Here is a 114,505-nt window from a genome sequence, read left to right on the forward strand (position 1 = left end):
TTGAAGAGCGCAGCGTTGGCCAGCGCACAACACTTGATGTTCTTAATGCCCGCACCGTTGTTCTTAACGCCCAAATCGCATTGGTTCAGGCGCAGCGAAACCAAGTGGTATCAAGCTATGCGCTTGCTTCTGCCATCGGGCGCCTAAATGCCAAGCGTTTGGGCTTGAGTGTTGCCGTTAAAGACCCTGAAGAACACTATAGTGCTGTTAAAGATAAATGGTTCGGTTTGCGCACACCTGATGGTCGCTAACCGCTTTTACCGGCCACGGTAACCATTTTAACGGTTATTCTTGTGGGTTGTAGAATCAATTTCCCATCAGCGATTCTCATTTCCAAATCTATGCGCTAGGTTGATGTGTGATTCGGTACGCCGAATGTTCAGTGGATAATTGTAGAGTGGGTGACATGGCGCAGACCAATCCGGTGCAAGACCAACCTTCAATGGATGATATTCTAGCTTCGATTCGCCGTATTATTGATGACGGTAATAAAAAGTCGGACGTCACGACTATCGTTAAAGAAGCTGTTGCAAATGATGACATTACGCCTGCGCCAAGCGCACAGGTTGAATTGGTGTCCGCTGCCGATCTTCTTGGGGCAGAAGTTGCTGAGCAAACTGAAATTTCTGTTGATGATGCGTTTGATGAAGTTGGTGTTCCTGAGCTCGATAGTTTTCTGGAATCCCTTGATGCGAAATATGAAACATCTGAAACCAATGTGGTGCCGCTGGAAGCTGTGAAAGAGGCGGATAGCGTTGCGGAGCCTGAAAGCGTTGATGTTCAGACAATTGAACCGGCACAAAAGAAATATGAGCAGCGTTTTACGCATGATGACCGCACCGCTTTTGAAAAAGTGGGTAGCGCACTTGCGGCAAAAACATCTGATTATCAGCAAGTGACTGCTAATATACGCCCTTCAGCACCTTCATATATGCCCGAAACAAAACGCAATTTGGTTTCTGAGCAGGTAAAATCCGTTATTGGAAATTCATTTGAGAGCCTATCTGAAGCGCTGGCAAATGAAGCAGGGCGTGATCTGCCTGCCATGACAGAAGATTTGCTGAAGCCAATGCTTTCTGACTGGCTTGATAATAATTTGCCGGCAATGGTTGAGCGTTTGGTTCGTGCTGAAATTGAGCGTATTGCCCGCGGCGAGTGAATTTGCCGCCATGTGAACTGCTGGCCCTGTGTTGACAGCAGGGCTTCTATCCGATTTATCCAAGCTCATACTCTTTATGATAATTAGCCGTTGAACGGCGCGGATTTTTCGATGCTAGATAAGACTTTTGACGCGGCCAATGTTGAGCCGCAAATCGCCAAAAAATGGGATGATGCAAACGCTTTTGCTGCCGGAGCAGGCGCGCGCGAAGGTGCGGAACCATTTTCTATCGTAATTCCGCCGCCCAATGTTACTGGCTCCTTGCATATGGGCCACGCTCTTAACAATACGCTTCAAGACATAATGGTTCGCTACCAGCGTATGCTTGGCAATAATGTGCTGTGGCAGCCAGGTATGGACCATGCGGGTATTGCTACGCAGATGGTTGTTGAGCGCAAGCTGAATGCCGAGGGCAAAAAGCGTAACGATTTTACGCGTGCGGAATTCATCGAGAAAATTTGGGAATGGAAAGCTGAAAGCGGCGGCACGATTTTCAATCAGTTAAAGCGTCTTGGTGCTTCATGTGATTGGTCGCGTGAGCGCTTTACGATGGATGAAGGTCTATCAGAAGCGGTGCTCAAGGTTTTCGTTGAGCTTTATAATGAAGGCTTGATTTACCGCGGCAAGCGTTTGGTCAATTGGGACCCACATTTTGAAACCGCAATTTCTGATCTGGAAGTCGAGAACACCGAAGTTGATGGCCATATGTGGCATTTCAAATATCCTTTGGCGGACGATGCAACATACACCTATGTTGAAAAAGACGAAGACGGCAATGTGGTTCTTGAAGAGACGCGCGATTATATTTCGATAGCGACAACACGCCCAGAAACCATGCTAGGTGATGGTGCTGTTGCTGTTCATCCTTCCGATGAGCGCTATGCTTCTATTGTTGGCAAGCTTTGTGAAATACCTGTTGGACCGAAAGAACATCGCCGTAAAATTCCAATCATAACAGACGAGTATCCTGACAAGGATTTTGGGTCTGGTGCGGTTAAAATTACCGGCGCGCATGATTTCAACGATTATCAAGTTGCCAAGCGCAATAATATTCCTCTGTACCGTTTGATGGATACAAAGGCATCAATGCGCGCTGATGGCGATGCCTATGTTGAAGAAGCGGCGAAATCAAAAGCAATCGTTGAAAGCGGCGAGCTGCCTAGCGAAGCTGTTGTTGATGCGATTAATCTAGTGCCGGATGAATATCGCGGACTGGACCGCTTTGAGGCGCGCAAAAAAGTTATTGCCGATATTTCCGCTGAAGGTTTAGCGGTTATGACAACCGTCACGGTTAAGGACGATGAAGGCAATGAACGTGAGGAGAGTGTTCCTTACGTTGAAAATAAGAAGATTATGCAGCCGTTTGGTGACCGCTCTAAGGTCGTTATCGAGCCTATGCTGACAGATCAATGGTTTGCCGATGCGGAAACATTGGCTAAGCCTGCGCTTGCGTCCGTTAAAGAGGGTCGCACAACCTTTGTACCGAAAACATGGGAAAACACCTATTATAATTGGATGGAAAACATCCAGCCATGGTGTATTTCGCGCCAGCTTTGGTGGGGGCACCAAATCCCTGCATGGTATGGCCCTGATGACCGTGTTTTTGTAGCGAAAAATGAAGGTTTGGCGCTTGAGGCGGCAATTCAGCATTATATTTCTCATGAAGGGCCGTGGAAAGCTTGGGTCGAGAATAAGATTGAGGCATCTGAAACGCAGAGCATATTGCAGCGCGACCCAGACGTTCTCGACACATGGTTCTCATCTGCGCTCTGGCCGTTTTCAACGCTTGGTTGGCCTGAAAAGACCAAAGAGCTTGAGGCTTATTACCAAACGGATGTGATCGTTACCGGTTTTGACATTATTTTCTTCTGGGTCGCCAGAATGATGATGATGGGCAATCACTTTATGAAGGACGAAGACGGGCAATCTGTCGAGCCGTTCCATACGGTTTATGTTCACGCATTGGTGCGTGACAAGGACGGGCAGAAAATGTCCAAGTCCAAGGGCAATGTTATTGATCCACTGGAACTGATGGATGAATACGGCACGGATGCGCTGCGCTTTACGCTAGCGATTATGGCAGCCCAAGGCAGGGATGTTCGGCTCGATACTGACCGTATTGCTGGCTATCGCAATTTTGGAACCAAGCTGTGGAATGCGACGCGCTTTGCACAGATGAACGATGTTGCGCATGATCCGAATTTCAAACCGGAAGATGCTAAGCTGCCCGTTAACCGCTGGATTTTGACCGAGCTTTCACGTGCGGTCAAAGAGGTTTCAACGGGTATCGATACGTATCGCTTCAATGATGCTGCATCAGCGGCTTACAAATTCGTTTGGAACAATTTCTGTGACTGGTATTTGGAACTGCTAAAACCTGTTTTCCAAGGTGAGGACGAGGCGGCTAAAAAAGAGGCTCAGGCTTGCGCTGCCTATGTTCTCGACCAAGCTTACAAAATGCTGCATCCGTTTATGCCTTTTATGACTGAGGAGCTTTGGGGATTAACAGCTGCAAATCGTGAGACACTGATTTGTCATGCGCCTTGGCCTGAAGCGGCGTTTTCTGATGATGAAGCGGCTGATGAAATCAACTGGTTGATTGAGTTGGTATCGGGAATCCGTTCTGTACGTGCAGAGATGAATGTGCCGCCATCTGCCAAAGCGCCGTTGATTTTTGTTGATGCTGGTGACGTGACACGCGGCCGGATGGAGCGCAATGCTGCTGCTATTCAATGGCTGGCGCGGGTGGAAGCACTTTCTGTGGCTGATGTTGCACCAGAAGGCTCTGCGCAAATCGTCGTAGGCGAAAGCACAGCTTGCTTGCCACTTGGCTCGCTTGTCGATGTGGCGGCGGAAAGTGCGCGCATCGAAAAGGCAATTGGCAAGGTACGCGGTGACATGGCTAAAATTGAAGGCAAGTTGAACAATGAAAAATTTGTTCAAAATGCCAAGCCGGAAGTCGTTCAAGCTGAGCGTGAAAAACTGGCAGAATTCAAACCTACATTGGAGAATCTTGAGGCTGCACTTGCCCGCGTTAAAGCGCTTTAATGATTCGAGATTTCAATTTTGATGCAAAACAGGCCGTTGACGCTTACGTCAACGGCCTGTTTTTGTATGCTCAGCCGTAAAGATGTGTTCTTGTGACACAATTGCAACATATTGTTGGCGATTCAGCTCGAAATGAGGCTTTTTAAAGGGTGTTCAAGGGGGATGCGACGATTTCACCTGCTTAAATAACTTTTTTGTTACAATTCGACGTGTCTCATTTTGCCTCAATAGCGCTAAAAAGTGCCACCTTACGTAGCGTTTGGGCCTCAAAAACGGCACTTTTGGAAAATCTTCTTGAAGTAGTAACCTTATTTGAGTGAGATAGGATTAATTCGTTTTCTGGAGGGGGGCATATGTCTAGCTCAATCAATAAAATTATTCTCGGTTTCGCTGGTGCGACAATTCTTGCAACTGCAGCGAATGCAGGTGGCTTTAGCCGCGGCACAGCAGATACAGATATTCTGTATGAAGATGGTAATTTCGTGTCGCGTTCGTCTATGACGTTTGTGTCGCCTAAACAAAATCTTACTTCTCAAGGGTATGGCGCTTCAGAGTCTTCTGATTTGCTTGAAAGCTATGTTATTCCTAGCTTTGCGATGAAGTTGGAACCCGTTGAAGATATTGCTTGTGCTGGCACTTATACAACGCCATTTGGTGGTAAGTCTGACTATAGTGGTACAACTCTTGGGTTTGATGTGACTACAGCAAAAACAACGGGTTCAGTGAAACAAGATTTTGTTACGAATGAACTAGGGTTGACCTGTGGTGTTTCATTCAATGCCGGCCCTGGAAAATTCACAATTTTGGGCGGCGCATTTTATCAGTCTTTGGATTTTGAACAGCTGATTGGTTATAGTCCTAAACTGGGCGGACCGACGCTTGCTTTACGTCTCAGCGATCATGGTTACGGGTACCGCGTTGGCGCTGCTTACGAGATTCCAGAAATCGCATTGCGTGCGCAACTTATGTATCGTTCTGCTGTAAATGTAGATGCTACTGGCACTCTTGATATTTTGTCAGGTGGAACGGCGAATCCTTTCGCCACTGGTAAAGCTACTTTCCCGCAAAGTGTTGAATTGAAAGTTCAATCTGGTGTTGCACCAGGATGGCTTGTATATGGTGGTGTTAAATGGACTGACTGGAGCGTCTTTGATGTTCTTGAATACAATGCTACTGGCACACCAGCTTCCCTAAACTTCTTCTGGAAAGATGGTTGGACAATTAATGGTGGCGTAGCGCACCAACTCAATGATGCACTTGCCGTTACTGCTGGTCTGACATGGGATCGCGGTGTTGGCACCGGACACGACCTTCAAGAATCTGATGTTTGGACTGCTAGTGCAGGCGCGTCTTTCAAACCAAGCGAAAACGTTGAGTTCCGTGGTGGTGTTGGTTATTCTTGGTTCGGCGCAGCGTCACAAGACTTTACAGCCGGTGGTGGTGTTGGATCTTCTGTTCCAGCACCAGGAATTAAAACAGCAGAATCTGGTTCGGCAATTGGTGTGAACATCAGTGCAAAAATTAAATTCTAAAATCTAAAATTCAGATTTTTAAAAACCCGTCCTTGTGGCGGGTTTTTAATTTGTGCGGTTCTGTTCATTTTGTGATGATTCAGCAACAGTTTGGTTAGAACTATTGTTGTAAAGTTACGTGAAGGCGGTTTGCCGCGATCCCGCCACAAAGATTAATCAATTACGAAGACATGTGAAAACCGCATTTAAATGTCAGTGAAAAGATATTGAATGTTGGAGCGAATGATAGAAATTAAGATTGCTCACCTTAACGATATGGTGGAGCAGAGGAACTGAAGTGTTGCGTGGATATCTGATAGATAACCTGACCGTAATCAGGAATTTGGGCCATTATGCCAAGCTTGCCAGCCGGCCAGCGATGCTTGTGTGCTTTTGCGTAGGGCTCTTATTGAGCATACCTGCACATGCATTCGACCAGCAAGATGGTGCGGAGCCTACGGGCGAGCGCAAAGCTTGGACGACATTCAGATTTGGTTTTTCAGCCTATAAAAGCGGACGCAAAGACGAAGCTTTTAAAGCGTATAGCGATGCTGCCAAAGATGGGCACATTGGTGCGCGTTGGAAACTGGCAAAAATGTATGCTGCTGGCGATGGCGTTGAAGAAAATGATTTTGAGGCTTTTCAAATTTTACGCGGCATTGTGAAAGAAGGCGCTGAGCAAGGCAGCCGAGATTCATCTTTTGTTGCGGATGCTTTGGTGTCGATTGGCGCTTATGTACAGCGCGGTATCGCTGGATCGCCAGTGAAAGCTGATCCGGCACGTGCGCGTGATATTTATTGGCAGGCAGCTGCAAACTTCAAAGATGCTGATGCTCAATTCGAACTTGGTAAAATGTTTTTAAGCGGCGAGGGCGGCGCTGTTGATCCCCGCCAAGCGGGTCGCTGGTTTAATTTGTCCGCAAGTAAAGGCCATGCAGGATCGCAAGCCATGCTCGGAAAAATGATGTTTGATGCTGGCAAGACTGTTGAAGGCTTGGGCCTGATGACCGCTGCTTTGCACAATGCCGAAGAAGGCGATCGAGGCTGGATTAGAGCGATGCAGGAAGAAGCCTTTGCTGTTTCTTCTGAAGCGGATAGACGCACTGGCATCTCTTACGGTGATAGTTTAGCGCGCAATTAGTGCGCGGCAAAATTTGGTGTTCCTTTTATAATGAAGTCAATTTCAACGATGAGCGTTAGCACCAAGTTGAAAATGCTCCAACTTTTCGTAGCTGCTTTATTTACGCTCATCGCAAACGTATTTTTTCCAATTGGCGATATTGGTTTTGTCGTCTTCTTCGTGCCGATTATGTTCCTTGCAGCCTATCTATGGGCCGGAATTTTATTCTTCTTCGCTGATTTGATCTGGAAGCTTATTGCGAGACCGCAAGAGCGGCTGTTTGCCATCACCATGCTTGGATCAAGTGTTTTTATAACTGCGATGTTGGGTGCTGCATATTGGCTTATCAAAGATAGCCTTGGTATTGGCGGGACCATATTTTACGCGATCCTTGCCTATTGCGTGTTTTCCATAGTTCGCTGGTTTCGCCGCCATACGGCAAGCTATTACGCAGCGCTGGAATCCGAGCAGAGAAATGCGGAAAGCACGGATGTGGCCGCAGATAATAAAAGCCTTTAGCTAAAGCGCACAGGTATCGGCCAAGCTTGTTTTTCAAGCGAGCCAAGCGGACATTCTTGTTCTAGAATTTTCCATGACGTATTGTTTAAAACGCGGCTGCATGTCGCTAGAACATTACCAGAAGGCAGGTTTAAGCATACTGTTATGCCTTCTGGCACCGAGCGGTCTTTAAACCGGCAAGTACATTCACTTTTAGCAAAAGAAGTGACCGGTACGAGAGCCGTAAAAATGGCTGCAATAAGTACCAATCGTGTCGATGATAGCTCGTATTTCATTGAAATAGCCTCCCATCTTAGGATGGAAGGGTCTCACAGAACCTCAATTCGTGCAAGTTGAGCTTTATTCGTCGTCTTTGCGGGCAAAAGGATTGAGGGTCGGCATTGATCGATTTTGCCGTGTTGAAAACGTGCTTTTGGGCGTTTTATCTTTGTTGGGGCCCTTGTGATCGGCGGCTCTGATCGCGCCAATCGTATTCATGAAATGCGCGCTATCTTGCATATCGGCAAGGATCATATTGCCATGTGCGGCAGCCGTGCTGATCGTATCAAGGCGGTTGGTATCCATAAGCAAATGCAGCGCTTCTTGTTCAGATAGGCCTGAATTGGTCAGCGTTGCCATTGCAGCTTCCATGCCATGGGCAATGGCTTTGCGCATATTGGCAATGCCTTCACCTTGTAGCTTTTTAGACTCGCTTTCGGCCTGAGCAACGCCGACCAGCTCGATGCGTTTTGCATCGGCGATGTTTTGTGCAGCCTCTTTTTCGCGCTCGGACGCGATAACGCGGTTAAAGGCATCGCGCACTTCAACACTTGGTTGCGGCTCATCAATCAATACGTTTTCAATAGAGTAGCCATAGCGGATAAAGCGCTCCTGCAAGGCTTCCTGAACTTGCTCCTCAATGGCATCACGGTTTTGATAGAGATCGATCATTGTCATGCCAGAAGCGGATTGGCGAACATTGTTCAGCACATAGCTTGTGATCTGCTGCTCTGGGTCCTCAAGCTCGTAATGGGCACGTACGGCACCTTCAGGTTCAGAGCTGGCACGGTACTGGGCTTTGACCGGAAGCAACATGAAAGCATTGTCGGATGTCTTAACTGAAACATCCGCAGAAATTTCTTGTAGCTGTAGATTGATCTGAGCAACCATAATATCAATCGGCCAAGGCAATTTGAAGGTTAAGCCCGACATTTTCGCTTTAGGAAGAGGGCGACCAAATCGCTCGACGATGCTCGCACGCTTACCTGGCGTGATAACGATAATGCTCCAGATGATCAAAACTAAGAATATCAGGCCGGCAGGCATCAAAAACAGGGTGAGTTCGCTCATATCGCTATCCTAAAAAACAAAGCTTATTTTAATGTGGTGATAAACTGCAAAGGTTTCAATTGTGCGAATGCGGCTACTCAGCCAATGTTTCGCCTAAAATGGCGCCGCCAAAATAAGTGGCTAAATAGATTGCGACGACAATTATCGTTTGTATCGTACCGCGCGCAGAGCCGCGTGTTTGTATCAAATGCATCCAGATGCCGATCGGGAAAAACAAAAGAGCGGTGATAATCACGCATTTTCCAGGCCGTTTTTGTTTGAAATCAGCCGCATCCAAATAAAGCCAATAAACTACCAACACGGACATTATGAGCGTGTAGACTAAAATATATTGTTCAACCAGCTGTGGTCTATAGCCGTCAAGAAGCCCAGCTAGAAACATAACCGTCAAGATGACGCTGGCAAGGCGGTCCTGCTTGCGCCAATCGTTCATTAGAAATTGAGTTCGGCCGCAACGGGCACATGGTCGGACGGTTTTTCCCAAGCGCGGACGTATTTTTCGACATCAACACTGATCAATTTGTTCGCCGCCTCTGGCGAAAGCATCAAATGGTCAATGCGAATACCATTGTTTTTTTGCCAAGCACCCGCTTGGTAATCCCAAAAAGTATATGTTTCTGGCGCGTCGGTCACAGAACGCAGCGCATCGGTAAAGCCAAGATTGGCAAGACGGCGAAAAGCTGAACGGCTTTCAGGCCGAAACAGTGCATCGCCTTCCCAAACCTTTGGGTCATGGCAATCAACAGGCATAGGGATGACATTGTAGTCACCGGCAAGAATAAGCGGCTCTTCAAGCGCTAAACGTTCCTCTGCCCATGCTTCCAAACGGTCCATCCAACCAAGCTTATAGGGAAATTTTATGGAGTCAGCGGCGACGGGATTGCCATTGGGCAGATAAAGCGAAACCACGCGCAGGGCGCCATGCTGCGTTGAAACAACACATTCAATAAAGCGGGCTTGTTCATCGGCATCATCACCGGGCAAGCCGCGATTGACCTCATCAAATGGCAACCGCGATAAAATTGCGACGCCGTTAAAGCTCTTTTGACCGTGCGTTACAAGATTATAGCCCAGCGATTCGAACTCTTCACGGGGGAAGTTTTCGTCAATTGATTTGATTTCTTGAAGGCAAGCAATGTCTGGCTTTGATTGTTCGAGCCAATCTTTTGCCGTTTGTAGGCGTGCTTTAACGCCGTTGATATTCCATGTTGCGATTTTCATTAGACGCTGAAACTCGTGCCGCAACCGCAGGATGCTACTGCATTTGGATTTTTGATTTGAAAGCTTTGGCCGACAAGATCATCAACAAAATCAATGACCGAACCGCCCATATACACTAAGGAAAGCTCATCAATGAGGATGGTTGTACCGTCTTTTTCATAGACAATATCATCATCATTGCGCTCTGATGTCAGATCAAACTGGTAGGAAAATCCAGAGCAGCCGCCACCTTCAACCGAAACGCGCAAGGCGTTGTTGTCCGTTTCGTTTTTAAGCACTTTGGCAACGCGTGCAAATGCTGCGTCGGTTATCTGAACTTGTTTTGATGGTTCGTGGGCGGTCATGATTTGCTCCAATCTTCTCTATAGGTATGGACGCGAAGGGCGCTCGTCAATATGTGTAGGTTGAAACATGTTTGAGGCATGAACAAGGACAGGTTCCGGTGGTGCAGTTTGACGATATAGGGTTTGGCGGTGGATTACGCGCAGCTTTTGCGAGCAATCCTGAAAATTCCAAAGGAAGATTGGTGCCGGAGCGCGAAAGCCCGACACGTACACCCTTCCAAAGAGACCGCGATAGAATTGTTCATTCGACTGCTTTCAGGCGCTTAAAACACAAAACACAAGTGTTTTTTAGTCATGAAGATGACCATTATCGAACACGGCTAACGCATACGATTGAAGTGGCTCAAATTGCGCGGGCATTGGCGCGTGCATTTCGTTTAGATGAAGATTTGGCTGAAGCTATCGCGTTGGTGCATGATTTTGGCCATACGCCTTTTGGGCATACGGGCGAAGATATTCTTGATGAGATGATGGCTGATTTTGGTGGGTTTGATCATAATGCCCATGCGCTCAAGGTTGTTACCGAATTAGAGCATCGCTATGCGGATTTTGATGGTCTCAACTTAACGTGGGAGACGCTTGAAGGGCTTGTGAAGCATAATGGGCCTTTGCTTGGTGAAAACGGGCAATCGCTGGATGGTAAGCCGCTGCCGCGCGCTATCGAAAATTACAATGCTAAAAACGACCTTAAACTTGCTGACCATGCGAGTTTAGAGGCGCAAGTCGCGGCTATTGCCGATGACATAGCTTATAACACTCATGATATTGATGATGGCTTGCGCGCTGGGTTGCTTTCTTTTGATTTGTTGAAAGAAGTTGAACTTGTTGGTGAGCAGCTAGCGATTGTTGATGGCAAATATCCTGATCTTGACCAGACACGACGCGGCCATGAAACAACGCGCCGCGTTATGACTGTGATGGTTGAAGATGTGATCCGCACGGCTGGTGAAAACCTTAGCTTACTGAACCCTAAGTCTGTTGATGATATTTATAATGCCGGTCAGACAATTGTGACTTTTTCGTCTGTGATGAAAACGCGTGAAAAAGAGCTGAAGCGTTTTATGTTCGCAAATATGTATCGCCATGAGAATGTTTTGCGGGTTCGCACACAGGCTGAAGACATTGTTCGGGATCTGTTTAAGCGATATATGCAAAACCCTGCTGATATGGGCGGCGAATGGGCAGACCAAGTAACAAAACTTGATCAGCAAGCGCTGGCACAGCGCGTATCAGACTTTTTGGCTGGTATGACGGACAATTTTGCTATCGCGCAGCATCGACGGTTGTTTGACCAAACGCCCGAATTGCGGTAGCAGCGCCACACACAATTAACGCATTTGCGTTTCAAAATTTCAGGAATGTTGACATGAATATCTTTTCCGCGTTTCGCGAGCGGGTGATTACTGCCGTTGAAGGTCTCCAATTGGAAACCCGTGATGGTGGGGCATTGGAAACTGCACGTGTCAATGTTGAGCCACCGCGTGACCCTTCACATGGCGATATAGCGACCAATGCTGCGATGGTCATTGCCAAACAAGTTGGTGAAAATCCACGTGTGCTTGCAGAAAAAATTGCGAGCGCTTTGGAACAAGACGCTGATATTGTTGAAACATCAATTGCTGGCCCTGGTTTTGTCAATCTTCGTATTTCTAACGAATTTTGGTTGGCGCAGCTGAAATTGATGGCGAGCGAAACCGTTGAATATGGTCGCTCTGATATTGGCGGTGGCAAGAAGGTCAATGTTGAATTTGTTTCAGCGAACCCTACTGGTCCTATGCATGTTGGCCATTGCCGCGGTGCGGTGATCGGTGACACGCTGGCCAATTTGATGAAATTTGCGGGTTTTGACGTTGTAAAAGAATACTACATTAACGACGCTGGTGTGCAGATTGATGTGTTGGCGCGCTCTGTTATGCTGCGTTACCGCGAAGCGCTTGGCGAAGTTATTGGTGATATGCCGGAAGGCCTTTATCCCGGTGATTATCTTGTGCCGCTGGGCGAAGCCTTGGCGAAGCAATATGGCGAAGCGCTTAAAGAAAAAAGCGAAGAAGAAGCGCTCGCTATCATCAAGGATGACGCCATTGATGCGATGATGGCGCTTATCCGCGAAGATTTGGCCGCGCTTAATGTTCATCATGATGTGTTCTTCTCAGAGCGCACTGTGCATGACGACAATGGCGCGAAAATTAAAGCGGCTTTAAATGACATGACGCTAAAAGGTCATGTTTATCGCGGCACACTTCCGCCGCCGAAAGGTCAATTGCCTGATGATTGGGAAGACCGTGAACAGGTTCTGTTCCGCTCAACCGAAGTGGGCGATGATATCGACAGGCCGCTCGTTAAGTCTGATGGCTCGTACACATATTTTGCCGCCGATGTTGCTTACTTCGTTGATAAGTTTGAGCGCGGCTTTGAGGAAATGATCTTTGTGCTTGGCGCCGACCATGGTGGCTATGTCAAGCGGATGGAAGCTTTGGCACGGGCCGTATCTGATGGAACTGTCGATCTGACGGTCTTGCTTTGCCAGCTTGTGAAATTGCTACGTAATGGCGAACCTGTAAAAATGTCCAAGCGGGCAGGGCAGTTTGTGACCTTGCGCGATGTTGTTGATGAAGTTGGCCGCGATCCCGTGCGGTTTATGATGGTTTACCGGAAAAGCTCCGAACCGCTTGATTTCGATTTTGCTAAAGTGACAGAGCAGTCAAAAGATAACCCCGTATTCTATGTGCAATATGCTTCAGCACGGTGTTATTCTGTCTTTAGGCAAGCACGTGAGCAGATTCCTGGCATCTCGGCTGATCTTGAATTGCTTCACATGTTGGATGATGAGAGCGAAATTGCACTTGTGCGTAAATTAGCTGAATTTCCGCGTATTGTGGAATCTGCGGCTATGGCGCAAGAGCCGCACCGCGTTGCTTTTTACCTTTATGAGCTAGCAAATAGCTTCCATGGACATTGGAATAAAGGCAATGACAATGAACACTTACGGTTTGTTAAGGTTAACAATCCACAATTGACCTCTGCCAGACTTGGCTTGGTGCAGGGCGTTTTGAACGTGTTGCGCTCTGGTCTTGGAATATTGGGCGTGGACTCACCTGAAGAAATGCGGTGATATAAGCCACTTTTTGCCCATATTACGCTGGTATTGCGCAATTTAAGTGGAAGTTTCCACGGGTAAAGAGTTTAGGTGACCGCAATGATCGATGCAGCAACGCGAAGCGTTTCTCAAGATAAAACGAAAGACGTGGATATCAATAGTGATGATCCACTTTTCGAATTGTCACGCATTATGGGGTTTGCTGACGAGGAATCTCAATCTGATTCATCTCAGATTGATCCGCAAATTGATCTCGAAGATGCATTGCTTGCGGAGCTAAGTGTCGAAAATTATGCTGAGGCTCCGGAGGAACCTGTAGAGCCTTATGTGGAAGCGCCGGAACATATAGCGCCGACGGTTTCCTCTTTGGAAGATGAACTTGCTGCCATGTTGGGCGGTAATGTTTCTGTTGGCACTGAGGTGCCTGAATATGCGGCACAGGTTTCTGAAGAGCTTGCGCCTCTGGTTGAAGAGCCTGTATTGCATGAGCTTGAACAAGCAGCGCCCGAAGTCAGCCTAGATGACATGGACACTGAAGCCAGCTTTGCTGATATGGATGAAGAGCTTGAAGCTATTCAGCTACAAGAGGCAATTCAGCCTGCAATTCTTGATGATCGTTCATACGAAGAGCCTGCACCTTTAAGTGAGCCTGCGGATGAATATTTTGAACAATCTATTTCTGCAGAAGAAACCGCCGTTTCTGAATCTGTGGTAGCGTTTGATGATAATGCTCTTGAAAATGAGTTTGCGACATTTTTCAATGAAGATCTTGCAGAAACAAACACTGATGTTGCTCCAGAATATGCAAGTGTGCCCGAAGAAACAATGATTGTTGACGAGCCGCCATTGTCTCTTTCTGCGGCAGTTGATGAAAGCATTTCGCAGTTCGATAGCAATATCGAAGATAATTTTTCACTGCATTACGAAGAGCCTGTTGCACAAACTGATACTGCTGGCGTTCCAGTTTTGGACACGACAGATATGTCTGCTTTCAATGATGGCGGACCCGTGGCGATAGATGTTCCACAATTGCCCGATGTGGATTCGGAATTCTCTTCAAGTTTCGAAGACGATTTAGACATAGATTTTGATGAAGCATCGCTTGAAGTCGATGATAGTTGGCCTGCCACAACGGCAGCCGTTGCTGCAACGAGCGCAGTAGCAGGAGTATCTGCTCTTTTACGCCGTGCTGGTGAAACAGCGATGGCCAATGATGACGAATCCTTTGATGAAACACGATTTGAAGCTGAACTTGCGCGTGATATCGAATTTGTAAGCCATGATACCAGTAGTTTGGGCAATGCATCGCCGAATGCCTATGATGATGGTTTTGATGGTGCTGCAGCCGGTCCGCGTTATGACGAACCTAAAACTGTAAAACGCGGTCTTGTAGTTGCTGCCGTGCTTGGATGCGTTGCAATCGTTGGCGCAATTGGCATTTTTGCGCTTTCTGGCGGCGGAACAAATAGCGCAGATGGCCCCGTTCTGGTGAAAGCAAGTTCGGACCCTGTAAAAGTTGCGCCGGAAAATCCAGGCGGCAAAGAGGTTCCTAATCAGGACCGTGCTGTCTTTAGCGAGTCGAGAGGCGTGCCTTCGCAAGAAGAACTCGTTTCAACCTCCGAAGAGCCGGTAGATATCGCAGCTGTTCCAGAAAATGCATTACCAAGCAGCTTGAACGGCGAAGATTTGCAAAAGGGCGACGACAGGCTTGAGCCTTCTGCGCAGACTTCTTCCTCTAATGAAGCTGCACCGTTTGTTGTTGCGCCGCGCAAAGTGCGTACTCTTGTTGTGCGCGCTGATGGTACATTGGTTGAGCGCGAAGTCGTGCCAACACCAGCACCGATTGCACCACAAACACCTGCAACAGAAGTTGCTTCTGCTGACCAAGAACAATTGGGCGGTGTGCCTGTTGGTGAGGCGGTAAATGCTGAAAACAGCGCTGTTGCCGATGAGCTTGCTGCTACGCCTGAGCGACTTACGCAGAGTGAGCCTGCTGCAGCGCCAGCATTACCGACACGGACAGTTCAAACGAAAACGATCTCGCCGTCAAATATCGCTGAGCGTCCAAAAGATCAGCCGGTGAACATTGTCAATCCAGAGCCGACGCAAGTTGCAGCGGCTCCAACTGCGGCAACAGAAGCAGCGCCGACACCATATTCAGTGCAAATGGCTTCCTTGCCGACAGAGGCTGATGCCCAGCAATCAGCTCGCACATTGTCTAGCAAATTTGGCAATGTGCTTGGTGGCCGCGATCTTGTCATTCGCAAAGCCGTTATTGAAGGCAAGGGTACATATTACCGCGTTCGTGTTGGTGCCAATGATCGTGCTGAGGCCAATGGCTTGTGCGAGAGGATTAAGTCAGCTGGCGGCAGTTGTTTCGTAACACGCTAATTATCTGACCCAATTGGGCGGTGTGATGCCGCCCAAATATCTTTTAAAAAGTAAGGAATTGCCATGACCGATGCAAAGGCCATGATTGCTGGTTGCGCAACAATTGCGCTTACATCTGAAGAAATAGCAATGTTTGCCGAGCATAAGCCGTGGGGACTTATTCTCTTTGCCCGAAATATTGGCACAGCAGATGAGATACGCGCTCTGACGGCGCATTTCCGCGAGCTTGTAGGCCGCGAGAACGCGCCAGTTTTTATTGACCAAGAAGGCGGCCGTGTGCAGCGTATTAAAGCGCCGATTACACAAAACTATCCGTCGGGTGCTGCGTTAGGCGAAATTTACAAGAAAGACAAAAATGAAGGCATGCGTGTTGCCCGAATGATGTCCAAACTCCATGCGGCAGATCTTTTGCCGCTTGGTATCAATGCGGACTGTCTTCCTGTGCTGGATGTGCCTGTTGAAGGCTCGCACGATGTGATTGGCAATCGTGCTTATGGCCACACACCGCAAGCGGTTGCCGACATGGGGTTGGCGGCAGCAGAAGGCTTGCTTGAAGGCGGTGTTTTGCCCGTTATCAAACACATTCCGGGCCATGGCCGTGCACTGGTTGATAGCCATAAGGACTTGCCAATCGTTGATACAAGCGCGGCAACGCTTCGTGCGCATGATTTTGAGCCGTTTAAGCAGCTTAAAGATATGCCAATGGCGATGACGGCACATGTAATTTACACAGCCCTTGATGCAAAAGCGCCTGCGACCACGTCAAAATACGTCATAGAGACAATTATTCGCGGTGAAATCGGATTCAACGGGCTTTTGATGACCGATGATCTGTCAATGCATGCACTTTCTGGGGATTTCTGTGATAGAGCGCAGGCATCCTTTGCAGCGGGATGCGATGTTGTACTACATTGCAATGGTGCTATGCACGAGATGTTGCCGGTTTGCGAAGTGACACCTACATTATCAGGTAGGTCGTTAGATCGCGCAAATGCAGCAACAAACTTGTTGAAAGCGCCGCAAAGTGCCGCCCAAGAAACGGCGGCCCTTCGTGAAGAGTTCAATGCGCTGGTGAGCGCTTTCGCCTGATAATGCTCACTGGCTGATACGCCCCCAATGGGGCGTTGAAGGAAAGTGGCTGCATGGCACAGCAAAGTGCAAAGAAAACGGCTGACGGATCGCAAAATGCCAAAAATGGCAAAGCGGTGCCGATGGATGCTGTTTGGCAGGATGGTGGCCCTGAACGCCTTACCAATGAAGAAGCTTTGGTGGTTGATGTTGAGGGCTTTGAAGGTCCGATGGACCTTTTACTTCACCTTGCGCGCAACCAAAAAGTAGATTTAACGCAAATTTCTGTTCTTGAGCTTGTGCGCCAATATCTCACATTCATTGAACGGGCTAAAAAAATACGCATTGAGCTTGCTGCCGACTATCTGGTGATGGCTGCTTGGCTCGCGTTTTTGAAATCAAAACTGCTTATTCCAAAGCCTGCCAATGATGATGAACCTTCTGGTGAGGAAATGGCGGCGATTTTGCAGTATCGTCTGCAACGTCTTGAAGCGATGCGTGATGCAGCATCCAAGCTGGTTAATCGCAATAGGTTAGGGCGCGATGTATTTGCGCGCGGTATGCCCGAAACCGTTGTGCTGGAAAAACGCACTGAGTTTTCTGCGTCGCTCTATGATTTGCTTGCGGCTTATTCTGGCGGGCGCCAACGCCATGCGATGAATGATGATTATTCCATTGAGCGCCGTCCTGTGTGGTCATTGAAGGATGCGCGCACAATTTTGCAGCGCCTTGTTGGTGATATGAGCGACTGGACAGCGCTGGATAGTTTTTTCCTTGCCTATATTCCAACAGCAAAAGAGCGCCGCACTGCGATTGCCAGCGGGTTTGCGGCCAGTTTGGAACTGGTGCGTGAAGGTGTGTTGGAAATACGCCAAGATAAGCATTTTTCTCCGATCTATTTGCGCGATTCCGTTGCTGGTCCCAAACAGCCATCCGTTGAGGCTGCCCTATGATGGATGAAATGAACGAAAACGTGGAACCGCAAGCTATGGAAGATCACGATGGTGATATTTCATCTGACAATAATGATGCGGAAGCGGTGACAAGAGAAGCCATGCGTATGGCCGAAGCTTTGGTCTTTGCATCATCGCAGCCTGTTACAGAAAAGGCTTTGGCTGATCGTTTGCCTGATGGTGTGAAAGTGCGCCGTGTTATGGAAGCGCTTGCTCAGCTTTATGAAACACGCGGTGTTAATCTGGTGCATATTGATAATGCTTGGGCATTTCGTACCGCTGGCGATCTTTCGTTTTTAATGCAACGCGAACAAGTTCAGCAGCGCAAATTGTCGCGTGCTGCGCTCGAAGTGCTGGCGATTATTGCGTATCACCAGCCGGTTACGCGCGCCGAAATGGAAGAAATTCGCGGTGTTGAAACATCGAAGGGCACGCTTGATGTGCTTTTGGAGACAAGTTGGATCAAACTGCGCGGCCGCCGCAAAACACCGGGCCGTCCTGTAACTTATGGTACAACGCTTGAATTTATGGACCATTTTGGCCTTGGAGAAATTCGCGATCTGCCTGGAATGGAAGAATTAAAGGCGGCGGGGCTTTTGTCTGCACGTATGCCGGCTGGCTTTTCTGTTCCAATGCCGAGCATTGATCCTGATGCGCTGACTGATGATGAAGAAGAGTTGGGTGATATTGACTTGGAAGAACTGGGACTTTTAACGCCGCTTGCGCAAGATGATTGATCAAGTTTGATTGACATTGCGGGGCTTGTTAGGGCTATAAGCTGACTTAAGCAGTCAACTTCCCAACTCGAATGATAGTGAACGGCAAATAATGGTTTCGGCGACTTCTAAAAATGCTGCCCGCACGGGTGTATCATTTGCTGCCGAGCTTATGTTCCGTGATTTGCATTTGCATTATGGCGACAAGCACATCTTGCAGGGCATTGATTTGCACATCCAGCCAGGTGAAGTGATTTGTCTTCTTGGGCCGTCCGGTTCTGGTAAAACATCGCTATTGCGGGTTGCTGCAGGGCTTGAGCCACAAACATCCGGCGTTGTGGTGATGAATGGGCGCGAAATTGCCAGCGATAAGATATTCTTGCCGCCCGAAAAGCGCTCGATTGGATTGATGTTCCAAGATTTTGCGCTGTTTCCACATATGACGATATTGGACAATGTGCGCTTTGGTTTGACGACGATGTCTAAAGCGATGTCCAAACAGGAAGCGCTTAATGCGATCAGGCGTGTTGGGCTTGAGCATCATGTGAATTCTTACCCTGATGTTTTATCCGGCGGCGAGCAGCAACGTGCAGCGCTTGCGCGTGCTTTGGCACCGCGCCCATCTGTGATGTTGATGGACGAGCCTTTTTCTGGACTTGATACGCGGCTAAAAGATTCCATACGCGCTGAAACATTGGCTATTTTGCGGGAAACACGTGCGACGACCATTGTTGTGACGCATGATGCAGAAGAAGCAATGCGCATGGGCGACCGGATTGCATTGCTGAATGGCGGGCGGATTGTGCAAGTTGGCACATCTGGCGAAATGTACCGTGCGCCTCGCGATTTATTTGTCGCCAGTTTTTTTGCAGAGCTAAATGTTTTTGATGGTGTTGTTAAAGATGGCTTTGCCGACACGCCGCTTGGTATATTGCCAATCGCCGATAATGGTGAGGCGCGGAATGTAAAAATTGCCGTTAGAACGACTGGCATTGAAGTCAGTGCAGCTAAAAAGAATGATAATGGTGTGTTGGGCCGTGTCACGGCCAGACGCTTTTTAGGTGATTTCGAACAGCTGAGTTTAGCAGTATCTGGGGTTGATGAACCGGTGCGTGCGCGCATTCGTGCAGACGAACTTCCATATGATGCTAAAGACGTGGTTATAAAAGTTAGAAATAACGACATTATGTTGTTTGAAACTACGGGCGATAACGCTTAAATAATTTGTAAGATTACTTTTGGCAGTTTAATGCCATAGATCACAGTTTGGGAGAATGAGTCATGGGTATTACAGGTTGGTGGCAGTGGGTCATCGTTTTGGTGATTGTGTTGTTGCTATTTGGCCGCGGCAAAATCCCTGAATTGATGGGTGATGTTGCAAAAGGCATCAAGAGCTTCAAAAAAGGCATGTCCGATGAATCCGATGATGTAAAAGATGCTGCTGAAGATGCAGCTAAAACTGTAGAGCACAAAGCTGAAGACGGCGTTGAAGCTGTTAAAGCGTCTTCTAAAAAAGTGAAATGATTTCAACTCCAATCTGCAAAGCTTAAGCTATGCTGCCTGATTTTGGCTGGACCGAATTACTGCTTATTGCAATCGTTCTAATCGTTGTGGTTGGACCGAAGGATTTGCCGCGCGTATTGCGCGGGTTTTCCAAGACGCTAGGCAATGCACGTAAAATGGCTGGTGATTTTCGCAAGCAGTTTGACGATGCTTTGTCAGAAGCCGAGCTGGATGATCTTAAAACACTTGCTAGTGATGTGCGCGGTTTAGACCCGCGTACTAAGATCAAAGATGCGCTCAATCCGCTTAGCCAAGTTGGGCGTGATATTAATGATGAGCTTAAGGGCGTTGCAAAATCTGTCGATAAGGCTGCACAAGCCGATATTGAGGGTGAAGAAGCTGTAAACGCTCAAATTGATCGCGCTGAAACGAAGGCGACGGAACAAGCTGTCGCTACCGTAGATGCTGCACCTAAAAAGCAAGCACCTTCAAAAAAAGCGCCGGTTAAAAAAGCACCAGCGAAGAAAGCTGCAAGTACTAAGGCAGCCCCTGCTAAAATAGCTGCGCCTAAGTCTTCGCCAGCGGCAAAAACCAGCGCTGCAAAGTCAACAACGCGCAAAGCTGCGCCTAAAAAAACAACGACTAAAACAACTGCGCCAAAGGGTGAATCGTGAACGATAAATCCTTGAAAGATGAAGTCGAAGAAACCGCAGCGCCGCTTATCGAGCATCTCAAAGAGCTACGCACACGGCTGCTTTATTCTATTGCTGCATTTTTTGTAGGCTTCATTCTCTGCTACTCTTTCGCCACGCCCATATTCAACTTTCTCGTTGTGCCTTATACGGTTGCTGCAGGCTGGCTCGATATGGATTTGGAAAAAATCCGCTTCGTTTATACCGCGCCGCAAGAATTCTTTTTCACGCAGATCAAGATCGCCGCTTTCGGCTCGTTGGTCCTAGCGTTTCCAATCATTGCGACGCAAATCTATCGTTTTGTTGCGCCGGGCCTTTATTCTAATGAAAAATCTGCCTTTCTGCCGTTTCTAATTGCAACGCCTGTGTTGTTCTTGGTGGGGGCAGCATTGGTTTATTTCTTGATTATTCCAATGGCGATGTGGTTCTTTCTCTCGCTAGAGCAGCCAGCGAGCGCAGGGCGGGTGGCCATTGAGAACTTGCCAAAAGTGTCGGAATATCTGTCACTTATCATGACATTGATATTTGCGTTCGGATTGGTTTTCCAATTGCCCGTTGCAATGACTTTGCTCGGCAAGGCAGGACTTGTTTCATCTGCCGCGCTTGTTGATAAACGTAAATATGCGATTGTTCTGGCCTTTGTTGCCGCAGCTATTTTAACGCCGCCCGATCCGCTGACGCAGCTGGGCTTGGCTATTCCCACATTGCTTCTTTATGAATTGTCTATCTATCTTGTCAGAAGGGGCGAACGTAACCGTCCGTCTTATGATGATAGCGACGATGATGATGAAGAAGATGGACTTGGCGACACGCCTGCATCTCTCGAAGAAAAGTCTTAAATGTTAGAGCACTTCGTTTGAAATAGAGCTGCGGAAATTCTCTATCTATTTGCTATTGCGCAATTTCGGACGGAAAACCGGTGCCCACTTTTCCTGCAATTGCTCTAACCTCTTGACCGCTTCGTATATTTACGCGATTGACGGACCAAATTTGGGCGCGCTCATTTGCGTGCAATAAAGGTAAGATTATGCTTGATATTCGCTGGATTCGTGAAAACCCTGAAGCACTAGACGCTGGCCTTGCTAAGCGCGGTGCAGAGCCGCAATCAGCGGGTTTGATTGCTTTGGATGAAGAGCGCCGTGCGCATGTTACCAAAGTTCAGGAAGCGCAATCACGCCGTAATTCAGCCTCTAAGGAAATCGGCGCTGCTATGGGGCAGGGCGACACTGACAAAGCCGAAGCATTGAAAGCTGAAGTGGGCGAGCTGAAAAGCTTTCTGCAAAATGCAGAAGAAACCGAACGGCAATTAAATGCTAAGCTCAATGATGCGCTGTCTGTGCTGCCAAACATACCGCTTGATGATGTGCCGGAAGGCGCAGATGAAAACGATAATGTTGAACTGCGCAAAGTTGGCGGATTGCCGAATTTTGCCTTTGCGCCGAAGGAACATTTTGAGCTGGGTGAAGCGCTCGGCATGATGGATTTTGAAACAGCGGCTAAAATGTCTGGCTCACGTTTCACGCTGCTAAAAGGTGGGCTTGCGCGTCTTGAGCGCGCGCTTGGCCAGTTCATGCTGGATATGCACACAGGCGACCATGGTTATATGGAAGTCAATCCGCCGCTGATGGTGCGCGATGATGCGATGTATGGCACGGGCCAATTGCCGAAATTCACCGAAGATCTGTATCAGACAAAAGAAGGCCACTGGCTCATTCCTACGGCTGAAGTCTCACTGACCAATATTGTGAGCGGCGAGATTTTGGATGGTGAGACACTGCCACGCCGTTACACAGCGCTGACACCATGCTTCCGTTCTGAAGCTGGTTCTGCTGGCCGCGACACGAAGGGTTATTTGCGCCAACACCAATTTTATAAAGTTGAGATGGTGTCTATCACGGATGAGGATAGCTCAATTGCTGAACTCGACCGCATGACAAAATGTGCAGAAACGGTGCTTGAAAAACTCGGCCTTCCTTTCCGCACAATGATGCTTTGCACGGGCGATATGGGCTTTGGTGCGCGCAAAACGCACGACATTGAGGTGTGGTTGCCGGGGCAGAATGCTTACCGCGAAATTTCATCCTGTTCGACTTGTGGTGATTTTCAAGGTCGCCGCATGAATGCGCGCTACCGTGCTAAAGACGAAAAGCAGACTAAATTCATTCATAGCCTCAACGGTTCTGGCGTTGCGCTTGGCCGCGCTTTGATTGCGGTCATGGAAAACTATCAAAATGAAGATGGTTCTATTCGCGTGCCGGAAGTGCTTAAGCCTTATATGGGCGGACTTGAAGTTATAGCCGCATGAGAATTTTAATCACGAATGATGATGGTGTTAATGCGCCTGGCATTGCGGTTCTTGAGCGCATTGCACGCACATTAAGCGATGATGTTTGGATTGTTGCGCCGGAAACAGATCAGTCTGGTGTTGGCCATAGCGTTTCAATGAGCGAACCGTTTCGGCTGCGCAAACTTGCCGATAAGCATTACACGATCAACGGCACACCAGCCGACTGTATCATTATGGGCGTTCGCCACGTGCTTGATAAAGCGCCTGACCTTATTTTGTCTGGCGTCAATGCTGGCCATAATATTGCGCAATATGTAACCTATTCGGGTACTGTTGGCGGTGCGCTCGAAGGCACGATTATGGGCATCCGCTCTATCGCGCTGAGCCAGCATTATAATTATGAGCAAGATACGAAAACTGTTCCTTGGAACGTCGTCGAAGCGCTTGCGCCTGCATTGCTGAAAAAACTTGTTCAAGCCAAAATGCCTAAAGACACTTTGCTCAATGTAAATTTTCCGAGCTGTGATGTGAATGACGTCAAAGGCACACGTGTTACAGAGCAGGGCCGTATTGAGCACGGCTTAACGATGACAGAGCGGGCTGATGCGCGCGGCAAGCAATATTTCTGGTTGGGCTTTTTCCCAACAGATGCCGAGCCAAATCCGAATTCAGATTTTAGCGCGATTAATGATGGCTATATTTCGGTTACGCCGATCAAGCTTGATCTGACGGCGCGTGAAGTAACGCAGTCGCTTGAAGATTTGCTGAGCGGAAGTTGAGCTAAAGAATGAATAATAGCCCAATTGATCGCGAAGGTTTTGCCGCTTTTTTGCTGCGTATGCGTGCAGCAGGGCTCGATAACCGCAAACTGATCGGTGCATTTGAGGCAACCCCTCGGCGTGATTTTATTCGAAGCGAGTTTCACGGCGCAGCGTGGAGCAAAGGCTCAATCCCCATTGATTGCGGGGAGGCGATTGAAAGCGTGGATTTTCAGGCGCAGATTATTCATGCGCTGGATATTCAGCCGGAAAACCGTGTTTTGGAAATCGGAACGGGATCTGGCTACACCGCCGGCGTCATGGCAAGGCTTGCAAAGCGGGTCTATACGATCGAGCGCTACAAAACTTTGCACAACGCAGCACTTTCACATTTATCCGATCTGCAACTAACAAATATTGTTTGTTTGCATGGGGATGGCTCACGCGGCGCATCTGACGGACCTTTTGACCGTATCGTTGTATGGGCAGCGTTTGAAACAATACCGCGGCAATTTATTGAGCAGCTTGTTTCATCGGGCGTGTTGATCTGCGCCATTGGCTCTGCTGATGAGCCACAGGAACTGGTTCATATGACAAAAGTTGGCAGCCGTTTTGAGCGCCGCGATTTAGGCGCAGTGCGTATGCAGATGCTGAACCCGCGTATGCCTAAGAATTTATAATGTTCGTTTTTTAACCATAATTTTTAAAATTTAACCGTCGAGTAACATTAACAGAGTCTAATGACCTCTCATGTTAAAGGTTGCAGGACGCGTTATGAGTAAAAAATCTGCCAGCCGCATTTCGGCTCATTTAATCAAATCCGTATCTATCTTGGCGGTCGGTGCCTCTTTGGCATCGTGTGCAAGTGATACAGTTCGTTTTAATGACGGCTTTTATACCGGCGCTGTTCCTAAGCAGAGCGTGGGCGCGGTTCAAACACCATATCCTCAAGCTGCGCAGCAGCAGACTTATCAAGGTCAGTCGCAAGGCTATATCGCGCCGCAGGGTATTGATAATACCTATACTGCGTCTGTTAATCAGCAGGGGCAACGCATTCGCTCACGCGTACACGCACAAACACCGCAAGTTGCAAGGCCGCTCTTTGGTCAGCGCCAACCTGTTTATACGCAGCCGCAAAGTGCGCATACACAGCCTGTTGATACGACCTATACCGGCTCTATAAAGCCGCAAGCATCCGTCCAACGCCAAAACCTATCTGCGCCGCAGCCATTGCCAGTGAAAGCTGAACCGCAGGCTGCTGCAAAACCAGCGCCGACGGTGAGCACACCTTCTGCGCCGAGCCAAGTTGCCAATGCAGCGCCTAGAAAAGAAGGCTGGACAGCTGCAGGTGGTACTTATGTTACCATGCGCCAAGGTGAGACCGTCTATAATCTGGCAAAACGCTACGGTGTGCCGGCCAATGCGATTATGGAAGCGAATAATCTTTCTGATCCGAAAGGTGTCGCTGCTGGAACTCAGGTTATTATTCCAACCTATGTTTATTCCAGAACCGCACCTATGTCGACGCCAGACAATAATATTGCAGTGCGTTCTGCCAGCTCCAATATTGGCGGTCGCTCAGAGTTTCCAATGTCGATTGCACCGGTGCCCGACAAACGCCCGCAAGGTGTTCAGGTAGCGTCTATTGCGCCTTCCATGGCACAGGTAGCTTCGCCCGTTTCAAGTTCAGGCACATATGTCGTAAGTGCAGGTGATACATTGTCATCTATTGCGCAGCGTGCTGGCACAAATGTTACGGCGCTCAAAAATTTAAATGGCCTTTCCGGCGATAACATTCGTCTTGGTCAGAAGCTGATGATCCCAGGTGTTGGCGGCAATGCGGCCAGTGTTCAAACAGTTTCTGCGCCTAAGGACGTTCCTGTTGCGCAGCCAAAGGCTACGAATAAAGCTATTTCAACGATTGATTCATCCAGCACAGCCAAAGCGCCTGCTAATACAGGTGTTGATGCATTGCGCTGGCCTGTGCGTGGACGTGTTGTGTCCAGCTATGGTTCAAATGTTGGCGGTAAGGGCAATGATGGTATCGATATTTCTGTACCACGCGGTTCGGCTGTAAAAGCTGCTGAAAATGGTGTCGTTATCTATGCCGGTGACGGTCTAAAAGAGTTTGGTAAAACGGTACTTGTGCGCCACGGTAATGGCCTTGTGACTGTTTATGGCCATTTGGATAGCATCAATGTTGAACGCGGTGCCAATGTCAGCCGTGGTCAAAATGTTGGCTTATCGGGCATGACAGGCAGTGCAAAACAGCCGCAACTTCATTTTGAGGTGCGCAAAAATACGACACCTGTAAATCCAATGACATATCTTAGATAAGTAATTACAGATAACGATATTAAGCCGCCTTTTGGGCGGCTTTTTTCGTTTTAGTCTTTCAGTTTTTGGCCCAGTTCACCGGCAAGATTGTTGATGAATTGCCAAGCAACACGGCCAGAACGGCTGCCGCGTGTTGTTGACCATTCTAGGGCTGCGCGGCGCAGTTCATCAGCTTCAATTTTTAGTTCATGGTACGCTGCATAGCCTTTCACCATATCCAAATATTCATCCTGACTGCATTTGTGAAAACCAAGCCACAGGCCGAAACGGTCTGAAAGAGAAACTTTTTCCTCAACAGCTTCTGATGGATTGATCGCTGTAGAGCGCTCATTCTCAATCATGTCGCGCGGCAAGAGATGGCGGCGATTGGATGTCGCATAGAAGATGACGTTTTCAGGCCGCCCTTCAACGCCGCCATCCAGCGCAGCTTTGAGCGATTTATAGGATGTGTCATCATGATCGAAGGATAAATCATCACAAAACAGGATGAAACGGTGTTCGCTGTCACGGATTTGGACGAGCAGCGCAGGCAGCGCGTCAATATCTTCACGGTGAATTTCAATCAGCTTGATCTGTGTATCTTTTGTTTGTGCATTGACCGCCGCATGGGCCGCTTTGACCAGTGACGACTTGCCCATGCCGCGCGCGCCCCAAAGTAAAACATTGTTGGCTGGAAGACTGTTTGCAAAGCGCTGTGTGTTATCAAGCAGAATATCGCGCACGCGATCAACGCTTTTAATCAGGCTAACATCAACGCGGTTCACCTTGGCAACGGGGCTGAGAATATTCTTGGCCGCATCAAAAACAAAGCAGTCTGAAGCGTCGAGGTCTGACTTTGGTGCACTTTTAGGCGCCAGTTTTTCTACGGCCTGAATGAGTAGATCAAGCTTGGCGGAGAGTTCTGGGCTTAAAGTTTGAGCATCATTTGCCATTTTCGAGACTTTCAGTTGTTTTGTCGCGGGAAAACACGTTGGTTTTGGTTGCATTACAAGGGTTCGTGACTATATTCGCGACACATTTCAAGGTGCATTGTGCCTTGTTTAGTCTTGAGGAGCTTTTTTATGTTTATTACCCCAGCATATGCGCAGGGTGCGACTTCCATTGGTGGACCAGATATTCTGACGTCACTTTTGCCATTCGTTCTGATCTTTGTGATCATGTATTTTTTGATTATTCGTCCACAGCGTAAAGCTATGAAAGATCGCGCTGCGATGCTTCAAGCGGTTCGTCGTAATGACACAGTCGTTACAGGCGGCGGTATTGTTGGAAAAGTGTCTAAAATTATTGATGATAACGAACTGGAAGTTGAGATTGCGGCGAATACTAAAATTCGCGTGCTTCGCTCAATGATTTCAGACGTGCGCGTTAAAGGCGATCCTGTCGCTGCAAATGATGCACCTGTGAAAAGCGATAAAAAATAACCAAATCAAATATTTGCGCGCTTAGGCGCGTATTTTGATTCAACATACGCGAACATTATTACATGCTATATTTTTCTCCTTGGAAAACTGTCCTCATTTGGCTGACTGTCTTTGTCGGGCTAATGTTCGCCTTACCAAATCTTTATCCGAAATCAGTTTCGGATAATCTGCCTAGTATTCTTCCATCTCAAGCGATGACACTCGGTCTTGACCTTCAAGGCGGTGTGCATCTGCAATTGAAGCTTGATCGTAACGAGCTGGTCGAAAACCGACTTGAGTCGGTGCGTGATCAGGTTCGCCAACTCCTGCGTGAAGATAGTATCGGTTATACCGGCCTATCTGGCAAAGGGCAGACCGTCACTGTTCGTATTCGCAATGAAGGCGATGTTGAAGCGGCAATGGAACTGCTGAGCGAGCTTTCAGTCCCTGTTGTTGGTAACACTTTAACAGGCACCGCAGTTACTGAGGTTGATATTGCGCCGCGTGAAGATGGTAGCCTTGAACTTATTCTAACAGATGACGGTATTGATTACCGTATGCAGCAGGCGCTTGCGCAAACTGTAGAAGTTATACGTGGCCGTATTGATGAACTTGGCACAACAGAGCCAATCATTCAGCGCCAAGGTAATGATCGTATTATCGTTCAGGTTCCCGGTGCAGATGATCCTGAACGGGTCAAAGAACTAATCGGAACTACGGCCCGCCTGACATTCCAGATGGTTGATGTTGAAAATTCGGTTGAAGATGCCATCGGGGGCAGGCCGCCAGCAGGTACTGAAGTTCTTTACAGCCAAGATGATCCGCCAATTCCATATCTTGTTGAGACACGAGAATTGGTAACAGGCGAGAACCTTGACGACGCCGGTGTTTCGTTTGATCAAAACACCAATGAGCCTGTTGTTACTTTCCGTTTTGATGGAACTGGTGCACAGCGCTTTGGCCGTGCAACGACACAGAATGTTGGCCGTCCTTTCGCAATTGTTTTGGATGATCAAGTGGTGTCTGCGCCGCGGATTAATGAGCCTATTCTGGGTGGTTCAGGCCAGATTTCAGGCAGCTTTAGCGTTGAGGGGGCTAACAACCTCGCGATTTTGCTTCGTGCTGGCGCATTGCCGCTTAAACCAACCTTTGTTGAAGAACGTACCGTTGGACCAAGCCTTGGCGCCGATTCTGTTGCTGCAGGTGAGTTTGCCGGTATTGTTGGCGGCTTGCTCGTCTTGGTGTTTATGTTTCTTGCCTATGGTTTACTTGGCCTGATCGCGAATTTAGCACTCATTATCAACATTGTGTTGCTGGTTGCTGGTCTTTCCATTTTGGGTGCAACCCTAACGCTACCGGGTATTGCGGGTATTGTTTTGACGGTCGGTATGGCTGTTGATTCCAACGTTTTGATTTTTGAGCGCATACGCGAAGAAAAGCTGGCGGGACGTTCTCTTATTCAAGCTGTTGATATTGGTTTCCAGCGCGCGCTAACAACGATTGTGGATGCGAACGTAACAACGCTGATTGCAGCCTGTATCCTGTTCTACCTGGGTTCTGGCCCGATACGTGGATTCGCCGTTACGCTGGCCATTGGTATCGTTACGACTGTCTTTACAGCTTTCGTTCTTACACGCTGGATGGTGGCGTGGTGGATACGTAATCGCAAACCAAAAGCACTGCCTGAGGGGTTTGTTAAACTCGTTCCGGATAATACAAAGATCGGCTTTATGTGGCTGCGCCGCTTTACTTTTACAGGCTCTGCGATCGCTGTCATTGCCTCAATGGTTTTGTTTGCCACGATCAATATGAACCTTGGTATCGACTTTAAGGGTGGTTCACTTGTTGAAGTGCAGTCTAAAGCTGAGATTGCTGATACGAGCGATATACGTACTCGTTTGTCCGAACTCAATCTCGGCGAAATTCAAGTGCAGGGCTTTGGTTCGCCACAAGATGTTCTGATCCGCATTCAAAGTCAGGACGGCGGGGACAATGCTGAGCAAAGCGCATTGAACCTTGTGCGCTCTGAGTTGGAAGCTGACTACGATATAAGACGTGTTGAAGTTGTTGGGCCAACGGTATCTGGTGAGCTTGCGCAAGCTGGTACAATTGCCGTTTTGGCAGCACTTGGCGCTATTCTTATCTATATCTGGTTGCGGTTTGAATGGCAGTTCGCGCTTGGTGCGATCATCGCGACATCGCATGATGTGATTTTGACCATTGGCATGTATGTCATTACAGGGCTGGAGTTCAATCTGTCCTCAATCGCTGCGATTTTGACGATTGTGGGTTATTCACTCAACGATACCGTTGTTGTTTATGACCGTGTTCGAGAGAACTTGCGGCGTTATAAGAAAATGACATTGCCAGCGCTGCTTGACCTTTCAATGAATGAGACTTTGCCGCGGACAACGCTAACATCGTTGACAACATTGCTTGCACTTGTTGCGCTATATTTCTTCGGTGGTGAAGTTCTACAAAGCTTCGTTGCTGCCATGATTTTTGGTGTCGTTATCGGTACATTCTCATCAATCTTTGTTGCGGCACCTTTGCTGATCCTATTCAGGCTTCGCCCAGGTTCATTGGCCGAGAAAGATAAGACGGTTGATGCGGAAAAAGCTGCGACGGCAAACACTTCACCGATAGATTTAGGTTAAGTGTAAGCACTATGGCAAAAGGCATCGAAATTCGGGAAGCGCATTTTCCAGGCCGCGCGCAAATAGATGCCTATGGCAATGGCGGGTTTCGCTTTGCGGATATGTCGCATCGCGGCTCGGTATTGCTTTTGCCATCGGGCATCTATGGCTGGAAAGCTGAAACGATGAGCGATGTTACGATTGAAGCTTTGGCTCAAGTACTCGACGAAGCTGATAATATCGACGTGCTTCTTTTGGGATGCGGTGCTGATCTGTTGCGCATTCCTCAAGATGTTCGAGATGCATTGCGGGAAAAAGGCATTAGCTGTGACAGTATGAGCACTGGCGCTGCTGTGCGTACATTCAATGTTTTGCTGGCTGAAGAACGCAATGTTGCTGCAGCGCTTATCGCTGTTGAAAAAGCATAGTTTGCGCTGGTTGTTTATATGACCAAAACAGCAATTCTCAATCATTTGCGCGACATCGACCGCGAAGCCTATATTGCGACATTGTTTTTGGCCGAGGATAAGCGAGAGCCTGCCGCAGCGCTTTGGGCATTTAACAATGAAGTTGAGCGTATACGTGATCTTGTTTCCGAACCATTGCCCGGAGAAATTCGGCTGCAGTGGTGGCGCGATGCTCTCACTGGCGAGCGCAGCGAAGAGGGCGCGCAGCATCCCGTTGGTGCAGCTTTACTGTCTACGATCAATCAATATGACTTGCCGCGCCGTGCGTTTGATGCGCTGTGTGAAGCGCGTATCTTTGATTTGTATAATGATCCTATGCCAAGTCTGTCTGACTTTGAGGGATATTTGGGCGAAACGCGGTCCGTACTCTTTCAAATGCTTGCTCAAATTGTCAGTGGTAAAGCACCTGCAACGGGCGAAGCTGCGGGCCATGCCGGCATTGCTTACGGCGTTGCTAATCTGTTGCGCCTTATGGCGTTTCACCGTACACGCGGGCAGATATTTGTGCCCAAAGAATTGTTGCAGATAAGTGGTTTGACGAGCCAGCAATTTTTAGCACTTGAAGATCCTTCTAATGCCAATGGCCTTGTTCAGGCGCTTACATCGTTTGGCCGTGATCATTTGGCAAAAGCCGAAGCGGCAATTGCTGCTCTCCCCAAAGAGCAGCGCGGCGCGTTTATTCTTCTTGGCATATGTCAGCCGGTGTTTAAGCGGGCTGAAAAGCGCGGCGGTGATATCGCGTTAGAAACGTTCAGTATTTCGCCATTTACGGCGCAGTGGTATTTAACCCGTTACGCCGCAACAATTTAAGCACCGCGTTACAATTTGTAAAAGCGCAGCGGTTTTGAATTTTCACGTGCAACGATCTTTTTTGCTTCGAGATCCAGCTGAACGCATTTCATCCACCACCCAGCCGTTTTTCCTTCTGGAAACAATTCTTCTGGCAGTTTTGGCAAAATGGCTTGTTTCATCTGCGCTGCCGTTAGGCCGGGCGCAGTAGAGGGAAGTGAGGCAAGGAGCGCGGTCTTCATCGCTTTATATTTCGAAGCATCCACGCGGGACGTTTGCCCTGGAATATTTACATTTTCGACCGTGACCTTGTCGTCATCCATATCGTTTACTCCGCAGCTTGTTGAGCGGTTAGGCCGAGCCATTCACGAACAGCAATTTTAGCGCGTGCTGTGTAGGCTCGCTTTTTCGCTTGAGCTTTGTCTTTACCACGGAAACGGCCGACATGACCTTCTGGTTTTTGTATAGCGCCAGCTTCAAGCGGTGGAAACAGTCCAAAATTGACGTTCATTGGTTGGAATGAGCGTTTTCCGCTTTCTTCTTCGTGAGCAAGATGCCCGACGGTGATATGGTTTAGCAATGCGCCAAAGGCTGTTGTGACGGGCGGCAACACTGTTTTCTCGCCGCGCGATTCGGCCAAAGCAAAACGACCAGCAAGCAATCCCATTGCCGCTGATTCCACATAGCCTTCGCAGCCTGTGATTTGTCCTGCAAAGCGCAAGCCGGGGCGTGATTTTAACGTCAAATCTTCTGCTAATAAGGTCGGCGAATTGAGATAGGTGTTGCGATGCAAGCCGCCAAGTCGCGCGAATTCGGCGTTTTGCAGGCCCGGAATCATTCGCAAAATATCGCTCTGCGCGCCGTAGCGAAGCTTGGTTTGGAAACCAACCATATTATAGAGCGTGCCTAGCGCATTATCCTGTCGTAGCTGCACGACGGCATAAGCTTTTTCTTCAGGTTTGTGCGCGTTTGTTAGACCCATTGGCTTCATTGGGCCGTGACGCAATGTCTCGCGGCCACGTTCAGCCATAACTTCCACGGGCAGACAACCATCGAAATAGGGTGTGCCTTCCCATTCTTTGAAGTCCGTCGTATCGCCCGCAATCAACGCATCGATAAAAGCATTATATTCAGCTTCGTTCATTGGGCAGTTGATATAGTCTTTGCCGGTGCCGCCTGGGCCAACTTTGTCATAGCGTGATTGAAACCAGCAGATATCCATATCAAGCGAATCAAAATGGATTATCGGTGCAATTGCATCGAAAAAGGCGAGTGCCTCTGCGCCTGTTTCTTGCTGTATTGATTCTGCCAGTGCTGGCGCTGTGAGCGGTCCGGTTGCGATAATGGTTTGTTCCCATTCGCGCGGCGGCAGTCCAGTTATTTCTTCACGTACCAACTCAATATTGGGGTGATTGTTGATCTTCTGCGTGACGAGTTCAGAAAAACCGTCTCGGTCAACTGCAAGCGCTGAACCGGCAGGAACCTGAACTTGATCAGCGCAAGCGATAATCAAGGAACCAGCCAGCCGCATTTCATGGTGAATGAGGCCTACTGCGTTAAGATCAGAATCATCTGAGCGGAATGAGTTTGAGCAAACAAGTTCTGCCAGACTGTCCGTTTTGTGGGCTTCTGTGCCGCGCACGCCGCGCATTTCATGCAGTACGACCTTGCCGCCATTTTCGGCGATCTGCCACGCTGCTTCTGATCCGGCTAAACCGCCGCCAATGATATGAATAGGATTTTTTGTCATGCGCTCAAATAGCGTGAATGTGATCACGATTCAACATAACAAAACACCCGCCGGGGGAGGATCCTGCGGGTGTTTTTAGAGTCGTTCGCGTTTTCTGGGAGGAAAGAATGCGAACGGCTTATAGGCTGTACTTATCTCAACACAGCTTAGATTGTGTTGTTGCGTGCAGATTTCAATGCAATTTCATAAATTGCTTCGCGTTGGATGCCGACATCGGCCAACTCGCGGTTTGAAAGGCGGCGCAATTGATTTGCAGTGCGCTGTGCTGTGCGCCATGTGTTGAATGAACGTGCGATTGACATTTTCGTACTCTTTCTCGTGTTCTTTTAATCGTCTCTTGCTAACCAATATGGAGAAAGTTTCTGGTTTTAGAAGGCCTAATGCTGCATAGCACTTATGCAATATTGCAGCGCAGCATATGAATGGCATTCTTGAGGGGGGGGTACCACAAACAAAAACACCCGCCGGTGGAAGGACCAGCAGGTGCTTTATGTGTGAGGGTAGGTGGGAGGACCGACCCTCGGAAACCGCTTTTATTTGGGAGGAGAGAAAGCGGCTTCTATACTTAACGTTCTACGTTGTAAGACTGGCGTGCAATCGAAGCGATATCGCCACGGTTGATGCCTAAGTCGTTGAGTTCACGTGCTGAAAGACGTGAAAGTTCGTTGAAAGTGCGGCGAGCTTGGCGCCATGCGCTGAAAGAGCGTTTGATGTTCATTTCGTTATCCTGTCGTGATTATCACAAGTTTTCTTGTGTTTTTTAATTCTGTTGACCGGCATCTATGCCCGAATGCATCTTGTGACCAGAGCCAATTATGCATAGGTCTTATGCAATTGTGCATTGCACAATTTTGCCTTGTTTATTAACTGCTGATGAATGTGGTATAGGGCGCTAAATAGCTGAAAAATATATGGTTTGGAGCTAAATTGTCGAATCTTATTGAACGCCAAATTAAAGATTGGCAAAATCGTGGCGTAATCGATGCGTCCGTTGCTGATGTGTTGCGCAAAGATATTAATTCTTTCAGTGCGAATATACCGCAAAAATCAAACGCTAAGATGCGCACGCCAATGCGTCGATTTTCTTTTTTCCAAATTTTGATCGTTTTCGCGGCAATTTCATTCGCTGCAGGTGTTGCCCTCTTGATCGCATCAAACTGGGAAGCGATTCCGCGTCTTGTGCGCGCTGCAGGCGTTCTTTCTATTATTGCGCTCGGGCTTTTGGGCGGTGTTTTCGTGCATGGCCGGTTTGGTGCCAAATCGAAATATGCAGAAGAGGCATGTTATCTAATTGCAGGCGGCGCCTTTTTGAGCGCTGTCGCTCTGGTAGCGCAGATGTATCATATTTCAGGCGATGAGCGCAGTGCTGCGTTGCTTTATACAGCTGGGCTAGGATTTGGTGCTTTAGCTGTCCGCTCTCTGGTGTTGACTGGCGGCGCGCTGTTCTTCTGGGTCACATGGCATCTGAGCAGCCCTGATGGAGGGAATATATTCAGTCTGCCATTCTGGGTCTTTTATGCTGCGCTATGCGCCGTATTGCTGATTTCTCTTTTGCTGAAATCAAAACGGGCAACATGGATGGTTCTGTTCGCAGCTTTGGCAGGTCTGTTGCCGCTCGCAGCAGAGGTGGTGCAGTTTCTTGCGGACGTCGCTTGGTGGGTTCTAGAGCGCTTTTTTGATGGGGTTGAGTGGTTCTACAATTTGCCAGATCAAAACCGTCTTATTACGTGGTGCGTTTTGTTAGCGGCCATGAGTTTTGGATTGATTCTGCCAGATGCGAAAAAAGAGCGTGAAGCAGGGTTTTTACGACGCCACCGCGTGGGCTTATGTTTTACCATTGGCTGTATCGCTTTAATTGCGCTGCATGAATTTGTTGATCAAGGCTCGGTCTCCTTTGCGATTGCAGCTTTGGTGATCGGCTTTGTCTTGCTCACTCTTTATCGCCACGGCAAAGAACACAGACTTGTGCGCTATTGTTGTTACGCGGTTTTTCTCGTTGAGGTCTTTTTCCTTTATACTGTCACCATATCCTCAATGATTTCCACATCAGGCTTTTTGATGCTTCTTGCCGTGTTCCTAATCGGTGTCGCAACGTTTGTTTATCGCTTGGAGAAGCGTTTTTCAGCTGCCAGCACGCTTAAGGAGGAGGTTTAATTATGAATACGAACTCTAAAAAGCCTTTTCATCTTGCCGGTGCTTTAATCACGATTGCCCTCATGTGGGCGTCGGTTCTGTGGATGATTGAGAGCAGGGCATCTATCTTACGCGGCGGTCAGGAGATCGTTCTTAAAACAGAGCCCATAGATCCACGTGACTTTCTGCGTGGCCGCTATGTGCGACTCAATTTCGATATAAGCCGCGTGCTGGTTGAAAATTTTGAAGATATGTTTGCTGGTCAGAGATCAGAAGTTCTTATTGGCACACCGGTTTATGTCATTTTGAAAAAGAATGCTGCGGGACGAGATGAATATGTCAGCTTGCAGCTGCAAAAACCGGAATCAGGACGATTCATCAAAGGCAAAATACGAAGTGTTGGCCTTCGAAATGACGGAAATGAAGAGGGGTATTTGTCACTGGAATATGGAATCGAGCGCTTTTATGCCTCTGAAACCGTTGCTCCTGACCTGGAAAAGCGTATGCGGGACGGAGAAGTGACAGATATTATTGTTGCCGTTTCAGCAGACGGAATCCCGCAAATTAAGGCTTTAAGGCAAGGTAATCACAACTTTTTAACAGAAGTTTTCTATTAAGATGCTTTTTTGGTGATTTTCTATTTGATCACTGCGAATGCAGTGGTATAGGAGCCGCGACTGACCAAACGCCTCGGCGTGCTGGTATGCGGATATGGCGGAACTGGTAGACGCACTGGATTTAGGTTCCAGCGCCGCAAGGCGTGGGGGTTCGACTCCCTCTATCCGCACCAGCCGGGGTCAGTTTACCTGCGAGTGGAGCAGGTTCTACCAATGCGATTTACCCGGCGCATGGAGGTGGTAATAGACCTCGTGCAATGCCATGCGAAAAAAGAAGGTTATGATATGCAGGTCACTGAAACCCTCAATGAGGGCCTGAAACGCGAGATCAAGATTGTGGTGCCTCAGGCCGATCTTGAAGCTAAGCTGACCGAAAAGCTTGAGGACGCAAAGGGTAAGGTTAAACTGAATGGTTTCCGCCCTGGTAAAGTACCTGCGGCTCACTTGCGTAAAATGTACGGCAAGTCATTCATGGCTGAAACAGTCAATGAAATCTTGAACGATACACCACGCACAGTTTTGGCTGATCGCAAAGAACGCTCTGCAACACAGCCAGAAGTTCAAATGACAGAAGACGAAGCTGAAGCGCAAAAAGTGCTCGACGGCAAAGCCGACTTCGAATTCTCACTTTCTTATGAAGTTATTCCTGACATCGAAATCAAAGATTTCTCAGGCATTAAAGTAATTCGTGAAGTTGTCGACATTCCTGCTTCAGAAGTTGACGAACAGGTTTTGAAAATTGCTCAGTCTGCTGCTGAATACTCTGAAAAAGAGGGCAAAGCTGCTGATGGCGACCGCATCACAATGTCTTATGCAGGCAAAGTTGATGGCGAGCTGTTTGAAGGCGGTGCTGACGACAATGGTCAACTCGTGCTTGGTTCAGGCCAGTTCATTCCTGGTTTTGAAGAGCAGTTGATCGGCAAAAAAGCTGGCGACAAAACAGTTGTTAAAGTGACATTCCCTGAGGAATATCAAGCAGCTCACCTTGCTGGTAAAGACGCTGAGTTTGATGTTGAAGTGAAACTCGTTGAACAGGCTGAAAAAGTTGAGATCAACGATGATCTTGCAACAAAACTTGGTCTTGAATCTGCTGACCGCCTTCGTGAAGTTGTGCGTGAACAGATTGAAAGCCAATTTGGCGGTATGACACGCCAAAAGGTTAAGCGTCAGATTCTCGATCAACTCGACAAAATGTACCAGTTGGAATCACCGCAGAAATTGGTTGATACAGAATTCAACAATATCTGGACACAGATTACAGCTGAGCTTGATCAGGCTGGCCGTACATTCGAAGATGAAGAGACAACAGAAGAAGACGCACGTGCAGAGTATCTTGCTCTTGCTGAACGCCGTGTTCGTTTGGGTCTTGTGCTTTCTGAAATCGGCGAAAAAGCTGAAATTCAGGTTACTGAGCAGGAAATGCAACAGGCGCTTATGGCGCAGGTTCGCCAATATCCTGGTCAAGAAAAACAAATCTATGAATTCTTCCAGAAGAACCCAGATGCAGTTGCAAACTTGCGTGCGCCTATCTTCGAAGAGAAAACAGTTGATCATCTTCTAAGCCAAGTCGACGTGACTGATAAAACAGTTTCGAAAGAAGAGTTGATGGCTGATGATGAAGCGGAAGCTGAAACAAAGCCTGCAAAGAAAAAAGCAGCGCCTAAGAAGAAAGCTGCTGCAAAGAAAAAAGACGCTGAATAAGCTCTTTTAAATTGTTTATTTTATTGCCCGTTGAGATCATCTCAGCGGGCAATTTTGTTTGTGGCTGCATGTTGATTGTCGCGCGGAAGCTGAGTCATTTGAATCGCTTAGGCGCGATTCTTTAAGTGTTACATTCAGTGTTCTAGGTGCGCTTTTACTTGGAAGCTTTCCGGTATTGCATCTATCTGACCTGCTGCCGCGCTCAAAGCGCAACGCGCCATGATATGCGCAATGGCGAGTGTGATTTTAAAGCCGCCTGTTGCGACAATAATATCAGGTGCGTCAGGCAACATGCCAATCAATGGATCACGGCCAGCGGCGCGGGGTCTTATGCCGGCCCAGCGCTCTATGACTTGAGCATTTTCGAGCATTGGACATATGGCTTTTGCTTTAGCAATAACCGTATCGAGCTTTTCATCTGTATGCGCCGCATCGGTAAACTCACGTTCCGACGTTGAGCCGATTGCAACATTACCGTTTTCATGGGCAATGACATAGGTGCCACCATCATAAAGAATCGGCGATGCGACATTGATCTCTTGAGCAGGTTTAAGTAGCGCAGCTTGCCCTTTTACGCCCCAACCAAGTTTTTTCTCAGTGAGAGGCTGGAGCAGATCAAAACTTTCAAATCCGGCTGTAATGATTGTTTTGGCAGGCTGTATTTTTGTATCGTCGTTTAGAGTAATCGCGCCAGTATTTTCCACCGCATGAACGCGTGAGTGGGTCAATATTGTAACATTGCTAAATGTGCCCATCATAACCGTTAGCGCTTTGACGAGTGCACGTGGATTGATGCGTGCCGACAGATCATCGCTGTTGTAACCATGGGGGCCGATATCATTGAGCCAACCATCTGCGGGATTTTTATCGTGAACGGTCCAATCGAATGGCGAGACCCAATGTTCTTTGGCGCCTTGCGCCCAAGTGGTGCTCTGCTTGCGCTTTGCTTCATTGCCAATCGGCATAATGCGTCCGCAACGAAAGTAACCACAATCGACTTCAGAGCGCGCTTGCAAATTGGCAATCTGGTCGGGCAGGGTTGTTAGGCCATCAAGCTGGAATTGTTTCTTGTCGTTCCAGTTTATTGGCTGATGCGGCATGAGCGCACCAAGCAGGCCGTAGCTTGCGCCATGTCCCAGCTCATCCTTGTCTATGAGCAAAATGTTCTGGCCCGACAGAGCTGCATAATAGGCGGTCCACAGCCCCACAATGCCGCCGCCAATAATCGCGATGTCAGGTTTTAAACTGGAGGCTGGCAAATCGGATGCATTTTGATATGAAGTCATGATGGAAAACAATTTGCCCAGAGATGTTTTAGAGTTTCGTGAAGGTGATATGCCTTTTTCGACACAGTTTGGCGACCATTTTTATTGTAAAACAGATGGGCGGGCTGAGTGCGCGCATGTTTTCTTGGGCGGTAACAATTTACCCCTACGTTGGGATGATGGTGGTGATTTTACCATTGCAGAACTTGGGTTTGGAACGGGCCTTAATTTCCTGGAAACATGGCGGCAGTGGAAAGCGCATCGCAAGCACGGCGATGTTTTGCACTTTGTGTCCTTCGAAGCATTTCCAATGACAGAAGATATTATGGCGCGTTCGGTTGCTGCATGGCCGCAAGTGTCATCCGAGCAGGCTGAACTTGCGCGTATGTGGCCTGAACTTTCAACAGCTCCGACCGCTTGGGCTATGGATGAGCAGACTACGCTTACAATAATTGTTGCGGATGTTCTGGACGGTATGCGCAATTGGACTGGCAAAGCAGATGCATGGTTTTTGGATGGATTTGCGCCAGCGCGCAATCCGGACATGTGGTCGCTGGAATTGATGCAGGAAATGCATCAACGAACAAACGAAGGCGGCACATTTGCCAGCTATACTGCTGCGGGCTGGGTGCGCCGAAATTTGGCAGAAGCCGGATTTGATGTGATGAAAACATCAGGATTTGCCGGCAAGCGCGATATGATCAAAGGCGCTAAATCTTCTGCACAATCACAAGATATCCCGGAATAGGCGCGCCCTGTTCAAGACGCACTGTAATATCTTGAAAAAGTTCTACTTCTGAAAATCCTGCACGTTCACACATGGCCTGCAAATAGGTTTTAGAGTGCGCAAAGCGTTGGTTCGGCGTGATGTGCCAATCTTTGCCTTCCATCATATCGTAGGGAAGTGTTTCGGCGGAGAAAACAAGTTTAGCATTTGGTGCCGCATTGGCTTTAAGGCCATCAAACAAATCTTCTAATGCGCCAATATAAGGCAGTACATCGGTTGCAACGAGAAGATCGAAAGGTTGATGCTCAGGCGCCTCGCTTTTTGACCATTCTTGCAGATAGTGAACCGCCTCATTGACAAAAAGCTCGTCATAACAGGCACGTTCGTCTGCTTTGTCTATCATGTTCTCAGACAGATCAACGCCTGTTGCATGTACGCACATGTCGAGCAACATCATACCCGACAGGCCTGTTCCGCAGCCAAGGTCAAGCATACGCAGATAGGGCCCCGGTGCGTTTGCCGCTAAATATTCAGCAACTTGCATCGGCACGGCATATTGTAGCTGGCCGGTTAGAATATCGTCGAAGTCTTCGGCGTGCTGGTCAAACAATGTTGCAACATAGGCGTCTGGCGCTTTGAGCGGCGCTTCACCAAGCCCTAGCGAGGCAAGACGAACAGATGCGCCACACATATCTGCCGGATCCATAGAAAGGCACTTGGCATAGAGATCAGCTGCCTTTTCAGGCTGGCCCTCTTTTTCAAATGCTAATGCTTGATTGTAGGTATCAGCGAGTTCTTGTTCGTTATCAGACATAAAATTTTAACCGTTTTTGAGCGCAAGAATTTAACCATGGCGGTTAGCCAAATCGCAAATTCGACCGTGTATGTTCTCTTCAAGTCTTATGTGCAAGTGCGATCTTTTTAGGATGCGCTGTAACGAATAGGGAATGGTTATGGGTGAATTATTTTTGAATAACACAATGTCTGCAATGGCAAATAAAACGAAGCTTATGGATGGCGACGTTCTTCAATTGCGGCAGACTGTTTTTGCTGATGGCGTTGTTCAGCGGCGTGAGGCCGAGGCCCTTTTTGCTCTCGACCGTGCTGTGGCTGATAAATCCGATAGCTGGGTATCTTTCTTTGTGGAAGCGGTCACTGATTATTTGGTCGATGTTGAAGCGCCTAAAGGCTATATCTCCAAAGACAATGCACAATGGCTAATCCGTACCATATCTTCTGACGGCATTGTTGATTCGATTACTGAACTCGAAGTGCTGCTGCGCGCGATGGATAAGGCCAAATCGATGCCGCCTTCACTTTCTGCTTTTGCATTGAGTCAGGTTAAGCACGCTGTACTTGAGGGCGAGGGCCCGCTTGCGAAGGGGCGTTCATGCGTAAAAGGCGTTGTTACAGCTGCTGATGTCGCAATGTTGCGCCGCGTTCTTTATTCTTATTCAGGTGATGGCGCGTTGAGCATTAGCCGTGATGAGGCAGAAGTCCTGTTTGACATCAACGATGCGACATTTGACGCGGATAATGACCCAAGTTGGAGCGATTTGTTTTCAAAAGCGATCGCCTTTTCACTTATGGCTGCTGGTGGCCATGTGGCGGAATCGCGTGAAAAGGCCTTGGCGCGTGAAGAATGGCTTGCTGATGACAGTGTGAATGTTGGCGGGTTCTTTTCAAAGATGTTTGCGAATGGTTTGAGCGGTGTGCGTGATGCACTGGCTGCGCCGAATAGCCTTGAAGCCGTTTATAGAGCGCGTAATGAAACATTTGAGCGCGATAATAGGATTGCAGAACGCATTGATGCCGAAGAAGCTGCATGGCTGATCAATCGCATTGGACGCGATGGAAAATTTCATGAAAATGAATTGGCGCTCATCGCCTTTCTAAAAGCAGAATCGCATCATTTGCACCCATCATTAAAACCACTTTTGGATAAAGTCGCTTAAAGCGCTTAGACCAGCCACATTTGGCAAGCCGCGCATTACACAAGGTAATGTGCAGAAGGATTTGTTCGTTTGCATATTGCATTTTTGTTAATTGGCGTTCTGCTTTTGATGTGGCTTGTCATGTCGGCACCTGTTGGTATCCGCACGATAAAGCGGACATTTCGCGTTCATGCGCCTGCCGAAAAAATACGGGCCGCGCTGCATCCGTTTGGCAGTGATTTTACTTGGAATGGAGCGGTGAGCGCCGTTGAAAAATATTCTGCCGATAGCGGTAAGATGATCACGTCGCATGCTGACCGAAAGGGCAGTTTTATCGAACGCGATTTTGCGCTGTATCAAAGCGATAATGATCTTGAGTGGATGGTGTGGTTCACCAGCGATACATCGCTTGATCAATCATTTTGGCGCCACCACCGGATGGAAACCAAATTGCTTGCTGTCTCGCCGCATGAGACAGAAGTTCAGATAAGCGAAACGGATAGTTATAATGGCATCGCATTTTTAATCTTTCGCTATTTCTCGATGCGCCGCATGGCGCTCAAGCTTAAAATTTGGGGCGAAAAGGGTACATATCAATCTGGCGGACTGTTTGAGCGTCCATCGACACAAATTGTCATGGCTATGCTTTCTGCGCTTTTGCTTTGGCCAGTTTTCGGCCTGACGGGCCAAGGGTTTCTTTTGTCGGCCGCGCTCACACTGATTGTTGGCCTGCATGAACTTGGGCATATTGCAGCCTTTCGCATTATGGGGCACCGCACAGCGCGTATGATTTTTATACCGATTCTTGGCGGTATAGCGCTGGGCGGGCGGCCCTATGACCGGCATTTTGAAATTGGCTTTTCAGCTTTAATGGGCGCAGGCTTTTCAGCATTTTTGACAGCGCTTTTGATGTGGTCGCATCCCTTAATTTCGGAAATGAGCACAAAGCTCATTGCTGATTGCGTGGTTGTGTTTGCCCTTATGGGCGCGCTTTTTAATCTGGGTAATCTTATTCCTGTTTGGAAATTTGATGGCGGGCAGGTGCTGCGCCAAATTTTTAGAACGCCATATGCACAAGCGCTATGTGCATTTCTTCTTTTGGGTTGGTTGATGGCTATTGGCCATATCATTGGGTTGCCGGCGAATATGCTTATTATTTCAGGTGCAATTTTTTCACTGTTAAGCGTGTTTACGTCTAAGGGCGGTATAAAACCTAAAACGCCTTTGACCCCCATGAACAATAATGAACGTGCGGCCATACTTGCTGCCTTTGTTGCGGTATTCTCCATTCATTGTAGCGTGCTGGTCTGGAGCGCTGGCATTTTGTTTGCCTAAGGGGCGGTTGGTCCGAATTGGTTTTCAAACTCGCTTTTGAGTGCTTGATCAAGATCATCCATTGATACTGGCAGCCCTAGATCGACCAAACTTGTGACCCCATGAACTTTGATGCCGCATGGTACGATGCCGTCATAATGGCTTAAATCCGGCTCCACATTGATTGATATGCCGTGAAATGACACCCATTTGCGAAGGCGAATGCCTATGGCTGCAATTTTGTCTTCAGCGATTGTACCTGCAACGGGGCTTTTCTTCTCCGGTCTTTGAACCCACACGCCAACACGGTCCTCGCGGCGCTCGCCCTTGATGTTAAAGCTATCGAGTGTGCCGATAATCCACGCTTCGAGCGCAGAAACAAACGCGCGCACATCGGGTCTGCGGCGTTTTAAATCAAGCATCACATAGGCAACCCGTTGACCGGGCCCATGATAAGTGTGTTCGCCGCCGCGCCCTGTTGCAAACACAGGAAAGCGGTTTGCGTCGACAAGATCTTCGTCTTTTGCGCTGGTGCCAGCTGTGTAAAGCGGCGGATGTTCAACCAGCCATACCAATTCTGGCGCTGTGCCATCACGAATTTCGCCCACACGCTGCTCCATAAAGGCAACGGCCTCGTCATAAGGCGTAAGGCCATCTGCCACGCGCCATTCGACAGGCTTTTCATCCATCTCTTGGGCAAAGAAAGGCTGACCCGTGAGAAGCGCGCCGCGTTGGTTTTTAGGCTCTTGTGTCAAATTCATCTTCCCAATTTTTCCCGCCGTAGAAAATGCGGAGGATTGTAACGTTGGTATTGGACACGATAAATGCAATGGTCAATCGCTTTTCAAACCCGACAATGCGCAGGCCGGAACGGATAACATCGCGCATTTGGCCGCGCTCCGACGCAAAGTCGAATTCATTGCAATAGGTCTCAATGCGCTCGATATATCCCATTGCAACAGCAGGGCTGGCTTTCACGCTAATCCAATCATAGAGCGCAAACAGATCGCCGCGTGCTTCTGGCGCAAATTCTACGGTGCGTTGTTTCACGCTGGGCCTTTGGTTTTTTCATTGTGATGGGCGCGGATTTCATCAAACACAGATTTGGCAGAAAGCCCACGCGATGGGTCTTTCATCATCGCGTCATAGGCAGGGGCAACCTGTTGGTGTAGCCAGTTTTCAACGGCGCGGTCACGTTCTTGCAATGCGCGAAGTCCTGCACGCACAACCTCGCTCGCAGAAGCGTAATCGCCAGAACTCACTTTCTGGTCAATATAGGCCGCGTGTTCATCGGGTAGGCTGATTGTTCTCTTATCCATCGATTCATCCTCTCATTATTTATTTTATCAGAAGGTATGATTTAATCATACCGGAATAGTCCCCATCGTTTTATTAGCCCTGCGATAAAATTATCGCGACGGGGCCGTGCGATTTATAGCGATCGAAATGTATAATGTGCAGCACCAAGACATGGTGGCGCACGGCCGTTAAAAGCGGCGAATTTGCGCAAGCCGCCGCTGCTGTAAAGGGCAGAAGTTTGCGGATAATTGTTTGGGGTAAAACAAAGCCAGAGCCTCAGCCAATGGCTGGCGCTTGGCTTCAAACGGATAAGCAATCTTTTGACAGCGCGAAGCCTGATGATCACGGCCTTGATTGTTATTTGTCCATGCGGCTCAACGGGCAGGGAACCCGTTGCTTGCATAAAGCCGGAAGCAATCTGCAAATAATAGGCCGCCTTTTCGACTTTGAAAATGATGCGCGATACCCATTGCCCAATCCGGCATGGTAGTACGCGATTAGCACTCAACATTGCGGCGATCATCAACCAGCACCGCACGAGGCGCAAAAGCGCGGCGCGGTTTTTCTCTATGGCAATGGTTTTCGCTGCACTGGTCATCACCGCAGTGTGAATGTGTTTTGTGGTGGGTGGATAAGATTGGTGCATTAAATCCACACGCCGTCATCCTCGGCCTTGAGCCGAGGATCCATTCCGTGATGCTGACACTGTAATCATTCTTCTAGATCAAACACCTAAGCGAATTTCACGGAATGGATCCTATGGTCAAGCCATAGGATGACGGAGAGCAGCGTTTTATCCCCTCTCTTGCCAAAACTAAGGACTTGGCAAGCCAAGCCCAAGTTTTCGCTTTCTCTCCCACAAGGGGAGAGATAGGGAGCGCTGATTTTCCTCTCCCGCTTGCGGGAGAGGGATGTGAGGCTTCGCGCATTTGCGCGTTAGCCGCAACTGGGTGAGGGGAATTTGATGCGGAACGCCCTCATCCGTCTACTCGTTACCACTCGTATCCACCTTCTCCCGCAGGCGGGAGAAGGGAGGGGCAGCCCATCTTGTCGTCATCCTCGGCCTCCGAGCCGAGGATCCATTCCGTGATGCTGAAAGCAGAGAGGGGGTATCAATTCTTCTCATCGCTTGGTCTATGACCGTCAAACAGGTTATCGAACGCCTGAATTATCGTCACGGTTCAGAGGTGTTAGGGGCTGTTAGTGCTTCTGAAAAAGAGATGGTGCGGTTAGCAGATAAATTCAAAACCGTCGCTCTCGCCATTTGCTCCGCAATTGGCTGCCGCTTCTGCTGGCTAGTGTGGATAGTTCCAGCATTTCGCTCTCGCGAATTGCTGTTGGTGCGGTCGAGAAGACTCGAACTTCCACGGGGGTTAGCCCACAGCGACCTCAACGCTGCGCGTCTACCAATTCCGCCACGACCGCACTTTTTGCCAGTAAATTTACTGAACTTGGTAGAACCGATAAAGCATCGGTTGAGCGCGAATAGCAAAGCCTGAATGAGTGCACAAGGGAGCAAATTCTATTTTTTTGCGAAAGTAGCACTTTTCTCAATTTTCTAAGGGTTTACTCGTTTGCCACAACCGAATAAACGACGGGCATTAGATCGTGTCAGCGCTTCATTGAATCACTGACACGATCTAATTTTTATTTTATAGCAAGTCTTATCGGAAAACCGGTTCCCACTTTTCCGGACTTGTTCTAATCAACCACCCGCATTGTAGGCGGGACTGGACAGGAGAAGAAAATGTCTAATTTAATTTCCCTCACATTTCCCGATGGCTCAATCCGCGAATATCCTGCGGGCACAACTGGCCGCGATGTTGCTGAGGGCATATCCAAATCATTATCCAAAAAATCAGTCGCCATTGCGATTGACGGTGTTTTGCGCGATCTTTCCGATGAGATTGAGACAGGCTCGGTTGAGATTATCACCCGCAGCGATGAGCGCGCTTTGGAACTTATCCGCCATGACGCAGCGCATGTTATGGCTGAAGCTGTGCAGGAGCTGTTTCCGGGCACACAAGTCACCATCGGCCCTGTGATCGATAATGGTTTCTTTTATGATTTTAAACGCGACAAACCTTTTACAGAAGAAGAATTGCCGCTGATTGAAAAGAAAATGCGCGAGATTATTCAGCGCAATGAACCTTTCACCAAAGAAATTTGGACACGCGAAAAAGCCAAGCAGGTTTTTGCCGATAAGGGCGAAGATTATAAAATTGAGCTTATTGACGCTATTCCGGGCGATGAAGACCTGAAAATTTATTATCAGGGCGATTGGTTCGATCTTTGTCGTGGACCGCATATGGCTTCCACTGGCCAAATTGGTACAGCTTTCAAATTGATGAAAGTGGCTGGCGCTTATTGGCGCGGTGATTCTGACAATGAAATGCTAACCCGTATTTACGGCACAGCATGGGCTGAGCAAAAAGAGCTCGATCAATATCTTCACATGCTTGAAGAAGCTGAAAAGCGTGACCACCGCCGCCTTGGCCGCGAGATGGATTTATTCCATTTCCAAGAGGAAGGGCCTGGCACTGTTTTCTGGCACGGCAAGGGCTGGCGTATTTTCCAAGAGCTTGTTTCTTATATGCGCCGCCGTTTGGCCGGAACTTATGAAGAGGTGAATGCGCCGCAGGTTCTTGTTTCTGACCTTTGGGAAACATCAGGCCACTGGGAGTGGTACAAAGAGAATATGTTTGGTGTGAAATCCGCTGATCCAGACGCTGAGGACCAGCGTACATTTGCGCTCAAACCGATGAACTGTCCAGGCCACGTGCAGATTTTCAAGCATGGTCTGAAATCGTATCGCGATTTGCCCATTCGTATGGCGGAGTTTGGGGTTGTTCACCGTTATGAGCCATCGGGTGCTTTGCATGGCTTGATGCGTGTGCGCGGCTTTACGCAAGATGATGCGCATGTGTTCTGTACCGAAGCTCAGCTTGCTGACGAATGTATGCGAATCAATGATTTGATTTTGTCGGTCTATGAAGATTTCGGATTTGAAGAAATTACCGTCCTTCTTTCAACACGCCCTGAAAAGCGCGTGGGCTCTGATGCCAATTGGGACCATGCCGAAGAAGTCATGACCAATGTTCTGAAGGAAATTGAGGCCAAATCTGGCGGGCGTATTAAAACCGGCATTAATCCGGGTGAGGGCGCGTTCTATGGGCCTAAATTTGAATATACGCTGAAAGATGCGATCGGACGCACATGGCAGTGCGGCACAACGCAGGTTGATTTCAACTTGCCTGAGCGGTTCGGCGCTTTCTACATCGACAGCGATTCAGAAAAGAAACAGCCTGTCATGGTGCACCGTGCGATTTGTGGCTCCATGGAGCGTTTCCTTGGGATCATTTTAGAAAACTATGCGGGGCATTTCCCGCTTTGGCTTGCACCAACACAAGTCGTTGTTGCAACGATTACATCAGAAGCCGACCCTTATGCTGAAGATGTTGCCGAACAGCTGCGCGATGCTGGACTTCAGGTGATAACAGACTTCCGCAACGAGAAGATCAACTACAAGGTGCGCGAGCATTCGGTTGCCAAAGTGCCTGTGATCATTGTTATCGGACAGCGTGAAGCCGACCAGAAAATGGTCAATATTCGCCGGCTTGGATCGCGCGATCAAACACCGATGCAGCTTGATGAAGCGATTGCATCTTTGGTGGAAGAGGCAACACCGCCAGATGTCATGCGCAAGCGCTTGGCGAAAAAGTCATAATCTAACTGTCATATTTCGCAGTTAAGATAGAAGTGCTATTTATTGCGGGCCGCATTGTCGGCCCGTAATTTCTATGGGGCATATTCACATGAAAAACACGCAGTTTGCTGAATTGTCTTATGCGCGGCCAACGGACCCCTTGCTGAAAAGATGGTTTATACGGGCCATTGAAAATGCTTCAGGGCGTGAGCGACTTGCTGCACTCTACAGCTATTGGCGTGACGAGATTTTCGGCAAAGACGACTGTGTCTTCAATGCGATGCTGTCCTTAATCGATGTGGACTTTGTGCCAAAAGGGCAATGGCCGCCCAAGGATTTACCCGATACGCCGCTCGTGATGATTGCTAATCATCCTTATGGTATTGGCGACGGTATTGCTTTTTTGGCTCTGGCTGAGCAGCTTGGCCGTCCGTTCCGTATTGTTATCAATAATGATTTGATGAAAGTGCCGGAAATCCAGCCCTATTCATTGCCAATCTCATTTGAAGAAACCAAAGAGGCTGTGGCGCTCAATTTGCAAACACGCAAAGAAGCTGTGCGATTGTTAAAAGAAGGCGTCACGATCATTATTTTCCCATCGGGCGGTGTTGCAACAGCGCCAAAGGGGATTGGCCGCGCTGTTGACCTGCCGTGGAAAATGTTCACATCACGGTTGGTGCAAAGCGCGAAAGCATCGGTTATTCCGGTTTATTTCTCAGGTCAAAACGGGCGCTTTTTTCATATCGCCAGTCAGTTCTCGATGACTTTGCGAACGTCACTGTTAGTGCGTGAATTTTCTAAACGCTGCGGAAAACCAATCTCTGCTGTCATTGGTGAGACAATGACTTGGTCAAGCCTGGAAAAATTGGACGATAGAAAAGCGCTGCTTACACATCTTTATGATGCGGTGTTTTCCCTAGACCCTGAGAAGCAAATCAAAGTTAGTTCTTAATCCGGTTTTCTTCGGTTGCTTCAACACGGATCGTTTGATCGCGGCCGGAGAGAACTTCAATGTTCTTCTGGTAGATATTGTCTTTGTTTTGAGCAACGATTGTATATTCACCAGCAAGCAAGATCATGGTGGAGATGGCATTCACGTCTTCGCGAATAACATCGCCGGATGGTGCGACAACGGACCATGCTGTGTCTGCAAGTGGGAAGCCGTTTTTTCCGCGCACAAGGTTGAGCGTTACTTGCGCTGCACGGTGCTCAAGCGAAGCCTCTGTGGTGCGTCCTGCTTCAACCCGTAAATCGGCGCGTGTTACGGCGTTGATTGTGCCGTATTTGGAAACAACGTGATATGTGCCAGCATTGAGCCGAATGACTTTTCCAGCTGGTACGTCTGGCAGTATCAATTGATCATCATCAGTATTGCCGTTGCGGCTGAAAATATCAAAAGTCAGCTTGTTGCGGCGTACTTGACTGCCATCGGGTAGGGCAGCTTCTAGTTTTAAGCCGCCTGCATTGAGGACCAATGATTCGCGCCGTGTTTCTTTGGTGAGTGTGACGCGCGATGTTGCGCCGGCGCGGCCAAAAGCTGCGTGAACGAGATAATTACCCGGTTCAAGTTGAATACGTGCGCCGCCACCTTTTGCGACTGCGATGAGGGGTAGCTTGCCATCTGGGCCAACTTCCGCATCAAAAACGCGCCATACCATGCCATCAGCAAGAGGAGCGCCATCATCGGTCAAGCGTGCTTCCAGAAATAGAACGCCGCTATCTATGCCCTCAAGTGGGACTTTGCGATCTGCAGGTGCATATTTGGAAATGCCCGGCAGGGACAGGTCGCCCAGTGATTCATCTTGAGCATAGGCAGCGCTGGCTAAAGCGAGCCCAATAAATACAGCTGAAAATGATCTGCTCAGGAGTTTCACTATACGCAACTTCACTTTGCTTGTTGAATTCTATGTACTTATCGACCCTATTGCGGTGGCAATTTCAAGGCAAATCGCGCTAAAGGATGGGAAATTATTTGTTTGAAGCAAGGAAGCTGGGCATGTTCGGAAATAAAGAGGCGCTAGAGTTTCTCAAAATCAGGAAATCTGTTCCTTTGACCCAGCTAACCACGCCTGGTCCTGATGAAAAGCAATTGGCCGAATTGTTAGAGATTGCTGCACGTGTTCCTGATCACGGACGTATGGAGCCTTGGCGTTTTATTCTCTATCGCGGTTCAGCGGTTTTAGAGGCTGGGGAAGCTTTGGCGGCAATCGCATTGAAAAAGAATAGTTCAATGAGCGATGAGGAACTTCAGCGCGAGCGCAACCGCATCAACCGTGCGCCGATTGCTATTGGCGTTGTTTCCAATGTTGTTGACGATAGCAATATTCCTGAATGGGAACAGTTTTTATCTGCGGGCGCAGCAGCCATGAACCTTGTAACGGCAGCAACAGCGATGGGCTTTGGTGCAAACTGGGTCACAGGTTGGTACAGCGATAGTGCAGAAGGGCGGCGCATTTTAGGCTTGGCACCGCACGAAAAAATGGCTGGTATTGTCCATATTGGCAGTTATGACCGCGCTATTCCCGATCGTCCACGACCTGACGTCAAAGCGCTGACATCTGAATATACCGGCCCATATCAAGCGTCTTAGGATATAAATATGTTTTACCGCCTCGAAGATGGCCATGGGCTGCCGCATGACCCTTTTAAAGCAATTGTTGCACCCAGACCGATTGGCTGGATATCTTCGGTTGCCAATGATGGTTCGGTGAACCTTGCGCCTTATTCGTTTTTCAACGCTGTGTGCGGGAAACCGCCCATTGTTATGTTTTCATCGGAGCTTCGCAAAGACACGCTGGCAAATGTGGAAGAAACCCGCGAATTTGCGTGTAACTTTGTTGGAGAACCGCTTCTTAAAGAAATGAGTGCGAGCTCTGCTTCTTTGCCGCGCGGTGACAGTGAGTTTGACTTTGCACATATCGAGCAGGCTGCATGTCATGAAATTAAAGCGCCGCGCGTAAAGGCAGCTTATGCATGTCTTGAATGCAAGGTGATTAAAATCCTGAACTTAAAAGATATCAATGACGAGCCAACCAACGCTTGGACCGTGTTTGGTCAGGTGGTGGGTGTGCATATCGCTGAAGAGGTCATGACTGATGGGCGGTTTGATCTTGAAAAAGCAAAACCTGCGGCGCGGCTGGGCTATAAGGATTATGCCGTTGTCAGAGATATATTCGAGTTGAAACGACCAGACCAAGCGTAAAAGCACATCTTAATAGATATGGTAAACCAAACATAAACTATTGAGGGATACGGTCAGGCTCTACCGAGTATGGAGTCGCGTTTTGATTATTCAACATTTTCTTCAGTGGAAAGATTCGGCCAGTGTATTGCGTCGCCAATCAGCAGCCGCAGCACTCGGTAGAGCTTATTTACAATCCGATATGAATTTCGAGAATCGTTGTGCGGCCGAGGCGGCCATAACGATATTGCTTGAAGACCCATCGGAGAAGGTGCGCTATGCGCTTGCTGATGCTCTGTGCACTAGCTCCAATGCGCCAATGCAGGTTATTCGTGCGTTTGTTGATGATCAGTTTGATATTGCGAGCCTCGTTATTGCACGCTCGCCTATTCTACTAGATCGTGATTTGGTTGCGCGGGTTCGCACGGCAGAAGATCGCTTGCAGGTTGTGATTGCCAATCGGCCGCATGTTTCCAATATTTTGGCAAAGGCGATTGCAAGCCTTGGTAGTGCAGATGCATGCGTTGCATTGCTTAATAATTTCAATGCTGATGTGTGTGCCGAATGCCGCAAGCAAATTGCTGAGCGCCATTGTTCGGTCGCCAATGTGCGCGGCGCATTGCTTAAACAAAAACATTTAGAATCAGAAATTCGCCTCATGATCATGAAAGCTGCCGCTGATGCGATGGCACAATCAGGTCTATTTGGTGCGCGCAGGCAGGCTGGGATTTCCCATCACATTGTTCATGAGGCCCAGCAACGCGCATTGGTTCATATGGTGAGCAATAGCCGCGATGAAAATGCCGATACTCTTATCGAAAACCTTCGTCAGAATGGCGATCTGACAACACAATTGCTGATAAGAACAGCTTGCTATGGCAAGATGGATTTTGTGGCGCGTGTTTTGTCATCTTTGTCTGGAGAAACGCCAAGCCGTGTGACGTCAATTCTGGTTAAAGAGCGCACAAACCAACTGCGTGCATTGCTTGCAGGTGCTGGATTTTCAGATACCGTTCAGCCTGTGTTTGAATATGCGATTTCGCTTTGGCGCGATGTGGCGCAAGGTAAGCTTGCTGCTGGCGCGCAGGAAATTACACGCGAAATCATGGAGCGCTTCGAAGAAGAGGCTTCTGGGTCTACTCACATGGCGGCCAATGACGACATCATGTCATTGCTGCGTTCAATCTATCTGGATGCGATGCGTGACAATGCGCGCAAACATGCCGTCGCTTTAACGAAAGCCGCTTAAGCAAACACTTGAGGTTAAATATCCAAGTTTTTCGCGTATTCAGCGTGTTCTTGGATAAAGCGGAAGCGGGCCTCTGGCTTTGTTCCCATCAGATCGTCGATTGACTGCTTCGTGGCTTCTGCATTGCCTTCAAAAATATCAACACGCAAAAGCGTGCGTACTTTCGGGTCCATTGTTGTCTCTTTAAGCTGCTTGGCGAGCATTTCGCCAAGTCCTTTAAAGCGACTCACTTCGACCTTTTTGCCTTTGAATTCTGTTTCCATCAATTCTGCGCGGTGTGCTTCATCACGCGCATAAAACGACTTTCCGCCATTGCTTAGCTTAAAGAGCGGGGGAACAGCCATGAATAAATGTCCGTTGCGGATAAGCTCCGGCATCTCCTGATAGAAGAATGTGATGAGCAGGGATGCAATATGTGCGCCATCAACATCCGCATCGGTCATGATGACGATGCGTTCGTAGCGCAGGTCTTCTTCGCGGTACTTTGAGCCTGTGCCGCAACCCAGCGCCTGAATAATGTCGGCGATTTGCTGGTTTGCTGTAAATTTCTCACGGCCAGCCGAGGCGACGTTGAGGATTTTACCGCGCAGTGGCAAGATTGCCTGATTGGAGCGATTGCGTGCCTGTTTGGCCGAGCCGCCCGCTGAGTCACCCTCAACGATGAAGAGTTCTGCGCCAGCGGCTGAATTTTGTGAGCAGTCGGCCAATTTTCCAGGAAGACGCAATTTGCGCACGGCGCTCTTGCGGTTGACTTCTTTTTCCTGACGCCGTTTCAAGCGTTCGTCAGCACGGTCGAGAACCCATTCAAGCAGGCGTGTTGCTTCTTGCGGTGAGGCGGTTAGCCAGTGGTCGAAAGGATCGCGTATCGCATTTTCAACGATCTTTTGCGCCTCTACAGTGGCAAGCCTATCTTTCGTTTGGCCAACAAATTCCGGTTCGCGCACAAAAACAGACAGCATCGTTGCGCAGGACATCATCACATCTTCGGTCGTGATGATGGATGCGCGTTTAACGCCGGACAATTCGCCATAGGCTTTTAAGCCGCGCGCAATGGTTTGGCGCAGGCCAGCCTCGTGTGTGCCGCCCTCTGGCGTTGGAATGGTGTTACAATAGGAATGTACGAAGCCGTCATCTGTGTGCCATGTGACGGCCCATTCAACGGAGCCATGGCCGCCGCTTTTTTCTGTTTTTCCAGCAAAAATAGTTGGTGTAATGCGCTGCTCGCCCGCAAGCGTGGCTTCGAGATAATCTTTCAGTCCACCTGGAAAATGAAATACTGCTTTTGTAGGTGTTTTTTCGCGGTCTTTTTCTGCAACGAGACTTTCATCGCATTCCCAGCGAATCTCAACGCCGCCAAAAAGATAAGCTTTTGAACGCGCCATTTTGCAAAGGCGGGCAGGTGAAAACCTTATCTTGTCACCGAAGATTTCCGGATCGGGATGAAAGCGCACTTTGGTGCCGCGGCGGTTGTTAACGGGCCCGAGTTGTTCAAGGCCGCCTTGCGGAATGCCCTTCGAGAATGTCTGACGATAAAGCTGCTTGTTGCGTGCAACTTCAACAATCATGTCATCTGACAGCGCATTCACAACCGACACGCCAACGCCGTGCAAACCGCCAGAGGTTTCATAGGCTTTGCCGTCGAACTTGCCGCCAGCGTGCAAAATGGTCATGACGACTTCAAGCGTCGATTTGTTCTTGAATTTAGGATGGTTATCAACCGGAATACCACGGCCATTATCTGTAATGGTCAGATAACCATCTGCGCCCAGATGAACGTCGATAAAGGTGGCGTGACCGGCAACCGCTTCATCCATTGAGTTGTCGATGATTTCGGCAAATAAATGGTGTAGCGCTTTTTCATCCGTGCCGCCGATATACATGCCGGGGCGGCGGCGAACAGGTTCCAGACCTTCCAAAACTTCAATAGAATCGGCGCCATAGTCCTCAGACCCATCGTTTGATGGCGCGGCTAATGGTGCTTTTTGTGCCTTTGGCGCAGCCGGTTTTTCTTTCGGCGGCACGGGGGCTGATTTTGGTGGTTCTGAGCCGAAGAGATCATCCATTGTGGAAGCATACCTATCACATGTCACGAATCGTTTGTTACTATGGCACGGCGCAGTGTAGTTTGCGAAACTGGATAGGCGTTTATCCATGAAAAAATCAAGTAAAGAGCTCTCAATTTACGCAATTCCGGTCGTAAAACCGTTGCACACTTTTACTGGAATTTCTCTAAAATGCTTGCAGAACCTTAGCTGAGGTGTTCTATCGCATTTCCAATTGAGATAAGGAATTTTGTCATGCGCGATATTTTGAGCGAGTTGAAAGATAGCTTCGAATTGCCGGCCCCAGATCCGATGGGATCAGCCCAGCGTTCTATGCGTCCTCATTTGCCAAAACGCTTCTATAAAGAGGTGGCTGTGGCAGAAGCAGAGGGCGGATATATCATCAATCTTGATGAGCGTGCGGTAAAGACACCGAGCAAGAAAACGCTTGTCTTTAAAACGAAAGCGGCAGCTGAACATGTTGCGAAAGAGTTTTCATCGCAGCGCGATGTGCTTGATCCAAAGCTAATGCCTTGTTTTCGCTTGTCGAACACAGCTGCGGATGGCGTATCGCAGGATATGCAGGCCGTGAAAGAAGATATTTTGCGGTTTTGCGGAACGGATTTGCTTTGCTACCGTGCGGATACACCTGAAGAACTTGTTAAGCGCCAACGGGCCGTTTGGGATGGACCGCTTGATTGGGCAGAAAACCTGCTGTCGGCTCAGTTTACAATTATTGAAGGCGTGATTCATGTCTCGCAGCCACGCGAGACAATCGCAGCTTATGGCGCGCAACTAAACGCAATTGATGATCCGCTAACACTTTCAGCATTTCACTCCATGATGACGCTTACGGGCTCGGCTATTTTGGCTCTGGCAATTTATAAGGGGCATATGACTGCTGCTGAGGCTTGGACGGCATCATATGTTGATGATGACTATACAATCGATCAGTGGGGCGAAGACGATGAAGCAAAAGATCGCCGCGCTTATCGCTGGGCTGAAATGGATGCGGCTGACCGTATGATGAAAGCACTGCAGTAATCTGATTGTTTTTATTTCAGCCAGTTTTCGAGAAGAGTTTTAAATCAGCTGCATGCCGCGCATGCTGGCATGGCCTGATTTGCCAATAATGATGTGATCGTGAACCGTAATGCCAAGCGGTTTGATTGCTTCGATGATTTGCTTTGTCATTGTGATGTCAGCACGCGAAGGGGTTGGGTCGCCCGACGGATGGTTATGGACGAGGATGATCGCTGTGGCTGAAAGCTCAAGCGCACGTTTGAGCACCTCACGGGGATATACGGGCGTATGGTCCACGGTGCCTGTTTGCTGCACTTCATCGGCAATAAGGACATTCTTTTTGTCGAGGAATAAAATGCGAAATTGTTCTTTGTTTTCAAAAGCCATAGCGGCTGTGCAATAATCCAGAACCGCGTTCCATGAGGAAAGCACTTCGCGGTTTTGAACATTTGTTTTGATCATCGTGCGCGCGGCAGCAGCAACAATTTTAAGATCAAGCGCGGTTGCTTCTTTTACGCCTTTGACCTCCATCAACAAGGCTGGATCAGCGCCGAGAACTTCACCAAATGAGCCGAACCGTGCAATCAGGGCTTTGGCTATCGGCTTTGTGTCGATGCGGGGCAATGAGCGAAACAACAACATTTCCAAAAGCTCATAATCTGCAAGGGCCCGCTCACCGGCATTTGCAAATCGCTGGCGCAGACGATCTCTGTGGCCAGAATTGGGATTGGTTTTTGATGCTGATTTAGAGGTTTGAGCAACTGGGGCAGGAGTGATGGCGGGCTGCTGCGGGGTAGATTCAGCAAAAAACAGAGCCCGCTCGTCACCATCTTCGTTGTTTTGCACTGTCATTGCCGCCCCACGCTCAAATCATGCAGTAACCTAAGATGATAATCCGGGCCGGTCGAGACCATTTGGCGACAAAGTGAAAATTTCGCACCCATCATCGGTCACACCAATCGTATGCTCATATTGCGCTGAGAGGCTTCGATCACGGGTTACCGCTGTCCAGCCATCGCCAAGAACTTTAACGTGAGGGCGACCAAGATTGATCATCGGCTCAATTGTAAAGATCATGCCTTTGCGCAGTTCTGGTCCTTCGCTCACGCGGCCATAATGCAAGACATTGGGTGCGTCATGGAACAATTGTCCGATGCCATGGCCGCAGAAATCGCGCACAACTGAGCAGCGCTCAGCTTCTGCAAATTCCTGAATTGCAGCGCCAATTGCGCCAAGTTTTACGCCGGGCTTTACTGCTGCGATACCGCGCATCAAGCTTTCATGGGTGACTTCCATCAACCGTTCTGCAGAACGCTTGATTTCGCCAACTGGATACATACGAGAAGAATCGCCGTGCCAACCGTCCAAAACATACGTCACATCAACATTGACAATATCGCCTTCACGCAAGGGTTTGTCGTTTGGAATGCCGTGGCACACAACATGATTGATCGATGTACAGCATGATTTGGTATAGCCGCGATAATTCAAGGTCGCGGGAATGGCATTATTGTCCATGCCATATTCATACAGCATTTGGTCTATTTCATTGGTGGTGGTGCCGTTTTTGACCATTGGCGCAACCAGATCGAGCGCTTGAGCTGTCAATAAACAGGCCTTGCGCATGGCCTCAAATCCTTCTTCGCCATGAAGGCGGATTTGTCCGGTGTTTTTTAAAGGTGCGGTTGCCGCATCAAGATAATTGACCATCTACATGTCGCTTTTCGTTTATTCTGCCTGATTTGGCGATAATGGCTCGTCAATCGGGATCAATTTTTCTGGCACAATAGCCTGCGGGTTGATTTGACATCGAATGGCGTAAGCTTCAACCCCATTGCGCATTGCTGCGTCAAAAGCTTCACAATAGACCTTATCAAGATCGCGGCATAAATTGAACCTATCGCAATCTCCGCGCTGAATAAGATATATCATAATTGCGCGATGACCTTGAGCAACCATATCGGATAATTCGCCCAAATGCTTGGCCCCGCGCGATGTTATGCTATCGGGAAATTCTGCCAATCTGGCTTTTCGCATTAGGTGAACATTTTTAACTTCAACATAGGCACGGCCTAATTTGGCATCTTCCAGCAAAATGTCGATGCGGGAGTTTTGACCGTATTTTTGTTCTCGCTTGAGGGCGGCATAGTCACCCAAATTATTGATGAGGCCGTTTTTAATGGCCTCTTCGGCAAGTTTGTTAGGTAGGCCAGTATTGATTCCGACGATAATTCCATCGGCTTCGACCAATTGAAGCGCGTGGGGATATTTACGCTTGCCGTCATTGTTGACCGATAACCACACCTTGCTTCCGGGCGCAGTTAATCCCAGCATGGAGCCTGTATTGGGAACGGATGCCGTTATTTCTTGTCCGTCATCGAGGACAATATCTGCCAAAAAACGCTTGTAACGCTTGATGAGTTTTCCAGAAACGAGCGGCGGATCAAAATTCACGTCAAAGAGCCTTTATGAACGCACTTTGACATATGTTCCGGGCGCATCGCAAAGAGGCTTTAATTTGCTGCCGCCATGTTTTTTGCGCGCAGGAACTTCGGTGTCATCTTGCGTGCGAATCCAAGTGTTCCAGTGATCCCACCAAGAGCCTGCCGTTTCTTCTGCCTTGTCGACCCAATTGGCAAAATCACCTTCGACTTTACCGCCAGTCCAAAATTGGTATTTCTTTTTGGCTGGTGGGTTGACCACACCAGCAATATGGCCAGAGCCGCCCATGACATAGGTGACATCGCCGCCGAAGAATTTAGAGCCTTCAAACACGGAAAGAGCAGGGGCGATATGATCCTCTTTGGCAGCAAGATTGTATATTGGTATGGTAACTTTGCTCAAATCAACCTGCTTGCCGCCAATGCGCATTGTGCCTTGAGATAGCCTGTTCTCATAATAACAATTGCGAAGGTAAAACAAATGGTTAGTGCAAGCCATTCGCGTTGCGTCTGAGTTCCAAAAAAGTAAATCGAACGGGGTTGGCGCTTTGCCGCGCATGTAATTATTGACCATGTAAGGCCAGATCATATCGCCTGCGCGCAGCATGTTAAAAGCGGTTGCCATCTTGGAGCCTTCCAGATAGCCTTTTTTGTGCATTTGCTCTTCTAGCTTGCTGAGCTGCTCCTCATCCACAAAGACCTTCAAGTCACCTGCATGGGTGAAATCAACCTGAGTGGTGAAAAATGTTGAGGTCGCAATGCGCGTGTCGCCAATTTGAGCCATATAGCCAAGCGCAGTGGCCAAAAGTGTGCCGCCGACGCAATAGCCGATCGCATTGACTTGCTTCTCGCCCGTTGCTTTCTCAATATTGTCGAGCGCGAAAAACAGACCTTCATGAATATAGTCTGTCCAATCCATATTTTTGTGGCGCTCGTCGGGATTAACCCAAGCCATAACAAAAACTGTATGGCCCTGATCGACGGCCCATTTGATGAAGGATTTTTCTGGATTGAGATCAAGAATATAGAATTTGTTGATCCAAGGCGGACAAATCAAAAGCGGGCGTTTGAGAACTTTGTCTGTCGTTGGCGTGTATTGAATAAGTTCGATCAAATCACTGCGGGCAATAACTTTTCCCGGTGTCGTGGCAAGATTTTCTCCAACAACAAACTTTGATCCATCCACTTGGCGCAGTTTTAAATCGCCCTTGCCATCACGGATATCATCGGCCAGCATTTTCATGCCTTCGACAAGATTGGCGCCGTTGGTGGCGATTGTCTCTTTGAAAACTTCAGGATTGGAAATCATGAAATTCGATGGCGATAATGCGCCTGTTACCTGCTTTACGTAGAATTCGGCTTTATGCTTGGTGTGTGGGTCCAGTTCAGAATCCGCAACCAAATCTTCTGCCCATTGGGAGGTCACTAAATAAGTTTGTTTGAGAAAGCTGAAGAAAGGCTGGTTTGACCAATCTTCATCTTTAAAACGCTTATCATGTGATGCGTCCACGGCTTCAGGAACTGTCGAATCATTCAAGCGCTGTATTGAATTAGACCAGACATCCATAAAACCTGAAAACAGTTTCGTCTGTGCTTCGATGGCCCGCTGAGGATCGGAAAGCCAATATTCGGTTAGCTTGGAGAATGTGTTTGTTAGTTCAGACGTTGGATCGGATGCATCTTCAATACTGCCTTCTTCGCGGGGCTTGAGCCACTCAGAAGCTGCTTGGCCGGCAGCCTCGATCATTTTTGCAAGGTTTTTGCTGAATTCATCAGGATTTTTGACGACATAGTGTTCCAGCGCAAAGTGCTGCTTGGTGTCATCTGAAGTATTTTCTGACTTTTGCCCTTTTTCGGACATATATCACCCTTGATTGACCTTGGTTAATATCGGAAAGACGTTTAGCACCGTATTGTTCCCTAATCATGACACAATTAAAGGGATGTCGTATAGGGTGATCGACGTTTTGATTGCACAGTTTTACTTTTTGACGAACGGACAGGCTCATTATGATCAATATTTATAGAAGTCCGTTTCTATTGCTGCTTTTTTTGACTGCTGCTTGCACTGGTACAGGCAATATCAATAGTGCGGATGATTTGGGACTGACAGCGCGCAATCAAAGTCGTGCGCCATTGCCGATCAATGACCCGCTTTATTCGTCATTGCCCACTGGGCCGGTCAACACAGATACATATCCAAATTTTGGTGATCAGCCACAGGCCCGCATCGCAGCCAATTCTCGCTCTCAAAATGTAGCCCTGATGTCTCAGATGGAGGCCTTGGAAAATGCTCAGCGCAGCGGTACAGTATCGCCAGCTGTCTACCAGCAGCGCCTGCTGGCTCTTCGCAGGCTTGCCGCCCAGCACTCACCTGAAATGCTCGCGCGTATTGACGCGCGGACCTCGAATTGAATTTAATTTAGCGGACCCTCATTCTCGATAGAAAGACATCGATCGCACATGGAAGATTTTCATAAAACCCGCCGGCTGCCACCTTATGTGTTCGAACAGGTCAACAAACTAAAAGCCAACGCGCGTAGCGAAGGCCGCGATATCATCGATTTAGGTATGGGAAATCCAGATTTGCCCACGCCGCAACTGATTGTCGATAAGCTTATCGAAACGGTACAAGACCCACGCACCCACCGTTATTCCTCTTCAAAAGGTATTCCGGGATTACGCCGCGCGCAGGCCCAATATTACCAGCGCCGCTTTGGTGTGACGCTCAATCCAGACACGCAGATCGTTGCAACGCTTGGTTCAAAAGAGGGCTTTGCGAATATGGCGCAGGCGATTACCGCGCCCGGCGATGTGATCTTATGTCCTGATCCAAGTTACCCAATTCACGCTTTCGGATTTATCATGTCGGGCGGCGTTATCCGCTCCATGCAGGTTGAGCCTGATGATGGTTTCATGCGGGCGTTAGAGCGTGCTGTGCGGCACTCTATTCCAAAGCCGCTTGCGATAATTTTGAGCTATCCATCAAACCCGACGGCCAAGCTTGCGAGCCTTGATTTTTATAAGGAAGTTGTTGCTTTCGCTAAGAAGCACGACATCATTATTCTATCAGATTTGGCTTATTCTGAGATTTATTTCGATGATACACCGCCACCTTCCGTGCTGGAGGTGCCAGGTGCAATGGATGTTGCTGTTGAGTTTACCTCGATGTCCAAAACATATTCAATGCCCGGTTGGCGCATGGGGTTTGCGGTTGGCAATGAGCGACTAATCAGTGCGCTGACACGGGTGAAATCCTATCTGGATTATGGTGCTTTTACACCTATTCAGGTTGCCGCGACTGCTGCGCTGAACAGCGATGGCGCTGCTATTGAAGAAGTGCGGCAAACATACAAAAAGCGCCGTGACGTGCTTGTTGATAGTTTTGGTAAAGCTGGCTTTGATGTGCCGCCGCCGCCTGCCACGATGTTTGCTTGGGTGCCGATACCTGAGCAGTTCAAGCATCTTGGTTCGCTTGAATTTTCCAAATTGCTTATCGAGAAAGCCGATGTGGCTGTTGCGCCGGGTCTTGGCTTTGGCGAACATGGTGATGACCATGTGCGCATCGCGCTGGTGGAAAATGAGCATCGTATTCGTCAAGCTGCGCGCAGTATAAAGCGTTTTATGGGGCTTGCCGAAAAGAATTTACATAATGTGGTTTCGCTGGAGGCGCGTCGCTGATAAAGCGGCTGTGAATTCTCCAAAAGAGCGTCAAAGGTCTGAAAATGAATAATAGTTTGCGCGTGGGCATCGCCGGTCTGGGTACAGTCGGTGCTTCACTGGTTCGGGTATTGAATGAAAAGTCCGAACTTCTCATCTCACAGTGCGGTCGGCCGATAACTGTTACGGGTGTTTCTGCGCGCGACAAAACGCGTGATCGCGGCATCGATATTTCAAATTTACATTGGTTCGATAAGGCCGAAGACCTTGCAGTATCTGATGATGTTGATGTTTATGTCGAACTCATCGGCGGCGATGAGGGGCCTGCGCGTGCAAGCGTTCTTGCGGCCCTTAATGCTGGAAAACATGTCGTTACTGCCAACAAAGCGCTTTTAGCAAAACATGGCTTGGAACTGGCACGGGCTGCCGAAGCCAATGGTGTGGTTTTGAACTTTGAAGCGGCCGTTGCCGGCGGTATTCCGATTGTTAAAACAATGCGCGAATCCATTTCAGGCAATAATACCACCCGTCTTTACGGTATCATGAATGGTACGGCTAATTACATACTGACGCGCATGGAGCGTGATGAAATCAGCTTCGAAGAGTGCTTGGCTGATGCGCAGCGTCTTGGTTATGCCGAAGCTGATCCAACCTTTGATATTGAAGGCAATGACACGGCCCATAAGCTCGCTATTTTGACTTCCATAGCCTTTGGCACTGAAGTTGCCGTGGACGAAATTTATTTGGAAGGTATTTCCAATATTTCACTGGGCGATATTCAAGCGGCGCGTGATCTTGGTTACCGTATCAAGCTGCTTGGCGTTGCACATAAGACTGATACTGGCATTGAACAGCGGGTTCACCCGACTATGGTGCCGCTTACATCTGTTATTGCGCAGATTGACGGCGTAACGAACGCGGTTGCGGTTGAAGCTGATATTGTTGGCTCATTATTGATGTCCGGTCCAGGGGCTGGCGGTAATGCAACGGCTTCTGCTGTTATGGGCGATTTGGCAGATATCGCTAAATCACGCCCTGGGCATCAACAGGCACCTGTTTTTGGCCGCGCTGTTGCTGATTTGAAGCCTTATCAGCGTGCAGAAATTGAATCCCATGCAGGCGGTTATTTCGTGCGGATGGTCGTACACGACAAATCTGGCGCTTTTGCTGCAATCGCAACTGATTTTGCTGAAAATGATATTTCGCTTGAATCAATTGTTCAGCGTGAGCCGGCTCATTCAAAGGCGAGTGATGCGAAAACTGTCATCATAATCACGCATGAGACAACCGAATCAGCCATTCGCAAAGCTATTAAGTCGATTACGGAAGAGGGATATCTTGTCTCAACGCCGCAAGTAATTCGCATTGAAAAAGCCGAATAAGCAAATAACTTAATTCTAAATCGATTGAGTTTAACCTTGTCTGCAAACGGTGCTTTCAAGTCATCCCAAGGTGTGCTTTTCCCTATTCTAGTTTGTTAAAGCAGCATTCGTGCTGCCAATAATTGGATATTGATATGAATGATCGTCGCTCAACAGATGCTGGTTTGACACGCGAACTTGCAATGGAATTGGCTCGTGTAACGGAGGCTGCTGCGGTTGCCGCTGCGCGTTTGCGCGGGCGAGGCGATGAAAAAGCTGCCGATCAGGTTGCTGTTGACGCGATGCGTGCTGAACTTAACCGCCTGCCAATCCGTGGCACAGTGGTGATTGGTGAGGGCGAGCGCGACGAGGCGCCGATGCTTTATATCGGTGAAGAAGTTGGCCTCGGTCACGGTCCTGAAGTTGATATTGCGCTTGATCCTCTCGAAGGCACAACGATTTGTGCGAAAAACATGCCCAATTCATTGGCTGTAATTTCCATGGCATCTAAAGGCACGCTCCTGTTTGCGCCTGATGTGTATATGGACAAATTGGCAATTGGTCCGGGCTATCCTGTCGGCATCGTTGATATTGATGCGGACCCAGCCGACAATATAAGAGCGCTTGCTAAAGCAAAGGGTGTGCCTGTTTCTGAAATAACAGCCTGTATCCTTGATCGCCCACGCCATGCTGATCTTCTCGCGGCTGTTCGCTCAACGGGCGCTGCGGTGCGCTTGATTGGCGATGGTGATGTGGCTGGTATTATTGATACGACAGATCCAGAAGTGACGGGCGTTGATATTTATATGGGCCGCGGCGGTGCACCAGAAGGTGTTCTAGCGGCATCAGCGCTGCGCTGTGTTGGCGGGCAAATGCAAGGACGCCTTATCCTTGATACGCCTGAAAAGATTGCGCGTGCAGCCAAAATGGGTATTTCCGACCCAATGCGTGCTTATAAAATGGATGAGCTGGCATCAGGCGATGTTCTTTTTGCTGCCACCGGTGTTACCGATGGTAATATGCTCAAGGGCGTAAAATTTGCGAAGAATTACATTCAGACTGAAACGATTGTGATGCGTTCATCTTCGCGTACAGTGCGTGAAATTACAGCACGTCACCAAGATATTGAAAAATTCAACTGATATAGCTCAATCATTACGCTTGACGTTAAGCGATGACAGGCTGAAAAGCAGTCATGGCTCAGACATTTCTTGATATCGAAAATTCTGCGGGTGGGCGGCGCTGGATAGAGCGTTTGTCTGCACCGCAGAAAAATATTGCTTTGGATATAGCGCAAACCCATGGTTTGCCAGATATTTTGGCGCGGGTTCTTGCTGCACGCGGCGTTCACCGTGATGAGGTTAAGGAATTCCTTGATCCGACGATAAAAGCACTCATGCCAGATCCGCGCACAATTACTGACATGGAAGCTGCGGCAGCGCGCATTGTGCAGGCCATACAGGCTAAAGAAAAAGTAGCCATCTTCGGTGATTATGATGTGGACGGCGCTGGTTCATCGGCGTTGATGGCCCGTTATCTTGGCCATTTTGGTTTGCAGGTAGAAATCTATATTCCTGACAGAATATATGAGGGGTATGGCCCTAATGCTGCGGCCATGAAAGCGCTTGCAGAGCGCAATGATTTTATTATCACAGTCGATTGCGGAACAAATAGCGCTGAAGCATTTTCAGCCATTGATGATTCAGGCATTGATATTGTTGTCCTCGATCATCACCAAGTTGGCGGCGCATTGCCGGCTATTGTTGCTGTGGTTAATCCAAACCGTGAGGACGATATTTCGGGCCTTGGGCATTTATGCGCGGGCGGCGTTGTCTTTATGTCATTGGTTGAAGTGTCGCGGCAATTACGCGCTTCTGGTCGCAATGATCTGCCAGATTTGATGCGTATGCTTGATTTGGTTGCGCTAACGACGGTTTGTGATGTTGTGCCACTGATCGGGTTAAACCGCGCATTCGTTGCCAAAGGGCTTGTGACAGCGCGTCACCAAACGAATTTGGGCATAGCGGCATTGGCATCGGTTGCGAGCATCGGAGAGCCTATCAATCCGTTTCATTTTGGATTTGCGATTGGTCCGCGGATCAATGCAGGTGGGCGTATTGGCGATGCGTCGCTTGGTGCAAAATTGCTTACTGAAACCGATCCTGACCGCGCCGCTGAAATTGCAAAAGAGCTAAATGAACTCAATGCACAGCGCCAAGCGATTGAAGTTCAAATGGTGGAAGAAGCAAAAGCCGAAGCTGAGCGTGAATTGCAATCTGCATCGCCTCCAGCAATCATTGTAACGGCCAGTGAAAGTTGGCACCCCGGCATTGCTGGCCTCATTGCCTCACGGCTTAAAGATTCAACGCGGCGTCCATCCTTTGCCATTGCGCTTGGGCGCGATGGAAAGGGTACAGGTTCAGGTCGCTCAATTCCAGGATTTGATCTTGGTAAAGTCGTGCGCATGGCTGTTGAATCTGGTTTGCTCATTAAGGGCGGCGGTCATGCCATGGCGGCGGGTATTACAGTTGAGAAATCAAAACTTGGTGCGCTGCGCGCATTTTTTGATGATCAAGCCGCATCTGCCGTGCAAGAGCTGGTCAATACGTCCGAACAAAAGATTGATGGTGCGTTATCTGCGCGTGGTTGTAACATCACTCTCATAGAGCTTCTCAATAAGGCTGGACCTTATGGTGCTGGCAATCCAGAACCTGTATTTGTGCTTCCTCACCATATGGTCGCTTTTTCAAAACCAGTTGGGCAGGGGCATTTGAAAGTAGCGCTGCGTGCACAAGATGGGGCGCAGATTGATGCCATTGCATTTAGAGCCGTTGATAGTGAACTTGGCAAAATTCTTCGTGAAGGTAAGGACCGACCTATTCATGTTGCGGGTACTTTAAGCGCAAATCATTGGAATGGCCGTGTAACGCCGCAACTTCGTATCGTCGATGCGGCGATGCCTGTCTAAGACATTGTCGTTACAGATAATCGCTCAATCGGGTGCCAGCATTTAGATAACCAATTGGGTTGATCGGTTTGCCGCCTGAGCGCACTTCATAATGTAAATGCGGGCCCGTTGACCGGCCTGTGCTACCGGCTGCGCCAATTTTTTGTCCTGCAACAACGCGTTGCCCGACCTTGACATGAATACGGTTCAAATGTGCGTAACGTGTCGTCAAGCCGTTGGCATGTTTGATTTCAACCATATTGCCATAGCCGCCATTGCGGCCAGCTTTGACAACTTTTCCATTTGCGGCGGCGTTTATTCTTGTGCCCGTAGGTGCTCGAAAATCAATGCCGGCATGAAAAGCGCTTCGCCCGATGATGGGATCTTTGCGGTGGCCGAATTTACTGGAAATGCTTTTGCCCGGAGCAGGGTTTGCTATGGGAAAGGAGCGGACCGTTTCCTTTGTTTCTTCCAGCTCTTGAATGGCTTTGTTGAAAGAAACAATTTCGCTATCAAATATAGCGTCTAAATCTTTTGCATTACTTGGAATAAATGGACCGCCTGTACCGGTGGTCTCTAAAGCACGTATGGGCAGGCCTGCTTGACGTGCCGTGTTCACAATTTTTTCGCGTTGTTCAGCTGCTGCATCTGATAATGCCGCGATTTGTTCGATCTGGGTGCGCTCAATATCGTGTAGATCGCTTTTTACATCGGCGAGCTTTGTAAGGCTTGGTAATTCGTCTGCATCTTGTGCCGCAATTGATCCTGTTGTGATGGTATCAATGTTTGTCACGGACGTGCCGAAACCTAGCCTTGCTTGCTTGTTTTTCGTGCCGGGGCGTAGCTTTGGGACGGGCAAAGTTGATGCAGGTGACGCAGAAACACCAAGCTCTTTTGCACGCTCAAGAAGCGGTTCAATCATGCCTGATCTGCTTGCCAAAACGTTTTGGCGGCTGGCAAGCTCAGCAATCTTGCCTTCCATGAACTGCTGATCAAGCAGGCGATGAGAAGTGATCCGGTCTACTTGCCCGCGCAGTGACGCGATGCGGTCTTCATAAGCATGTTGAAGCTTTGCCTGACGCGCAACGGCTGTATTGAGGAGGTCATCACGCAGAATAAGATAACTTGTCGATAAAAGATAACCGACCGCCATAGCCATAAACAGTGTCGCAGCAAGACCAACGACCCAAGGCCGGATGGTGAAATGACGGATATTTTGACCCTGTGCAATGATTACAGTGTGGGGCTCTTTTCTTTTGCCGAATTCTTGGACCTTTTTCACTAGCAAACCTTGTTATATGCGTGAGCAGAAGACTTGATTACACTTTATTAGGGTTAATAAAGCGTTGTTTGCACTGTAAAAAGATTAACTTTAATTCGATTGGGAGAGCGCAAAGCACTATCCCAAAAGCTTATTCACTATCAGTTATTCAAGGCTGTTGCTTCTTGCAGCACTGCTTCGGCATGGCCGGCGACTTTAACTTTGCGCCAAATTTTTGCGATCTTGCCCGTTTTATCAATCAGGAAGGTTGAGCGTTCAATGCCCATATATTTTCTGCCATACATGTTTTTCTCGACCCAAACGCCATATGCATTGGCTAATTCATGGTCTTCATCGGCCAGTAATGTGATGCCTAGATCATGTTTTGCTTTGAATTTTCCATGTTTAACCACAGTGTCAGGCGAGACACCCAAGATGGTCGTGTTTTGATCTGCAAATTGTTCAAGAAAAGCTGTAAAAGCGATTGCTTCCTTCGTGCATCCTGGCGTGTCATCTTTTGGGTAGAAATAAAGAACGACTTGTTGTCCGTTTAAATCCTGAACCGACATCATGTTGCCGTTGTCTGCAGGCAGTGCAATGTTTGGGGCGTCAGAGCCCTCTGTCATTTCGTTCATGTGGATTCCTTCATTTAGCGTGAATTTCGATGCATACGATATAGGGTGGATAGGCCATAGTTCTACGGCGATTCGTTAATTCGCCGGGCACAAAACATTTCGGAATCATTTTGAACGAAAAAACTGACAATAATATTCGGAAAATGAGGGGCGGTGCTGACAAGCCTCTGCATGAATTGCCGTCTTTTGATGGGGCTAAGGGCCCCGTGCATGCGCCAATTATGGCACCGCGCCGTGTTCTTGCCCGTCGTTGTTTAATCGGGTTTTGTGTTTTTATTCTTGTTGCGATCGCTGCACTTATTTTAGTTGTGCGAAGCGGCGTTGTTTTACCTGTTGTGGAAAATGCTGCGGCGGATGCTTTACGCCGCGTTGTGCCTGTGACGATGGACGCCGAGGTCGGCGATACGGATGTTGCCGTTTTGTGGTCAAATGGTCTGGGCATCACATTCAAAGATGTCAAATTGACACGAAAGAGCGACCAGCAGCTCATGCTTTCTGCTGATGAGCTGACGGTTGGCATTCGCACACGCTCACTTATTAGTGGTAGACCCGAATTTTCATCCGTGCGTTTGCGCGGGGCAACATTAGATGTCAGCAAGTCTGAATTTGGTGAAACGCCGCAGCTTAAAATAAGCGATGCGCATGATAAATTTGAAGCCATTTTTGCGGCAATGGACAATGGTGTTGGCGGTCTTATCTCGCAGGAAGGCGGTATGCGTCTGCGTGCGGACAATGTCAAAGTTGTGCTGCGCGATAACCCGTATTCAAACAGGATAGATGTCGTTACGCTGAGCATGAAAGCAGAAAGCGGTCAGGCCGATTTTGACGGGCAATTTGTGATTGACGGCTATGATGTGCCTGTAAAAGGCAAATTGGTTCTGCCAAGATTGATCGACACAATCAGTGATGATGGTAGCGTGGGTGATACGCAGGAGCTAAGTGTTGAGGCCACCAATATGCCGCTTCCTTGGCGCCGGTTTCAGACCATGTTTTCCAAAATGGATGAGGACCGTGTTCCTGACAAGCGACATGAACCTATGCGTGGGCGCGCTTCGCTACATTTTGTCAATGCGCATGAAGTTGCGTCCGATATGGCCTCTATTGAAGCTTATCCGGAAAATATCTCATTTAAGCTCGATCATGATGATTATGTGCCCATAGAGGGTGCTTTGAGATTAAGCGCGGACTTTGCTTCTGATGCGATCACATTGCATACGGCGCCGTGGCTGGTGGGGCGAACAACTTTAGATTTGAGTGGCCGCTTTCGTGACCAACCAGACGCGACAGAAAAGAACGTCTACCAATTTGAAATGCTGGCCAATAATGGTGTTGCATATGCAAGTGATGCGAATGAAGAGCCTGTAAAGTTTGCAGCCAGAGCGCAAGGTTCATTCCTATTATCAGAGCAAATCATAAGTTTTACGCGTCTTGATATTAATTCGGACAGCGGAACAATGAACGGTGAAGGCGAACTTGCGCTAGAAGAAGAATATCCAACTGCGATCTTTACCGTTTTTGCTGATGACATGTCGGTTGCAGGGGTTAAGCAACTTTGGCCTGCTCCTGTTGCGCGAGGCGCAAGGCGTTGGGCTTTGGAAAACCTTGCTGGCGGCCGTGTCGTGAAGGCACGCTTTGATATTATCGAGCCTTTAAAGCGCCGTATTACGGGAACCTTGCTTGAACATTCAGGTGAAACCAGCGTTGAACTGGATGTTGAGGGCGTGGAATTTAGCGTCGTTGGCGACATCCCACCTGTTCGCAATGCCAGCGGTCATCTTTCCAGCGCCGATGGGGTGACGACGGTAAAAATTGACAAGGGATCGCTGTATTTACCGAGCGGACTTGAGACGAATGTTAGTGATGCGACATTGGTTTTAACCCTGCCAGATGGAACTGATGGGCGAATTGACGCAAATTTGAAGATGAATATGACCGGTGTTTCACGCGCAATCGGTGAGCTGGTTGCGCTAAAACCCATAGACGCAACACGCTTTTACAAGTTTAAACCAGCTGATTTGCTGGGCGATGTTGATGCGAATGTCACGGTGGATTTTGTTCTTGGGGAAGGCCCAAATACGCCAGCGCCAGATTGGAGCGTTGATCTGAAAGTCGCCAATGCCGGAAGCAAAGCGAAAATCGAAGGGCGTAACTTAAGCAGTCTTGACGGGCGTATCCAGATCGACCCTACGCGTGGAGATTTCGATCTTAAAGGCAATATTGATGGATTGCCTGCAGATATTGCGATGGTTTTGCCCTTCAACAATTCAGGCGTTAAAGCAAAACGCGACATCTCATTGGTGCTTAAAGATGCGGACCGAAAAAAGCTTGCTCCTGGACTTGATGAACTTTTAACGGGTACGACGCCGGTAAAATTCGGCGGCGGCAGCGGTTCACGCGTCAATATCGATTTAACAGCTTCCAAGCTCTCGCTGCCGTGGATTGGCTGGGCTAAAGGTTCAGGCATTAAAGCCAATGCCGTCTTTGACCTTGCTCAAAACGGTGGCGCAACGGCGCTCAAAAATTTTGATCTCAAGGGGGCTAGCTTCGGCGCGCGCGGCGATATCGATATTGATAAGAATGGTTTGCAGCGTGCACGATTTGGCTTTCTGCAACTCAATAAGGACGACAATATTGCGCTTGATGTAAAGCGCAGTGGCAAAGGGTACAGCGTTGCCATGAGCGGCAAGTCGCTGGATGCGCGCGGAATCATGCGCCATATTCGTGCAGAGGCACAGCGAACTGAGACATCTGAAGGGGCAATCCCCGTTGATATCACCGCGGATATTAAGCGCGTTACTGGTTTTCACGGCGAATATTTGACGAATATGAAATTGAGCATGATGGTGCGCGGAGGCACCGTCTCGCAATTATCCATTCGCGGTAACACCAAATCTGGTTTCCCTGTTTTTCTAAATCTTGATGGGGTTGGCTCCAGCCGGAAAATTAAATTGGAAGCGCTTGGTGCGGGAGAGTTTTTGCGATTTGCCGATATTTATACAAATGTGCGCGGCGGAACGCTGAACTTAAGCTTGAATGGCACTGGCCCTAGAACACTGAGCGGTAAGGCTGATTTGTTCGATTTCCGTGTATTCAACGAGCCTAAGCTTGCTACTCTTGTTTCATCGAAAGCCAATGGTTCACAGAGTTTAGAGCAAGCCGTAGATCGCAAGATAGACACGCAAGAAATTAAGTTTGAGCGCGCATCCGGTGATTTGATCTTTAGTCCGGGAAGGCTGGATATATCAAAAGCTGTGGCGCGCGGCCCGCTTGCTGGCTTTGTGATTGATGGCAAGGTTTTTGATAGCAAAAACCAGACAAGACTAACCGGCACATTTATGCCGGCCTATGGTTTGAACCGGTTGTTTGCAGAAATTCCAGTCTTAGGACTTTTTCTTGGCAATGGGCGTGATCGCGGGCTAATCGGCGTAACTTTCAAACTGTCGGGTAGTTTCGACAGTCCGCAAGTCACAGTTAACCCGCTATCGATCATTGCACCTGGTATATTCCGCTCGATTTTCGAATTCAGGTGAGCGGCAATTATACCGGCTTGATAAGAATATGACGTTTTTTACCCATCGATAGTTTGACTGTACCGTCGATAAGATGGCTGTCATTGATTGTCATCTTGTCATCGCTGACCGGATTGTCATTGACCTTAAACGCACCGCCTTTGATGCTGCGACGTGCTTCACCATTAGAGGCCGCAAGTCCTGCATTCACAAAAGCTGACAGAACGCCAATGCCGTCATGAAGTTCTGCTTTGGTAACTTCAACAGTTGGCAATGATGCTGCGGTTGCACCTTCTTCAAAAGTCAGGCGGGCGGTTTCGGCAGATTTTTCTGCTTCATCACGGCCATGAACAACGGCTGTTGCTTCCGTTGCGAGAATCTTTTTGGCCTCATTGATTTCAGAGCCACCCAGTGCGGAAATGCGAGCAATTTCATCAAGCGGCAGGCGGGTGAATACTTTCAAAAAGCGTTCAACATCCGCATCTTCAGTGTTGCGGAAATATTGCCAGAAATCATATGGCGAGAACAAATCGCCATTCAGCCAAACAGCGCCAGAGGCGGACTTGCCCATTTTCTCACCAGATGACTTTGTCAGCAAAGGCGTCGTGAGTGCATAAAACTGTTTCTGTTCCATGCGGTGACCAAGGTCGATACCATTGACGATGTTACCCCATTGGTCCGAGCCGCCCATCTGCATCACGCAGCCATAGCGACGGTTCAACTCAACAAAGTCATAACCTTGCATGATCATGTAGTTAAATTCGAGAAATGACAGGCTCTGCTCGCGGTCAAGGCGGGTTTTCACCGATTCAAAAGAAAGCATGCGGTTGACGGAAAAGAAGCGTCCAACATCGCGCAGGAAATCAACATATTTGAATTCCATTAGCCAATCAGCATTATTGACCATGACCGCATCGGTTGGACCGTCGCCATATTTCAAAATCCGGCCGAAAATCTTCTTGATACCAGAAATGTTTTCTTCGATCTTATCTGTTGTTAGCAATTGGCGCTGATCGTCGCGAAAAGACGGATCACCAACCATAGACGTGCCGCCACCCATCAATGTGATGGGACGGTGTCCTGTTTGCTGTAGCCAATAGAGCATTGTAACGGAAATAAGATTGCCGATGTGAAGACTTGTCGCCGTTGCATCATAACCGACATAAGCGGTTAGCGGCTCTCCGGTCGTGAGTTGCTTGTCCAAACCTGCTGGATCTGAAATCTGGTGGATGAGACCACGATCTTGCATGACATTGAGAAAGTCGGACCTGTAAGCGGACATGGTTTTCTATTCCGTGGTAATTTGGTAATTTATAAATTCTGCGGGGCGTGTAGCACCGTTTAAGACGCCTTTGAAAGTAATTCAATGCAACAAATCATCCGCGCAATCGGTCTTATGAGTGGAACATCAATGGATGGCATTGATGTGGCGCTTATAGAAACCGATGGTCTTGCCTATGTGAAACCATTAAACAGTGCTGTTTTGCCTTATAATGAAGACTTCAAAAAGCAGATTGAGCAGGCTTTGGCCGACGCGCAAAGCGTGACGAATCGGCAAGAACGGCTGGGCTGTTTGAATGAAGTTGAGCAGGCGATCACCGCTTGGCACATCTATGCGGTTGCGCAACTGGGTGAAATTGCTGATGTGATTGGCTTTCACGGCCAAACTGTTCTGCACCGTCCCGATGAAGGCTACACAGTTCAATTGGGTGATGGCGCTGCGCTTGCGCGTGAGAGTGGCATGCATGTCGTTTTTGATATGCGTGCCAATGATATGGTTCATGGCGGGCAGGGTGCGCCTTTGGTGCCGATCTATCATCAGGCGCTTGCTGCGCAACTTGATGAACAAACGCGACAAAACGGTGTTGGTTTTATCAATATTGGCGGTATTTCCAACGCGACCTTTGTGTTTGAAGGTCAAGACCCGATTGCGCTTGATTGTGGACCAGGCAATGCGCTGCTTGATCAATGGGTGCAAAGCGAAGCTAATATTCCATACGATGATGGCGGGCTTATCGCAGATAAAGGCGTTGCGCATGATGATGTGATCGAGCGTTATATGGGGCTGCCGTTTTTTGATCGCGAGGGGCCGAAATCACTTGATCGCGGCGATTTCACCTTAGAATATGTTCAAGGCATGGCGCTAGCGGATGGGGCTGCAACGCTGGCAAAGCTGACGGCGGCTGCGATTGCTAAATCAGCATCGGACCTAGATCAAATGCCGAAAACGCTCATTGTTTCTGGTGGTGGTGCGCGCAATGCGTCCATTATGCGCTATTTGAGCGAAATCATGGGCGATGCGGTTCATGTTGCTGCTTCGGATGCTTATGGTTTTAGCAGCGATATGATGGAAGCGGAAGCGTGGGCTTATTTGGCCGTGCGCTCTTTAAAGGGGCTGCCGCTTACATTTCCGTCCACCACCGGCTGTGAAAAGCCGGTGACGGGCGGTGTTCTTGCAAAAGCTATTTAAGCTTTTTGATAACTTCTGGGACCAATTCGCCGCGCAGACGCGCATCAAGGTAATCAGAACAGTTCTCAATAAGAGCGTCTTCTTGACCTTGGAAGAAGTGGTTTGCGCCTTCCATGGTTTTCTGTGTGATCAGAATACCTTTTTGAAGGTGCAGCTTTTCAACAAGACCTTGCACAGCTGTTGGCGGTGCAACACGGTCTTCTGATCCGTGAATAATCAAGCCTGATGAAGGGCAAGGAGCCAAAAATGCGAAGTCATAGGTGTTTGGCTGCGGCGCAATTGACATAAAGCCTTCTATTTCAGGGCGGCGCATGAGCAGCTGCATGCCAATCCAAGCACCGAACGAATAACCGGCAACCCAGCATGCGCGTGATTCAGGGTGTAGTGATTGTATCCAGTCTAGTGCGCTTGCTGCATCAGATAGTTCGCCAATACCATGGTCAAAATCACCTTGGCTGCGACCGATTGAGCGGAAGTTGAATCGCAAAGTCGTAAAACCGCGCTGCTGGAACATGTAAAAAAGATCATAAATGATCTTGTTGTTCATTGTTCCGCCAAACTGCGGGTGCGGATGCAAAATCATCGCAATAGGTGCGTGTTTATCAGCAGCTGGCTGATAACGGCCTTCAAGACGTCCGGCAGGGCCGTTGAAAATTACCTCAGGCATATAGTCTCCACATCGTCACGGGCGCATATCATGCTGTGGCAAATCATTTATTTGCGTTAGCTGTTCTTGATGGCGCGCGTTGATTGTTCCAAATAGAATGAATTGAACGCACTCTTAATGGGTTTGGTGTGCAAATTACAAGAAAATCCGACATTGATTGAGCAAACGATGGCAAAAACCGCCACATATCTGGATTATAACGCAGCGGCACCGCTATTAGATGAGGCACGTGCAGCAATTATTGATGCATTGGACGTCAATGCGAATCCCTCTTCTGTTCATGCCAGTGGGCGAGCGGCAAAGGCGATCATCGCCAAAGCGCGCAGGCAAGTTGCGGATTTGGTTGGCGCAAAGCCTGATCATGTCATTTTTACATCGGGTGCAACCGAGGCAGCGCAAATGTTGCTGACGCCTCATTATTCGATGGGGCGCTCGCCCTTAAAAGTTGGCCATCTATATGTCTGTGCCACAGATCATCCTTGCACATTGGCTGGCGGACAATTTGCAAAAGATGCTGTCAGCCTTATTCCGGTGCAGGCGAATGGCATTATAGATTTTGATGCGCTTGAAGAGAGCTTGCGCGCCCATGATAAATCGAGCGGCTTGGCGCTTGTTGTGTGTCATGCCGCCAATAATGAAACGGGCGTTATTCAACCATTTGCCAAAATTGGCGACATTGTAAAAGCAGCAGGCGGTATTTTTGTGCTTGATGCGGTGCAAGCTGTTGGGCGTCTTGATCTGACGATTGCAGATACTGGTGCGGACTATCTTATTTTGTCATCGCATAAAATTGGTGGGCCAAAAGGTGCAGGCGCAATTGTTGCGGCTTCTGATCTGGTAATGCCGATGCCGCTTATTAAAGGCGGCGGGCAGGAACGCGGGCACCGCGGCGGTACTGAGGCGGTCGTCAATATTGCTGGTTTTGGCGCAGCAGCTGAAAGCGCGAAATTTTCAAATGAACGGTTTAACGTGCTAACCGATTTGCAGAACCATTTGGAGCGTGGATTACGCAAAGCGCTGCCAGAGATAATTATTCATGGTCAAGTTGATGGTGCGCAAGCGCCGCGCTTGCCCAATACGACGTTTTTTACCGTGCCAAACGCCAAAGCCGAGACACTTCAGATTAATTTTGACTTGGCGGGATTTGCCGTTTCTGCTGGTTCAGCTTGTTCATCAGGCAAAGTCGGACGCAGTCATGTGTTGACAGCGATGGGCGTTGAGGGTGATGAGGGGGCGATTAGAGTCTCGTTTGGACATCTGACCACCAAAGCTGAAATTGATGCTTTTTTGGTTGCATTTGAGCAAATTCTGGCCCGAATGAAGCGCTAAACGTCATTTTTTTGTATCCGTGACAAAAAACTTACGGTTTTACTCAACTTTTTCTACTTTAGAACTTTTCAAATGTAGAAAAATGACTATTTCAACAGTACGGACTTTTTGCGCGGCGGGCACATGCCTATTTCGCGCGTACCCACACCATTTGAGGGAGCATTTTATGCCAGCGGTTCAAGAAACCATCGACCAGGTCGCACAGATAGACGTTGACCAGTACAAATATGGCTTCGAAACCATTCTTGAAATGGATATGGCGCCAATAGGTCTTTCCGAAGACGTTATTCGCTTCATTTCGGCTAAGAAAGAAGAGCCGGAATGGATGCTGGAATGGCGGCTTGATGCTTATCGTCGTTGGTTGACAATGGATGAGCCGGATTGGGCACGCGTCAGCTATCCGAAGATTGATTTCAGCGAAATCTATTTTTATGCAGCGCCTAAAGGCCAGTCTGGTCCAAAAACGCTGGATGATGTTGATCCAGAAATTCGCGCAACATACGAAAAACTTGGTATTCCGCTTGCAGAACAAGAACTGCTTGCTGGTGTTCAAGAACGCCGCGTTGCGGTTGATGCGGTTTTCGATTCTGTTTCGGTTGTTACGACGTTCAAAAAAGAACTTTCAAAAGCTGGCGTGATTTTCATGTCTATTTCGGAAGCCATTCGTGAGCATCCGGAGTTGGTGAAAAAGTACCTCGCATCTGTGGTGCCAGTATCAGACAATTATTATTCTGCGCTCAATTGCGCGGTCTTTACGGACGGCTCGTTCGTATATGTGCCAGAAGGCGTTCGTTGCCCGATGGAACTGTCGACTTATTTCCGTATTAATGCTGAAAACACAGGCCAGTTTGAGCGCACGCTTATTGTTGCTGAAAAAGGCGCTTATGTTTCCTATCTTGAGGGCTGTACAGCACCGCAGCGCGACGAAAATCAGCTTCATGCGGCTGTTGTTGAACTTGTGGCGATGGATGACGCGGAAATCAAATATTCGACCGTTCAAAACTGGTATCCGGGCGATTCCACAGGCAAGGGCGGTATTTATAACTTTGTGACGAAACGTGGCGATTGCCGCGGCGACCGCTCTAAGATTTCTTGGACACAGGTCGAAACGGGTTCTGCGATCACTTGGAAATATCCATCATGCATTTTGCGCGGTGATGATAGCCAAGGCGAGTTTTATTCAATCGCGGTTTCCAATGGTGCGCAGCAGATCGATAGCGGCACCAAGATGATCCATTTGGGCAAGCGCACAAAGAGCCGCATCATCTCAAAAGGTATTTCGGCGGGTCGTTCGCAAAACACATATCGTGGCCGCGTTTCGGCGCACCGCAAAGCAACAGATGCACGCAACTTTACGCAGTGTGACTCGCTTTTGATTGGCGATCAGTGCGGCGCGCATACGGTGCCTTATATTGAAGCGAATAATGCGACGGCACAGTTTGAGCATGAGGCGACAACGTCAAAAATTTCCGACGATCAACTGTTTTACTGCATGCAGCGCGGCATTCCTGAAGAAGAGGCCATCGCGCTCATCGTCAACGGGTTTGTGAAGGAAGTTATTCAAGAACTGCCAATGGAATTTGCGGTTGAAGCGCAAAAGCTTATTGGCATCAGCTTGGAAGGCAGCGTGGGATGATCCGTGTTGCCGTCATCCTCGGGCAAGACGAGCAAAGCGAGTTCGCAGAGCCGGGGATCCAGTTTTGCGGGTTCATAGGATGGTATTCCCAGTACATCCGAAATGATGCCTGAGGATGATGCGCTAAAAGGGAATTAAACGATGTCCGGTTGGGTTTACATCATGGCATCAAAACGGAATGGGACAATATACATTGGTGTTACTAGCGACTTGCAAGGTCGCGCTTATGAACACCGTAGTGGTCAGAATAAAGGTTTTACGGCGCGGTATAACTGCAAAAATTTGGTTTGGTATGAGCGCCATGACAACATTGTTGTTGCGATTGAACGAGAGAAGAAATTGAAGAAATTCAAACGGGCATGGAAACTGGACTTAATTGAAGGTTTTAATCCTGATTGGGAAGATTTGTACGAGAATTGTTATGTGCGCGATAATCCAAGTGATGAAATTCGCGGCAGAGTTTAAATTAAATAAGCTGGGCCTTACGGCTCTGGATTCCCGGTTCTTCGACTGCGCTTTGCTTGTCTTGCCCGAGAATGACGAAAGGATAAAAAATGTTAGAAATTAAAGACCTTCACGCGAAAATCGCTGGTACAGACACAGAAATCATCAAAGGCCTAAATTTGTCAGTGAAAGCTGGCGAAGTGGCAGCGATTATGGGCCCGAACGGTTCAGGTAAATCAACGCTGTCCTACATTCTGGCTGGCCGCGACGATTATGAAGTCACTTCCGGCAACATTCTTTTCAACGGCGAAAGCATTCTTGAAATGGACCCGTCAGAGCGTGCTGCTGCCGGTCTTTTCTTGGCGTTCCAATATCCGATGGAAATTCCAGGTGTTGCGACGATGCAGTTTTTGAAAGTTGCGATGAATGAGCAACGCAAAGCGCGCGGCGAAGAAGAGTTGAAGACACCTGACTTTATCAAGCTTGTTAAAGAGGCTGCTGGTGATCTTGAAATTTCAATGGAGATGCTCAAGCGTCCACTCAATGTTGGCTTTTCTGGCGGCGAGAAAAAACGCGCTGAAATTTTGCAGATGAAGCTGCTTGCGCCAAGCCTTTGCGTTTTGGATGAAACCGATTCCGGCCTTGATATTGATGCGTTGAAAATTGTGTCTGAAGGCGTCAATTCATTGCGTTCACCGGATCGCGCAACAATCGTCATCACGCACTACCAGCGCTTGCTTGATTATATCGTGCCGGACAGCGTGCATGTTCTTTCCAAAGGTCGGATCGTCAAAACGGGCGATAAAGAACTTGCTAAAGAGCTGGAAGCAAATGGTTATACGGACATCATCGCAGAAGCTGCGGCTTAACTGACGCGCGGTTTGCCAGCTTGCCCAATAGGCCTGCTGGAAACGATGAATTAGAATTTTAAAGGATAAGCCATGAATATTCAGGCTCCAATAAAACATACTGCTGCAGAAGAAGTGTTGTTCCAGTTCTGTGATGCAGCAAATGCCGCTGTTGCATGTTCTGAAGAAAGCCAAAAATTGCGTGAAGCTGCCGTTGCGCAATTACGCGATAATGGGTTTCCAACACGCCGTGTTGAAAGCTGGCACTACACTGATCTGCGTGCTGCGGTGAAGCAGTTGAGCACCCCCACTGGTTCTCGTGTGCCAACGCCATTGCTCGCAGGCTCTAAGGTGTTGTCCGCTGATACTCATATCGCAGGCGTTAAGATCGAACCTTGGAGTGCTGATAAAGCACAGTTCGCATCGCTTGAAAGCGATGATGCAATTGGTCAGATCAACACAGCATTGGCAACATGCGGCTCGATTGCGACCGTTGAGGCGGGCCAGACAATTGATACGCCTTTATCGATTGAAAATCGCGGTGCCCATGCGCGCAATGTTGTTTCTATCGGTGCTGGTGCATCTGCAACGATTATCGAGTCAGTGTCAGGTGATGACGGCTTTTCGTCTGATGTTACGTTGATTTCGCTCGCGGAAGGCGCAAAAGCAACCTATGTGGCAACTTGCGAAAAAGGGGCTGACGCAATCCAGCTTGGACAGTTGCGCGTCGCACTTGGCAAGGATGCCAATCTTGATATCGTTATTTTCAATGCTGGCGGCAGGCTCATTCGCCGTGAAATCATTGTGCTAGTTGAGGGTGAAGGCTCTAAACTTGATATTAAGGGCGTTAATCTGATCGGCGGCGATAGCCACATTGATGTGACGACTGTTTTGCAGCACACGGTGCCGAATACGGTTTCTGAACAATTGTTCCGCAATATCTCTACAGGCAAAGGCCAGGGTGTATTCCAAGGCCAGATTAAAGTGCACCAGATTGCGCAAAAAACAGATGCACAAATGGCGTGCAACACTTTGCTGCTTTCTGATGATGCAAGCTTTTCTGCCAAGCCGGAATTGGAAATTTTCGCAGATGATGTGATCTGTGCGCATGGCGCTACCGTGGCGGAGCTGGATGAAGATCATCTCTTCTATCTTTGCGCGCGTGGCATCACAGAGCGTACAGCACGTGCATTACTGGTCGAAGCTTTCGTTGATGAAGCGGTAGAGCAGATTGAAAATGAAGCACTGGTTGAGGCGCTAGAAACACGGATTGGCGCTTGGTTGGAAGCCAATGGCTAACCCGATTTCAGCTTTTTTTGCTTATCTTGCTGACAGTTTGAAAATTTTTCTACTGCCTGTGAGCACGATTGGTAAAGCCGCTGATCGCCAATTGCCCGCCGGTTCAGCGTTTGTTGTGCTGTTTCTATTGGCCGTTGTGGCTGGTGCTCTTCAGTTTGTTTTAGGGCAAATGCCCGGCGGGCTGGGCCAATCTGAAAGCCTTTCAAATGTGGCGATGCAGGCCGTTGCTTACGTCGTGTTCTTTTTGCTGGCGCTTGGACTTTTGTTTGCGTTGATTGTTAGCTTTGGCGGTAAGACAAGCATTGCGCGATTGTTTGCGGCCAAGCTTAGTCTTGCCTCCGCGGTTGTTGGCGCCTTAATATTCGGGCTGCTTGGCAAACTGATTATTGGCCTGTTGTTTTTAGGCGCAAGTGATGGCGTTGCTGGCGGTATGATTGTTCTTGGTGAGCAATTTGGTGCGATGGCGATAGGCCTCATCGTTGCTTTTTACACGATTATTGTTGCGCGTTTTGGTGGGCAGATATCATGGCCCAAAGCGGTGATCGTGGCTGTTGTACATTTCCTTCTTATGGTCGCTATAGCGACAGCTTATGGTGTGATTTTGCCAGACAGTAATCTACTCGTCGTTCAACCCGCATTGCAGATTTGAGACCTATATGGCTTATGATATCGAAAAAATTCGCGGTGATTTTCCAATTCTTGCGAGCCAAGTTTATGGCAAGCCGCTGGTTTATCTCGATAATGGTGCCTCAGCGCAAAAGCCGCGTCAGGTGATTGAAACGCTTACGCATACCTATGAGCATGAATATGCAAATGTGCATCGCGGCCTGCATTTTATGTCCAATGCGGCAACCGATGCCTATGAGGGCGCACGGGAAAAAGTACGCAAGTTTTTAAATGCGCCCACGGTGGAAGAGATCGTTTTTACGAAATCTGCAACTGAGGCAATCAATACCGTTGCCTATGGCTATGGTGTGCCAAATATTGGCGAAAGCGATGAGATTGTACTGTCAATCATGGAGCATCACTCCAATATCGTGCCATGGCATTTTTTGCGTGAGCGCCACGGTGCTAAATTGGTTTGGGTGCCGGTGGATGAAGATGGCGTTTTTGACATCGCCGCGTTTGAAAAATGCCTGACTGACAAAACCAAGCTTGTTGCCATTACCCATATGTCAAACGTGCTGGGTACGGTTGTTCCGATTAAAGAAATATGCCGTTTAGCGCATGAGCGTGGCATCAAGGTTTTGGTTGATGGCAGCCAAAGCGCTGTGCATATGCCGGTTGATGTGCAGGATTTGGACTGTGACTTCTTTGTTTTTACAGGTCACAAAGTTTATGGTCCTTCTGGTATTGGCGTTCTTTATGCAAAGCGTGAGCTGCTCGATACAATGCAGCCCTTTATGGGCGGCGGCGATATGATTGTCGAAGTGACGCAAGACAATGTTACCTATAATAGTGGTTTTCATCGTTTTGAAGCCGGAACACCGCCGATTGCTCAGGCCATCGGTTTGGGCGCAGCGCTTGATTATATGGAAAGTATTGGCCGCGCGGAAATCGCAGCGCATGAGCATGATTTGCTCACTTACGCCAATGAACAACTTGCGCATATAAATTCCATTAGAATCATTGGCAATGCACCCAATAAAGGGGCAATTATTTCATTTGAGATGGAAGGCGTTCACGCGCATGATGTTTCTATGTTAATTGATCGCTCTGGTGTTGCTGTGCGGGCAGGCACGCATTGCGCGCAGCCACTCTTGCAACGCTTCGGCGTAACCTCCACATGTAGGGCATCCTTTGGTATGTATAATACGCGCGGCGAAGTTGATGCGCTGGTGACTGCTTTGGATAAAGCGCGGACATTTTTTGAATAGGATTATGGCTCATGACTGAAGAAACAAAAACAGAAGTCGCAACAAGCGCCATTCCCAGAGATGAATTGGCGCGGTTGACGGATGATATCATTGCGGCTCTTAAAACCGTTTATGACCCGGAAATTCCGTGCGATATTTATGAACTCGGCCTGATTTACAAAGTCGACATCGAAGATGATCGCACTGTTAAGGTTGATATGACACTGACTGCGCCTGGCTGTCCTGTTGCTGGCGAAATGCCGGGCTGGGTGGAAAATGCCGTGCGCAGTGTTGAAGGTGTGATGGATGTTGATGTGGACATGGTTTTTGATCCGCCTTGGACGCCGGACCGCATGAGTGAAGAAGCGCAAATCGCCGTTGGTATGTACTGACAGTTACGCCTTGTAGATCGCAGCGGCTGTGCTTACATTTAGTTTAGTTGATAATGGAGAAATCCCATGGCTTTTGCCATAATGACTATGACGGATGCAGCCGCGATACGTGTTCGCGAGATTGTTGCCAATCGTGCAGACGAGGGCGCTTTAGGCGTTCGCGTTGGCATTAAAAAGGGCGGCTGCGCGGGTATGGAATATACCGTTGATCTCGTCACGGAGCCCAATGCTGCCGACGATCACATCACGCATGCAGACGCTAATGTGTGGGTTGATCCTGCTGCAATGCTTTACCTTTTGGGAACGCAGATGGATTTTGAAGTGACAAAGCTGCGCGCTGGTTTTGTTTTCAATAATCCAAATCAGTCTTCGGCCTGCGGTTGCGGCGAATCTGTTGAGCTTAAGCCTGCTGATTTGAAAGAATTGGCTGAAGCACGCGGACAGGTTTAAGTTTGGACGAAGATTTTCTTCGCGATTTATTTGCAAGCATAGCACCACTGTCATTTCGAAAAATGTTTGGCGGCCTCGGTATTTATACCGATGGATTGATATTCGCCGTCATTCTTAAAGGCGAATTGATGCTCAAGGGTGATGAGCATTGCTGTGAGCAGTTTGAAGCTGCCGGCATGACGCGCTGGACTTATAATAATAGTAAGTCGGGAAAAAAGGTTTTAATGCCTTATTGGTCAGCGCCAGAACAAGCAATGGAAAGCGCCGAAGATATGGCGCCTTTTGCTCAATTGGCATTTGCAGCAGCATTACGCGCCAAAAAGACGTAAAAGGGCGCTGTTTAGCGCCCGTTGAACATGAACGCAGGTATCGCGTCTTCAGCACCAAAGCCAGTTGATTGATTGTTATCATTATCAACTTTGTTTTTCTTATTATTACGGCGACGATCATTGTTTTTATCATCGTCTTTGCCCGTTTTCTGCTGGGCATTATTTTCTTTGATTTTAGTCTTGCGCTCTTCTTTCTCTTCGCTTGGCTTAGCTTCTGAGATTGGTTGCTCGACTTTTTCTTCAGTTTTAGCACCGCGTTTACGGCTATTGCCGCGTTTTGCGCGCTTAGGCTCTTCGGCCTCTGAAGCATCAATGGCATCGGCAACGCCGTCGGCCAGATCAATCCACTCGATCTTTTTCTCAATCAATTTTTCAATCGCATCGAGATATTTAGTCGCTGATTTTTCAACAAGCGAGAAGGCTTGTCCTTCACGGCCCGCACGGCCTGTGCGGCCAATCCGGTGAACATAATCTTCTGCATGTATCGGAACATCATAATTATAGACGTGGCTTACGTCTGGAATGTCCAAGCCGCGCGCGGCAACATCAGATGCAACAAGGATCTGGATTTCATTGTCTTTGAAACCTTGAAGCATTTGTGTGCGAGAGCGCTGGTCCATATCGCCATGCAGCGCGCCAACAGAAAAACCATGTTTTTCCAATGACTTCCAGACAGTTGCTACATCACGTTTACGGTTGCAGAAAACAATCGCGTTCTTGATGTTATCCTGACTTTTAAGCGCATCGCGCAAAGTCGCGCGCTTTTCATAGTCTTTGCCACCGGTTCTAATGAGCCGCTGTTCCACTGTGATTGCGGTTGTTGACGGTTTTGCCGTTTCAACGCGCACAGGGCCTTGCAAAAACTTATCAGCCAAGCGCTGAATTTCAGGCGGCATAGTCGCTGAGAAAAACAATGTCTGACGTGTGAACGGAATGAGCGAAACAATGCGCTCAATATCAGGGATAAAGCCCATATCCAGCATACGGTCGGCTTCATCGATCACGAGGACTTCAACGCCTGTCAAAAGCAATTTGCCGCGCTCGGAGTGATCCAGCAAGCGGCCTGGCGTTGCGATTAAAACATCTGCGCCGCGCTCAAGCTTCTTTTCTTGATCGCCAAATGAAACGCCGCCAATAAGAAGCGCAACGTTCAACTTGTGATATTTGCCGTATTTTTGGAAGTTTTCGTCAACCTGCGCGGCTAATTCGCGCGTTGGTTCTAAAATTAGTGTGCGCGGCATGCGTGCGCGGGCACGGCCACGCTCCAGTCGCGTTATCATAGGCAGAACGAAAGACGCTGTCTTTCCTGTTCCTGTTTGGGCTATGCCGCAAACATCTTTACCTTGAATCGCGTGCGGTATCGCACCTTCTTGAATCGGGGTGGGCTGGGTGTAACCAGCATCCTCAACAGCCTGCAATACTTTTTGCGAGAGGCCGAGGTCAGCAAATGAGACCAATGGAATTCCGTTTTGTTTAACAAAATCTGCTGCTCCCCGCATGGGCGCAGCTCATGCTTGGCGATAGGCAGTATCGACCGCAATGTCAATAAAACTATAGTAATTTCGAATGCTTCTGCTCAATTGACGCGTTTAAATGACATATTAGGCACATATTTTCACAGATGTCTAAAATGCGACTCAATATTTAAATTGTTCAGCAAGAATACGCTCATCCCAAGAATGGGAGGCATCAAACAGGATTGTGCTGCTTAAATCGCGTGCCTCTGACACCGTTACGCGCGTGACAGATTTCACTTCGCAATGATCTGCAACAGCGTTTACGGGCCGTTTTTCGCTCTCAATAACATCGAACTGAACCGTAACCTGATTGGGCAGCAATGCGCCGCGCCAACGCCGGGGCCTGAACGGGCTGACAGGCGTTAAAGCCAGCAGGGGGGCATCTATGGGAATGATAGGGCCTTGCGCCGACAAATTATAAGCGGTTGAGCCAGCCGGGGTGGCAATCATCAATCCGTCGCAGGTTAATTCTTCAAGACGTGTTTTGCCATCGACTGTGATTTTTAGTTTTGCAGCCTGATAGGATTGACGGAATAAAGACACTTCATTGATCGCCAAAGCTTCAGTAAAGCTGCCGTCAGCGCTTTCGGCCTTCATTCGCAATGGGCAAATGGTTTCTGACGTGGCCTCACTAATACGCTCGCGCAAATTGGTTTCGCTATATTCATTCATGAGAAAGCCGACCGAACCGCGATTCATGCCGTAAATTGGAATGTCCTGATCCATAAAACTATGAATTGTGGCCAGCATGAACCCGTCGCCGCCAAGGGCTACAATCACTTCGGCATCGTCTGCACTGCTTTGACCATAGATGGATGCAAGCAAATGTGCAGCTTCATCGGCTGATTCTGTGCCTGAAGAGACAAAGTGAAGCGCGTTGACCGCAGGTTTAATATTTTCGTCGCGCATTATTTGCCTAATTTCGCCAGAGTTAACTCAAAATCATGTGTTTTTTTGTAATTCAAACAAAATGATTTAGCAAAGGTGCACTTAAGGTCTTTACAGGCCGTGAAATTGTGCTATTTCGCGTCTCGTTGCCCCTATAGCTCAGTTGGTAGAGCAACTGATTTGTAATCAGTAGGTCCGCGGTTCGAGTCCGTGTGGGGGCACCATTTTCCTTTCAATGACTTATATAAAGTGCTGGGGTTGTTTCCATCTGTGAGGGACGCGTTTGGACATTACTCTTTAAGAAACAGTGGCTGACAAATATCAAATGTTATACCATGTGCGATGAACGGGCTTTATTTAGTGGTGTGAGTACTGTTCACTCATGGGGTCTTATTTATTAGCCCCAGTGATTATAATTAGTACCTAGATCAAGTAGTGATCTATGATGAGAGGCGGGATGAAATTAGCCATTTTTATAATTGCCGTTATTCCGCTTGTCGTAATCGGCGCTGCTGGATTGCGGCCTGAACTTGTCCTCGGTGGTGCTAATCTAACCGCAGCAATGGTTTGGAGCATCTCTGGAACGCTCTTTAGTTATCTCGGCTTTTGTTTCTCGGTTTATGCTGTCCTAGAGGTGAGGAATCTCTCAAACCGATATTTTGCTAAGCAGCGTCTGCCTGATATTAAAAAACAGCTTGATAAAATAACTCATAAGATGGCTCAGCCCAATCAATTGAAGATTCTTGATATTAGAGCAGAGCGATTCTTTTCTGAGATGGCGGTCGTAATGCGGCAATTGGGCAAAATAAAGGTAACCGAGTTTACTACAGTGCTTAAGCGGGCTGAGGAACACCACCAAGCAATAGAGGCGATGTTAATAAGCGCAAATTCATCGAATGACCTGGTAAACGATTCACACTCTTATTGGGAGCTGTTCAGAGCATTGACGGAGCTTTCGGATGAAATTGAGGCATACAACAAAGGAGTTCAGGCAAGCTTATGAGCTACACATCAGAGGACTGGCGCGTCGCCATCACTAATATGATCAAAAAGACATCCAAGGGAGAGATCACTTGGGAAGCAACAGACATGGTGAAATCTGATCCTTGGAGAGAGATTGATCGCTCGTTCAAGTGCGAACTCAAAGATAAGATATACGTTGTGTCGATGACTAAAAAAAAGAACTATTTTGAGGAAGACGAATACTACTGGCAAGCCGGTAATGAATTCAGCATATTTGTTCATAGGGAATTTGATTTTGAACTTCTTGCGTCAGCTCCCGAGGATTTGAATGTAGTCTGGCAACTTTATTCCATAGCGGAATCAAATTTTGCATACACCAAGAATGCTCTTGGTGATTTGTTAGACTGATTAGGCATAGGTGACCAACGATTCAAATTCTCGGTGGTGGCGTCGGTAGATGTTTCTTTGCTACATTATTTGCACTTTTGCATGATTAGCATTGGGGCATTCATGTTTCTAGTATTCTCGATCTAGCTTCTGTTTTCAGCAGCTAAGGCCAATCCATCGACAATCGCCGTAAAAGCATCCGCATGAAGAATAGGGATGTTTGGAAACTGCTTCGTGACCTTTGTTTTGACAATTTGCATGAGGCTCGAGCCGCCGACAAAAATGATCTTGTCAATTTTGTTGCTATCAAGCCCTGCCGATTTTACGGTCTCAGACGCTGTGGTGCTAATTTTTTCAGCGTAAGATGCCAAAGATTCATCCAGATTAGCCATATTCAACGGCACGTTTAATTGCGATTCGATAAAATCAAGATCGATAAAGGCTTCGGTTGTTTCATTGGATTTGATTTTTGCACGCTCAACGGCAAATGCAATATCGTGACCATGCTCTAGCTCAAGCACGTCTATCAGGCGGGCAAAAGTTTTCTTGTCGATCGCTTTTTTGTGCAAATCTTCGGCGAATCGCAGGCTGTCACGGCTGTATAGAGCAGGGATTTTTTCCCATGTCGCCAGATCATGAAATATATGGTTGGGAGCGGTCAATGTGCCGGCGCCCATATCCTTTTTGATGTCGCCGCCAAAGCCCAAAAGAGGCATGACGTGGTCGATATTCAGTGTCTTGTCAAAATCTGTTCCGCCGATGCGTATACCATTATTGGCCAATACATTGATGCCATTAGCGGTGCCTTCAAACAAACAAAAGTCCGATGTGCCGCCGCCAATATCGACGATTAATGCGATTTCCCCGATGCCAACGCCGCCATTTGCGATTGCGGCAGCTTCGGGCTCAGCCATAAAGCTTACACCTTTGAACCCAGCTTTTTCGTAACAGGCTTCCAAATCTGTGAGTGCTTGAGCGTTCTTCTTTTCATCGTCTGAATGAAAGTATACGGGGCGGCCAGAGAGCGCATAGTCAAATGATTGACCTGCTGCGTTTTCGGCGCGTGTTTTTATCTCGGTCAGAAATTGTGCGATCACATCAATGAAAGTAACGCTTTGGCCCATGAGATATCGGCGTTCATGCATTAAGGTCGTGCCAAGTACGCTTTTTAGCGCGCGCAGAAAACGTCCTTCTTCTCTGTTCACAAGGGCGGCATTCGCTTCGCGCCCATATAGAACTTGTTTGCTTTTGTTATCGAAGAAAATCGAGGTGGGCAGTGTCTTTTCACCATCTTCGATATGAAGCAGGACAGGCTTGTTATTAACCGCAATTCCTGCTGCGGAATTTGACGTGCCGAAGTCTATGCCGAGCACAGTGTTTTGTTCGAGGTTGTTCATGGATGTCACTTGCGCCAGCTGAATTAAAACAACGGTCGTTATCGGTTTAAGTTTAGATTCTCAAGTGAGTGTTTGCAGAAAAATATACAGCTGATAGACCAAAAAAATGTGTTGATCTGGAAAATTGTATACTTACCCACTTGATATACTTGAAACATGGTGCCTATGCTCAGTTTTTTCGCGATGAATATTGAATTGAATTTATTGCGAAACTCGCATTTGAGATCAACAAATTAAGAAAGTTCCCTATGCAAATTTCAAATTTCAAAACAGTGCTGAGCGGCATGGCGCTTGGGTGCATGATGACGGGCAGTGTTTTTGCTGCCACGCTAAATGTACACAATGGCGGCGATGCTAGCTCACTCGATCCACAAAAAGTGTCCGGCGATTGGGAGAATCGTATCGTTGGCGATATCTTTGAAGGTCTGGTAACTGAGGACACACATGCTGAACCAATTCCTGGACAAGCTGAAAGCTGGGAAATATCAGATGATGGCCTTACCTACACATTTAAATTGCGTGACGGTATTCAGTGGTCCGATGGTGAACCTGTAACTGCAGAGGATTTTGTATACTCTTTTCAGCGTTTGATGAATCCTGAAACTGCTGCGAATTATGCTTATCTTCAATATTCGATCAAAAATTCTGAAAAGATAAACAGCGGTGAAATCACTGACTTTAACGAACTTGGTGTTAAAGCGATTGACGATAAAACGCTTGAAATTACGCTTGAGCAGCCGACACCTTATTTCCTAGGTGCGCTTACGCATTATACAGCTTATCCTGTGCCAAAACATGTGGTTGAAGAGAAAGCTGGCGATTGGGTTCGGATCGATAACATTGTAACGAACGGCCCTTATAAGCCAACTGAGTGGGTGCCGGGTTCGCATGTTCTGACGACGATTAATGATAAATACTATGATGCTGACAAGCTTGCTATCGACGGCGTTAAATTTTTCACGCTGGAAGATCAGTCTGCTGCGCTCAAGCGCTATCGTGCAGGCGAGTTCGATATTCTAACAGACTTTCCTACCGACCAGTTTGAATGGATGCAGGAAAACTTGCCTGGTCAAGCGCGCGTTGCGCCATTCGCTGGTCTTTATTACTACGTCATGAATAACCAGAAGCCGCCTTTAGACAATGCGGATGTTCGTAAAGCTCTGTCTATGAGTGTTGTTCGCGAAGCAATTGGTCCGCAGGTTTTGGGCACTGGTGAAATTGCTGCTTATTCTTGGGTGCCGCCGGGCATGGCCAATTATGCAGAGCCTGCAATGGTTGACTGGAAAGATCTGTCACAAGCAGACAAAAACGCCGAAGCTAAAAAGCTTCTGGAAGGCGCCGGTTACAATGCTGAAAATCCACTAAAGTTGCAGCTGCGCTATAACACAAACGAAAACCACAAACGTATTGCTGTTGCGATTGCGTCTATGTGGAAAGCAATTGGTGTTGAAGTTGAGCTATTTAACACTGAAACAAAAGTTCACTATGCTGAACTACAAGAAGGACAGCTTGATGTTGCCCGTGCCGGTTGGCTTGCCGACTATAATGATGCGGATAACTTCTTGAATCTTCTCAAAGGCGGTATCGATTATAACTATGGTCGTTACCAGAATGATGAATTTGATAAGTTGTTGGCAGAAGCAAATGCGAATACAGATGCAAAAGAACGTGCTGCACTGCTGAAAAAGGCCGAGCAGATTGCCCTTGATGATTCAGCGGCTATTCCGATCTATTACTATCTGTCACGCAACGTGGTTTCGCCGAAAATCAAAGGCTTTGACGACAATGCTTTTGATATTCACCGCACACGTTGGCTTTCGATTGAAGAATAAGTTTCATCCTTAAACTTAGGCATGTTCGGTCATTTCGGTGACCGGACATGATTTCAAATATGCTCACTTATGCTTTTAAACGTACTCTGACCGCTCTGCCTGTGTTGTGGATTGCGATCACTGTTTGTTTTTTCGTTCTTCGCCTTGCCCCAGGTGGCCCGTTTGATGGAGAGCGGCCTATGCCGGCTGGAATCAAGGCCAATCTTGATGCACATTACAATCTCGATAAGCCGTTGATCCAACAATATGCGATCTATATCGGTGATGTGCTGCAGGGTGATCTTGGTCCATCCTTTGCAACCGAAGATTTCTCTGTTGCTGAACAGATTTCCATTGGTTTGCCTTATACACTCATTTTGGGCGGTGCGGCCTTTGTCGTGTCGATCGTGTTTGGTGTTCTTGCGGGAATTATAGGCGCGTTAAAACGCAATTCTTGGTCCGATCATACTTTGGCAGCGCTTGTGCTGCTGGGCTTGGTGATACCTAACTTTTTAATGGCTCCCATTTTGCAGCTCTTATTTGGTATTGAGTTGGCTTGGTTGCCTGTTGGCGGCTGGGGAGATGGCTCTTTGCGCTATCTTGTTTTACCCGTTGCCGTTTTATCATTTCCACACATTGCACGTATTTCACGCCTGATGCGCGGTGCAATGATTGAAGTTCTCGCCTCCAATTTCATCAGAACTGCGCGTTCGAAAGGGCTTGGCTCAACGCCGATAGTTATGCGTCATGCGCTGCGTCCTTCTTTGATGCCTGTCATGTCATATCTTGGGCCTGCAGCGGGCTATTTGCTCACCGGATCGCTGGTTGTGGAGCAGATTTTTGGCCTGCCTGGCATTGGCCGCTATTTCATTAATGCAGCGCTCAACCGTGACTATGGCATGGTGCTGGGAACCGTGATTTTCTATATGGTCATAATCCTTATCCTCAATTTGATCGTCGATCTTTTATATGCGTGGCTAGATCCACGGGTGAGGGCGCAATGATTTTACAATCTTTTAAACGCAACCTCTTTAAAGGTGTTGCAGATGGCGAAGTTTCTGGCCGCTCATTATGGCAAGAAGCAATGCTTCGTTTGCGCCGTAACAAAGCGGCAATGATCTCTTCTGGCATTCTGATCGTGCTTATTTTAGCAGCGTTAATTCTGCCATCATTTTTGCCCTACGGTTATGAAGATCCTGATTGGAACGCGTTTCGTGCGCCGCCTTCAATTGAGACGGGGCATTATTTTGGTACAGACCAAAATGGCCGCGATTTGCTGGCGCGCACGCTCTATGGCACCCGCGTTTCACTGCTTGTGGCACTGGTTGCCACCTTCGTGTCGATTGTGATCGGTGTGTCTTATGGTGCAATCGCTGGCTATATGGGCGGGCGAATTGACCAAGCTATGATGCGCTTTGTCGATATTATGTATGCGCTGCCATATATTCTGTTCGTTATTCTTCTCATGGTAATTTTCGGTCGCAATGTTTATTTGCTGTTTGCTGCAATCGGTATGCTCGAATGGTTGACGATGGCACGTATTGTGCGCGGTCAAACCTTGGCAATTAAAAACCGTGAATTTATCGAGGCTGCACGTGCGTCTGGACGCAGTTCTACGGCCATCATATTCAGGCATATTGTGCCCAATCTTGTTGGCCCTGTTGTGATTTATGCAGCGCTGACTGTGCCAGAAATTGTTGCCACAGAAAGCTTCCTTTCTTATCTGGGCTTTGGTGTTCAAGAGCCGCTTACTTCGCTTGGCACACTTATTACTGAAGGTGGCAGTGCGATGGAGGTTTTGCCTTGGTTGCTGTGGTTTCCAGCTACTTTTCTCATTTTATTGCTCTTGAGCTTATTATTCATCGGCGATGGTTTGCGCGATGCGTTTGACCCGAAAGATCGGTAATCAATCATGACAAAATTATTATCAGTACATGACTTGCATGTTGATTTTGCAACCGAAGACGGCACTGTTAATGCGGTTCGCGGGATTAATTGTTATGTCAATCCAGGTGAATGTCTGGGTGTTGTGGGCGAATCCGGCTCGGGCAAAAGCCAGACATTCTTGGCGGCAATGAACTTGCTTTCAAATAATGGTAGCGCACGTGGAGAGATAAACTTTAAAGGGCAAAATCTACTCGATTTGCCTTTGAAAAAGCTCAATAAAATACGTGGTTCTTCCATCTCAATGATCTTCCAAGACCCGCTGACATCGCTCACACCGCATATGCGTGTGGTCGATCAGATGCGTGAAGTCTTAAAGTTTCACCAGAAACTAAGTGGTGCAGAAGCCGATAAGAAATGTCTGGAGTGGCTGGAACGGGTGCATATTCCTGAAGCCAAACGCCGGTTGCGGCAATATCCGTTTGAGCTTTCTGGCGGTATGCGCCAGCGTGTAATGATCGCAATGGCGATGTTGTGTAATCCTGATCTATTAATCGCGGATGAACCAACGACTGCGCTGGATGTTACAATTCAGGCGGAAATTCTCGACATTATGGATGAGCTTCGGCGCGAGCAGGGCACTGCTATTGTCATGATAACCCATGATATGGGCGTTGTGGCGCGTATGTGTGACCGCATACAGGTTATGCGTTATGGCGAATATGTGGAGGAAGGCGCGGTTGATGATATTTTCTCCAATCCGCAGACTGAATATACCCGCATGTTGCTGGATGCGATGCCGCGTATCGATAAGCCTCGTTTTGAGCGCAAGCCGTCCGTTAAAGAGCCATCGAAAGACAGCTTTCTCAATGTTGATAATTTGAAAGTTGAGTTTGATATCTTTAACGGTTTATTTGCGCGCAAAAATGTTTTGAAGGCTGTTGATGGCATCAGCTTTGATTTGGCGAAAGGCGAAACGCTTGGCGTGGTTGGGGAGTCCGGTTCAGGCAAATCCACTTTAGCGCGCGCGATTTTGCGTTTGTTGCCGGTGGCATCGGGCGAGGTGTCTTGGCTTGGTGCTGATTTGATGGCCATGGGCAAAAACCAGATGAAAGACGCTCGGCAAGATTTGCAGATTGTCTTTCAGGACCCAATGGCGAGCCTCAACCCATCTATGACAATTGGTTCGTCGATCATGGAGCCGCTGCGTATTTTTGCGCCTCATTTATCAAAGGAAGAACGGCGCCAAAAAGTGGAAGCCATGATGGACCGTGTTGGTTTGCCAAAATCCATGATTAATCGCTATCCCCATGAGTTGTCCGGTGGTCAAAACCAGCGTGTGGGAATTGCACGTGCTGTCATTTTAAGACCTAAACTTGTGATTTGTGATGAGGCAGTTTCAGCGCTTGATGTATCCATTCAGGCGCAGATCATTGATTTGTTGCGGGATTTGCAAAAGGATATGGGGCTTTCCCTGATTTTCATCAGTCATGACCTTTCGGTCGTGCGGGAGATTTCCGACCGTATTTTGGTGATGTATCTGGGCAATGTGGTGGAGCTTGCAACGAGCGATGCGCTGTTTGAAGACCCGCAACATCCATATACGAAGCAGCTTATTTCTGCTGTTCCGATTCCCGATCCTGTTGTGGAACGCACGCGCAAGCGCCTTAAATTAAAAGGCGAATTGTCTTCACCGCTTGATTCTGCTGCACGGCTTCGTTTTATGCCGTCTAAATCAGAGAGTTTGAATGCTGCGCAAAAATCTGATTACCGTCCAAAATTGATTGACCAAGGCGATAATCATTTTGTTGCGGAGCACGATCCAATTGAAATGTTGCTAGTTGACGAATAATGCCGCGCTTTTCAGCAAATCTTGGTTTCTTGTGGGCGGAGCTTCCTTTGCCCGAAGCTATTGCTGCTGCAAAGGTTGCGGGCTTTGATGCTGTGGAATGTCATTGGCCTTATGATGTTCCAGCTGAGCTGGTCCGCAAAGCCTTGGGCGATAACGACATTCAAATGCTTGGCATCAATACACGCCGCGGCGATGTTGCGGCTGGCGATAATGGTCTTTGCGCATTGCCTGACCGTGTGGCGGAAGCGCGATCCGCGATCGATGAAGCAATCGATTATGCTGCTGCCATTGGTTGCTGCGCCGTTCACGTGATGGCGGGTTTTTCAAATGGGGCAGCTGCTGAAGACACGTTCATCGATAATCTTCAATATGCTTGTTTGCGCGCTGAGAAGCATGGCATCACAATATTGATAGAGCCGCTCAATAGGTTTGATGCACCTGATTATTTTCTATCGACGACAGATCATGCGATGCGAATCATCGAGGCTGTGGCCAAGCCGAACATCAAGCTCATGTTTGATTTTTATCATGTGCAATTGATGGAAGGCGATCTTGAAAACAAGATCGTAAATCTCTTGCCGCATATCGGTCATATTCAATTTGCTTCTGTGCCGGACCGTGGGCCGCCACAAAAAGGTGAAATTGATTTTGCTGCGCTGTTCGAATTGATCGATAATTTGGGATATAAAAGGCCGCTCGGTGCTGAATATAAGCCAAATGGTCCGACCGAGCAGACCTTTGAATGGTTGCGCCCTTATTTATCATAGCGCAAAACTCTTTTCTGCCTCACTTTTTACAAAGTTTAATGCGAGTTCACTTGAGAACAATAGTGAATAATTACGCGTCTAACAAAATCCTATCTATTCAAACCTTTATTAGAGGACTAGAGAGGCGCAGGAACCAAACAGCTCATTATGTGTTCGTAAAATTGGTTGCTTCAAATTTCAGGACTCCCATGCATTCTAATCTGTCTGATCGTAATTCATTGCGCCAATCGACTTTGTCTCGGCGCGGCTTTATTGCAGCTCTTGCTGCGACCACTACATTGGCTTTTTCAACGCGCGTTTTAGCTCAAGATAATGATGCTGAAGTCGAAGCTACGGCTCAAGAACCTTTTTCTTTTGCGATTCTTATCGATCAAATGAGGGAGCTATCTAGCCAAGATTATGTGGAGCCTACACAGTTAGGTCAGCCATTTAACAAGCTGAGCTATGATGATTACCGTAAGATTCAGTTTAATCCTAAGCATGCGCGCTGGAACGACGAAGCTAGTCAGTTCCAGTTGCATGGATTTCATCCAGGCTGGCTCTATCGTGAGACTGTTGCTCTTTATGAGGTCAATGAAGGCGCAGCGCGTCCGCTCAATTTCACGGCCCATGATTTCAAATATTATGACGGGATGAAAACAAAAATTGACCCAGATATGCAATTGCCCGGCATTGCAGGTTTCAGGATCAATAATCCGCTTAATCGGTTGGATAAATTTGACGAGCTGATGGCGTTTGTTGGTGCGAGTTATTTTAGAGCGCTTGGACGCGGCAATGCTTATGGCATGTCTGCGCGCGGTCTTAGCATCGATACGGGCCTATCAACCGGCGAAGAATTTCCCCGTTTTACCGCTTTTTGGGTTGAACGCCCAGCGGCGAATAGCGGTATCATCACACTTTATGCAGCACTGGAAAGCCCATCGGTAACAGGCGCTTATAAGTTTGTGGTTGATCCGGGTGAAGACACGGTAATGGACGTCGAGTGCAAACTGTTTTTCCGCAAAAATGTAAAACAGCTCGGCATCGCACCTTTAACCTCCATGTTCCTTTATTCTCACGTGAACCGTTCGGATTTTGACGATTATAGGCCGCAGGTTCACGATAGTGATGGCCTGCTTATCGAACGCAAGAACGGTGATAAGGCTTGGCGGGCGCTGTCAAACCCTAAGCGTTTGAGCCTTTCTTATTTCTCAGAACACAATCTGAAAGCCTTTGGCCTTTATCAGCGCGCGCGCGATTTTGATGAGTTCCAAGATGTTGGCGCGCGTTACCACGAGCGTCCTTCGGTTCGTGTTGAGTTGGTCGGCGATTGGCCCAATGGGTCGGTAAGACTGCTTGAGATACCGGCTAATATTGAGACCGATGATAATATTGGTGCTTTTTGGTCGCCAGACAAATCGCCGAAAGCTGGCGAAGAGTTGACGTTCGCATACCGGTTGCATTGGGGTGGCTTACCGCCTGAAATCAATGGTGATTTGGCTTATGTTGATTCAACGCGTAGCGGTGTTGGCGGTTTTTCAGGTGTGTCAAATCCTGACACGAATGTGCGCAAGTTTGTCATTGATTTTATCGGCGGCAACATTGCAAATCTTCCCTATGATCCTGACAAAGAAATGCCGATTAAACCTGTCGTGACGGCATCAGCCGGAGAGATTAAAAATGTCGTGTTGTCTAAAGTGTCTGGTAAAGATATGTGGCGACTTGTCTTTGATCTTGACTCAAAAAATGAACTGCTGCTGGAACTAACCGCGCATATTGCGGGTTATGAAAGTAAGTTAAGTGAAGTATGGCATTTCCAATGGACGCGTGAACAATGACCTCCCAAGTAAATCGTAAAAATACAGTTTCTGACATTCTTGAACAGGGTGCATTACCTGAGGCACCACTTTTTATGCCGCTCCAAGATTTGGAAAGACAACGTTCTGTTCTTCCACGTTTTAACTGGTTTGGGCTTATCGGTCGAAAAACAGCAAATGGCTGAATAAATGGCAGCGCATTATTCGCGCGCAACAACTCGTAAATTCCGTTTTGTTGCGGCATCGATCAGTATCATGTCGGGCGCAATTGCTGCGTTTCTTCTGCTGCAATTTAGTGCAGCAGACGGCTTGCGCTTGATCGATTTAGTGCTGTCTTTTTTAGTCTTTTTAACGACAATTTGGCTCTGTTGGGGCGCTGTGCTTGGCATGGTTGGTCTTGTTCGCTCTTTGGCAGCAAAACCAGTTTCATTTTCTGATGAGCCAATAAACAGCAAGACCGTCATTTTGATGCCTGTCTATAATGAAGACCCTGCCACATCTTTTGCCCGTGTTGCGGCTATGGATACGGCACTGGCTGAGACAGGGCTTCTTGATAGGTTTCATTTTGCTATTTTGTCCGACACGACCAATGACGAGGTCGGCGAATTGGAGAAGCTTTGGTTCGCAAAGCTGATTAAAACGCGCGATGCTGCAGGGCGTATTTTTTACCGTCGGCGCTTGCAAAACAAAGGCCGTAAAGCCGGCAATGTGAAAGACTTTATCGAACGCTCTGGCGCGGCCTATGACTTTGCTCTCATTCTTGATGCCGACAGTTTGATGGACGCTAACACGATTGTTGAAATGGTGCGCCGCATGCAGGCTGATCCAGAGCTTGGCCTGTTGCAAACACTGCCCAAAATCATCAATGCAAAGTCATTTTTTGGCCGTGCAATGCAGTTTTCAGCCAGCTTCTTTTCGCCAATCTTTGCGCGTGGCCAAGAAACGCTGCAAGGGGACGAAGGCCCGTTTTGGGGGCATAATGCGATGGTTCGTATTACTGCGTTCGCAAATTCATGTGGTTTGCCGGAACTGCCAGGTAAAGCGCCTTTTGGTGGAACCATTTTAAGCCATGACTATGTTGAAGCAGCACTTCTTGCGCGTGCCGGATGGCGGGTGCGGCTAGACTGCGATCTTGAAGGTTCTTATGAAGAAGGACCTGAAAATATGATTGAATATGCCAAGCGAGATCGCCGTTGGTGCCAAGGCAATTTGCAGCATGCAGCTCTTGTAGGTGCGCCAAGATTAAAAGCGTGGAGCCGGTTTGTCTTTATACAAGGCATAATGAGTTATATCGCGCCTGTTTTATGGGTCGCGTTTCTTATTGCCAATATTCAGGCAACTGCAACGCAGCCTAAAATTGATTATTTCCCGCCTGAAACATTGTTCTTCCCTGTCATACCGAGTGACTATACAAATAATGCGCTTGCTTTGGCCTTTGGCATTGTCGGTCTTCTTGTTTTGCCGAAAGTGCTTATCGTTTTTGGTGCTGTGCGCGAAGGACGTGCTGAGTATTTTGGCGGCGGTGTTAGTGCTTCTTGGTCAACCTTTGTCGAGCTTTTAACATCGAGTTTCAATGCGCCAATTATGCTTGCCTATCAGACGCGATCCGTATTTCAGGTCCTATCCGGTATTGATGGTGGCTGGCCTGCAACCAGCCGCGATCAACAAGCAATAACGATGCGCGAAGCCTATGATGCAAGTTATTGGATTTCACTTATTGGTATAGGGCTGTTCGTCGCTGTCCATTATTTTGCGCCATCCTTGATCTGGTGGTTAAGCCCTGTCGGCATTCCGCTTGTATGTGCCCCTTTTGTGATTTGGAAAACGGGGCAAAGTTTCGCATCGCCAACATTTCACGTTCCTACAGAATCTGAATTGCCCTCAATCGTTGTCACGCATAACCGCATTATGGCAGCTTGGGAAAAAACGGGGCTTATTGATATAAATTCTGATGAGGCCAAGCCTATGGATGATTCTAGTAAGGGTAAAGTGCTTGCCTAACTCTTCGAATTTAACGTCGGCCGCAAAATCTAACATCGGTACTGAAGCGGGTATTGTTGCAAACACAAAGACCAAGCGTGATCTTAGGCTTGATTTTTTTCGTGGTCTCGCGCTGTGCATGATCTTTATCAATCACTTGCCGAATAATTTCTATGAAATCTTCACCAACCGGAATTTTGGATTTTCCGATTCTGCAGAAGGTTTTGTTCTCATGTCCGGTATGGCCGCTGGTATTGCCTATGGTGCTGTGTTTGCGCGGGTATCGCTTTGGCGTGCTTTTGCAAAAGTGTGGGGTAGGGCGTGGCAACTCTACCAAACGCATCTTGTTATCACCGTTCTGGCGATTGGCATTGTTGCAGCAGGAGCTGTTCTGTTTGGCATAACCGACCCACTGTTCAAGAATAATCTGAAAGCGCTCTGGGGCACGCCTTTAAAAACGATTGTGGGATTTGTGTCGCTTGGGCACCAAATGGGCTATGTCAATATTTTGCCGATGTATATGGTTCTGCTTCTTGGTACGCCGTTTTTCATTTTAATCGGACGCAAACATCCTTATTTCTTGGCGCTCCTTTCCCTCGCTGGCTGGGCGTTAAGCGCACATTTTCGGATTAATTTGCCTGCCTATCCCAATGAGGGTGGCTGGTTTTTCAACCCACTTTGCTGGCAGTTGCTGTTTGTGTTGGGATTGTTGACCGGACTTCATTTGCGAGACGGCAAACGCTTTATTCCGTTCAACTGGCCGCTGGTTATAATTTGCAGCGCTTATTTGTTGATGTCACTTGTTTGGAAAGAATGGACCGTGTTGTCGAAGCTCGGCAATAATACTCTTAGAGATTTAAATCAGCTCGGATTTCCATTTTGGATCACAAGCTTTGATAAGACGTTTCTTTCACTGCCAAGGCTTTTGCATATCTTATCGCTTGCCTATGTGATTTCAGTTATCCCGCAAGTCAGCGCGATGTGCAAAACTAAGTTTGCAGCGCCTATTGTTCTTTTTGGTCAATATGGCCTTGCTGTTTTTGCGACTGGAACGGTGTTGGATATTGCGTTTCAGGTCATCAAAAATGGCGGCAAGGTGGATTTCGTATTGGATACAATCCTCATTGGCGGCGGTTTTATTGTTTTATATTTGGTGGCGTTCACAAAAAATGCGCTGGCTGTGCGTGCAAAATAACGTTGATAGCGACGAGAGTTATCTCTTGATCGAAATGCTGCGAAGTCTTGGGACCAAATAGGCAAAAACGCTATTTGTTATTGCTGATGCAATGATGACAATAATAGCCAGCATAGCTGCAAATATTGTAACTTTAATTGGGCCAGAAAGATTTATCCCGTTTAAATAGGGCAGGATCAATTTCATGCCGCCTGCGATGATGAACACATGCAACAGATAAATTTCATACGACCAATCGCCCAATTTTGTGAATAGTCGACTGTTGAAATTCAGCGCGCTTAAACCGGCATAAAGTGCAAATGCTGCCGGAAGTCCCCAAGTTAAGACACGGTGAGTATTGATCTCGGCCATCGTCATCAATTGCATGATAGCAAGGCTAGTGATCAGGATGGTGTATGCGAGGTAGCTCGGCAATGACTTGCCTTGCAAGCGCACGATATGAAAAACAGCGATACCGAAGGCAAATTCTAATATGATGAGGTCTGTATAAAACTGCATATAGCCGTTTTTAAAATGGATCAGCTGGCCAATAATCGCAATGAGACAGAGCAATGCAGCGGTTAAAGCCAATGACTTATCGCGGAACAATCCAACGCAGATTACGATAAGTGCGTAAAAGAACATCTCATAATTTAATGTCCAACCAATAACGAGTGTTGGTGTGCTGCTTAGCGGGTTTGCACCGTTGGGAATGAAAAACAACGAATGTATGAGTTGCCCGATATCGGCTGTCGTTGAGCCAAGCAAACTAGGTGCAACAGCGGCGATAAGAAACACAAACAATGTTGCGCTCCAATAAAGTGGCACAATGCGCCAAATGCGACTGTTTACAAAGTTTTTTGCATTGAATGGTTTTTCCCAAATTATCTTGGCCATGATGTAACCGCTGATAACGAAAAACAAATCAACGCCTGCTGAACCAACTTCATAGATCGCGGGCACATAATCATTACCGCTACCTTTGAGGTTTGCGACAATGTGGTAATAAAACACAGCCAAAGCTGCTAGTGCACGTAAATATTGGACTTGTAGTTGCATCGAGCAATCGCATCTAATTTTAGTTATGTTGGCCTTTATAAGCTTTAAAGGCTTTAGACAGGTTAACACTGAGACCAAGTGCTAACCTGGCAATCGCTACGGCTATTAAACATGCTTGTTGCAGATTTAAAATTTAGCTATCAAACGGTAAATTATACGGAGATTTTACGATGTGGTTTTCACGGGTTCTTGCTGAAGTTCTGGAATCACTCAATCTGGCAATTGGTGTCATAATTGTTTTGATGGGTGGCTATTTTGGATATCGAACAGCGTATTGGGCAGGTGAGAACCTTACATTTGGCGCAGGTCTTGGTGTTGTTGCGGGGCTCGTTGCCGCTGCTTTAGTGTGCGGCTTGATCGCGAACCTATCACTTATCGAGCAGCATCTGGCACTTATCGCGGATGATATCGAAGAGATGCGCGCGCGTGATGCTGGCGAATTGGATACTGAAAAAGATAGTTGATGCAAAAAAGCCGCACTCAATAAAGCGCGGCTTTTTAAAATAATTATCAGATTGCCGATTCTTAAGAAATTGGAACCAGTTGAATTTCAACGCGGCGGTTCTGTGCACGGCCTGAATCTGAGTTGTTGTCAGCAATAGGACGTGTTTCACCAAATCCTTGGACAGCAAAACGTTGGCCGTTCACGCCTTGGCTAGACAGGTAGCTGGCAACTGATTGTGCGCGGCGCTGTGAAAGAGCCATGTTGTAGCCGTCATTGCCCGTTGAGTCTGTGTGGCCATAAACGTCGATGAGTGTCTGGTTGTATTTTTTCAATACAAGAACGACCGAGTTCAATGTTGGGTAGAAGCCAGAATTGATCGAATCTTGATCGGTTGCGAATGTAATGTTCGACGGCATGTTCAAAACAATGTTGTTGCCAACACGGGTTACCGATACGCCAGTACCTTGAAGCTGAGCACGAAGCTCGGCCTGTTGGCGGTCCATATAGACACCAATGCCGCCACCTGCGAGCGCGCCAATACCTGCACCAATCAACGCATTACGGCGATCATCGCCGCCAGCCAATGTGCCAAGCGCTGCGCCGGCTACTGCGCCAATACCTGCGCCACCTGCCGTGCGGGAGATTTGCTGCTGTCCAGTGAATGGGTCAGTTGTACATGCAGCCGTAAACAGCAATGCCGTTAGAGATGCAGTTAGGATCGTGGATTTATTCATTATGTGCCTCTCGTGGCAGTGGGTAAGAATCTCAAGTTTAGGCATAGTACCAAAAAAGGCAAAAATGCGAAACCGCTGTATAATACTGCCTTATCAAGTCTTAATGCGTTCAAATTACGATACGAATATTTGTGTTTCGTTACTTTATTTGAGTTTTGTACGGGCAACATAGAGCGCTAATGCGGCTGCATTTGATACGTTGAGTGATTTAATGGCGCCGGGCATATCAAGTCGTGCAAGGGTAGAGACCGTTTCGCGCGTTTTCTGGCGCAATCCTTTGCCTTCCGCACCCAGCACGATGGCCAGCTTTTTACCCTGAAGTGATTCTTCAAGGATATTTGGGCCTTCCGAATCAAGTCCAACGGTTTGAAAACCCATTTTATTGAGCTCACCCAGTGCATTTGCCAGATTTCGTACTTCAATATGCGGAATCATTTCCAAAGCGCCGGAAGCTGATTTGGCTAATGTTCCTGATTCTTGAGGGCTGTGTCTGCTTGTTGTGATCAAAGCGCCTGCATTTAATGCGACTGCTGAACGCATGATGGCACCGACATTGTGCGGATCGGTTACTTGGTCGAGTACAAGAATCAGATCTGAACGCTCAAGGTCATTAAGATGTTTGGGGGCGAGGGGATCTGCCTCCAGCACGACGCCTTGATGAACCGCATCGCTGCCCACCTTAGCGTCGAGCACTTTTGGCGTTACGATTTCAACAGGAAAAGCCAGATCTGAAGGGCTTTCAACGTCCAGACGTATGAGCGCATTGTCTGTCGCATACATCGTATGGATGTTGCGCTGCTCGTTATCCAGGGCTGCGCGAACGGTATGTAGGCCGTAAAGATAGATTCGGCCTTCCGGCACGCGTCCTGCATCTTGATGCGGGCGTGGGCGAAATGTTTTAGGGTCATTTGGGTCAACACCAGCCTTTTTATCGCGAAACTGGCGGCGCAGTTTTGCGTAATGAGTGTCTCTTGGTGTTTTTGTGTTTTTGCTGTCTGTCATGGCGTCCTTATAGTGCCTTTACTTTTTATCGCCACACATTTGCACTGTTTAGCAAAAAAAGATGAAATTTCGTTGCTTTGAGCACAACTCCGTGTTGACACCGACGTCGACCGGTTTCATAAGGCGCCCGTTGCCTCATATTGCAACGACTTGACACCGCCAGATGGAGGAGTGTCCGAGTGGTTAAAGGAGACGGACTGTAAATCCGTTCGCTTAGCGTACGCTGGTTCGAATCCAGCCTCCTCCACCATCGGCGTGTCAGTTCGCTTCAGTACAAGCTTAACGCGGGTATAGCTCAATGGTAGAGCAGCAGCCTTCCAAGCTGAATACCCGGGTTCGATTCCCGGTACCCGCTCCATATTTCATGATTTCTATTCTTGCGTGTTCAACTTTCCCCTTGCGAAAGTGATGCTAACATCTTAAATCGCGGCGATAGCCGGGGCTTGCCCCAAAGTTTGAGCCACGAACAATAGGATTTGACATGGCCAAGGAAAAGTTTGAGCGCAATAAGCCGCACGTGAACATTGGCACGATTGGTCACGTTGACCACGGCAAAACATCACTAACAGCGGCGATCACGAAGTATTTCGGTGAATTCCGTGCGTATGACCAGATTGATGGTGCGCCAGAAGAACGTGCACGTGGTATTACGATCTCTACAGCTCACGTTGAGTATGAGACAGAAAAACGTCACTACGCCCACGTTGATTGCCCAGGCCACGCCGACTATGTGAAAAACATGATCACTGGTGCTGCGCAGATGGACGGCGCGATCCTTGTTTGTTCAGCTGCTGATGGCCCAATGCCACAGACACGCGAACACATTCTTCTTGCCCGTCAGGTTGGTGTTCCTTCGCTTGTTGTTTTCTTGAACAAAGTTGACCAAGTTGATGACGAAGAGCTTCTAGAACTCGTTGAAATGGAAGTGCGTGAGCTTCTTTCATCATACGACTTCCCAGGCGACGATCTTCCAGTTGTTAAAGGTTCTGCACTTGCAGCACTTGAAGACAGCAACAAAGAAATCGGCGAAGATGCAATTCGCGCTTTGATGGCTGCTGTTGATGAATATATCCCAACACCTGAGCGTCCTGTTGATCAGCCGTTCTTGATGCCTATCGAGGATGTGTTCTCAATCTCAGGTCGTGGTACAGTTGCGACTGGCCGTGTTGAACGCGGTATTGTTAATGTTGGCGACGAACTTGAAATCGTTGGCATCAAAGACACGCAGAAAACAACATGTACAGGCGTTGAAATGTTCCGCAAACTGCTTGACCGCGGTGAAGCAGGCGACAACATCGGTGCTCTTCTTCGTGGTGTTGACCGTGAAGCTATTGAACGTGGCCAAGTTCTCGTTAAGCCAGGTTCAGTAACACCGCACACAACATTTGTTGCAGAAGCCTACATTCTGACCAAAGAAGAAGGCGGTCGTCACACACCGTTCTTCAACAAGTACCGTCCACAGTTCTACTTCCGCACAACAGACGTAACGGGCGAAGTAACACTGCCGGAAGGCACTGAAATGGTTATGCCTGGCGATAACGCCGAGATGAATGTTGAGCTGATCAACCCGATCGCGATGGAAGAGCGTCTGCGCTTTGCTATCCGTGAAGGTGGCCGCACAGTAGGCGCGGGCATCGTTTCTAAAATTCTGAAGTAAGTCGTTACTATCAAGCAGATCGGGCGCGGCACACGCTGCGCCTTGATGCTTGAATGAGGAGCCAGTTAATGAACGGCCAAAATATTCGCATCCGCCTTAAGGCGTTTGACCACCGCGTACTGGACGCATCTACACGTGAAATCGTGTCGACTGCTAAACGTACAGGTGCTGGTGTACGTGGTCCTGTACCACTGCCGACACGGATTGAAAAATTCACCGTGAACCGGTCACCACACATCGACAAGAAAAGCCGTGAACAGTTCGAGATGCGTACACATAAACGTTTGCTCGATATCGTTGACCCAACACCACAAACAGTGGACGCGCTTATGAAGCTCGACCTTGCTGCTGGTGTTGATGTCGAGATTAAGCTGTAAGCACGGGATCGGAAGGACGAACCAATGCGTTCAGGTATTATTGCACAGAAGCTGGGTATGACCCGCATCTACACAGATGAGGGTGTCAACACACCGGTAACAGTTCTCCGCGTTGAGAACTGTCAGGTTGTTGCTCAGCGTACTGCCGACAAAAATGGCTACACAGCTGTTCAAATCGGCGTTGGCTTTGCGAAGCCAAAAAACGTTTCAAAAGCGATGCGCGGCCATTTTGCTAAAGCATCTGTTGAGCCAAAGCGTCGCTTGGCTGAGTTCCGCGTATCAGAAGACAATCTTCTGGATGTTGGCGCTGAGATCATTGCGAGCCACTTTGTTGCTGGTCAAAAAGTTGACTGCACAGGCACAACACAAGGTAAAGGCTTTGCCGGTGTTATGAAGCGTCACAACTTTGGTGGCGGCCGTGCAACACACGGTAACTCAGTTTCGCACCGTTCGCATGGTTCGACAGGTATGTGTCAGGATCCGGGCAAGGTCTTCAAAGGTAAGAAGATGGCCGGTCACATGGGTGCTACTCGTGTAACGACACAGAACCTCGAAATTGTATCAACTGATGAAGATCGTGGTTTGATCCTCGTTAAAGGTGCCGTTCCTGGCTCAAAGGGCGCATGGATTTTGATCAAAGACGCTGTTAAAGGCGCTCTTCCTGATAATGTTCCAATGCCTGCTGCGATCCGTGGTTCAGCTGCACCAGCTGCTGAGGGAGCCGAGTAATGGAAATTTCAGTAACCAAACTTGATGGCAAATCTGCCGGCAAGGTCAATGTTTCTGACGCTGTATTTGGCCTAGAGCCACGCGCTGATCTTCTTCAGCGTATGGTCACTTACCAATTGGCTAAGAAACAACAGGGCACGCATGTTACGCAAGGTCGTTCAGACGTTGCTCGCACAGGTGCCCGTCTGTACCGCCAAAAAGGTACTGGTAAAGCCCGTCATCACGCCGCATCTGCTCCGCAGTTTCGTGGTGGTGGTAAGGCACACGGTCCTGTTGCTCGCAGCCATGCGATTGACCTGCCGAAAAAAGTTCGTGCATTGGCTCTTCGCCATGCGCTTTCAGCTAAAGCTCAGTCTGAATCAATTATTGTTCTTGATGACATGATTAGCGATGGCAAAACCAAGTCTCTGGCTGCACAGTTTGAGGCACTGGGTTTGAAAAACGCATTGTTCATCGGTGGTGAAACAATCGATGCGAATTTCAAAAACGCTGCTGCAAACTTGGCGCACATTGATGTGCTCCCAATCCAGGGCATTAACGTATATGACATCTTGCGTCGCAACACTCTTGTGTTGTCGAAAGCGGCTGTCGAAGCTCTTGAGGAGCGTTTCAAATGACCGATTTGCGCCACTATGATGTGATCGTATCACCGGCTATTACAGAGAAAGCGACACTTGTGTCTGAACACAATCAGGTCGTCTTCAATGTAGCGCGTGATGCTTCAAAACCGGAAATCAAAGCCGCTGTAGAAGCCTTGTTTAATGTCAAGGTTAAAGCAGTTAACACTTTGATCCGTAAGGGCAAACTTAAGCGCTTCCGCGGCATTCAAGGCCGCCAGAGTAATGTTAAAAAAGCCATTGTGACACTGGTCGAAGGCCAGTCGATCGATGTTGCAACCGGCCTATAAGGGCGACGGGGTAATAGATTATGGCATTGAAGAAATTTAATCCGACAACACCAAGCCAACGTCAGTTGGTGATTGTCGACCGCTCTGGTCTTCATAAGGGCAAGCCTGTCAAAGCTTTGACACAAGGCCTTTCGAAGTCAGGTGGACGTAACAATATGGGCCGCATTACTGCGTACCAAAAAGGTGGTGGTCACAAGCGCACTTACCGTATCATTGATTTCAAACGTCGTAAGTTTGATGTTCAAGGTACAGTTGAGCGTTTGGAATATGACCCGAACCGCACAGCTTTTATTGCGCTGATCAAATATGATGATGGTGAGCTTGCTTACATCTTGGCTCCGCAGCGTTTGACTGCTGGTGATAAGGTTATTGCCGCTGAACGTGCAGACGTGAAGCCAGGTAATGCGATGCCGCTTAAGTCTATGCCTATTGGTACGATTGTTCACAATGTTGAACTTAAGCCAGGCAAGGGCGCTCAGGTTGCTCGTTCAGCCGGTGCTTATGCTCAGTTGGTTGGTCGTGATGCCGGTATGGCTATCCTTCGTCTGAATTCAGGCGAGCAGCGTCTTGTTTCTGGTACATGTATGGCAACAGTTGGTGCTGTATCTAACCCAGATCACTCAAATATCAATTTGGGTAAAGCAGGTCGTAGCCGCTGGCTCGGTCGCCGTCCGCATGTTCGCGGTGTTGTTATGAACCCTGTCGATCACCCACATGGTGGTGGTGAGGGTCGTACATCAGGTGGTCGTCACCCAGTGACACCTTGGGGTAAGCCTACTAAAGGTAAGCGTACACGCTCCAATAAGTCGACTGATCAATTCATCATGCGCTCACGTCACGCGCGTAAGAAGTAAATAGAGAGGAATAGCCACATGGCTCGTTCAGTTTGGAAAGGTCCGTTTGTAGACGGCTATCTTCTCAAGAAAGCTGAGAAGGCCCGCGAAAGCGGTCGTCACGACGTTATCAAAATTTGGAGCCGTCGCTCGACGGTTCTACCACAGTTCGTTGGTTTGACATTCGGTGTCTACAACGGTCAAAAGCACATCCCAGTGTCCATTTCTGAGGACATGGTTGGCCACAAGTTCGGTGAGTTTGCGCCATCACGCACTTACTACGGACACGGCGCCGACAAAAAGGCGAAGAGGAAGTAACCGATGGGTAAGCCTAAGGCACCACGCCGCTTGGCGGATAATGAGGCACGCGCAGTCACTAAGACAATTCGCGTTAGCCCTCAGAAGCTGAACCTTGTTGCAGCGCTAATCCGCGGCAAGAAAGTATCAGCGGCACTTGCTGATCTTGAATTCTCGCGCAAGCGTATTTCAGGTACAGTGAAAAAGACACTCGAGTCCGCAATTGCGAACGCTGAAAACAACCATGATTTGGATGTTGATGCGCTAGTGGTAGCTGAGGCTTATGTCGGTAAATCAATCGTAATGAAGCGTTTTATGGCACGTGGCCGTGGTCGCGCCAGCCGTATTGTTAAGCCATTTTCACACTTGACGATTGTTGTTCGTGAAGTTGAAGAGACAGAGGAGGCCGCGTAATGGGTCAAAAGATTAACCCAATCGGTTTTCGTCTTGGTATTAACCGCACGTGGGATTCACGTTGGTATGCTAACACTGGCGAATATGGTCAGTTGCTGCATGAAGACTTGAAAATCCGTAAGTTCATTGAAAAAGAACTTAAGCAGGCTGCTGTTGCTAAAATCGTTATCGAGCGTCCGCACAAGAAGTGCCGTGTGACAATTCACTCTGCACGTCCGGGTATCATCATCGGTAAAAAAGGCGCAGACATTGAGAAACTTCGCAAGAAGATTTCTGAACTGACTAACGCTGAAACACACCTCAACATTGTTGAAGTGCGTAAGCCAGAAGTTGATGCAACGCTTGTTGCTCAGTCTATTGCGCAGCAGTTGGAACGCCGTGTTGCATTCCGCCGTGCTATGAAACGTGCTGTTCAATCAGCAATGCGTCTTGGCGCACAGGGCATCAAAATCACTTCAGGTGGTCGCCTTGGTGGTGCAGAGATTGCTCGTATCGAATGGTACCGCGAAGGCCGTGTGCCGTTGCATACACTGCGCGCTGATATTGATTACGGTACTGCAGAAGCTTCAACAGCTTACGGCATCATCGGCATCAAAGTATGGATCTTTAAAGGTGAAATCCTTGAACATGATCCAATGGCTTCTGAGCGTCGCGCTATGGAAAACGACAGCCAGGGCGGTGGTAACAACCGTCGCCGCGAAAACGCTTAACGCGTCCTGGATTGGAGAATAGAAAATGTTGCAACCGAAACGGACTAAGTTCCGCAAACAGTTCAAAGGTAAGATCCATGGCGTCGCTAAAGGCGGTACGGACCTGAACTTTGGTGCTTACGGTTTGAAGGCACTTGAGCCTAACCGCGTGAATGCACGTGAAATCGAAGCGGCTCGCCGCGCGATTACACGTCACATGAAACGTGCTGGCCGTGTTTGGATCCGTATTTTCCCAGACACACCGGTCACTTCAAAACCGACCGAAGTGCGTATGGGTAAAGGTAAGGGTTCTGTCGATTATTGGGCAGCCCGCGTTAAACCTGGCCGTGTTATGTTTGAAATTGATGGTGTTCCAGAAGATGTGGCACGTGAGGCGCTTCGCCTTGGTTCTGCAAAACTTTCTGTGAAGACACGCTTCATTCAGCGCATTGGCGAGTAGGGAATATTATTATGAAACCTGCAGATATCCGCGCACTCACTGCCGATCAATTGGCAGAAGAACTCGAAAAACTGAAAAAAGAGCAGTTCAACCTGCGCTTTCAAGGTGCCACTAACCAACTTGAGAAGACAGATCGTGTTCGCCAAGTTCGCCGTGACATCGCACGTATTAAAACTATTGCCGGCCAGTTGGCCGACAAAGCAAAAGCTTAAAGGGACGACAAAATGCCAAAACGTATTTTGCAAGGTGTCGTTGTAAGCGACAAAAACGAGAAAACGGTTGTCGTACGCGTTGAGCGTCGATTTGCACATCCGCTCTTGAAAAAAACTGTTCGACGGTCTAAGCGCTATCAAGCGCATGACGAATCTAACCAAGTTAAGGTTGGGGAGCAGGTCTCAATTCAAGAGTGTGCACCTATTTCAAAAAGCAAGCGTTGGACAGTTGTTACCGCTTAAATTCGGTAACCTGTTTAATTTAGTTAGTTCCCGGTAATCCGGGCAAAAGAGAAACAAAGGCATCCAGTCATGATTCAGATGCAAACAAACCTCGACGTCGCTGATAATTCAGGCGCCCGTCGTGTTCAGTGCATCAAAGTGCTTGGCGGTTCAAAGCGTAGATATGCTTCTGTTGGCGACGTTATCGTCGTCTCAGTAAAAGAAGCTATTCCACGTGGACGCGTCAAAAAAGGTGATGTTATGAAAGCTGTTGTTGTACGCACAGCTAAAGACATCCGCCGCACAGATGGCAGTGTAATTCGCTTCGACGGCAATGCAGCCGTTCTAGTGGACGGTAAATCAGAACCAGTCGGCACGCGTATTTTCGGCCCAGTACCTCGCGAGTTGCGCGGTAAAAAGCATATGAAAATCATCTCGCTTGCGCCAGAAGTGTTGTAGGAGACTGAGTGATGCAAAAAATCCGTAAAGGCGACAAAGTCGTCGTACTCACCGGTAAAGATAAAGGCCGTTCAGGCGATGTAACAAAAGTAATGCCAAAAGATGGCAAAGCTCTTGTTGCAGGTATCAATATGGTGAAGCGCCACACACGCCAGTCGCAGACGAGCGAAGGTGGCATTATTTCAAAAGAAGCGCCAATTCAATTGTCGAATTTGTCGATTATTGATCCTAAAGATGGCAAACCGACTCGCGTTGGTTTCCGTATGGAAGGCGACAAGAAAGTGCGTTTCGCAAAACGTTCTGGAGATTTGATTGATGGCTGAAGCTAATTATGAGCCGCGCCTGAAAGTTCAGTACCGCGACGCAATCCGTGGCCAATTGCAAGAAACGTTTTCTTATAAGAACGTTATGCAAATTCCTGAGGTAACGAAAATCGTTATCAATATGGGTATTGGTGAAGCAACGAACGATTCAAAGCGTCCTGCTAAGGCTGCTGAAGAATTGTCTTTGATCGCTGGTCAAAAAGCGCAAGTAACTTTTGCACGCAATTCAATTGCTGGCTTTAAAGTTCGCGAAGATATGCCGCTTGGCTGTAAAGTAACTCTACGCGGCCAGCGTATGTATGAATTCATGGACCGTTTGGTCACAATCGCGCTACCGCGCGTACGTGACTTTCGCGGCCTGAATCCAAAAAGCTTTGATGGTCGTGGCAATTTTGCCATGGGTCTTAAAGAACACATCGTGTTCCCAGAAATCGACTACGATAAAGTCGATAACATTTTGGGAATGGACATTATCGTTTGTACGAGTGCGACAAATAATGAGGAAGCATTGGCTTTGCTTAAAGCCTTCAACTTCCCATTCCCGTCAAACTAACGGCAAGCAACACAAGGTGTATTCGAATGGCTAAAGTTAGCGCAATCGAGAAGAACAATCGCCGCCGTCAATTGGTGGACAAATATGCTGAAAAGCGCGCTGCGCTCAAAGCAATTATTATGAACCGTGACCTTCCAATTGAAGAGCGCTTCAAAGCGAACATCAAATTGGCTGCTATGCCGCGTAACGGAGCGAAAATTCGCATTCGTAACCGCTGTGAAGTATCTGGTCGTCCACGCGGTTTTTACCGCAAGCTACGTATGTCACGTATCGCGCTTCGCGATCTTGGCAGCACAGGCAAAGTGCCTGGCGTCGTGAAATCTAGCTGGTAAGGGGAGGCTCATATGTCGGTTTCAGATCCAGTCGGCGATATGCTGACCCGTATTCGTAACGGTTTGCACCGCTCTAAAGGCAGCGTTTCTACGCCAGCCTCTAAGCAACGTGCTCGCGTTCTTGATGTTCTTCAGTCTGAAGGTTACATCCGTGGCTATTCACAGGTTGAATATGGCACAGGCAAATCAGAGTTCGTTATCGAACTTAAATATGCTGAAGGCCAACCTGTAATTCGCAAGATCGAGCGTGTTTCCAAGCCGGGACGCCGTGTTTATGTTGGCGTTAAGTCAATTGAACATGTGGCAAATGGTTTGGGCATTTCAATTCTGTCAACACCATCAGGTGTTATGGCAGATCACGATGCTCGTGAGAAAAATGTTGGTGGCGAGTTGCTCTGCCGCGTATTCTAACGCGAATTAGAGCAATCCGAATTTAAGAACGGACAGGTAATAAAATGTCTCGTATTGGTAAAAAAGCGATTGCCCTTCCAGATGGTGTTACAGCCACGCTAGAAGGCAATATCGTTAAAGCTAAAGGCCCTAAGGGTGAGCTGGAATTCGTCGCCAATGATGAAGTTATTGTTGAGGTAAAGGACGGAGAAATCTCTGTTCAGCCGCGTGATAGCTCTAAAGTTGCACGATCAAAGTGGGGTATGTCCCGCACAATGATCCAGAACATTGTTGATGGCGTTAAAGAAGGTTTTGAGCGCAAGCTTGAAATCAATGGTGTTGGTTACCGTGCTACTATGCAAGGTAAAAACATTCAGCTAGCGGTTGGTTATTCACATGATGTTGTTTATCAGGTGCCTGAGGGCGTCTCTGCTGCAACACCGAAGCCGACTGAAATCGTGTTGACTGGCATCGACAAGCAACAGCTTGGTCAAGTCGCGGCTGAAATTCGTAAATTCCGCTCACCTGAGCCTTATAAAGGCAAGGGTATTAAATATGCGGAAGAGACGATCATCCGCAAAGAAGGTAAGAAGAAGTAAGGACCGCTATCATGGCTTCAAACAAGCAAGCAGTGCAGCGCCGCGCGCAACGCGTTCGCCGCCAGCTGAAGAAGGTAGGCAGCGGCCGCGTGCGCCTTTCGGTTTACCGCTCTTCAAAAAATATCTATGCGCAGCTCATTGATGATGTAGCAGGCAATACAATTGCTTCTGCCTCAACTTTGGATGCAGATCTTCGCAAGTCGCTAAAGTCAGGTGCTGATATTGATGCAGCATCTGCCGTTGGTAAACTCGTTGCCGAACGTGCTTCTAAAGCAGGCATCAGCGAAGTCGTTTTCGACCGTGGACCATATATTTTCCACGGCCGTATCAAAGCTTTGGCTGACGCTGCCCGTGAGGGTGGCCTAACGTTCTAATTTGAACGTAAAGCTGGACAGTTTTAGCCCGCTAGTTTAAGCGGGCTAAATTACATCTGTAGGGCAGCACTTTGTTGCTCTATTTTTGTTAAACCCCGTGCTTCCGGAAAAAAATAAGGATTAGGGAAATGGCACAAGATCGTGGCGGTCGTAACGACCGCAACAACCGCGAGGAAGTCGACAGCGAATTCGTCGACAAGCTCGTTCATATTAATCGCGTTGCAAAAGTTGTAAAAGGCGGTCGTCGCTTTGGTTTTGCTGCGCTTGTCGTTGTTGGCGACCAAAAAGGCCGTGTTGGCTTTGGTCATGGTAAGGCGCGTGAAGTGCCTGAAGCAATCCGCAAGGCAACTGAAGCTGCAAAGCGCGAAATGATTTTCGTTCCATTGCGCAGCGGACGTACATTGCATCACGACGTTAAGGGCCGTCACGGCGCTGGTAAAGTTGTGTTGCGTGCAGCACCTGCTGGTACTGGTATTATTGCTGGTGGTCCTATGCGTGCAGTTTTCGAAACTGTTGGTATGCATGACGTTGTTGCGAAATCTGTTGGTTCTTCGAACCCATACAACATGGTTCGCGCGACATTTGATGCATTGAAAAACCAAATGCACCCGAAAGACATCGCTGCTCAGCGCGGTGTTAAATACTCAACACTTCAGGCGCGTCGTCGCGATCTGATTGGCACCGAAGAATAGGAACGGTGAAACCGTCCTTAGGGACAAGTTTTACAGAGGAATTGCACTATGGTTGATAAATCCAAAGGCGCGACTGTCACCGTTGAACAGATCGGCAGCCCAATCCGCCGCTCAGCAGACCAGCGTCAAACGCTGATCGGTCTGGGCCTGAATAAAATGCATCGTGTACGCACACTGGAAGATACACCAGCGGTTCGCGGCATGATCCTTAAAGTCTCTCACCTCGTTCGTGTACACGACGAAGCTTGATAGACCGGAGTATTTGATATGAAACTCAATGAACTACGCGATAATGAGGGTGCAACGCACTCCAGAATACGTGTTGGTCGCGGTATTGGCTCTGGTAAGGGCAAAACTGGCGGACGCGGCGTAAAAGGTCAGAAGTCACGCTCAGGTGTGGCTATCAAGGGCTACGAGGGCGGCCAGATGCCGATCTATCGTCGCTTGCCTAAACGCGGCTTTACAAACATCTTTGCTAAAAACTTCAATGTCGTTTCTATCGAGCGTATTGAAGCAGCTATTGAAGCTAAAAAGCTTGATGCTAAAAACACAATTACTGTTGAAACATTGATCGAAGCTGGCATTTGCCGTCGTGCTTTGGATGGTGTTCGCGTTCTTGGTGATGGCGAAGTTAAATCTAAACTTACTCTTGAAGTGGCTGGCGCATCTAAGTCAGCGATTGAAAAGATCGAAAAAGCTGGTGGTAAGATTACTGTTACCGCCGCCGCTGCTTCGGAAGTTTAATCTATAATTTGCAGGAACGGCGGGCCATGTGCCCGCCTTTTTTGTTTGTACCAATGGTTTTATCCGTTAATCACGGTTGATGTCACTGACTTTGTGACTTGCACGTCGCGTCTCTTATGCCTATCTGGGGTAAATCTGCAGAGTCGACTTGTGACCGCGGAATAGCGAACCGGAGAATTCTATGGCCTCTGCTGCCGAACAATTAGCTTCTAATATGAATTTGGGCGCCTTCTCGAAGGCAACTGAGCTTAAAAAGCGTATTTGGTTTACGCTTGGTGCTCTGCTTGTTTATCGACTGGGTACGTATATCCCGTTGCCGGGTTTGAATATGGAGGCTTTTGCACAAGCTTTCCAAACCCAATCAAGCGGTATTCTTGGCCAATTTAATATGTTTGCCGGTGGCGCGATTGAGCGCATGGCGATTTTTGCACTTGGCATTATGCCTTACATCTCTGCATCAATTGCCATTCAGTTGATGACATCTGTTATTCCTCAGCTTGAACAGCTTAAAAAAGAGGGAGAGCAGGGGCGTAAGGTTATCAACCAATATACGCGTTATGGCACAGTGTTCCTCGCTACCCTGCAGGCTTATGGCATCGCTGTTGGCCTTGAGGGTGGTACTGGCATTGTTTCCGATCCAGGCTGGTTCTTCCGCTTCTCAACAGTGATTTCGCTTGTTGGCGGTACAATGTTCCTCATGTGGCTTGGTGAGCAGATTACAGCGCGCGGCATTGGTAACGGTATTTCGCTGATTATTTTCGCGGGT

Annotated in this window: 120 protein-coding genes and 5 tRNA genes (2 of these 125 only partly in view); 92 read left to right on the forward strand and 33 right to left on the reverse strand. The window is 48.2% G+C overall.

Translation table 11 applies throughout. From position 1 onward, the window contains the following. From N530_RS0116175 to N530_RS0116200, 6 genes are all read left to right on the forward strand, one after another. On the forward strand, positions 1-251 hold the 3' end of the coding sequence (locus N530_RS0116175; RefSeq protein ID WP_035267307.1) for a TolC family outer membrane protein. The gene continues 1,126 nt to the left of window position 1, outside the view; the window shows 251 of its 1,377 coding nt (coding positions 1,127-1,377); its start codon lies off the left edge, out of view; its stop codon occupies positions 249-251. A gap of 155 nt (positions 252-406) precedes the next feature. Beyond that, positions 407-1,159: a DUF2497 domain-containing protein gene (locus tag N530_RS0116180; RefSeq protein WP_081774009.1), complete on the forward strand. Its 753-nt coding sequence runs from the start codon at positions 407-409 to the stop codon at positions 1,157-1,159. A 111-nt stretch (positions 1,160-1,270) separates the two neighbouring features. Further along, complete coding sequence (locus N530_RS0116185; RefSeq protein ID WP_026481558.1) at positions 1,271-4,207, forward strand: valine--tRNA ligase; 2,937 nt, start codon at positions 1,271-1,273, stop codon at positions 4,205-4,207. Between the two features lie 353 nt (positions 4,208-4,560). Continuing rightward, positions 4,561-5,739 (forward strand): OmpP1/FadL family transporter, encoded by a 1,179-nt coding sequence (locus N530_RS18440; RefSeq protein ID WP_051541023.1) that lies wholly within the window; start codon positions 4,561-4,563, stop codon positions 5,737-5,739. A 358-nt stretch (positions 5,740-6,097) separates the two neighbouring features. Continuing rightward, positions 6,098-6,859: a tetratricopeptide repeat protein gene (locus tag N530_RS0116195; protein WP_026481559.1), complete on the forward strand. Its 762-nt coding sequence runs from the start codon at positions 6,098-6,100 to the stop codon at positions 6,857-6,859. 30 nt (positions 6,860-6,889) lie between these two features. Then, the gene (locus tag N530_RS0116200) at positions 6,890-7,357 is read left to right on the forward strand and encodes a hypothetical protein (RefSeq protein ID WP_026481560.1); all 468 of its coding nucleotides are present in this window, start codon (positions 6,890-6,892) and stop codon (positions 7,355-7,357) included. On the opposite strand, the gene N530_RS18445 is transcribed toward N530_RS0116200, so the two are convergent. From N530_RS18445 to erpA, 5 genes are all read right to left on the reverse strand, one after another. Continuing rightward, entirely contained in the window at positions 7,354-7,632 is a 279-nt protein-coding gene (locus N530_RS18445) for a hypothetical protein (RefSeq protein WP_035267309.1), read from the reverse strand. The genes N530_RS0116200 and N530_RS18445 overlap by 4 nt on opposite strands. Before the next feature lie 64 nt (positions 7,633-7,696). Beyond that, on the reverse strand, positions 7,697-8,686 hold the full coding sequence (locus tag N530_RS18450) for an SPFH domain-containing protein (RefSeq protein WP_081774010.1): 990 nt from the start codon (positions 8,684-8,686) through the stop codon (positions 7,697-7,699). A 73-nt stretch (positions 8,687-8,759) separates the two neighbouring features. Next, a complete protein-coding gene (locus N530_RS0116215; RefSeq protein WP_026481561.1) occupies positions 8,760-9,119 on the reverse strand; it encodes a hypothetical protein in 360 nt (119 codons plus the stop codon). Continuing rightward, positions 9,119-9,907 (reverse strand): exodeoxyribonuclease III, encoded by a 789-nt coding sequence (gene xth / locus N530_RS0116220; RefSeq protein WP_026481562.1) that lies wholly within the window; start codon positions 9,905-9,907, stop codon positions 9,119-9,121. The genes N530_RS0116215 and xth overlap by 1 nt, the downstream gene beginning before the upstream one ends. Then, positions 9,907-10,251, reverse strand: a complete 345-nt coding sequence (gene erpA / locus N530_RS0116225; RefSeq protein ID WP_026481563.1) for an iron-sulfur cluster insertion protein ErpA — start codon at positions 10,249-10,251, stop codon at positions 9,907-9,909. The genes xth and erpA overlap by 1 nt, the downstream gene beginning before the upstream one ends. Before the next feature lie 101 nt (positions 10,252-10,352). Here erpA and N530_RS0116230 point away from each other — a divergent pair, with 101 nt between their 5' ends. The 14 genes from N530_RS0116230 (at position 10,353) to N530_RS18765 (ending at position 26,053) form a co-directional block, all read left to right on the forward strand. Further along, positions 10,353-11,564, forward strand: coding sequence for a deoxyguanosinetriphosphate triphosphohydrolase (locus tag N530_RS0116230; RefSeq protein ID WP_035267466.1), 1,212 nt, complete (start codon positions 10,353-10,355; stop codon positions 11,562-11,564). 53 nt (positions 11,565-11,617) lie between these two features. Beyond that, complete coding sequence (gene argS / locus N530_RS0116235; protein WP_026481565.1) at positions 11,618-13,363, forward strand: arginine--tRNA ligase; 1,746 nt, start codon at positions 11,618-11,620, stop codon at positions 13,361-13,363. Positions 13,364-13,447: 84 nt separating this feature from the next. Further along, entirely contained in the window at positions 13,448-15,739 is a 2,292-nt protein-coding gene (locus N530_RS0116240) for an SPOR domain-containing protein (protein WP_026481566.1), read from the forward strand. Positions 15,740-15,802: 63 nt separating this feature from the next. Beyond that, positions 15,803-16,828: a beta-N-acetylhexosaminidase gene (gene nagZ / locus N530_RS0116245; protein ID WP_026481567.1), complete on the forward strand. Its 1,026-nt coding sequence runs from the start codon at positions 15,803-15,805 to the stop codon at positions 16,826-16,828. A gap of 53 nt (positions 16,829-16,881) precedes the next feature. Then, entirely contained in the window at positions 16,882-17,760 is an 879-nt protein-coding gene (locus N530_RS0116250) for a ScpA family protein (RefSeq protein WP_026481568.1), read from the forward strand. Beyond that, positions 17,757-18,497 carry an SMC-Scp complex subunit ScpB gene (gene scpB / locus N530_RS0116255; RefSeq protein ID WP_026481569.1) on the forward strand — a complete coding sequence of 247 codons (741 nt, stop codon included), beginning with the start codon at positions 17,757-17,759 and terminating at the stop codon, positions 18,495-18,497. The genes N530_RS0116250 and scpB overlap by 4 nt, the downstream gene beginning before the upstream one ends. A gap of 91 nt (positions 18,498-18,588) precedes the next feature. Beyond that, positions 18,589-19,695 carry an ABC transporter ATP-binding protein gene (locus tag N530_RS0116260; RefSeq protein WP_026481570.1) on the forward strand — a complete coding sequence of 369 codons (1,107 nt, stop codon included), beginning with the start codon at positions 18,589-18,591 and terminating at the stop codon, positions 19,693-19,695. Positions 19,696-19,757: 62 nt separating this feature from the next. Next, complete coding sequence (locus N530_RS0116265) at positions 19,758-20,000, forward strand: twin-arginine translocase TatA/TatE family subunit (RefSeq protein WP_026481571.1); 243 nt, start codon at positions 19,758-19,760, stop codon at positions 19,998-20,000. 29 nt (positions 20,001-20,029) lie between these two features. Then, entirely contained in the window at positions 20,030-20,653 is a 624-nt protein-coding gene (tatB, locus tag N530_RS0116270; protein ID WP_051541025.1) for a Sec-independent protein translocase protein TatB, read from the forward strand. 11 nt (positions 20,654-20,664) lie between these two features. Further along, positions 20,665-21,510 carry a twin-arginine translocase subunit TatC gene (gene tatC / locus N530_RS0116275; protein WP_051541043.1) on the forward strand — a complete coding sequence of 282 codons (846 nt, stop codon included), beginning with the start codon at positions 20,665-20,667 and terminating at the stop codon, positions 21,508-21,510. Between the two features lie 188 nt (positions 21,511-21,698). Further along, the gene (serS, locus tag N530_RS0116280; RefSeq protein WP_026481574.1) at positions 21,699-22,976 is read left to right on the forward strand and encodes a serine--tRNA ligase; all 1,278 of its coding nucleotides are present in this window, start codon (positions 21,699-21,701) and stop codon (positions 22,974-22,976) included. Beyond that, positions 22,973-23,737, forward strand: coding sequence for a 5'/3'-nucleotidase SurE (gene surE / locus N530_RS0116285; RefSeq protein WP_026481575.1), 765 nt, complete (start codon positions 22,973-22,975; stop codon positions 23,735-23,737). The genes serS and surE overlap by 4 nt, the downstream gene beginning before the upstream one ends. An 8-nt stretch (positions 23,738-23,745) precedes the next feature. Further along, positions 23,746-24,396: a protein-L-isoaspartate(D-aspartate) O-methyltransferase gene (locus N530_RS0116290; RefSeq protein WP_026481576.1), complete on the forward strand. Its 651-nt coding sequence runs from the start codon at positions 23,746-23,748 to the stop codon at positions 24,394-24,396. 94 nt (positions 24,397-24,490) lie between these two features. Further along, a complete protein-coding gene (locus tag N530_RS18765; RefSeq protein WP_081774024.1) occupies positions 24,491-26,053 on the forward strand; it encodes a peptidoglycan DD-metalloendopeptidase family protein in 1,563 nt (520 codons plus the stop codon). Positions 26,054-26,103: 50 nt separating this feature from the next. Here the strand turns inward: N530_RS18765 and N530_RS0116300 are convergent, their stop codons facing one another. Further along, positions 26,104-26,985, reverse strand: coding sequence for an ATP-binding protein (locus tag N530_RS0116300; protein WP_026481577.1), 882 nt, complete (start codon positions 26,983-26,985; stop codon positions 26,104-26,106). A 129-nt stretch (positions 26,986-27,114) separates the two neighbouring features. Between N530_RS0116300 and yajC the strand changes: the two genes are divergently transcribed. The 4 genes from yajC to N530_RS18460 all read left to right on the forward strand — a co-directional run bounded on the left by yajC (position 27,115) and on the right by N530_RS18460 (position 31,366). Then, the gene (gene yajC / locus N530_RS0116305) at positions 27,115-27,474 is read left to right on the forward strand and encodes a preprotein translocase subunit YajC (RefSeq protein ID WP_018688023.1); all 360 of its coding nucleotides are present in this window, start codon (positions 27,115-27,117) and stop codon (positions 27,472-27,474) included. A 62-nt stretch (positions 27,475-27,536) separates the two neighbouring features. Next, positions 27,537-30,110: a protein translocase subunit SecDF gene (gene secDF, locus N530_RS0116310; protein ID WP_026481578.1), complete on the forward strand. Its 2,574-nt coding sequence runs from the start codon at positions 27,537-27,539 to the stop codon at positions 30,108-30,110. An 11-nt stretch (positions 30,111-30,121) separates the two neighbouring features. Continuing rightward, positions 30,122-30,517: an Mth938-like domain-containing protein gene (locus N530_RS0116315; protein WP_018688021.1), complete on the forward strand. Its 396-nt coding sequence runs from the start codon at positions 30,122-30,124 to the stop codon at positions 30,515-30,517. 18 nt (positions 30,518-30,535) lie between these two features. Further along, positions 30,536-31,366: a phytoene/squalene synthase family protein gene (locus N530_RS18460; RefSeq protein WP_035267312.1), complete on the forward strand. Its 831-nt coding sequence runs from the start codon at positions 30,536-30,538 to the stop codon at positions 31,364-31,366. A gap of 8 nt (positions 31,367-31,374) precedes the next feature. Here N530_RS18460 and N530_RS0116325 read toward each other — a convergent pair whose 3' ends face one another. From N530_RS0116325 to N530_RS18955, 4 genes are all read right to left on the reverse strand, one after another. After that, positions 31,375-31,668, reverse strand: a complete 294-nt coding sequence (locus N530_RS0116325) for a hypothetical protein (protein WP_026481579.1) — start codon at positions 31,666-31,668, stop codon at positions 31,375-31,377. 5 nt (positions 31,669-31,673) lie between these two features. Then, the gene (gene trmFO / locus N530_RS0116330) at positions 31,674-33,095 is read right to left on the reverse strand and encodes a methylenetetrahydrofolate--tRNA-(uracil(54)-C(5))-methyltransferase (FADH(2)-oxidizing) TrmFO (RefSeq protein WP_026481580.1); all 1,422 of its coding nucleotides are present in this window, start codon (positions 33,093-33,095) and stop codon (positions 31,674-31,676) included. Positions 33,096-33,241: 146 nt separating this feature from the next. Then, positions 33,242-33,397: a DUF1127 domain-containing protein gene (locus N530_RS18950; protein ID WP_081774012.1), complete on the reverse strand. Its 156-nt coding sequence runs from the start codon at positions 33,395-33,397 to the stop codon at positions 33,242-33,244. Between the two features lie 263 nt (positions 33,398-33,660). Further along, a complete protein-coding gene (locus tag N530_RS18955; RefSeq protein ID WP_018688016.1) occupies positions 33,661-33,813 on the reverse strand; it encodes a DUF1127 domain-containing protein in 153 nt (50 codons plus the stop codon). 209 nt (positions 33,814-34,022) lie between these two features. Here N530_RS18955 and N530_RS0116345 point away from each other — a divergent pair, with 209 nt between their 5' ends. The 4 genes from N530_RS0116345 to tig all read left to right on the forward strand — a co-directional run bounded on the left by N530_RS0116345 (position 34,023) and on the right by tig (position 37,546). Further along, a complete protein-coding gene (locus N530_RS0116345) occupies positions 34,023-35,249 on the forward strand; it encodes a DUF2157 domain-containing protein (RefSeq protein ID WP_026481581.1) in 1,227 nt (408 codons plus the stop codon). Between the two features lie 2 nt (positions 35,250-35,251). Next, the gene (locus tag N530_RS0116350) at positions 35,252-35,845 is read left to right on the forward strand and encodes a GDYXXLXY domain-containing protein (protein WP_051541027.1); all 594 of its coding nucleotides are present in this window, start codon (positions 35,252-35,254) and stop codon (positions 35,843-35,845) included. Between the two features lie 88 nt (positions 35,846-35,933). Beyond that, a tRNA-Leu gene (locus N530_RS0116355) sits at positions 35,934-36,018 on the forward strand. Positions 36,019-36,130: 112 nt separating this feature from the next. Further along, the gene (gene tig / locus N530_RS0116360) at positions 36,131-37,546 is read left to right on the forward strand and encodes a trigger factor (protein ID WP_026481583.1); all 1,416 of its coding nucleotides are present in this window, start codon (positions 36,131-36,133) and stop codon (positions 37,544-37,546) included. A gap of 134 nt (positions 37,547-37,680) precedes the next feature. Here the strand turns inward: tig and N530_RS0116365 are convergent, their stop codons facing one another. Then, positions 37,681-38,832, reverse strand: a complete 1,152-nt coding sequence (locus tag N530_RS0116365) for an FAD-binding oxidoreductase (RefSeq protein ID WP_051541028.1) — start codon at positions 38,830-38,832, stop codon at positions 37,681-37,683. Here N530_RS0116365 and mnmD point away from each other — a divergent pair. After that, positions 38,831-39,559: a tRNA (5-methylaminomethyl-2-thiouridine)(34)-methyltransferase MnmD gene (gene mnmD / locus N530_RS0116370; RefSeq protein ID WP_026481585.1), complete on the forward strand. Its 729-nt coding sequence runs from the start codon at positions 38,831-38,833 to the stop codon at positions 39,557-39,559. The genes N530_RS0116365 and mnmD overlap by 2 nt on opposite strands. Here the strand turns inward: mnmD and N530_RS0116375 are convergent. After that, positions 39,522-40,352, reverse strand: coding sequence for a class I SAM-dependent methyltransferase (locus tag N530_RS0116375; RefSeq protein ID WP_026481586.1), 831 nt, complete (start codon positions 40,350-40,352; stop codon positions 39,522-39,524). The two genes, mnmD and N530_RS0116375, sit on opposite strands and share 38 nt — an antisense overlap. A 139-nt stretch (positions 40,353-40,491) precedes the next feature. Between N530_RS0116375 and N530_RS0116380 the strand changes: the two genes are divergently transcribed. Then, a complete protein-coding gene (locus N530_RS0116380; protein ID WP_026481587.1) occupies positions 40,492-41,493 on the forward strand; it encodes a hypothetical protein in 1,002 nt (333 codons plus the stop codon). A 69-nt stretch (positions 41,494-41,562) separates the two neighbouring features. Beyond that, complete coding sequence (locus N530_RS0116385; RefSeq protein ID WP_026481588.1) at positions 41,563-42,807, forward strand: hypothetical protein; 1,245 nt, start codon at positions 41,563-41,565, stop codon at positions 42,805-42,807. Here the strand turns inward: N530_RS0116385 and lipB are convergent. The 5 genes from lipB to N530_RS0116410 form a co-directional block, all read right to left on the reverse strand. Further along, the gene (lipB, locus tag N530_RS0116390; protein WP_026481589.1) at positions 42,804-43,547 is read right to left on the reverse strand and encodes a lipoyl(octanoyl) transferase LipB; all 744 of its coding nucleotides are present in this window, start codon (positions 43,545-43,547) and stop codon (positions 42,804-42,806) included. The genes N530_RS0116385 and lipB overlap by 4 nt on opposite strands. Next, positions 43,525-43,836: a type II toxin-antitoxin system RelE/ParE family toxin gene (locus N530_RS0116395; RefSeq protein ID WP_026481590.1), complete on the reverse strand. Its 312-nt coding sequence runs from the start codon at positions 43,834-43,836 to the stop codon at positions 43,525-43,527. The genes lipB and N530_RS0116395 overlap by 23 nt, the downstream gene beginning before the upstream one ends. Next, positions 43,833-44,105: a type II toxin-antitoxin system ParD family antitoxin gene (locus N530_RS0116400; RefSeq protein ID WP_026481591.1), complete on the reverse strand. Its 273-nt coding sequence runs from the start codon at positions 44,103-44,105 to the stop codon at positions 43,833-43,835. Before N530_RS0116400 ends, N530_RS0116395 begins: the two co-directional genes overlap by 4 nt. Before the next feature lie 113 nt (positions 44,106-44,218). Continuing rightward, the gene (locus tag N530_RS0116405) at positions 44,219-44,731 is read right to left on the reverse strand and encodes a hypothetical protein (protein WP_026481592.1); all 513 of its coding nucleotides are present in this window, start codon (positions 44,729-44,731) and stop codon (positions 44,219-44,221) included. A 692-nt stretch (positions 44,732-45,423) separates the two neighbouring features. Beyond that, positions 45,424-45,510: transfer RNA gene (locus N530_RS0116410), tRNA-Leu, on the reverse strand. Positions 45,511-45,832: 322 nt separating this feature from the next. Between N530_RS0116410 and thrS the strand changes: the two genes are divergently transcribed. Continuing rightward, a complete protein-coding gene (gene thrS / locus N530_RS0116415; protein ID WP_026481593.1) occupies positions 45,833-47,812 on the forward strand; it encodes a threonine--tRNA ligase in 1,980 nt (659 codons plus the stop codon). Between the two features lie 88 nt (positions 47,813-47,900). Next, complete coding sequence (locus tag N530_RS0116420) at positions 47,901-48,743, forward strand: lysophospholipid acyltransferase family protein (RefSeq protein WP_026481594.1); 843 nt, start codon at positions 47,901-47,903, stop codon at positions 48,741-48,743. Here the strand turns inward: N530_RS0116420 and N530_RS0116425 are convergent. Continuing rightward, positions 48,733-49,665 (reverse strand): hypothetical protein, encoded by a 933-nt coding sequence (locus tag N530_RS0116425; protein ID WP_247869212.1) that lies wholly within the window; start codon positions 49,663-49,665, stop codon positions 48,733-48,735. The two genes, N530_RS0116420 and N530_RS0116425, sit on opposite strands and share 11 nt — an antisense overlap. A gap of 122 nt (positions 49,666-49,787) precedes the next feature. Here N530_RS0116425 and N530_RS0116430 point away from each other — a divergent pair, with 122 nt between their 5' ends. From N530_RS0116430 to N530_RS0116440, 3 genes are all read left to right on the forward strand, one after another. Continuing rightward, positions 49,788-50,381, forward strand: a complete 594-nt coding sequence (locus N530_RS0116430; protein WP_035267476.1) for a nitroreductase — start codon at positions 49,788-49,790, stop codon at positions 50,379-50,381. Positions 50,382-50,390: 9 nt separating this feature from the next. Further along, a complete protein-coding gene (locus tag N530_RS0116435) occupies positions 50,391-50,993 on the forward strand; it encodes a flavin reductase family protein (RefSeq protein ID WP_026481597.1) in 603 nt (200 codons plus the stop codon). 82 nt (positions 50,994-51,075) lie between these two features. Further along, on the forward strand, positions 51,076-52,221 hold the full coding sequence (locus N530_RS0116440; protein WP_026481598.1) for a DUF2336 domain-containing protein: 1,146 nt from the start codon (positions 51,076-51,078) through the stop codon (positions 52,219-52,221). A 14-nt stretch (positions 52,222-52,235) separates the two neighbouring features. Here N530_RS0116440 and parE read toward each other — a convergent pair whose 3' ends face one another. After that, entirely contained in the window at positions 52,236-54,284 is a 2,049-nt protein-coding gene (gene parE, locus N530_RS0116445; protein ID WP_026481599.1) for a DNA topoisomerase IV subunit B, read from the reverse strand. A 234-nt stretch (positions 54,285-54,518) separates the two neighbouring features. On the opposite strand from parE, the gene N530_RS0116450 reads away from it, so the two are divergent. Beyond that, the gene (locus N530_RS0116450; protein ID WP_026481600.1) at positions 54,519-55,307 is read left to right on the forward strand and encodes an ATP12 family chaperone protein; all 789 of its coding nucleotides are present in this window, start codon (positions 54,519-54,521) and stop codon (positions 55,305-55,307) included. A 39-nt stretch (positions 55,308-55,346) separates the two neighbouring features. On the opposite strand, the gene radC is transcribed toward N530_RS0116450, so the two are convergent. Genes radC through N530_RS0116470 form a run of 4 tightly spaced genes read right to left on the reverse strand, consistent with a single transcriptional unit; the run spans position 55,347 to position 59,588 of the window. Next, positions 55,347-56,138: a DNA repair protein RadC gene (radC, locus tag N530_RS0116455; RefSeq protein ID WP_026481601.1), complete on the reverse strand. Its 792-nt coding sequence runs from the start codon at positions 56,136-56,138 to the stop codon at positions 55,347-55,349. A gap of 30 nt (positions 56,139-56,168) precedes the next feature. Next, the gene (gene map / locus N530_RS0116460; protein ID WP_026481602.1) at positions 56,169-56,996 is read right to left on the reverse strand and encodes a type I methionyl aminopeptidase; all 828 of its coding nucleotides are present in this window, start codon (positions 56,994-56,996) and stop codon (positions 56,169-56,171) included. Positions 56,997-57,014: 18 nt separating this feature from the next. Continuing rightward, the gene (gene sfsA / locus N530_RS0116465; RefSeq protein ID WP_026481603.1) at positions 57,015-57,740 is read right to left on the reverse strand and encodes a DNA/RNA nuclease SfsA; all 726 of its coding nucleotides are present in this window, start codon (positions 57,738-57,740) and stop codon (positions 57,015-57,017) included. Between the two features lie 12 nt (positions 57,741-57,752). Further along, on the reverse strand, positions 57,753-59,588 hold the full coding sequence (locus N530_RS0116470) for an alpha/beta hydrolase (protein WP_026481604.1): 1,836 nt from the start codon (positions 59,586-59,588) through the stop codon (positions 57,753-57,755). Between the two features lie 149 nt (positions 59,589-59,737). On the opposite strand from N530_RS0116470, the gene N530_RS0116475 reads away from it, so the two are divergent. The 5 genes from N530_RS0116475 to recJ all read left to right on the forward strand — a co-directional run bounded on the left by N530_RS0116475 (position 59,738) and on the right by recJ (position 65,716). After that, positions 59,738-60,142 (forward strand): hypothetical protein, encoded by a 405-nt coding sequence (locus N530_RS0116475; RefSeq protein WP_026481605.1) that lies wholly within the window; start codon positions 59,738-59,740, stop codon positions 60,140-60,142. A gap of 48 nt (positions 60,143-60,190) precedes the next feature. Next, positions 60,191-61,408 carry an LL-diaminopimelate aminotransferase gene (locus N530_RS0116480; protein WP_026481606.1) on the forward strand — a complete coding sequence of 406 codons (1,218 nt, stop codon included), beginning with the start codon at positions 60,191-60,193 and terminating at the stop codon, positions 61,406-61,408. 44 nt (positions 61,409-61,452) lie between these two features. After that, on the forward strand, positions 61,453-62,769 hold the full coding sequence (locus tag N530_RS0116485; protein WP_026481607.1) for a homoserine dehydrogenase: 1,317 nt from the start codon (positions 61,453-61,455) through the stop codon (positions 62,767-62,769). A 134-nt stretch (positions 62,770-62,903) separates the two neighbouring features. Continuing rightward, a complete protein-coding gene (gene glpX, locus N530_RS0116490) occupies positions 62,904-63,890 on the forward strand; it encodes a class II fructose-bisphosphatase (protein ID WP_026481608.1) in 987 nt (328 codons plus the stop codon). A gap of 53 nt (positions 63,891-63,943) precedes the next feature. Continuing rightward, positions 63,944-65,716 carry a single-stranded-DNA-specific exonuclease RecJ gene (gene recJ / locus N530_RS0116495; protein WP_026481609.1) on the forward strand — a complete coding sequence of 591 codons (1,773 nt, stop codon included), beginning with the start codon at positions 63,944-63,946 and terminating at the stop codon, positions 65,714-65,716. Between the two features lie 10 nt (positions 65,717-65,726). Here recJ and N530_RS0116500 read toward each other — a convergent pair whose 3' ends face one another. Together N530_RS0116500 and bcp are read right to left on the reverse strand one after the other, a co-directional pair. Then, positions 65,727-66,977 carry a M23 family metallopeptidase gene (locus N530_RS0116500; RefSeq protein WP_026481610.1) on the reverse strand — a complete coding sequence of 417 codons (1,251 nt, stop codon included), beginning with the start codon at positions 66,975-66,977 and terminating at the stop codon, positions 65,727-65,729. Between the two features lie 140 nt (positions 66,978-67,117). After that, the gene (gene bcp / locus N530_RS0116505; protein WP_026481611.1) at positions 67,118-67,591 is read right to left on the reverse strand and encodes a thioredoxin-dependent thiol peroxidase; all 474 of its coding nucleotides are present in this window, start codon (positions 67,589-67,591) and stop codon (positions 67,118-67,120) included. 110 nt (positions 67,592-67,701) lie between these two features. On the opposite strand from bcp, the gene N530_RS0116510 reads away from it, so the two are divergent. After that, positions 67,702-71,121, forward strand: coding sequence for a DUF3971 domain-containing protein (locus tag N530_RS0116510; protein ID WP_155852028.1), 3,420 nt, complete (start codon positions 67,702-67,704; stop codon positions 71,119-71,121). 7 nt (positions 71,122-71,128) lie between these two features. On the opposite strand, the gene tyrS is transcribed toward N530_RS0116510, so the two are convergent. Beyond that, a complete protein-coding gene (tyrS, locus tag N530_RS0116515; protein WP_026481613.1) occupies positions 71,129-72,382 on the reverse strand; it encodes a tyrosine--tRNA ligase in 1,254 nt (417 codons plus the stop codon). An 84-nt stretch (positions 72,383-72,466) separates the two neighbouring features. On the opposite strand from tyrS, the gene N530_RS0116520 reads away from it, so the two are divergent. Continuing rightward, positions 72,467-73,570 carry an anhydro-N-acetylmuramic acid kinase gene (locus tag N530_RS0116520; protein ID WP_026481614.1) on the forward strand — a complete coding sequence of 368 codons (1,104 nt, stop codon included), beginning with the start codon at positions 72,467-72,469 and terminating at the stop codon, positions 73,568-73,570. Here N530_RS0116520 and N530_RS0116525 read toward each other — a convergent pair. After that, the gene (locus N530_RS0116525; RefSeq protein ID WP_026481615.1) at positions 73,563-74,237 is read right to left on the reverse strand and encodes an alpha/beta hydrolase; all 675 of its coding nucleotides are present in this window, start codon (positions 74,235-74,237) and stop codon (positions 73,563-73,565) included. The genes N530_RS0116520 and N530_RS0116525 overlap by 8 nt on opposite strands. 168 nt (positions 74,238-74,405) lie before the next feature. On the opposite strand from N530_RS0116525, the gene N530_RS0116530 reads away from it, so the two are divergent. From N530_RS0116530 to N530_RS0116580, 10 genes are all read left to right on the forward strand, one after another. Then, positions 74,406-75,566: a cysteine desulfurase family protein gene (locus N530_RS0116530; protein WP_026481616.1), complete on the forward strand. Its 1,161-nt coding sequence runs from the start codon at positions 74,406-74,408 to the stop codon at positions 75,564-75,566. 166 nt (positions 75,567-75,732) lie between these two features. Next, positions 75,733-77,202 (forward strand): Fe-S cluster assembly protein SufB, encoded by a 1,470-nt coding sequence (sufB, locus tag N530_RS0116535; RefSeq protein ID WP_026481617.1) that lies wholly within the window; start codon positions 75,733-75,735, stop codon positions 77,200-77,202. Between the two features lie 141 nt (positions 77,203-77,343). Then, positions 77,344-77,667, forward strand: a complete 324-nt coding sequence (locus tag N530_RS0116545; protein WP_026481618.1) for a GIY-YIG nuclease family protein — start codon at positions 77,344-77,346, stop codon at positions 77,665-77,667. An 89-nt stretch (positions 77,668-77,756) separates the two neighbouring features. Further along, on the forward strand, positions 77,757-78,515 hold the full coding sequence (sufC, locus tag N530_RS0116550) for a Fe-S cluster assembly ATPase SufC (protein ID WP_026481619.1): 759 nt from the start codon (positions 77,757-77,759) through the stop codon (positions 78,513-78,515). A 72-nt stretch (positions 78,516-78,587) separates the two neighbouring features. After that, a complete protein-coding gene (gene sufD / locus N530_RS0116555; RefSeq protein WP_026481620.1) occupies positions 78,588-79,793 on the forward strand; it encodes a Fe-S cluster assembly protein SufD in 1,206 nt (401 codons plus the stop codon). Further along, positions 79,786-80,442 carry a hypothetical protein gene (locus tag N530_RS0116560; protein WP_026481621.1) on the forward strand — a complete coding sequence of 219 codons (657 nt, stop codon included), beginning with the start codon at positions 79,786-79,788 and terminating at the stop codon, positions 80,440-80,442. The genes sufD and N530_RS0116560 overlap by 8 nt, the downstream gene beginning before the upstream one ends. 7 nt (positions 80,443-80,449) lie before the next feature. Continuing rightward, complete coding sequence (locus N530_RS0116565) at positions 80,450-81,670, forward strand: cysteine desulfurase (RefSeq protein WP_026481622.1); 1,221 nt, start codon at positions 80,450-80,452, stop codon at positions 81,668-81,670. Between the two features lie 11 nt (positions 81,671-81,681). Next, positions 81,682-82,041: an SUF system Fe-S cluster assembly protein gene (locus N530_RS0116570; RefSeq protein ID WP_018687971.1), complete on the forward strand. Its 360-nt coding sequence runs from the start codon at positions 81,682-81,684 to the stop codon at positions 82,039-82,041. A gap of 66 nt (positions 82,042-82,107) precedes the next feature. Then, positions 82,108-82,491, forward strand: a complete 384-nt coding sequence (gene sufA / locus N530_RS0116575; protein ID WP_026481623.1) for a Fe-S cluster assembly scaffold SufA — start codon at positions 82,108-82,110, stop codon at positions 82,489-82,491. 2 nt (positions 82,492-82,493) lie between these two features. After that, positions 82,494-82,820, forward strand: a complete 327-nt coding sequence (locus tag N530_RS0116580; protein ID WP_026481624.1) for a TfoX/Sxy family protein — start codon at positions 82,494-82,496, stop codon at positions 82,818-82,820. Positions 82,821-82,831: 11 nt separating this feature from the next. Here N530_RS0116580 and N530_RS0116585 read toward each other — a convergent pair whose 3' ends face one another. Both N530_RS0116585 and N530_RS0116590 read right to left on the reverse strand, forming a co-directional pair. Then, positions 82,832-84,277, reverse strand: a complete 1,446-nt coding sequence (locus tag N530_RS0116585; RefSeq protein WP_026481625.1) for a DEAD/DEAH box helicase — start codon at positions 84,275-84,277, stop codon at positions 82,832-82,834. A 180-nt stretch (positions 84,278-84,457) separates the two neighbouring features. Then, complete coding sequence (locus N530_RS0116590; protein WP_026481626.1) at positions 84,458-85,246, reverse strand: NAD kinase; 789 nt, start codon at positions 85,244-85,246, stop codon at positions 84,458-84,460. 127 nt (positions 85,247-85,373) lie between these two features. Here N530_RS0116590 and N530_RS0116595 point away from each other — a divergent pair. The 3 genes from N530_RS0116595 to N530_RS0116605 all read left to right on the forward strand — a co-directional run bounded on the left by N530_RS0116595 (position 85,374) and on the right by N530_RS0116605 (position 86,596). Further along, positions 85,374-85,449: transfer RNA gene (locus tag N530_RS0116595), tRNA-Thr, on the forward strand. A gap of 233 nt (positions 85,450-85,682) precedes the next feature. Next, on the forward strand, positions 85,683-86,228 hold the full coding sequence (locus N530_RS0116600; RefSeq protein WP_026481627.1) for a hypothetical protein: 546 nt from the start codon (positions 85,683-85,685) through the stop codon (positions 86,226-86,228). Continuing rightward, entirely contained in the window at positions 86,225-86,596 is a 372-nt protein-coding gene (locus N530_RS0116605) for a hypothetical protein (protein WP_026481628.1), read from the forward strand. Before N530_RS0116600 ends, N530_RS0116605 begins: the two co-directional genes overlap by 4 nt. A 122-nt stretch (positions 86,597-86,718) precedes the next feature. On the opposite strand, the gene N530_RS0116610 is transcribed toward N530_RS0116605, so the two are convergent. Beyond that, a complete protein-coding gene (locus N530_RS0116610; protein ID WP_026481629.1) occupies positions 86,719-87,972 on the reverse strand; it encodes an Hsp70 family protein in 1,254 nt (417 codons plus the stop codon). A 284-nt stretch (positions 87,973-88,256) separates the two neighbouring features. Between N530_RS0116610 and N530_RS0116615 the strand changes: the two genes are divergently transcribed. The 9 genes from N530_RS0116615 to N530_RS18465 all read left to right on the forward strand — a co-directional run bounded on the left by N530_RS0116615 (position 88,257) and on the right by N530_RS18465 (position 99,257). Further along, positions 88,257-89,804, forward strand: a complete 1,548-nt coding sequence (locus N530_RS0116615) for a peptide ABC transporter substrate-binding protein (RefSeq protein WP_371179717.1) — start codon at positions 88,257-88,259, stop codon at positions 89,802-89,804. A 59-nt stretch (positions 89,805-89,863) separates the two neighbouring features. Continuing rightward, a complete protein-coding gene (locus tag N530_RS0116620; RefSeq protein ID WP_026481631.1) occupies positions 89,864-90,787 on the forward strand; it encodes an ABC transporter permease subunit in 924 nt (307 codons plus the stop codon). Beyond that, positions 90,784-91,689, forward strand: coding sequence for an ABC transporter permease (locus tag N530_RS0116625; protein WP_026481632.1), 906 nt, complete (start codon positions 90,784-90,786; stop codon positions 91,687-91,689). The genes N530_RS0116620 and N530_RS0116625 overlap by 4 nt, the downstream gene beginning before the upstream one ends. 6 nt (positions 91,690-91,695) lie before the next feature. Next, positions 91,696-93,519: an ABC transporter ATP-binding protein gene (locus tag N530_RS0116630; protein WP_026481633.1), complete on the forward strand. Its 1,824-nt coding sequence runs from the start codon at positions 91,696-91,698 to the stop codon at positions 93,517-93,519. Then, positions 93,519-94,286, forward strand: a complete 768-nt coding sequence (locus N530_RS0116635) for a hydroxypyruvate isomerase family protein (protein WP_026481634.1) — start codon at positions 93,519-93,521, stop codon at positions 94,284-94,286. The genes N530_RS0116630 and N530_RS0116635 overlap by 1 nt, the downstream gene beginning before the upstream one ends. Before the next feature lie 188 nt (positions 94,287-94,474). After that, a complete protein-coding gene (locus N530_RS0116640; protein WP_026481635.1) occupies positions 94,475-96,103 on the forward strand; it encodes a glucan biosynthesis protein in 1,629 nt (542 codons plus the stop codon). Continuing rightward, positions 96,100-96,267, forward strand: coding sequence for a hypothetical protein (locus N530_RS19140; protein ID WP_155852030.1), 168 nt, complete (start codon positions 96,100-96,102; stop codon positions 96,265-96,267). Before N530_RS0116640 ends, N530_RS19140 begins: the two co-directional genes overlap by 4 nt. A gap of 4 nt (positions 96,268-96,271) precedes the next feature. After that, the gene (mdoH, locus tag N530_RS0116650; RefSeq protein ID WP_026481636.1) at positions 96,272-98,083 is read left to right on the forward strand and encodes a glucans biosynthesis glucosyltransferase MdoH; all 1,812 of its coding nucleotides are present in this window, start codon (positions 96,272-96,274) and stop codon (positions 98,081-98,083) included. Beyond that, positions 98,076-99,257 (forward strand): OpgC family protein, encoded by a 1,182-nt coding sequence (locus N530_RS18465; protein WP_051541029.1) that lies wholly within the window; start codon positions 98,076-98,078, stop codon positions 99,255-99,257. The genes mdoH and N530_RS18465 overlap by 8 nt, the downstream gene beginning before the upstream one ends. Before the next feature lie 18 nt (positions 99,258-99,275). On the opposite strand, the gene N530_RS18470 is transcribed toward N530_RS18465, so the two are convergent. After that, positions 99,276-100,295 carry an acyltransferase gene (locus N530_RS18470; protein ID WP_051541030.1) on the reverse strand — a complete coding sequence of 340 codons (1,020 nt, stop codon included), beginning with the start codon at positions 100,293-100,295 and terminating at the stop codon, positions 99,276-99,278. Positions 100,296-100,465: 170 nt separating this feature from the next. Here N530_RS18470 and N530_RS18475 point away from each other — a divergent pair, with 170 nt between their 5' ends. Further along, positions 100,466-100,759, forward strand: a complete 294-nt coding sequence (locus N530_RS18475; protein ID WP_051541031.1) for a hypothetical protein — start codon at positions 100,466-100,468, stop codon at positions 100,757-100,759. Between the two features lie 61 nt (positions 100,760-100,820). On the opposite strand, the gene N530_RS0116670 is transcribed toward N530_RS18475, so the two are convergent. Further along, positions 100,821-101,474: an OmpA family protein gene (locus tag N530_RS0116670; protein ID WP_026481637.1), complete on the reverse strand. Its 654-nt coding sequence runs from the start codon at positions 101,472-101,474 to the stop codon at positions 100,821-100,823. Positions 101,475-101,618: 144 nt separating this feature from the next. After that, positions 101,619-102,476 carry a 23S rRNA (guanosine(2251)-2'-O)-methyltransferase RlmB gene (rlmB, locus tag N530_RS0116675; protein ID WP_026481638.1) on the reverse strand — a complete coding sequence of 286 codons (858 nt, stop codon included), beginning with the start codon at positions 102,474-102,476 and terminating at the stop codon, positions 101,619-101,621. A 165-nt stretch (positions 102,477-102,641) separates the two neighbouring features. Here rlmB and N530_RS0116680 point away from each other — a divergent pair. The 25 genes from N530_RS0116680 to secY form a co-directional block, all read left to right on the forward strand. Beyond that, a tRNA-Tyr gene (locus N530_RS0116680) sits at positions 102,642-102,726 on the forward strand. A gap of 34 nt (positions 102,727-102,760) precedes the next feature. Then, positions 102,761-102,834: transfer RNA gene (locus tag N530_RS0116685), tRNA-Gly, on the forward strand. A 123-nt stretch (positions 102,835-102,957) separates the two neighbouring features. Next, positions 102,958-104,133 (forward strand): elongation factor Tu, encoded by a 1,176-nt coding sequence (tuf, locus tag N530_RS0116690; RefSeq protein ID WP_026481639.1) that lies wholly within the window; start codon positions 102,958-102,960, stop codon positions 104,131-104,133. A 68-nt stretch (positions 104,134-104,201) separates the two neighbouring features. After that, a complete protein-coding gene (gene rpsJ / locus N530_RS0116695; RefSeq protein WP_026481640.1) occupies positions 104,202-104,510 on the forward strand; it encodes a 30S ribosomal protein S10 in 309 nt (102 codons plus the stop codon). Between the two features lie 24 nt (positions 104,511-104,534). Beyond that, positions 104,535-105,239: a 50S ribosomal protein L3 gene (gene rplC, locus N530_RS0116700; protein WP_026481641.1), complete on the forward strand. Its 705-nt coding sequence runs from the start codon at positions 104,535-104,537 to the stop codon at positions 105,237-105,239. After that, positions 105,239-105,856: a 50S ribosomal protein L4 gene (gene rplD / locus N530_RS0116705; protein WP_026481642.1), complete on the forward strand. Its 618-nt coding sequence runs from the start codon at positions 105,239-105,241 to the stop codon at positions 105,854-105,856. The genes rplC and rplD overlap by 1 nt, the downstream gene beginning before the upstream one ends. Further along, a complete protein-coding gene (locus N530_RS0116710; RefSeq protein ID WP_026481643.1) occupies positions 105,853-106,146 on the forward strand; it encodes a 50S ribosomal protein L23 in 294 nt (97 codons plus the stop codon). Before rplD ends, N530_RS0116710 begins: the two co-directional genes overlap by 4 nt. A gap of 20 nt (positions 106,147-106,166) precedes the next feature. Further along, on the forward strand, positions 106,167-107,000 hold the full coding sequence (rplB, locus tag N530_RS0116715) for a 50S ribosomal protein L2 (RefSeq protein ID WP_026481644.1): 834 nt from the start codon (positions 106,167-106,169) through the stop codon (positions 106,998-107,000). A gap of 18 nt (positions 107,001-107,018) precedes the next feature. Next, on the forward strand, positions 107,019-107,297 hold the full coding sequence (gene rpsS / locus N530_RS0116720) for a 30S ribosomal protein S19 (protein WP_026481645.1): 279 nt from the start codon (positions 107,019-107,021) through the stop codon (positions 107,295-107,297). A 3-nt stretch (positions 107,298-107,300) separates the two neighbouring features. Further along, complete coding sequence (gene rplV / locus N530_RS0116725; RefSeq protein WP_035267323.1) at positions 107,301-107,690, forward strand: 50S ribosomal protein L22; 390 nt, start codon at positions 107,301-107,303, stop codon at positions 107,688-107,690. Then, complete coding sequence (rpsC, locus tag N530_RS0116730) at positions 107,690-108,400, forward strand: 30S ribosomal protein S3 (RefSeq protein ID WP_026481647.1); 711 nt, start codon at positions 107,690-107,692, stop codon at positions 108,398-108,400. Before rplV ends, rpsC begins: the two co-directional genes overlap by 1 nt. A 25-nt stretch (positions 108,401-108,425) precedes the next feature. Then, positions 108,426-108,839, forward strand: a complete 414-nt coding sequence (rplP, locus tag N530_RS0116735) for a 50S ribosomal protein L16 (RefSeq protein WP_026481648.1) — start codon at positions 108,426-108,428, stop codon at positions 108,837-108,839. 11 nt (positions 108,840-108,850) lie between these two features. Further along, complete coding sequence (gene rpmC / locus N530_RS0116740; RefSeq protein WP_026481649.1) at positions 108,851-109,051, forward strand: 50S ribosomal protein L29; 201 nt, start codon at positions 108,851-108,853, stop codon at positions 109,049-109,051. 12 nt (positions 109,052-109,063) lie between these two features. Next, a complete protein-coding gene (gene rpsQ / locus N530_RS0116745; RefSeq protein ID WP_026481650.1) occupies positions 109,064-109,294 on the forward strand; it encodes a 30S ribosomal protein S17 in 231 nt (76 codons plus the stop codon). Between the two features lie 69 nt (positions 109,295-109,363). Continuing rightward, entirely contained in the window at positions 109,364-109,732 is a 369-nt protein-coding gene (gene rplN, locus N530_RS0116750; RefSeq protein ID WP_026481651.1) for a 50S ribosomal protein L14, read from the forward strand. Between the two features lie 11 nt (positions 109,733-109,743). Further along, entirely contained in the window at positions 109,744-110,055 is a 312-nt protein-coding gene (gene rplX, locus N530_RS0116755) for a 50S ribosomal protein L24 (RefSeq protein WP_026481652.1), read from the forward strand. Beyond that, entirely contained in the window at positions 110,048-110,608 is a 561-nt protein-coding gene (gene rplE, locus N530_RS0116760) for a 50S ribosomal protein L5 (RefSeq protein ID WP_026481653.1), read from the forward strand. Before rplX ends, rplE begins: the two co-directional genes overlap by 8 nt. Before the next feature lie 26 nt (positions 110,609-110,634). Next, positions 110,635-110,940: a 30S ribosomal protein S14 gene (gene rpsN / locus N530_RS0116765; RefSeq protein ID WP_026481654.1), complete on the forward strand. Its 306-nt coding sequence runs from the start codon at positions 110,635-110,637 to the stop codon at positions 110,938-110,940. A gap of 12 nt (positions 110,941-110,952) precedes the next feature. Beyond that, on the forward strand, positions 110,953-111,351 hold the full coding sequence (gene rpsH / locus N530_RS0116770; RefSeq protein ID WP_026481655.1) for a 30S ribosomal protein S8: 399 nt from the start codon (positions 110,953-110,955) through the stop codon (positions 111,349-111,351). A gap of 44 nt (positions 111,352-111,395) precedes the next feature. After that, positions 111,396-111,929, forward strand: a complete 534-nt coding sequence (gene rplF / locus N530_RS0116775; protein WP_026481656.1) for a 50S ribosomal protein L6 — start codon at positions 111,396-111,398, stop codon at positions 111,927-111,929. A gap of 11 nt (positions 111,930-111,940) precedes the next feature. Continuing rightward, the gene (gene rplR, locus N530_RS0116780; RefSeq protein WP_026481657.1) at positions 111,941-112,303 is read left to right on the forward strand and encodes a 50S ribosomal protein L18; all 363 of its coding nucleotides are present in this window, start codon (positions 111,941-111,943) and stop codon (positions 112,301-112,303) included. Positions 112,304-112,431: 128 nt separating this feature from the next. Continuing rightward, positions 112,432-112,995 carry a 30S ribosomal protein S5 gene (gene rpsE / locus N530_RS0116785; protein ID WP_026481658.1) on the forward strand — a complete coding sequence of 188 codons (564 nt, stop codon included), beginning with the start codon at positions 112,432-112,434 and terminating at the stop codon, positions 112,993-112,995. Positions 112,996-113,043: 48 nt separating this feature from the next. After that, the gene (rpmD, locus tag N530_RS0116790; protein ID WP_026481659.1) at positions 113,044-113,244 is read left to right on the forward strand and encodes a 50S ribosomal protein L30; all 201 of its coding nucleotides are present in this window, start codon (positions 113,044-113,046) and stop codon (positions 113,242-113,244) included. An 18-nt stretch (positions 113,245-113,262) separates the two neighbouring features. After that, the gene (rplO, locus tag N530_RS0116795; protein WP_026481660.1) at positions 113,263-113,739 is read left to right on the forward strand and encodes a 50S ribosomal protein L15; all 477 of its coding nucleotides are present in this window, start codon (positions 113,263-113,265) and stop codon (positions 113,737-113,739) included. Positions 113,740-113,920: 181 nt separating this feature from the next. After that, positions 113,921-114,505, forward strand: the beginning of a protein-coding gene (secY, locus tag N530_RS0116800; protein ID WP_026481661.1) for a preprotein translocase subunit SecY. It continues 756 nt past the right edge of the window; 585 of the gene's 1,341 nt are visible here — the first part of the coding sequence; its start codon is at positions 113,921-113,923; its stop codon lies beyond the right edge, outside the window.

The sequence above is a fragment of the Ahrensia sp. 13_GOM-1096m genome (genome assembly GCF_000620605.1).
GTDB lineage: Bacteria > Pseudomonadota > Alphaproteobacteria > Rhizobiales > Rhizobiaceae > Ahrensia > Ahrensia kielensis.

Coding starts and splice junctions, on each gene's coding strand:
- N530_RS0116180 (WP_081774009.1), top strand. CDS start 407: ATGGCGCAGACCAATCCGGTGCAAGACCAACCTTCAATGGATGATATT.
- N530_RS0116185 (WP_026481558.1), top strand. CDS start 1,271: ATGCTAGATAAGACTTTTGACGCGGCCAATGTTGAGCCGCAAATCGCC.
- N530_RS18440 (WP_051541023.1), top strand. CDS start 4,561: ATGTCTAGCTCAATCAATAAAATTATTCTCGGTTTCGCTGGTGCGACA.
- N530_RS0116195 (WP_026481559.1), top strand. CDS start 6,098: ATGCTTGTGTGCTTTTGCGTAGGGCTCTTATTGAGCATACCTGCACAT.
- N530_RS0116200 (WP_026481560.1), top strand. CDS start 6,890: ATGAAGTCAATTTCAACGATGAGCGTTAGCACCAAGTTGAAAATGCTC.
- N530_RS18445 (WP_035267309.1), bottom strand. CDS start 7,632: ATGAAATACGAGCTATCATCGACACGATTGGTACTTATTGCAGCCATT.
- N530_RS18450 (WP_081774010.1), bottom strand. CDS start 8,686: ATGAGCGAACTCACCCTGTTTTTGATGCCTGCCGGCCTGATATTCTTA.
- N530_RS0116215 (WP_026481561.1), bottom strand. CDS start 9,119: ATGAACGATTGGCGCAAGCAGGACCGCCTTGCCAGCGTCATCTTGACG.
- xth (WP_026481562.1), bottom strand. CDS start 9,907: ATGAAAATCGCAACATGGAATATCAACGGCGTTAAAGCACGCCTACAA.
- erpA (WP_026481563.1), bottom strand. CDS start 10,251: ATGACCGCCCACGAACCATCAAAACAAGTTCAGATAACCGACGCAGCA.
- argS (WP_026481565.1), top strand. CDS start 11,618: ATGAATATCTTTTCCGCGTTTCGCGAGCGGGTGATTACTGCCGTTGAA.
- N530_RS0116240 (WP_026481566.1), top strand. CDS start 13,448: ATGATCGATGCAGCAACGCGAAGCGTTTCTCAAGATAAAACGAAAGAC.
- nagZ (WP_026481567.1), top strand. CDS start 15,803: ATGACCGATGCAAAGGCCATGATTGCTGGTTGCGCAACAATTGCGCTT.
- N530_RS0116250 (WP_026481568.1), top strand. CDS start 16,882: ATGGCACAGCAAAGTGCAAAGAAAACGGCTGACGGATCGCAAAATGCC.
- scpB (WP_026481569.1), top strand. CDS start 17,757: ATGATGGATGAAATGAACGAAAACGTGGAACCGCAAGCTATGGAAGAT.
- N530_RS0116260 (WP_026481570.1), top strand. CDS start 18,589: ATGGTTTCGGCGACTTCTAAAAATGCTGCCCGCACGGGTGTATCATTT.
- N530_RS0116265 (WP_026481571.1), top strand. CDS start 19,758: ATGGGTATTACAGGTTGGTGGCAGTGGGTCATCGTTTTGGTGATTGTG.
- tatB (WP_051541025.1), top strand. CDS start 20,030: ATGCTGCCTGATTTTGGCTGGACCGAATTACTGCTTATTGCAATCGTT.
- serS (WP_026481574.1), top strand. CDS start 21,699: ATGCTTGATATTCGCTGGATTCGTGAAAACCCTGAAGCACTAGACGCT.
- surE (WP_026481575.1), top strand. CDS start 22,973: ATGAGAATTTTAATCACGAATGATGATGGTGTTAATGCGCCTGGCATT.
- N530_RS0116290 (WP_026481576.1), top strand. CDS start 23,746: ATGAATAATAGCCCAATTGATCGCGAAGGTTTTGCCGCTTTTTTGCTG.
- N530_RS18765 (WP_081774024.1), top strand. CDS start 24,491: ATGAGTAAAAAATCTGCCAGCCGCATTTCGGCTCATTTAATCAAATCC.
- N530_RS0116300 (WP_026481577.1), bottom strand. CDS start 26,985: ATGGCAAATGATGCTCAAACTTTAAGCCCAGAACTCTCCGCCAAGCTT.
- yajC (WP_018688023.1), top strand. CDS start 27,115: ATGTTTATTACCCCAGCATATGCGCAGGGTGCGACTTCCATTGGTGGA.
- secDF (WP_026481578.1), top strand. CDS start 27,537: ATGCTATATTTTTCTCCTTGGAAAACTGTCCTCATTTGGCTGACTGTC.
- N530_RS0116315 (WP_018688021.1), top strand. CDS start 30,122: ATGGCAAAAGGCATCGAAATTCGGGAAGCGCATTTTCCAGGCCGCGCG.
- N530_RS18460 (WP_035267312.1), top strand. CDS start 30,536: ATGACCAAAACAGCAATTCTCAATCATTTGCGCGACATCGACCGCGAA.
- N530_RS0116325 (WP_026481579.1), bottom strand. CDS start 31,668: ATGGATGACGACAAGGTCACGGTCGAAAATGTAAATATTCCAGGGCAA.
- trmFO (WP_026481580.1), bottom strand. CDS start 33,095: ATGACAAAAAATCCTATTCATATCATTGGCGGCGGTTTAGCCGGATCA.
- N530_RS18950 (WP_081774012.1), bottom strand. CDS start 33,397: ATGTCAATCGCACGTTCATTCAACACATGGCGCACAGCACAGCGCACT.
- N530_RS18955 (WP_018688016.1), bottom strand. CDS start 33,813: ATGAACATCAAACGCTCTTTCAGCGCATGGCGCCAAGCTCGCCGCACT.
- N530_RS0116350 (WP_051541027.1), top strand. CDS start 35,252: ATGAATACGAACTCTAAAAAGCCTTTTCATCTTGCCGGTGCTTTAATC.
- tig (WP_026481583.1), top strand. CDS start 36,131: ATGCAGGTCACTGAAACCCTCAATGAGGGCCTGAAACGCGAGATCAAG.
- mnmD (WP_026481585.1), top strand. CDS start 38,831: ATGATGGAAAACAATTTGCCCAGAGATGTTTTAGAGTTTCGTGAAGGT.
- N530_RS0116365 (WP_051541028.1), bottom strand. CDS start 38,832: ATGACTTCATATCAAAATGCATCCGATTTGCCAGCCTCCAGTTTAAAA.
- N530_RS0116375 (WP_026481586.1), bottom strand. CDS start 40,352: ATGTCTGATAACGAACAAGAACTCGCTGATACCTACAATCAAGCATTA.
- N530_RS0116380 (WP_026481587.1), top strand. CDS start 40,492: ATGGGTGAATTATTTTTGAATAACACAATGTCTGCAATGGCAAATAAA.
- lipB (WP_026481589.1), bottom strand. CDS start 43,547: ATGAATTTGACACAAGAGCCTAAAAACCAACGCGGCGCGCTTCTCACG.
- N530_RS0116400 (WP_026481591.1), bottom strand. CDS start 44,105: ATGGATAAGAGAACAATCAGCCTACCCGATGAACACGCGGCCTATATT.
- N530_RS0116405 (WP_026481592.1), bottom strand. CDS start 44,731: ATGCACCAATCTTATCCACCCACCACAAAACACATTCACACTGCGGTG.
- thrS (WP_026481593.1), top strand. CDS start 45,833: ATGTCTAATTTAATTTCCCTCACATTTCCCGATGGCTCAATCCGCGAA.
- N530_RS0116420 (WP_026481594.1), top strand. CDS start 47,901: ATGAAAAACACGCAGTTTGCTGAATTGTCTTATGCGCGGCCAACGGAC.
- N530_RS0116430 (WP_035267476.1), top strand. CDS start 49,788: ATGTTCGGAAATAAAGAGGCGCTAGAGTTTCTCAAAATCAGGAAATCT.
- N530_RS0116435 (WP_026481597.1), top strand. CDS start 50,391: ATGTTTTACCGCCTCGAAGATGGCCATGGGCTGCCGCATGACCCTTTT.
- parE (WP_026481599.1), bottom strand. CDS start 54,284: ATGGATGATCTCTTCGGCTCAGAACCACCAAAATCAGCCCCCGTGCCG.
- N530_RS0116450 (WP_026481600.1), top strand. CDS start 54,519: ATGCGCGATATTTTGAGCGAGTTGAAAGATAGCTTCGAATTGCCGGCC.
- radC (WP_026481601.1), bottom strand. CDS start 56,138: ATGACAGTGCAAAACAACGAAGATGGTGACGAGCGGGCTCTGTTTTTT.
- map (WP_026481602.1), bottom strand. CDS start 56,996: ATGGTCAATTATCTTGATGCGGCAACCGCACCTTTAAAAAACACCGGA.
- N530_RS0116470 (WP_026481604.1), bottom strand. CDS start 59,588: ATGTCCGAAAAAGGGCAAAAGTCAGAAAATACTTCAGATGACACCAAG.
- N530_RS0116475 (WP_026481605.1), top strand. CDS start 59,738: ATGATCAATATTTATAGAAGTCCGTTTCTATTGCTGCTTTTTTTGACT.
- N530_RS0116480 (WP_026481606.1), top strand. CDS start 60,191: ATGGAAGATTTTCATAAAACCCGCCGGCTGCCACCTTATGTGTTCGAA.
- N530_RS0116485 (WP_026481607.1), top strand. CDS start 61,453: ATGAATAATAGTTTGCGCGTGGGCATCGCCGGTCTGGGTACAGTCGGT.
- glpX (WP_026481608.1), top strand. CDS start 62,904: ATGAATGATCGTCGCTCAACAGATGCTGGTTTGACACGCGAACTTGCA.
- recJ (WP_026481609.1), top strand. CDS start 63,944: ATGGCTCAGACATTTCTTGATATCGAAAATTCTGCGGGTGGGCGGCGC.
- bcp (WP_026481611.1), bottom strand. CDS start 67,591: ATGAACGAAATGACAGAGGGCTCTGACGCCCCAAACATTGCACTGCCT.
- tyrS (WP_026481613.1), bottom strand. CDS start 72,382: ATGTCCGCTTACAGGTCCGACTTTCTCAATGTCATGCAAGATCGTGGT.
- N530_RS0116520 (WP_026481614.1), top strand. CDS start 72,467: ATGCAACAAATCATCCGCGCAATCGGTCTTATGAGTGGAACATCAATG.
- N530_RS0116525 (WP_026481615.1), bottom strand. CDS start 74,237: ATGCCTGAGGTAATTTTCAACGGCCCTGCCGGACGTCTTGAAGGCCGT.
- N530_RS0116530 (WP_026481616.1), top strand. CDS start 74,406: ATGGCAAAAACCGCCACATATCTGGATTATAACGCAGCGGCACCGCTA.
- sufB (WP_026481617.1), top strand. CDS start 75,733: ATGCCAGCGGTTCAAGAAACCATCGACCAGGTCGCACAGATAGACGTT.
- N530_RS0116545 (WP_026481618.1), top strand. CDS start 77,344: ATGTCCGGTTGGGTTTACATCATGGCATCAAAACGGAATGGGACAATA.
- sufC (WP_026481619.1), top strand. CDS start 77,757: ATGTTAGAAATTAAAGACCTTCACGCGAAAATCGCTGGTACAGACACA.
- sufD (WP_026481620.1), top strand. CDS start 78,588: ATGAATATTCAGGCTCCAATAAAACATACTGCTGCAGAAGAAGTGTTG.
- N530_RS0116560 (WP_026481621.1), top strand. CDS start 79,786: ATGGCTAACCCGATTTCAGCTTTTTTTGCTTATCTTGCTGACAGTTTG.
- N530_RS0116565 (WP_026481622.1), top strand. CDS start 80,450: ATGGCTTATGATATCGAAAAAATTCGCGGTGATTTTCCAATTCTTGCG.
- N530_RS0116570 (WP_018687971.1), top strand. CDS start 81,682: ATGACTGAAGAAACAAAAACAGAAGTCGCAACAAGCGCCATTCCCAGA.
- sufA (WP_026481623.1), top strand. CDS start 82,108: ATGGCTTTTGCCATAATGACTATGACGGATGCAGCCGCGATACGTGTT.
- N530_RS0116590 (WP_026481626.1), bottom strand. CDS start 85,246: ATGCGCGACGAAAATATTAAACCTGCGGTCAACGCGCTTCACTTTGTC.
- N530_RS0116600 (WP_026481627.1), top strand. CDS start 85,683: ATGAAATTAGCCATTTTTATAATTGCCGTTATTCCGCTTGTCGTAATC.
- N530_RS0116605 (WP_026481628.1), top strand. CDS start 86,225: ATGAGCTACACATCAGAGGACTGGCGCGTCGCCATCACTAATATGATC.
- N530_RS0116610 (WP_026481629.1), bottom strand. CDS start 87,972: ATGAACAACCTCGAACAAAACACTGTGCTCGGCATAGACTTCGGCACG.
- N530_RS0116615 (WP_371179717.1), top strand. CDS start 88,257: ATGGCGCTTGGGTGCATGATGACGGGCAGTGTTTTTGCTGCCACGCTA.
- N530_RS0116620 (WP_026481631.1), top strand. CDS start 89,864: ATGCTCACTTATGCTTTTAAACGTACTCTGACCGCTCTGCCTGTGTTG.
- N530_RS0116625 (WP_026481632.1), top strand. CDS start 90,784: ATGATTTTACAATCTTTTAAACGCAACCTCTTTAAAGGTGTTGCAGAT.
- N530_RS0116630 (WP_026481633.1), top strand. CDS start 91,696: ATGACAAAATTATTATCAGTACATGACTTGCATGTTGATTTTGCAACC.
- N530_RS0116635 (WP_026481634.1), top strand. CDS start 93,519: ATGCCGCGCTTTTCAGCAAATCTTGGTTTCTTGTGGGCGGAGCTTCCT.
- N530_RS0116640 (WP_026481635.1), top strand. CDS start 94,475: ATGCATTCTAATCTGTCTGATCGTAATTCATTGCGCCAATCGACTTTG.
- N530_RS19140 (WP_155852030.1), top strand. CDS start 96,100: ATGACCTCCCAAGTAAATCGTAAAAATACAGTTTCTGACATTCTTGAA.
- mdoH (WP_026481636.1), top strand. CDS start 96,272: ATGGCAGCGCATTATTCGCGCGCAACAACTCGTAAATTCCGTTTTGTT.
- N530_RS18470 (WP_051541030.1), bottom strand. CDS start 100,295: ATGCAACTACAAGTCCAATATTTACGTGCACTAGCAGCTTTGGCTGTG.
- N530_RS18475 (WP_051541031.1), top strand. CDS start 100,466: ATGTGGTTTTCACGGGTTCTTGCTGAAGTTCTGGAATCACTCAATCTG.
- N530_RS0116670 (WP_026481637.1), bottom strand. CDS start 101,474: ATGAATAAATCCACGATCCTAACTGCATCTCTAACGGCATTGCTGTTT.
- rlmB (WP_026481638.1), bottom strand. CDS start 102,476: ATGACAGACAGCAAAAACACAAAAACACCAAGAGACACTCATTACGCA.
- tuf (WP_026481639.1), top strand. CDS start 102,958: ATGGCCAAGGAAAAGTTTGAGCGCAATAAGCCGCACGTGAACATTGGC.
- rpsJ (WP_026481640.1), top strand. CDS start 104,202: ATGAACGGCCAAAATATTCGCATCCGCCTTAAGGCGTTTGACCACCGC.
- rplC (WP_026481641.1), top strand. CDS start 104,535: ATGCGTTCAGGTATTATTGCACAGAAGCTGGGTATGACCCGCATCTAC.
- rplD (WP_026481642.1), top strand. CDS start 105,239: ATGGAAATTTCAGTAACCAAACTTGATGGCAAATCTGCCGGCAAGGTC.
- N530_RS0116710 (WP_026481643.1), top strand. CDS start 105,853: ATGACCGATTTGCGCCACTATGATGTGATCGTATCACCGGCTATTACA.
- rplB (WP_026481644.1), top strand. CDS start 106,167: ATGGCATTGAAGAAATTTAATCCGACAACACCAAGCCAACGTCAGTTG.
- rpsS (WP_026481645.1), top strand. CDS start 107,019: ATGGCTCGTTCAGTTTGGAAAGGTCCGTTTGTAGACGGCTATCTTCTC.
- rplV (WP_035267323.1), top strand. CDS start 107,301: ATGGGTAAGCCTAAGGCACCACGCCGCTTGGCGGATAATGAGGCACGC.
- rpsC (WP_026481647.1), top strand. CDS start 107,690: ATGGGTCAAAAGATTAACCCAATCGGTTTTCGTCTTGGTATTAACCGC.
- rplP (WP_026481648.1), top strand. CDS start 108,426: ATGTTGCAACCGAAACGGACTAAGTTCCGCAAACAGTTCAAAGGTAAG.
- rpmC (WP_026481649.1), top strand. CDS start 108,851: ATGAAACCTGCAGATATCCGCGCACTCACTGCCGATCAATTGGCAGAA.
- rpsQ (WP_026481650.1), top strand. CDS start 109,064: ATGCCAAAACGTATTTTGCAAGGTGTCGTTGTAAGCGACAAAAACGAG.
- rplN (WP_026481651.1), top strand. CDS start 109,364: ATGATTCAGATGCAAACAAACCTCGACGTCGCTGATAATTCAGGCGCC.
- rplX (WP_026481652.1), top strand. CDS start 109,744: ATGCAAAAAATCCGTAAAGGCGACAAAGTCGTCGTACTCACCGGTAAA.
- rplE (WP_026481653.1), top strand. CDS start 110,048: ATGGCTGAAGCTAATTATGAGCCGCGCCTGAAAGTTCAGTACCGCGAC.
- rpsN (WP_026481654.1), top strand. CDS start 110,635: ATGGCTAAAGTTAGCGCAATCGAGAAGAACAATCGCCGCCGTCAATTG.
- rpsH (WP_026481655.1), top strand. CDS start 110,953: ATGTCGGTTTCAGATCCAGTCGGCGATATGCTGACCCGTATTCGTAAC.
- rplF (WP_026481656.1), top strand. CDS start 111,396: ATGTCTCGTATTGGTAAAAAAGCGATTGCCCTTCCAGATGGTGTTACA.
- rplR (WP_026481657.1), top strand. CDS start 111,941: ATGGCTTCAAACAAGCAAGCAGTGCAGCGCCGCGCGCAACGCGTTCGC.
- rpsE (WP_026481658.1), top strand. CDS start 112,432: ATGGCACAAGATCGTGGCGGTCGTAACGACCGCAACAACCGCGAGGAA.
- rpmD (WP_026481659.1), top strand. CDS start 113,044: ATGGTTGATAAATCCAAAGGCGCGACTGTCACCGTTGAACAGATCGGC.
- rplO (WP_026481660.1), top strand. CDS start 113,263: ATGAAACTCAATGAACTACGCGATAATGAGGGTGCAACGCACTCCAGA.